We start from the raw sequence: 112704 nt of genomic DNA on the forward strand, positions 1-112704 counted from the left end.
CCCGTGGGGCCCCCGGCGCCCGGGGCGGGCCGGCTCCCGCCACCCGGCGGCGGGCCCGGCCCCACCCGCCCCGGCCCCCGCGGCCGGGTCGTTCACTCCTCGCCCGGGTCGCCCGCCAGCGCCGCGGCGATCCGCAGGTGCGTCTCGGCCTCACCGTGCCGCGCCTGCCGCTGGAGGGTGCGGCCCAGCATCAGCCGGGCGTAGTGCTCCACCGGGTCGCGCTCCACGATCACGCGCAACTCGGCCTCGGCACGGCGCAGTTGGGCCGAGTGGTAGTAGGAGCGGGCCAGCAGCAGCCGGGGTCCGGTCTGCTCCGGCACCTCCTCGACCAGCCCGGCCAGCACGCGCGCCGCGCCCGCGTAGTCCTGGGCGTCGAAGAACTGCTGCCCGCGCTCCCAGCGCTCCGCCGGGGTGCCGTGGTCGTAGTACGTCGTCTCGGTCGTCTCCGTCGTCTCCACTCCGACCTCCTTCGCCGCACACAACGGAGCCGGATGGTTCAATATTCCACTGCTTTCCGCCGGATGCCGCCGCGGCCTCCGATCACGTCCGGGAGGCGGCCAGTTCGGCGTTGGCCCGCTCGGTGACCAGGGCCAGCACCCGGCCCGCCACGGCCCGGTCCTGCGCCGGGATGCCGTCGTAGATCCGGGCCGAGACCACCGCGGTCTCGGCCGAAGCCCTGGCGTGCAGTTCGCGTCCGGCGTCCGTGACGAGCACGCCGGACGGCTCCCGCGGCGTCACCAGCCCCGCGTCGATCAGTTCCGCGACGGTGCGGTGCGCGTCCGCCGCGTCGATCTTGACGGCGTCGACCACCTCGCCGACGAGCCGGTCGGCTTCCACCGGCCCGTCCGCCAGGGCCGTGAGCCGCAATGTGACGAACCGCAGGAAGGTGAGGCCGTGCGGGTCCAGCACCTGCTCCAGGACCGCGCGCGACGCGTAGTGGGCGAGGCCGATGGCGCGGCCGCCGACGGTGGGTGCGGGGGTGGTCATGACTGCTCCGTCTCGTTGTCGGTCGTGTGGAACGGGTCGAGTGGCGCGTCGAGCAGGGCCGTCAGGTCGCGGGTGAACTCCCGGGTACGCTCCCCGTCGAGCCCGCCGAGCGGTGCCAGGAGTTGTTGCAGCAGACCGTGGACGACGTGGATCGCCCGCCGGGTCACGTCCTGGCCCTGCTCGGTGAGGGAGAGCCGGACGGCTCTCGGGTCGTCCGGGTCCCGGGTGCGGTCGACGAGCCCCGCGGACTCCAGTCCGCGCGCCAGCTTGGACACGTACAGGGCTTCGAGCCCCGTGTGGTCGGCGAGTTGGCGCTGGCTGGGCTGCCGGCCGGCGCGGTGCATGCCGTACAGCGAGGCCACCAGCGAGTACTGCGCGTGGGTGAGCCCCAGCGGAGCCACCGCACGGTCGACCGCGACCCGCCACTTCGTGGACAGACGCCACACCAGGAACCCCGGCGTGGCCCCCTCGGAACCCTTGCTCATGCCGATACCGTACATGGCTACTATGTACATGGCTACTATTTTGCCGGGCCCGGTCCGGGCCTGACCCGGCCCGGGTACGCCCCCGGTACGGATCCGCGGCGTCCGACGGACGGCCCGAGGAAGGACAGTCGCGGCCGGACGCCCCGTCAGTCGCGGCCGGACGCCTGCGTGACGGCGCCGGCCCGGGCGGCGACCGTGGCGGTGAAGCGGACCTCGCCGCCCTGCACGGCCGCGATCCGGGTGCGGCGCTCCCCGTCCTCCTCGTCCGGCGGCACCGTGGTGATCGTGCAGGGGCTGTCGAGTTCGACGTACCGGTGGAAGGCGCAGTCCAGAGCGGTGACGTCCACGCCGCCCACGGCCTGGTGCGCCGCCTCCAGCAGCACCATGCCGGGAACGTGGTCGACGGGGTGGTCGAAGTAGAGCGGATGGGCGGTGTCGACCCGCAGCTGTCTGCCGTCGGTGCCGCGTGCGGCGAGCACCAGGTCGCGGGCGTGGTTCCGGCCGGACCGGGTGCGCGGGTCCGGGGCCGGCACCGGCACGGCGCGGGCCATGGCGCTCCCGGCGTCGGCGTAGCCGCCGCGCAGCCGCCGGTAGACGGCCGGCGACTGCACCGTGAACCGGGTCTCGGCGGTGGCCACGGGCTCCCCGCCCCAGCACACCCGGGCGTGCAGCGAGAGGGCGGCGGGACGGGTGCCGCGGCGATCGATGTCGAAGCAGCGGACGTCCAGCGTCAGGTCCCGGCCGCGGTCCACGCCCGCCAGGGCCGCGTCGGCCATCCGGTAGCCGAACCGCTCCCAGATGAGCTGGTGTCCGAGCGGTACGTCGTAGGCGGTGTGGCACAGCAGCGGAAAGGTCTGCCGGACGGTCTCGCACAGCAGCAGCGGGTCCAGGACCACCCCGAGGCGGTAGAAGGCGTGGTCGTCCGGCCGGCGCGCGCGTATGCGGAAGCGGTCCTGGCCCGCCGGGCGCCAGTCGGTGAGGTAGACCTCCTCGGCGTGGTCCTTGTGCACCTGCCAGGGCACCACCGGTGTCAGGTCGTCCATGACGTCCCTGGCGGCGGGACGGTCGTCGATCTCGTTCCGTACGGACATGATGTGTTCCCCTTGGGTCTCCCGTCGGGCCGAAGCAGCCGCCGGACACGGTAATAGGTGCCCGTGTGACATGGGGGGCGTTCTGTTTGTAACTTTGGGCGGCGTGGCGAAGGCGGACGGCGGCCCAAGAGGCTGCGGGGCGGCAGCAGTTGGCGGAAGTCGGTTCGCGGACGTCGTGTTGGCGCCCGGGGGAGAGCCGCGGCACACCACGCGGTCGCGGGCGGGCGTCCGCCGGGCCGCGGGGCCGGGAGGCCGGCGCTTCGGGGCGGGTACGTCCCTGGCCGGCGGGCGGAGCCTGCCAGGGTGAGCCGGGGTTTCGGATCTCCGTCGGCTTCCCCGTCCGCGTCGGCTGCCGGAGTGCCGTCCGCGGCCCCGGCAGGCCCGCGCCGAGACCCCGCCGCGGAGCGTCGTCGAGAGCGGGCGCGGGCCTGCGCCGGCCGTGAGGAAGCAGAGGATGCAGAGGATGCAGCAGAGGAAGCGAAGGAGTCAGGAAGTGGGACGGGCGTGACGCACGGGACACAACGCCGGGTGGTGCTCACCGGAGCCACCGGCTTCATCGGCTCCCGGGTCGCGGAGCTGCTGCTGCGGGACCCGGCATGGCAGGTGCGCGTCGTGGCACGCCGGCCGCCCGAGGCACTGATCGGGGCGGGCGCGCAGTGGTTCCGGGCCGACCTGGCGGCGCCGGACTCGCTGCGCGACGTGTGCGTGGGCGCGGACGCGGTGCTCCATCTGGCCTCCCTGGTCGGCGGCGACGCGGACGCGTGCACCGCGGTGAACGTGCACGGCACGGCCCGGCTCATGGCCGAGGCGGTCCGGTCCGGCGTACGGCGCGTGACCCAGCTGTCCACGGCCGCCGTGTACGGCCGCGGACCGCATCGGGGACCGGAGGTCGGCGACGTGGAGCCGTCCCCGGTCTCGGCGGCCAGCTCGACCCGTCTCGCCGGGGAGCGGGCCGCCCTGGACGCCGGTGCGGTGGTGCTGCGTCCGGGGCTCGTCCTCGGTGCCGGGGACCGGTGGGTGGTGCCCGCGCTGGCCGAACTGCTCCGCTCCGTCCCCGCCCGCTGGGACGAGGGGCGCGGACTGACGTCCCTCGTCGCCGTGGAGGACCTGGCCCGGCTGATCACCGCCACCCTGGACGCCCCCGGTCTGCCGGGGCCATCGGTCCAGCACGCGAGCCACCCCCGTCCGGTGCGCTCGGGCGACCTGTTGAACGCCCTCGTCGCCCACGGGGTCCTGCCCGCCGTCCCCGACCGGGACCTGAGCTGGCCCAGCTGTCTGGAGCACCTGGCCGCCTCGGGCAGCCGGGTGAGCCGACGCCAGTTCGAACTCCTCGCACAGGACAACTGGTTCAGCAGCGAACGGGTGTGGCGGCTGGCCGAGGTGCCGTACGACCCGGACCCGCTGCACCACATGGCGTCCTGGGCCCCCTGGTACCGGGCCCACGTCCGCGCGGCGGCACCGGGCTGACCACGGCGACGTGACCCCGGCGCCGACGTGACCCCGGCGCCGACGCGGCGCGGCGACCGCCCGCGGCCGGCTCCCGCCGGGCCGCGGCCGAGCACAGGCGGTTCCCGCGGCCCGACGCGGCGGCCGTCGAGATCCTCCAGGTCACGCGATGGCCGTCGAGACCCTCAGGGTCCACCGTTCGACCCGGGGCACTGCCGGGCCGGCCCAGGCGTGCACATCGGTGATCTTGAACTGCGACTCGGCACCGCGTCCGTTCCCGAATTTCCAGGGGATGAGCCCGAGTTCGGGTGCGTCTCGGTACACCCACGTGATCGACATGTTCGGATACTCGGCGGTGCCCCAGGCCACCGGGCGACAGCAGCCGCCGTATGTTGTACCGGCCTTCGACGCCCGTGCACGGCCTTCCACTCTGCGGTCGACTGCTCGGCACGGATCCGTCCGAGGACGGCGTCGCACCCTGTACACCGGCCACAAGGTGCCGCCGGTCGGGCGGGCCGGCCGCGGGGCAACCGATGTGTCGCGGTCGGCTGCCTGCTGGGTGGCCGGGAGCGGTCGCCCGGCGGGATCGGCGGTGCGATGCTCGCCGTCCAGTGCGGGCTGCACCCGGTGTTCCGCACTGTCCAGCCGTACCACGCGGGAATGGTCATGCACGGCATGCGGATGACCCGTGCCCACGCGCTGACGCCGCACGCCACCGCCGCCCATGTCCGGGCGGCCGTGGTGCCGGCCTGGTGGCTGCGGTGCGGCGAGGCCGCGGTGTGGTCGCTGCTGCGCTGGGCGGTCGCGTTCGTGCCGACGCCGTCTCCGAGATCACCTGGACCGGCGGCAAGATCGACCCGGGCCAGTACGAGGACTTCGACGTGGCCTTCGGTCAACGGCCCGACGACACCGACCAGCTGACCTTCAAGGCACGCAGAGGCCGCGCAGACAGGTGCTGTGGCGGCCTCGGCGGCCCTGCACGGCTGCGCGTGGACACCGTCCGCTTCGGCCGGATCGACACCCCACTCCTGCGCTCACGGCCGGGGCCGGCCTTCGACGACGCGATCACCGCCGCCGGGTCGACCACTCCTTTCGGCTGCTTCGGCACCGCCGAGGAAGCCGCCGCCTCGGCCCTTTACAACGGAGCGTCCGTCTGCTGGCATGCCGGGTCTAGAAGGCGGCGAACGCAGCGTCCAGCAGTTTGCCGAGGTCCTCTTGGCCGTCGCTCGCACTCCATTGCCCGAGGACGATCCACAAGATTTCGAGCGCCGCCGCTACGCGAACATTGGCGATGACCGATGACCCGTCGGTCGAGGGGGTTGTCTTCTGCAGTCGGGCGACGATCTCCGGTCGCCACTCAGTCTGCTTCTCGCGGAGGCGTGCGCACAGGGCTGGGGTCTGCTCGATGAGGCCGAGGATCGTCACGAGTTCCTGGACGTCGCGCACGAGGAACCTCACGGCTGACTCCAGGGCGTTGCGCAGCCTGCTCCAGTCGTCCTGGTTGGCCCGCTCGGCATCGAGCGCGTCAGTGATGACGTCACCGACAGGGTCGAAGACGAACAGGACCACGTCTTCCTTGGTGCCGAAGTAGCGCAGGAAGGTGCTCCGCGACACTCCGGCGGCTTCGGAGAGGTCGGCGAAGGTGACCTGGTTGAAGCCGGTGAGGCAGAACCGGTTGAACGCGACGCGGGCCAGCTCTGCTCGCACCGCGTGGCGGCTGATCTCACGGGTACCGACTGGCGCTGCGCTCATGGCGACGAGTGTACTCCGACACACTCGTTTGCTTCTTTGGATACAGGTTCCTAACCTGATACTCAGTGTCAGTCGCGATGCTGAGATTCGCGACTGTTCCCAGTCGACGGCCCGGTCAGGTCACGGGCCGTCCCTTACCGCGATATGGAGCCACCTCATGAGCTACGAAGACCTTCCCGCCCTGACGATCGACGTCTCGGACGGGGTCGCGACGGTGACAATCGATCACCCGCCGCTCAATCTGATGGACGCGGTCCTCCTGCCGTCACTCCGGGCATTCGTCGCGCGTGTGCGGGACGACGCCGACGTCCGCGTCATCGTCTTCGAGAGCGCTGACCCGGAGTTCTTCGTTGCGCACGGTGACATGGCCTACCTCACCGACCCTGACGCGCTGCCCGCAGCCACTCGCGCCGCGATCGCGGCCGCGCCGGGCTCGACCGTCCCGGAAGGCATGAACATCCTCCAGGCGATGAGCGAGGAGGTCCGCTCGCTGCCGCAGGTCACCATCGGCAAGCTGGCGGGCTTCGCGCGCGGCGCGGGCAACGAGTTCTTCATGTACCTGGACATGCGATTCGCGGCGATCGGCAAGTCGGGGCAGGGGCAGCCGGAGTCCTTGATGGGGATCCTCCCCGGAGGCGGCGGCACGGTGAACATGACGCGCCTGGCAGGAAGGGCCCGCGCGCTGGAGCTCATCCTCGGCGCCGAACTCGTCGGCGCGGAGCTCGCGGAACGGTACGGCCTGATCAACCGTGCCCTGCCGGCCGCAGAACTCGATTCCTTCGTCGGCACCCTCGCCCGACGGATCGCCGGCCTCCGGCCGGAGGTGATCTCCATCACGAAGGCTGCGGTCGACGCGGTCGCGCCGCCGATTCCGCGTGCGGCGTACGCCGTTGAGAACGAGGGCCTGTTCGCGGCGTTCGGCGATGAGGTCACCGAGCTCGCCCACAAGCTGCTCGCCGCTGGTATCCAGACCCGTGAGGGCGAACGGGACCACGAGCGCATCGCCAACAGCATCTGAGTGCCCAAGCTCTCGCCATCCGTGCGCAGAGGCTCCGTGAGAAGAATTCCTCAGCCATTGCCGGCACGCGCGTTGCGGACCGCCTGAACGACCTGGGTCCGTCGCCCGACGAGGTCACCGTCCACCTGGACGCCGGCTACGACTCGAACAGCACCCGCACGATGCTCGGCCTGCGTAAGGCCCGGATCACCTGGTGATCCGGGCCATCGTCGAGCGACCGGTCAGGCCGCCGTGGTCACCGGGGCGGAATGCTCGGCCTCGTCCAGCCACGCGATCAAAGAGGTGCGGGCGCGGGCGACCCGCGAGCGCACCGTGCCGATCGGGCAGTCGCTGACGAGCGCCGCCTCCCCGTAGGGAAGTCCCACCATCTGGGTGAGGACGAACGCTTCCCGACGGTCGTCGGGAAGCGTCTGGAGCAGTTCGGCGAGTGCGATGCCTTCGTCGAAGCCGGGCAGATCGCTCGGCTGGGCGCGTTCGGCGGTCGACTGCCAGTCGTCCGTGTCCGAGAGGCGCGGCCGGGACCGGCTGTAGCGGATGCTGTCGACGACGGTGCGGCGGGCGATGGAGAGCAGCCAGGAACGGGCCGAGGACCGTCCTTCGAACCGGTACAGGCTGCCCAGGGCCCGCATGAAGGTGTCCTGGGTCAGGTCGTCGGCGTTCTGGGGGTCGGCGCCGAGGTACGTCACGTAGCGGCGGACGTCGCGGTGCAGGGCACGTACGAAGAGATCGACGGCACGCGGGTCGCCGCTGCGCGCGGCGAGGGCCCAGGCCGTGATCATCTCTTCCCTCGGCTGTTCGCTCGATGGAAGCAGAGCAGGAGTGATCACCTGGTGTCTGTCCTTCTCGGGATCAGGAATCCGGTGTCCGGCAGGCCGCAGGCCGCAGGGCGGCGGGCGGCGGCGGGAACCGGTGGTGGGGTGAACGGCCGTGCGGGAAGCGCACGACCGGTGCCCGAGGCAGGGAGCCGACGGCTCAGCGTCTTGGGGACGGCCTCGGGGAGCCGGCTGTCATCACACGACAGCGGTTCCGGCGGGCGGCCCCCGAGAGGTGATCGTGTGGGTGAGGAAGAGGTGTCGCGGTGCCCGGTCCGCATCAGCTCTGCGGGCCAGGACACGCGGTTTGTGCGGCAGCGGGGGCAGCCGGAGGAAGAGGCGCAGCGGTGCGAAGATCCAACCGGCCAGCGCCCGAAGGATGCGGAACGCGGCGCGTTCGCCGTACGCGAGCCACAGGCCGCACAGGAGCGCGGCCAGCAGGTGTGCCACGAGCATGCCCGTCGAGGACATACCCGCCATGCCCGCCATGTCATGTCCGGCGGACTCCATCGACCCCGCGTTCATGTGGTCCATCGGCCCCATGGAGGCCATCGAGCCCATGGCTCCCATGGAATGCATGGCACTCATGTCGTGATGCGTGGGGTCCATGGACATCGCCGTGGGGCCGTCCATCCCGGCGGATCCCGCCGGGGAACCGCACAGGAGGTAGGTGAGCCACTGCTGCGCGAGCGACCTCCCGCCGGACGGCGCCGGGTACTGGAAAGCCTGGGCGAGGGAGAACGACGAGTGGAGTACCGCCTGGACGGCCACCGCGACGGAGACGACGAGAAGCGGACCGCGTTCCCGGTCGGCCAACCACCAGGCCGTGCCGCCTGTTGCCACCGCGCCCGCGACCATGGCCCACCAGGGCACCGCGGTCCCCGACATCATGACGTGCCCCAAAGCGGCGAGCAGCACACTGACGGCCGCGAACACCGCGGACCGTACCGTGCGAGAACACCACCCAACCGTCATTGCGGCCCCATCCTTGCATCCGTACTTCCATGGCCACCGGGGGGTACGGAAATCAGTACGCGCTCTCCACCCGGAACCCGTCAGAGCCGGAGCCTGTCGCCGTGCGGGCGGCCTCGCCCGCAGGAGGGGCGACGAAGCCGCCCGTGCCGCTGCTCGGCGGCACTCGGGACAGACGCGGTTGCACGGCGGTCGCGAATTTCGCTGCCCTCGCCCAACGATTCCCGGACGGACATCGCCGGGAGCGGTGCCCGGGTCGGGCTCCCGCGAGGAAGTGCTCGCAGGAGCCCTTGTCCCGTCGAGGCAGCGTCCTCTCAGCGGAGGACGGAGTCGCCTCGTTCTTTCCGTGGGCCGGTTCGTTCCATGCGGTCGGTCCTTCCCGTGGGAGCGGCGGTCAGACCGCGGTGTCCGCCGGCACCGGGTGCTCGGCCTCGTGCAGCCACGCGATCAGGCAGGCGCGAGCGCGTGCCACCCGGGAACGCACCGTCCCCACGGGGCAGTTGCTGAGCACCGCCACTTCCGCATAGGACAGCCCGAGCACCTGGGTGAGGACGAACGCCTCCCGGCGCTCGGTGGAGAGGCCGGCCAGCAGATCGGCGAGTGCGACGCCGTCGTCGAAACCGGGCAGACCCTCGGGTTGCGCGTGCTCCGCGACGGACTGCCAGTCGTCGATGTCCGAAAGGCGCGGCCGGGTGGCGGCGTACCGGAAGCTGTCGATCACCGCGCGCCGGGCGATGGCCAGCAGCCAGGTACGGGCCGAGGAGCGGCCTTCGAAACGGTGCAGGGCGCTGAGGGCTCGCAGGAACGTGTCCTGGGTGAGGTCGTCGGCGGACTGCGGGTCGGCGCCGAGGCTGGTCACGTACCGGCGGACATCTCGGTGCAGGGCCCGGACGAACCGCTCGACGGCTTCGGTGTCACCACCGCGGGCGGCGAGCGCCCAGGCCGTCGTCGAGTCGTCGGGCGGGACGGGAAGGGCAGGAGTGATCATCTGGTGTCCTTCTCGGGTGTCCGGGCCCGCGGCGGACGGCGGTCCGGGGGATGGCGTGCGGTCACGCGGAGGCGAAGGAGGTACAGCCGCCGCACGGAGGCGTGCGGCCGATGCCCGAGCCGCCCGGACGCGGCGTGCGCCGGGAGGCATCGGGAAACCGGCTGTCAGGCGACAGCGGCCGTGCCCGGCGGACCCCGAGAAGTGAGCGTGTGGACGAGGAGGAACTGCCGTGGTGTGCGGTCGGACCGGCTCCGGCGGAGGCGGATGCGCGGCCGGTGCGGCGGAGCGGACAGCCCGAGCGGCAGGCGCAGCGGTGCGACGAGCCAGCCGGCGAGTGTCCGCAGGATGCGGAAGGCGGCGCGTTCGCCGTGGGCGAGCCACAGGCTGCACAGCAGCGCGGCCAGTACGTGGGCCGCGAGCATGCCGGTCGATGACGCGTCCGCCATGTCGTGGGCCATGCGGCCCGGGTCCGACACGCGGTCCAGCGGCCTGCCGTGGGACATGGCATGGCAATGAGCGACGGAGGGGGCCGGATTCGGCTGCGGGGACCGCATCACGGCCTGGGCCGACGAGTACCACATGTGCAGGACGATCTGGGCGGCCACCGCGGCGGAGACGACCGTGGGGAGTCCGCGCTCGCGCCCGGTCAGACACCACGCCGCGCCGCCGACCCCTTTGAGTGCCGCGGCGACTGCCCACCAGGGCGCCGCGGAACCCGACATCATCCGATGTCCCAGGGCTGCGAGCAGCGTGCAGACGGCCGCGAACACCGCGGCCCGTAACGCGCGACAGCACCACCCGGCAGTCATGGCGGGCTCATCCTCGCATCCGCGTCCCTCGTCGTCACGGGTGCCGTTGCCGATCAGTACGGATGACGGTCGGAAGCCTCCGGTTGCTGTGACAGCTCCCCGCAACGGCTCGGAGGCGAGGGGGAGTTGGGACAGGACCACGGGGCGACGCCGAAGCCCGCGATCCACACCGCTGCCATCGACCGGGAACTACCTGCCGGAAGCGGCCGACTACTCAATTGACGATGCGTGACAGGAGTTCACGACCAGGACCCACGGGATTCCAGGTGGAGGCCGAGCGTCATGAAGTGGTACGAGGACGATTCCCTGTGGTCCGATTTCGCGCCCGCGATGTTCTCCCCCGCGCGTGGGGAGACCGTGGCCGAACTGGTGGCCACATCGCCCCTCCTGGACTTCACCCCCGGGGCGCGGGTGCTCGACCTGTGCTGCGGCCCGGGTCTGTTCCTGGTGCCGCTGGCCGGCCGGGGGTTCGACGTCACAGGGGTGGACCTCAGCGAGCCGATGCTGGCGCGGGCGCGGAGCACGTGCGACGCGGCCGGTGCCGACGTGCGGCTGGAACGGGCGGACATGCTCACCTACACCGCTCCCGACGCGTTCGACGTGGTCCTCAACGTGTTCACGTCGTTCGGGTACTTCGACGATCCCGGCGACAACCTCCAGGTTCTGCGCAACGCGTGGGACAGCCTCGTCCCCGGCGGACAGTTGCTGGTGGACGTCATGGGCAAGGAGGTCCTGGCCGGCTGGATCGGACGCCCCCAGGCCGTGGAGCTGCCGGACGGCTCGTACGTGGTCCAGCGGGACGTCGTCCTCGACAGCTGGCGCAGACTGCGTACCGACTGGACGCTGGTGCGGGGCACAACGGCCCGCACGGCTTCCCTGACCTCGTACCTCTACAGCGCCGCCGAACTGCACGACCTGTTCGTGGCCGCCGGATTCACGGACGTGGACTGCTTCGGCGGCTTCGACGGCTGCGCCTACGACAACCACTCCCGGCGGCTGATCGTCCGCGGCCGCAAGAAGTGACGCCGCCGGTGATGTCCGCACGCGGCTCCCGGCGGCCCGGTGCCCTTCCCCGCGGTCCGCCGCCCGGCCCGGACGGCAGCCCCCCCCACAGGCGCCTGCCGCCTCCCGATCGTGGCCAACTGCCCCGCACCCGCAGTCTGGAGGACCGGTACGACATGTCACGGCACCACGAGAACCACGACCGCACGCGCCAGCCGGCACCGGCCCATCCGCCCGAACGAGCGGGCGGAGCGGGACCGGCCTCCGCCACGTCGCCCCCGGCCGCCGTCGCACCGGTCCACGAGCACATCACCGACGCCATCAAGGCCCCGGCCCTCGTCCGGCTCGGCGCGCACGCCGTGCTCGCCCGGTTCGAGACCATGAAGGTCTACGCGGCACTGGGCGCCGTCCGCACCCTGCTGCACCGCGGACGGATCGCCCCGGGGCAGACCCTGATCGACAGTTCGAGCGGCATCTACGCCCTCGCGCTCGCCCTGGCCTGTCACCGCTACGGCCTGCGATGCCACATCGTGGCGTCCACGACGGTCGACTCCGTCATGCGCGCGCAACTGGAGGTCCTGGGGGCGACGGTGGACCAGATGCCTCCGTCGCAGAACCTCGGGCTCGACCAGGAGCGCCGTGTCCGCCACGTACGCAAGCTGCTCGCCGACCGCCCCGATTTCTACTGGATGCGGCAGTACCACGACGCGATTCACTACGCCGGATACCGCGAGTTCGCCGACCTCGTCACCGGGACGCTGCCGGGCTCGTCCCTGACCGTCGTCGGTGCCGTCGGCACCGGAGCCTCCACCGGCGGACTGGTGCAGGCCCTGCGGGAGACGGGGCGGGAGGTGCGGCTGGTGGGGATCCAGCCGTTCGGCAGCGTCACGTTCGGCAGTGAGCGATTCAGCGACCCGGAGGCGATCATCGCCGGAATCGGCAGCTCCATCCCGTTCGGGAACGTCCGTCACGAGTTGTACGACACCATGCACTGGGTCGACTTCCGGCACGCGATGGCCGGCGCGGTGGGCCTCCTGCGACAGCACGCGGTCTTCGCCGGACTGTCCACCGGGGCCGCGCACCTGGTCGCCTCCTGGGAGACGGACCGCGATCCCGGACGGGTCCACCTCGTGCTCGGTGCGGACACCGGCCACCGGTACGCGGAACGCGTCTTCGCCAGGCACACCGAGGCCAAGGAGATGCACACGCTTCGGCCGCTGCGCATCCGCGCGCTCGACGAACTGCGTCCGCCCTGGTCGGTGATGGACTGGGCGCGGCGGCCCGATCCGCAGGCCGGCAGACCTGTCGGGCGCACGGATGAGATCGGGGTCGGCACCGGACCCGTCCCGTCCGTGGAGGTGACGCCGTGACCATCGCGGCACTGGAATCCCTGTCCTTCGGCCTGGGCCGCATGGCCGCGGCAGCCGGAGGGACCGGACACAAGCTGTGTCTGCTCACCGCGGACCGGTCCGTGTACCGGCACGAACTCGACACCCTGCCGGACGACGCGCTCACCGTCATCGACGTCGACACCTTCGACGAGACGGCGACCCGCCGGGCGCTGGCCTCCGTTCCCGGCCTGGCGGGCCTGCTCAACACGACCGACACCTGGAGCGTGCCGGCCGCCGACCTCGCGGCCGAGTTCGGGCTGCCGGGTCCGGATCCGGCAGCGGTACGGCTGCTGCGTGACAAGTACCGGGTGCGCGAGCTCCTGCACCGCGGAGGGCTGAGCCGGAGCGGCGCCGTGCGCGTGGCGCCGAGTCCGGACAGCGCCGCGGACGTGCGCCGCGCGGTCGGGCTGCCCGCGGTGCTCAAGGACTCCTCGGGGACCTCCTCGCGCAACGTCTGGATCGCCCAGGACGAGGAGTCGCTGCGGCGCGCTCTCGCCCAAGCCGGCGGCCGGCGGTTCATGGGTGAGCTGTTCGCGGAGGCGTTCCTGGCCGGACCGCTGTACAGCGCGGAGACGCTGAGCTGGGACGGTGCCACCCGGCTGCTGGGCGTGCTGAGCCGGCAGACCTCCCGGCAGCCTGCGGTACGGGAGGAGGCCGCCGCCTTCCCCGTAGCTCTGCCGCGGGCGGAGTCGGACGGCGTCGAGCGATGGGTCGCGGACGTCCTGCACGCGGCGGGCCATCACCGCGGCTTCGCCCATGTGGAGTTCATCCTCACCGCCGAGGGCCCGGAACTGGTCGAGATCAACCGCAGGATCGGCGGAGCCCTGGTGGGGGAGGTCCTGTGCCGCTCGCTCGGCACGAACGTGTACACGGCGATGATGGAGGAGGCCCTGGGCCGCAGACCCGGCCTCATGGACGCGCCGCTCGACCACACCGGACCCGCGCACGCCTTCGTCCTCGTCTACGCGGACCGGCCGGGAGTCCTGAATTGCTGGCACGGGCTGGCGGAGCTGGCGGCCTTCCCGGGCGACGTGCGGTGGTACCCGACCAGGGCGGCCGGGGACGCGCTGCCGTATGTGGGGGACCAGCGTGGCTGCACCGGCATCGTGCTGGCCGAGGCCGCGACGGCCGAACTGGCGCAGCACCGGGCGTGGAGCGCGGCGACCCGGGTGGTTCCCGTCGTCGCCGACCGTGGGCCGTAACCCCCCGGCCGGGCGGCGGAGGCAGCGGAGGGTCACGGGTCCGCAGGCGTTCCTGCTGACCGCCTCGTTCCTGATCACCCTGGGCAGCTTCGCCGTCCTGCCGTACATGTCGGTGCTGCTGCACCGGAGACTCGGACTGGGCCTCGGCACGGTCGGCGTCGTGCTGGCCGTGGCCTCGCTGGTGCAGTTCTCCGGCGGAGCGTTCACCGGTGCGCTCGCCGGGCGCGTCGGTCTCCGGGCCACCATGCTGATCGCGCTGGCCGTGCGCACGGCCGGATTCGCGGCGTTCGTGCCCGGGATGGCCCACCCCGGGCTCGCGGTCTGCGCCCTGTTCCTGGTCTCCGCGGGAGCGGCCGTCTATCTCCCTGCGAACAAGGCGTACCTGGTGGAGGGCGCCGACGAGGCGGACCGGCCCCGGCTGCTGTCGGCGAGCGGATCGGCCTTCAACGCGGGCATCGCCCTCGGGCCACCGGCCGCGGCGCCCTTCGTGCTGGGCTCGCCCGCCGTGCTCTTCGCCGGTGTCACCGCGCTGTTCGCGCTCGTCGCCCTCGGACACGCGCTGCTGCCCCGGCCTTCCGCGCCGCGCCGGCCCTCTGCGCTGCCCGCAGCCGACGACGTGCGGGCCATCCCCGGTGGCTCCCCTGCCCCCGCACACCACCACGACGGCCCGCCGCCCTTCGCCGTGACCGTCCTGAGCGTGTACGTCTTCATGTTCTTCCAGCACTACCTGGCGCTCTACGCCGTCCCGCGCACCTCCGCGACCTACTACGCAGCGGTGCTGACGGGCTACGCCTGCCTCCTTGTCGTCGCACAGCCGCTGCTGTCACGGAGGATCGCCGCACTGCGCCACCGGGACGCCATGGCGGTGGGCTTCGGGAGCATGGCGGCCGGGACGGCGGTCATCGCGGTCGGCGGGTACGCGGGAATCGGTGCAGGAGCCGTGTTCATGTGCGTGGGCGAGGCGGTGCTGTTCCTCAAGAACGACCTGGAGGCGCTGGCCCGCTCCGCCGCGGCACCCGCCGCCGTCTTCGGCCGCCAGCGGCTGGCGGCCGGCCTCGGGGCGTTCGGCAGCGCGGTGGCCGGCGGCCAACTGTACGCGGCGGCGGAAGCCATCGGCTCGGCCCGGGGATTCTGGCTGACCGTGTGCCTCCAGGCCCTCGTCCTTCCCGTCCTGCTCACGGCCACGACGCGGCACCGCCGCGCCAGGGGCCGACCCCACACCTCGGAGCCCGGCATCGAACACTCGCCGACACCGCGGCAGCAGCAGCCGTCGCGAGGGGAGACGAAGCCCACCGCAGAGTGACTCACAACACACGACAACGAAGGGAACTTTCGTCTCTGCCTCCCCGACTCATCCAACAGCGCGACCTCGCACACCCCCGCCTGGAAGGGCGACGCACCCGCTCACCAGCCGAAGCGACGAAAGGCCGCACGATGACGTCATCGCCGACGCAACCCGATTCCGAACCGGCCGACGACCCTGCCACGGACGCCGATGACCGGCAGCAGCGACGTACGACGTTACGGTCCGATCTGCGCGCCGCCCTGCCGGACGGCCTGATCGCGCTGGTGGTGACCGCCGCCGTCTTCGCCCTCCTCTACGCCCGCATCCGGGCCGAGACCTCCTCGACCGTCTCCGTCATGCCCTTCATGGCCGACGAGGGCGAATTCTGGATGTACTTCCTCAGCCAGGCATTCGGCTGGTCCGCGCTGCTGTGGGCCTGGATCACCGTCGTCCTCGGACTGACGCTCTCCGGCCCCCGCCCCTCCTGGCCACGGCTCTCCGGCCGGCGCCTCGAAAGCCTGCACCGCACCACCAGCCTCAACACCATCGCTCTCATCGCCGCGCACGCGCTGCTGTTCGCCGCCCAACTTGTCCGCTCCGACACCGCAGGCCGGCCCTCCGCGATCGCCACGGCCTTCGTGGAGACCTTCGTCCCGGGCGGCTACGACTCGGGCACCGGCAAGCTCGCCATCCCCCTCGGGCAAGCCGCCCTCTACCTGGCCGTCCCCCTCGGCCTGCTGTTCTACGTCAGGCACCGCATCGGCCCCAGAACCTGGCGTGTCCTGCACCGCTGCGTGATCGTCGGCTACGCCCTGAGCGTCTGGCACACGCTCCTCTACGGAACGAACGTCTGGTACGACGGCTGGTTCCGCACCGCGATCTGGCTGCTCCAACTCCCCATCGCCGCGATCCTCCTGATGCGCCTCCTCCAACCCGCCAGGCGCTCGGAGAAACTGCGCGGCCTTCGTGCCCACACCGGGTCGTCGGCGGGCTGGGCCCTACGCCTGACCGGCCGCCTCGCCGCAGCAGGCGCGATCGTCGTTCTGATCGCCGTGGTCATCAGCGGAAACGACGGGGGCCGCACCGTACCTCCGACGGACACCTCGTCCACCCACGTGCACGACTGAACCCGCCCTGCGCCCCGTTCCCCCGCAGCGCCGAAGGCACCCTGCGTTCCCGTCCCACCCGACGAATACAAGCCGCCGCAGTGGTAGCGGCATTGGTCGCAGGCGGCGCGGCCTGTTCGGTACCCGGCGGCAGCGGGGAGGGCGGCGGGGCCGCCGAGTCCGTCGTGATCGGTGTGGCCGCGGAGCCGGACACCCTCGGTCCGTTGCTCGGCTACGGCAAGGACGGCAACTCCAACGCGCCTGCCTCGCCCGCGCCCGGCGGCAGCGGTACGCAAGGCTGAACAGCCGACCCCACGGCGTGACGGCCGGCCTGCTGAAGCCGCTCGGACCCGAGCGCCCGCAGAGGGACGGCCGGGACAGGGCGGATGAGATGACCATGACTCCGGAGGGGTCGATGGTTCCGCTCGCCGACCTGTGCGACGGCCCTCCGCCCGTGGGCGGCCGGGCGGGCGTGCCGCGGATTCCGCTCCGGCGGGCAGGTGCGATTCTCCTTACTTAAGTCAATCAATTGAATTAGAGTGGACGCAGTCGTGAGATCAGAGTGCCCGGACGGAGGCCCGACCATGGCCCATGCGCAACCCCGGCCCGCCGAGACCGTGCGGCCGTACGAGCCCGCGGTGCCGCGGACGAACCTCGTCGTCGCGGTGCTGGCCCTCGGCGGCATCGTCGTCTCGCTGATGCAGACCCTGGTGATCCCGATCGTGCCCCAACTGCCCGAGTTGTTGCACGCTCCGGCGTCGAACGCGGTTTGGGCGGTCACCGCCACACTCCTCGCCTCCGCCGTCGCCACGCCCGTCGTGGGCCGACTGGGCGACATGTACGGCAAGCGCCTGATGCTGCTGACCAGCCTCGTCATGCTGGTCGTCGGATCGGTCATCGCCGCGCTGAGCGACACGCTCGCGCCGATGATCGTCGGCCGGGCGCTGCAGGGCCTGGCGGCCGGGGTGATCCCGCTCGGCATCAGCATCATGCGGGACGAGCTGCCCGCCGAACGGCTCGGCTCCGCCACCGCCCTGATGAGCGCCTCCCTGGGCGTCGGCGGTGCCCTCGGGCTGCCCGCCGCCGCCCTCATCGCCGACCGCTACGACTGGCACATGCTGTTCTGGACCTCGGCCGTGCTCGGCCTCGTCGCCGCCGTGCTGGTCCTGTCGGTGGTACCCGAGTCCAAGGTGCGCACCGGCGGCCGGTTCGACCTGCTCGGCGCCCTCGGCATGGCGGCCGGTCTCGTCTGCCTGCTGCTGGCGATCTCCAAGGGCGGCGACTGGGGCTGGACCGGTGGCACGACCCTCGGCCTGTTCGGCGCCGCGGTCGTGGTGCTGCTCCTGTGGGGGCTGTTCGAACTGCGCTCCACACAGCCGCTGGTGGACCTGCGGGTCACGGCCCGGCGCCAGGTGCTGGTGACCAACCTCGCCTCGGTCGCCTTCGGCTTCTCCATGTTCGCGATGTCGCTGGTACTGCCGCAGCTGCTTCAGCTGCCCGCGGCGACCGGCTACGGCCTGGGCAGGTCGCTGCTGTACGCCGGACTCGTCATGGCGCCCAGCGGCCTGGTGATGATGGCCGTGGCGCCGGTGTCCGCCGCCGTCTCCAAGGCGTACGGGCCGAAGGTGACCCTCATGGGCGGGGCCGTGGTCGTGGCCGTCGGCTACGCCCTCAACATCGTGCTGATGGACGCCGTCTGGCAGCTCGTCGTGGCCTCCAGCGTCATCAGCGCCGGCATCGGCCTGGCCTACGGCGCCATGCCCGCGCTCGTCATGGCCGCCGTCGAGCCGTCCGCGACGGCGGCGGCGAACAGCCTCAACACCCTCATGCGGGCCATCGGGACCTCGACCGCCAGCGCGGTGGCGGGCGTGATCCTGGCCCAGCTGACCACGCGCTTCGGCGCCACCGCGCTGCCCTCCGAGAACGGCTTCAGGACGGTGATGGCCGCGGGTTCCGCAGCGGCGGTGCTCGCGTTCGTGGTGGCCGCCTTCATCCCGCGCCGCGGGGCCACGCCCGTGGTGGGACCGGACACCGTGCACGCCGCGTCGCCCGGCGACGTACCGCAGCCGTCCGCGCCCCCCGCCGGGCCGGTCACCGTGGTGGCGCCGGACGCGGTGGCGTCCGCCACCGACGCGAGAGGTACGCAGACGGTGGCCGCGGGACCGAGCGCTGTGGACACGGGCCCCGGTGTCCCGGTGCGCGGGCACGTCCGCGGTGCCGACGGCGTACCCGTGGCCGGTGCGCCGGTGACCCTGATCGGACTCGACGGACGCCAGCTGAACCGGGTCCTCGCACACTCCGACGGGTCGTACGCGCTCGCCGCGCCGGGGGAGGGGACGTACATCCTGATCGCGTCCGCCGCGGGCTGCCGGCCCCGCGCGGCATCGCTCGTGGTGGGCGCGGCGCCGCTGATCCACGACGTCCTGCTCGGCGGCGGCAGCGGGCTGGCCGGCGCCGTACGCAGCGCGGACAACGGGGCGCCGGTCGCGGGCGCGGTCGTCGTCGTCACCGATGTGCGCGGCGACGTCCTGGCCACCGGACGGACCGACACGCTCGGCGAGTTCAGCGTGAGCGATCTGGTGCCCGGGACGGTGACCCTCGCGGTCAGCTCGTCCGAGCACCGCCCGTCCGCGCTCCCCGTCGACCTGGCCGGCCCCACAGTCACCCGCGTGGAGATCGAACTGCGGCCCGGGGCGTACGTGCGCGGCACGGTGTCCGGCTCCGGTGTCCCGCTGGGCGACGCCCGGGTCACGCTCCTGGACGCCGCGGGCAACGTCGTCGCGACGACCGCCACCGGGGCCGACGGGGCGTACGCCTTCTCCGACCTGGACACCGGCCCTTACTCGGTCATCGCGACCGGCTACCCGCCCCGTGCGGTCGGCGTGCGGGTCGACGGCGGTGACGTCGAGGGCCACGACATCGAACTCGGTCACCCCGGCGCGTAGTCGTGCCCGGCGGGCCGGACGGACGAGCGCGCCCTCGGCACGCACAGGCGTGGAGGGCGCGCTCGTTCCTCAGTGGTGCGAGGCAGCCTCGGCGGTGGTCTTCAGGTCGCGCAGCCACAGTTCGAGGCCCTGGCCGAGGGCTCCCGTCGCGGTGGGCACGTCGGTCTCGACCTGGTCGCCGGTCCAGGTCTCCTCGGTGTCGACGCGCACGCCGCCCTTGACCTTGGTGAAGGTCCAGACGTGGACCCCCTCGTCGATGCGCAGTCCGTCCCCGATCGCGGGCCCGGTCCACCGGATGCAGGAGCCCTGCTTGATCTGGCGGACGGTGGAGGTGATGGTGAGCGTGGTTTCGGGCGTCGTCGGGGTGGCCGGCGCCGGCGTCGTCCAGCGGAACTGCGCACCCGGCCGGAGGGGACCGGGGCCGAGGCGCTCCATGGTGAGGACGGGGGCCTGCCAGGACGGCCAGCGCCGCACATCGGTCTGCACCTTCCAGATGGTGCGCAGCGGCGCGTTGATCACGACGCTGGAGCGGTAGCGGATACGGGCGTCGGGGTCGACGCCCTGCCCGCGGCACTCGACGGCGGAGTCGTGGTGGACGGACCGGCCCTGGGCGGGTGCGGCCTGGGCGCTGGCAGCGGTGGTGCCGAGGACGCCGACGGTGGTGAGCGAGACCGCGAGCACGGCGGCGCGCACGCCGGACCGGGGGCGGGCACCCGGTGAGGCGGGGCCGAGGGAGCGGCGGCCGGACCGCTGCTCGGTGGACGTGTGCGTACGGGTGCTGGACATGGGGTGGTTCCTTTCGGGTTTTCGGGTTTCCGGCCTGCCTGGTCGGCCGGACCCGTGGGTTCGTCGGACAGGGACGGCGGTTCAGGGGATGGGGACGGAGACGGCGGTTCAGGGGATGAGGACGACCTTGCCGGCGACGGTGCCGGACTCGGCCAGCCGCATGGCGTCGGCGACGCGGGTGAGCGGCAGCCGGGCGGCGATCCGCGGGGTGACGTCACCGCGCTGGAGAGCGTCGAAGACCTGGGTGAGGTCGTGCCGCAGCCGGGCCCGGAAGCGGTCCTCGGCCAGGGCGCGGCCCGCCCAGAGGTTGAAGAAGTAGGCGCGGCGGCCGTTGGGCAGGGCGTGCCACAGCCACAGCCGGCCGAGCAGTTTGAGCACCGGCAACTGCTTGGAGCCCGTGTCGTCGCGGGTGGCGGCGGTGCCGTAGGAGACGAGCGTGCCGCCGGGCGCGAGGAGCCGCCAGGAGTCGACGATGCCGCGGCCGCCGACGTGGTCGAAGACCGCGTCCACCCCGTCCGGGGCCAGTTCGCGGACTCGTGCGGCGACGTTCCCCGCGCGATAGTCGACGGGCGTGACACCCAGGTCCCGCAGGGCGTCGTGATGGCGCTCGGAGGCCGTGCCGATCACCTTCACCCCGGCGGCCCGGGCCAGTTGGACCAGGACCGTGCCGACCCCGCCGTTGGCGCCGAGCACCAGGACGGTCTGCCCGGCGCGGACGCGGGCCTTGCGGTGCAGCATCTGCCAGGCGGTGAGGCCGTTCACCACGAGCGTCTCCGCCTCCGCCGCGCCGATCCCGGCGGGCACCTCCACCACGTCGGCCGCGTCGACGACCACGTGGCTGGCCCAGCCGCCCACCTTGACCACCGCGGCCACCCGGACGCCGGTCAGGCCGGGCGGGACGCCCTCGCCGGCCCTCTCCACGGTGCCGACCAGGTCGTAGCCCGGCACGAACGGGAACGGGGGCTGGTCGTAGTACCTGCCCCGGCGCATCTGCTGCTCGGCGAAGGAGACCCCGGTCGCCTCCGTACGGATCAACACCTGTCCGGGACCCGGTGCGGGGATCGCTCCGTACCGGATCAGCAGACCCTCCGGCTCGACCCGGCCCGGCAGGACGACCTCGACGGCTCCCTCGGTGTTCACGGCTACCTCCACTGCGCTCGGCGTTCCGGTGATGCACTTTCGCGTCTGTTAGAAGTTATAACGTACGGCCGGCGTGATGGTCAATCGCATTCGCTACAACCTCTAACTGGGCTGTGTGCAGATGTCGGTCGACGGGTGCTCGGCGTGCTCGCCGGAGGGGCTGGATCGATCGAAAGGGGTGCCGACCGCTTGCGTGATACCCTCTAACTAAGTCTTAGCGTTGTAGCGACGTGGACGGGAAGGCGAAGGTCATGGCAGCACCGGGCACGAAGACTCCGCGCGAGCGTTACCGTGCGCAGGTGCGCGCGGAGGTCAAGGAACACGCGTGGGAGCAGGTCGCCACCGCCGGGGCGTCCGCGCTGTCCCTCAACGCGATCGCCAAGCGGATGGGCATGAGCGGACCGGCGCTGTACCGCTATTTCGCCAGCCGTGACGAGCTGATGACCGAGCTGATCACCGACGCGTACCGCAGCCTCGCCGACACCTTCAGCGCGGCCGCCGGGTCCGGCGCCGACCTCGCCGGACTGGCGCACGTCCTGCGCGGCTGGGCCCTGGAGGACCCGCACCGCTACTTCCTCATCTACGGCACGCCCGTCCCCGGCTACCACGCGCCCAGCGACGTCACCATGATCGCCTCCGAGATCATGGAGGTACTGCTGGACGCCTGCGCCGCGCTGCCCGCGGACCGCCCCGAGTCACCGCTCGACACCCACCTCGCGGACCACCGGCAGTGGGCGGGGGAGCATCCGGCCCCGCCCGCGGTCCTGCACCGGGCCCTCATCGTCTGGTCCCGGCTGCACGGCGTCCTGTCCCTGGAACTGGCCGGCCAGTTCCAGGGAATGGATTTCGACCCCGCCCTGCTCTACGCCGCCGAACTGGACGACCTGTTGGCGCGCTGAGCGCGGCCCGCGACGGTCCGCGGCAGGGAGCGGGCCGCCTCCGCGGATCGTCCCCCGCTGCTCAAGCGAGACGTGCGAAGAACTGCGAGAGCGCGGTGTACAGCGGTTCAGGCTGCTCCAGGTGCAGATCGTGGCCGGTGCCGGGGACGCTCATGGCCGTGGTGGCGGGCCGCTGCCGGAGCATCTGTTCCACCTCCGGTCCCGGGACGAAGCCGGACTGCGCCAGGACCACCAGCGTGGGGCACACGATCCGGCCCCACTCGCTCCAGAACGAGCGCCGGGCGTTCTCCGCCAGCGAGCGGACCAGCACCTCCCGGTCGAAGCGGGGCCACCATCCGTCCTCACGCTCCGCAAGCCCGGCCGCCCAGCCCGCGCCGACCGGTCCGCCGCCGAAGAACTCGGCTGCCGCCTGGCGGGAGGGGAACGGGGTCGGCCATGAGCCGAGCCAACGGCCGATGTCCGCCGGACCGTTCGGATTCCCGCCGGGGCCCGCCTCGATGAGCACCAGCGCCCGGACCAGTTCCGGGTGCGCCGCCGCGGTGAGCATGGCCGTGTGCCCGCCCAGCGACTGGCCGACCAGAACGGGCCGGCGCAGCGCCAGCCGATCGGCGACGGCGACCACGTCGGCGACGTAGGCCGCACGGGAGACGTCCGCCGGGCGGCGCTCGGCGGCGCCGTGCCCGCGCTGGTCGACCGCGACGACCCGGTAGCGGGAGGCCAACCGCCGTGCCAGCACGTCCCATTCACCCGCGTGACCGGCCAGGCCGTGCAGCAGCACGACGGGCTGTCCCGGGCCGCCCCAGTCCCGGCACGCGATCCGGACGCCCTCGCGTACCACCGTGTGCTCGGACCACGTCACGCAGGACCCCCGGAGAATCGGCCGGACCAGATCATCGCGCACCCGCCGCAGGATGGTCGACCGGGTTTTCCGGGCAGGCCCTGCCGTACGGCAGGGGCGGACACGCGGGGGCGCTTTGCGGCGGCGCGGCCGGGATCGGGGGCGGGCCGGGACCGCCCGCGGCCGGGCCGGGACCGCCCGCGGCCGGGCCGGTGCGGCTGCCCGCCTCGTTCGTGCTGCCGGACCGGGCTCCGGCCATGGCGCTCCGGCCATGGCGCTCCGGGGCCGCGCGGACCGGTCCTTCGCCGACCGGTGGGCCCGGGGCCCGCGGCGGCCTGCCCGTCGAGGGGCCGCGGTCAGTCGTCCGCCGGGTACGGCAGCGCGCCGCTCTCGGCGTACGCCACCGCGGCCGCGTGGCCGAACAGGCCGGGCAGGCCGCCGGTGTGCACGAAGACCGTGCGTTCGCCGGGCCGGACGTCACCGTCGCGGACCGCGGCGGCGAGACCGGCCAGGGCCCGGCCGGTGTAGACGGGATCGACGACCAGTCCCTCCGTGCGGGCGGCGAGCCGCAGCGCGTCGGCCGCCGCCGGGGTGAGCACCGGATAACCGCCGCCCACCTGGTCGGTGCGGATCCGCAGCCGCTCCGGAGCGACGGGCTCCGCGGTGAGCGGCGCCGCGAACCCGGTGACGACGGACGCCGGGTCGGCCACCGCGCCCACGTCGACGCCCAGCACGGCCTCCGCCCCCAGCGACGCCACCAGACCGGCCATGGTCCCGCCCGAGCCCAGGGCGACGACCGCGGTCCGCAGTCCCGGCACCTGCCGGCGCAACTCCTCTCCGCAGCACACATAACCGCGCGCCCCCAGCGTGCTGGACCCGCCGAACGGGACGAGCGCGGGCCGGGCACCCGCCGCCCGCAGCTGCTCGCACACCTCGGCCGCCGCCGCGTCCAGACCCGCCCGGTCCACGTCACCGGCCCAGGCCAGCCGCGCGCCGAACAGGCCGTCGAGCGCCAGGTTCCCGGACCGGGATCCACCCGGCGAGCCACCTGAGCCACCTGCGCCACCTGAGCCACCCGGGCCACCCGGGCCACCCAGTACGAGAACGACGTCCAGGCCCAGCCGGGCCCCCGCGGCCGCCGTCAGCCGGGCGTGGTTGCTCTGCGCCGCGCCGGTCGTCACCAGGGTGTCGGCACCGTCGGCGAGCGCGGCGCCGACGGTCCACTCCAGCTTGCGGACCTTGTTGCCGCCGCCGCCGAGACCGGTCAGGTCGTCGCGTTTGACCCACAGGTCGTCGGGGCCGAGCCCGAGCGCGGCGGCCAGCCGGGGTGCCGGTTCCACGGGCGTGGGGAAGGTGCCGAGCGCCACGGGTGGCCGGCTCATGTCGTAGCTCCTCGTCTGTGGGCGGACGTACGGCAAGTCGACCACACGGGCGCCCCCTCGGTCACTCCGGCGGGGCGCCGCACGACCAGGCCGCCGGGCCGCCGGCCACTGGACCGCCGGAGCCATCGGACCGCCGGGGCCGCCGAACCTCCGGGACTTCGGGCCGTACCGTGGGCGAGCAGCGGAGGACGCGAGGCGCGGGTGACCGGCACGCGAGTGCGGGGGTGCCCGCCGTCGCGGCGCGCGCCCCCGTACTCCCGGGGCGGTCACACCGCCCTCGTCACCGCCCCGATCGCCGGGGTCCGCAGCACCCGCCGCGCCGTGAGCAGGCTCGTCCCCAGCGTCACCGCCGCGGCCACCGCGCACACCGCGAGCCAGATGCCGAGCGTCCGACCGGGCAGCGTGCCGTCGGTGCGGACCATGGTGAACGGGACGATCCCGGCCGGCGCCGCCAGCGAACCCAGCGCCACCCCCACCACCGTGAGCACCACGGACTCCGCGCCCACCGTGCCCAGCACCTGGACCGGGGTCGCCCCCGCCAGCCGCTGCCGGCCGAACTCCGAACTGCGGTAGGACGTCGCCGCGTACAGCGAGTTGACCAGCATGATGCAGACGAACACCGCGATGACGCCGACGACCGTCAGATTCAGCGTCTCCAGGTTCTTCGCGTCCACCGACTTGCGCAGCCCCGAGGCCGCGACGGCGTCGGACTCCACCGACTGCATGGTCACCGTCGCCGTACTGATGGCGGTGAACAGGACCAGCGCCATCAGGACCCCCGACAGCTCGTCCACCCGGCGACGCAGATTGCGCACCGCCAGCCAGCCGCTCGCCCCGCCCAGCGGCAGCCCGGCGAGCAGCGCACCGAGCAGCCGCGGCGCCAGCAGCGCGCACCCCACCGACAGCAGGATCGCCCCGTACGCCGGCGCGGCCATCAGCGCCGCGTCCGTCGCCGAGAACGCGAACGTGCTCGCCGCCGCCAGCGCACCGGCGGCCAGCGCGCCGTAGGCGAGCAGCGTCCGCGCCCTGGCCCGCCGCACGCCCCGCCGCGTCGCCCGGCGCACGGCGAGGAACGCCGCGCCCGCCGACGCGAGCAGTGTGACGCCCGTACCGGACAGCAGGGCGACAGGGCCGAGGACGAGGTCGACGGAGCGGGACACCTGACCGCTGTCCTGGAACGCGTCGAGCAGGGCCCGCCCGCCCAGTACCGCCGGACCGAGCGCCAGCACCACGCCGACCACGGCGACCGCCACCGCCTCGCCCACGACCATCCGCCTGATCTGCGCGGGAGTCGCCCCCGAGCAGCGCAGCAGCTCCAGCTCCGCCGCCCGCTGACGCACGTTCACCGTCAGCGTGGAGGCCACCGCGAAGAAGACCAGCAGGGTGCCGTAGCCGCCGACGACGCCCGCAGAGGTGGTCAGCGTCCGCGCGCTGACCTCGTCGACGCCCGGCTGTCCGGCCGTGTCGTGCAGCGAGCCGAAGGCCATGACGAGCGCCGCGCCCAGGAACGCCGACAGCAGGGTCGCCAGGAACCGTCCGGGGCGCCCCCGGACCGACCGCAGTGCCAGTGCCAGCATCGGTCACACCCCCGTGGGCACGTCGTCGCCCAGGTGCGCGAGCCGCTCCGCGACCGCGTCGACCGTCGGGGCCGGCAACCGCCCCACGAGCCGCCCGTCGGCCAGGAACAGCACCGAGTCGGCGTACGCGGCGGCGACCGGGTCGTGCGTCACCATCACCACGGTCCGGCCGTGCACCACGACCGACTCCCGCAGCAGCTCCAGCACCTCCCGCGCGCTCCGGGTGTCCAGCGCCCCGGTCGGCTCGTCCGCGAAGATCAGCCGTGGCTCGGTGACCAGCGCCCGCGCGATCGCCACCCGCTGCCGCTGACCGCCGGACAACTGGCTCGGCAGTTGCCCCAGCCGGTCGCCGAGCCCGACGGCCGTCAGCGCCTCCCGGGCCCGCTTCCGGTCCACGCGCCGTCCCGCGAGCCGCAGCGGCAGCACCGTGTTCTGCGCCACCGTGAGCGTGTCCAGCAGGTTGTACTGCTGGAAGACGAACCCGACCCGGCTGCGCCGGAACCGGGTCAGCTCCGCCTCGCCGGAACCCGTCATCTCCGTACCGTCGACGAACACGATCCCGCTGTCGGGCCGGTCCAGCCCGGCCGCGCACTGCAACAGCGTGGACTTGCCGGACCCCGACGGGCCCATCACCGCCGTGAACGTGCCCCGCTCCAGGCTGAGCGTCACCCCGTCCAGCGCCCTGACGGCGCCGTCGCCGCTGCCGTAGGTCTTGGTGACCTCGACCAGCCGCAGCGCCTCGGCGGCGGGCCCCGTGTCGTAGGCGTGTCGCGACCGCGTGCGCACCATGTCATCCCTCTCCGTCCGGCACTCCCTGTGCCCCGTCGACGAAGCTACGGAGACGGCGGCCCCGGCACACGGGGCGCAGAACCCGTATCGGCGGGTGTAGTCACCGACACCCCGTACGGGTCAGCACAACGAGCCGACCCCGTGGCCCGCCCGGTGCAATGGACCCGTGACCGCGCCTCCGGACGACTGCCTCGCGCGCAACGAATGGATCTGCGGCGCGTATCTGAGCACCCGGCGCCACATCCTGCTCGACGCAGTGGCCCAGCATCTGCAACTGACCGTCCTGTCGGTGCTGATCGGCCTGGCCGTCGCCGTGCCGCTGGCCGTGCTCGCCCGCCGCTGGACCTGGGCCGCCGCACCCGTCCTCGTGGTCACGACGATCCTCTACACGATCCCGTCCCTGGCGATGTTCTCCCTGCTCCTGCCCGTGTACGGGCTCTCCGCCACCCTGGTGGTCGGCGGGCTCGTGCTCTACTCGCTCACCCTGCTCGTCCGCAACATCCTGGCCGGTCTGCGCGCCGTCCCCGAGGAGACCCGGCAGGCCGCCCGCGGCATGGGGTACGGCCCGGTCCGGCTGCTGCTCACCGTCGAGCTGCCGCTCGCCCTGCCCGCCGGCATGGCCGGGCTGCGCATCGCCACCGTCTCGGCCGTGTCCCTGGTGACCGTCGGCGCGATCGTCGGCTTCGGAGGGCTCGGCAACCTCATCTACGCGGGCATGAACACCTACTTCAAGGCGCAGGTGCTCACGGCGTCGGTGCTGTGCGTGCTGATCGCGGTGGCCGCCGATCTGCTCCTGCTCGGCGTGCAGTGGCTGATCACGCCCTGGGCGCGGGCGGCCCGCACGTGAAGATCCTCACCGCCACCTGGCACTGGCTCGCCGACCCGGCGCACTGGACGGGCGACGACGGGATCCGGCACCGGCTGGCGCAGCACCTCGTGCTCACCGCTGTCTGCCTGGTCGTCAGCTGCCTGGTCGCCCTGCCCGTCGCCCTCGTCCTCGGTCACCTCGGCAGGGGCGGCGCCCTCGCCGTCAACATCTCCAACGCGGGCCGGGCGGTGCCCACCTTCGCCGTGCTGGTCCTGTTGCTGCTGACCCCGGTCGGCCGCTGGGGGGAGGGGCCCACCGTCGTGGCCCTGGTGCTGTTCGCCGTGCCACCGCTGCTCACCAACGCCTACGTCGGTATGCGCGAGGTGGACCGCAGTGTCGTCGGGGCGGCCCGCGGGATGGGGATGACCGGGTGGCAGCTGCTGTGCCAGGTGGAGCTGCCGCTCGCCCTTCCGCTGATCCTCAACGGGGTGCGGATCGCCGCCGTCCAGCTCGTCGCGACCGCGACCATCGCCGCGCTGGCGGGCGGGGGCGGGCTCGGCCGCATCATCACGGCGGGCTTCAACCTCGCCAGCACGCCGCAGGTGGTGGCCGGGGCGCTGCTCGTCGCCGTCTTCGCCCTGGTCGTCGAGGCCCTCTTCGAGACCGTCGAACGACTCTCCCCCCGCTGGGTGCGGGGCGCCCGGTGAACCGCCGCCGCACCACCGCCGGCGTCCTCGCCGCGGTGGTGCTCCTCGCGCTCGCCGGGTGTGTCAGCGGGCCCTCCCTGGAGAACCGGGGCGCGGTCACCGCGTCGCCCGGCGACCGCCATCGGCTGACCGTCGGCTCGGCCGGCTTCACCGAGAGCGATCTGCTCGCGCAGATGTACGCGCTGCTGCTGAACCGGGCCGGCTACCGGACCTCCCTCCTCACCGTCGCCAACCGCGAGCTGTACGAACCCGCGCTGGAATCGGGCCAGATCGACGTCGTGCCGGAGTACGCGGCGACCTTCGCCGACTGGCTCAACGCCAGGGCCGGCGGCCCGGACGCGCCGCCGGCCGGCTCGCCCGACCTCGCCGCCACCATGACCGCGCTGCGCAGGCTCGCCACGCCCCGCGGCCTGACCGTCCTCGACCCCGGACGGGCGGTCGCCCGGAACGCCTTCGCGGTGGCCGGGTCGTTCGCCCGCGAACACGGGCTCAGGACGCTCAGCGACCTGGGCGCGTCGGGACTGCCGGTGCGGCTCGCCGCGGGCGACGAGTGCGTGCAACGGCCTTACTGCGCACCGGGGTTGAAGAAGACCTACGGCATCGACCTCGTCGCCGTCGACCCCAAGGGGGTCGGTACCACCCAGGCCAAGCGTGCCGTGCAGAGCGGTCAGGACCAGATGGTCCTCACCACCACCACGGACGCCACCCTCGACCAGTTCGGCCTGGTCCTGCTCGCCGACGACAAGCACCTGCAGAACGCCGACTACGTCGTCCCGGTGGTCAACCGCTCGCGGGCCGGCGGCGAGGGCGTCACCAAGGCGCTCGGCAGGCTCAACGCCGTCCTCACCACGGCGGACCTGGCCGCCATGAACCAGCAGGTGGACAGCTGGCGCCGACTGCCCGCGGACGTGGCCGGGGCCTATCTGCGGGACAAGGGCCTGCTCAAGTGACCGTGCTCCGCGGCGGCGCGCCGCGGCCGTGCACCGGCCAGGCGTGCCTCGGCCGTTCTCCTGCTGGGTCCGGCGTCCCCGTGGGGTCCGGCGACCCGGTGGGGCCCATGGACCCCGCGCGGTTCCGTCGACCCTGCGCGGTTCCATCGACCCTGCTCGGGTCCGGCGACCGGGCCCCGCCCGGCGGGCCGCGGCCACGCCCCTCAGGCGTCCGCCACCGAGTCGAACGCCACCTGGCCCCGTGACACCCCGCGCGCGTCCGCGTCCACCGAGCGCCGCAGCGCCTCGTGGAGTTTCGCCGGGGTCAGCACACCGAGGAAGCGCGCGCCGTCCAGCACCGCGACCCACCCCGCGTCGTACTGGAGCATCACCCCGAACGCCTGCTTCAGCGGCGTGCCCACCGCAACCCACGCCGTCATCCGGTGCGCGAGCCGGCCGACCGGGCCGTCCGCCGTGAGGGTGTCGACACCGACCCAGCCGTGCAGTTCGCCGCGAGCGTCCAGCACGACCGCCCAGCGGGCGCCCTGGTCCCGCAGCCGGTCCCGGGCGCGTCGGGCGGGTTCGTCGAGCCGGACCACCGGCGGTTGCTCCAGGTCGTCCGGCTCGACCGCGGTGACCGACAGCCGCTTCAGGCCGCGGTCGGCGCCAACGAAGGACGCCACGTACTCCGTCGCGGGCCTGCCCAGCACCGCCCCGGGCGTGTCGAACTGCTCGATCCGGCCCTGCCCGTAGACCGCGATCCGGTCGCCGAGCCGCACCGCCTCCTCGATGTCGTGCGTGACCAGCAGCACCGTCTTGCGCACCGCGGCCTGCATGCGCAGGAACTCGTCCTGCAACTGCTCGCGCACGACCGGGTCCACCGCGCCGAACGGCTCGTCCATGAGCAGCACCGGCGGGTCGGCCGCGAGCGCCCGCGCCACCCCGACCCGCTGCCGCTGCCCGCCCGACAACTGCTCCGGATAGCGCGGCCCGTACGTGGCGGGATCGAGCCCCACCAGATCGAGCAGTTCCGCGGCGCGCGCCCGCGCCCTCGCCTTCTTCCAGCCGACCAGGGCCGGGACCGTCGCCGTGTTGTCGAGGACCGTGCGGTGCGGGAACAGCCCCACCTGCTGGATGACGTAACCGATCCGGCGGCGCAGCCGCACGGGGTCGACCGTGGCGACGTCCTCGCCGTCGACGAGGATGCGGCCCCCGGTCGGTTCGATGAGCCGGTTGACCATCATCATGGTCGTGGTCTTGCCGCAGCCGGACGGGCCGACGAGCGTGACGAGTTCACCCTCGGACACCTCGAAGGAGAGGTCGTCCACGGCCGTCGTACCGTCCGGGTAGCGCTTGGTGACCTGCTCGAACCGGATCATTCCCTCACGCTAGCCCGGCCGGTCGCGGCTCGCCCGGCACCGGGCGGCCGAAGGGATGACGCCGTCACCGCCGCGGACGCGCCCCGGAGTCCGAGCCCCCGCTGCCGGGCGGCCCGGGGCCCGGCGGGGTCGCGCGGCCCGGCGTGTCAGTCGGCCAGGACGACCTCCAGCGTCCGCGGCCCGTGCACCCCCTCGACCCGGTCCAGCTCGATGTCGCTGGTCGCCGACGGGCCGGAGATCCAGGTCAACGGCCGTGTCGGGGCGAGGCGTTCGAGGGCCTGCGGGACGGCGGAGACGACCTGGCCGGGCACGCGGACCACGCAGATGTGGTGGTCCGGGACCAGGGTGATCCGGCGGCGGCCCTGCTCCGGACCGCCGTCCAGCACGATGGTGCCGGTCTCGGCGATCGCGACCGCGCACCCGGTGACCACGCTGTCCACCCGGTCGAGCTGGTGCGGGGTGCTGTCCGCCCGGTCGGCGACCCGCGCCACGTCCGTGGCCGCGAGCCAGCCCTCGTCGAGTCCGGGCGGCACCAGCACCGACGTCGACCCGCGCTCCGCGAGCAACCGGGCGATCACCGACGCCAGTTCACCGGCCGCGCAGCGGTGCACCACGGCCCGGTAGTCGGCGAGGTTCTCCGCTAGCAGGTCCACGGTCTCCTCGACGCCGCGCTCCCCGTGGGCCCGCAGATAGTCCCGGGCGACGGCCCGCTCGTAGGGCGTGTCGTCGCCCGGTACGTCGGCCAGCGCGCGCCGCACCCGCCCCAGGATCCGTTCCCTGCCGCTCATCCCGCGGCCCCCTTCCCGCTGTCCGTGCCGTGGGTGCCGTGGGTGCCGTGGGTGCCGTGGGTGCGCTGCCACCAGTCCCGGAAAGGCTCCGCGGGCACCGCGGGCAGATCGCGGGTGCCGGTCCACGCCTTGCCGGGGCCGGGCAGTGAGCGGGGGTGGAGGCGGCGGGTACGGGAGGCGAGCCGCTGGCCGGCGCGCAGGGCGCCCGGGTGGGTGAACGCCCAGCGGGCCGCCCGCATCGCCGCCCGTTCGGCCGCGTGTCCCTTGGCGGGCCGCAGCACGACCTTGTTGCCCTCCCGGGTGGCGGGGCCGCCCTCGACGACGCGTTCACGCAGGTGCACCAGGACCTCGGGGATGTCGATGGCGACCGGGCACACCTCGTAGCAGGCCCCGCACAGCGAGGACGCGTACGGCAGCGAGGCGTCGATCTCGCTCGCCGTGCCCCGCAGCTGGGGGCTGAGGATGGCGCCGATCGGACCCGGGTAGACCGAGCCGTACGCATGGCCGCCCGCCCGCTCGTACACCGGGCAGACGTTCAGGCAGGCCGAGCAGCGGATGCAGCGCAGCGCCTGCCGGCCGACCTCGTCGGCGAGGGTGTCGGTGCGGCCGTTGTCGAGCAGGACCAGGTGGAAGGCGCGCGGCCCGTCCCCGTCGGTGGTGCCCGTCCACATCGACGTGTACGGGTTCATCCGCTCGGCCGTCGACGAGCGTGGCAGTGTCTGCAGGAACACTTCCAGGTCCCGCCACGTCGGCACGATCTTCTCGATGCCGACGACCGAGATCAGCGTCTCGGGGAGGGTCAGGCACATCCGGCCGTTGCCCTCGGACTCCACCACCACGAGGGTGCCGGTCTCGGCGACCATGAAGTTGGCGCCGGAGATGCCGACCTTGGCGCGCAGGAACTTCTCCCGCAGGTGCAGCCGGGCGGCCTCGGCGAGTTCGGCGGGGGAGTCGGTCAGCCCCTCCGGCGCCGGGCGGCCCCACCTGCCCATCTCCCGGGCGAAGATGTCACGGATCTCCCCGCGGTTGCGGTGGATGGCGGGGACCAGGATGTGTGAGGGCCGGTCCTTGCCCAACTGGACGATCAGCTCGGCGAGATCGGTCTCGTAGGCATGGATGCCCTCCGCCTCCAGCGCCTCGTTGAGCCCGGTCTCCTGGGTGGCCATCGACTTGACCTTGACGACCTCCGACTCGCCGGTCTCCTTGACCAGTTCGGCGACGATCCGGTTGGCCTCACCGGCGTCCGCCGCCCAGTGCACGACGCCGCCCGCCGCCGTGACCGACTCCTCCAACTGCACCAGATAGCGGTCCAGGTGGCGCAGCGTGTGGTCCTTGATCTGCTTGCCCGCCTCCCGCAGTTGCGCCCAGTCGGACACCTCCGCGACGGCGTTGGCCCGCTTGGCGCGGATGGTGTGCGTGGCGTGGCGCAGGTTGCCGCGCAGCGTCTCGTCGCGGACCGCGTCGTGCGCGGCCTTCGGGAACGCCGGCATGCCGACGAACGTTCCGCTCATAGCGCCGGCTCCTCCTCGGTGCTCGCCAGGATCTCCGCGATGTGGACCGGCCGCATCGCCGTCCCGAGGCGGGTCATCGTGCCGCCCAGGTGCATCAGACAGGAGTTGTCGGCCGCGCACAGCACGTCCGCGCCCGTCGACTCCGCGTTGCGCACCTTGTCCGTGCCCATCGCCGCCGAGACGTCCGCGTTCTTGACCGCGAACGTGCCGCCGAAGCCGCAGCACTCCTCGGCGCCCGGCAGCTCGACCAGCTCCAGCCCCCGTACCGCCCCGAGCAGCCGGCGCGGCCGTTCGCCGAGGCCCAGGCTGCGCAGCCCGTGACAGGTCGGGTGATACGTCACCCTGTGCGGGTAGTACGCGCCGACGTCCGTCACCCCCAGCACGTCCACCAGGAACTCGGTCAGCTCGTACGTCTTGGGGATCACCGGCGCGAGGGTGGCGGTGAGCGTGTCCCCGCGCCCCTCGGCGCGGGCCCGCTCGCCCAGCCGCGGATACAGCTCCCGCACCATCGCCCCGCACGACCCGGACGGGGTCACGATCGCCTCGTACTGACCGAAGACATCGGAGAAATGCCGGGCCAGCGGTTCCGTCTCGTGACGGTAGCCGGTGTTGTAGTGGGCCTGCCCGCAGCAGGTCTGGGCCATCGGGAAGTCGATGTCGACGCCCAGCCTGGTCAGCAGTTTCACCACCGCGCGGCCGGTGTCGGGATAGAGCGTGTCGTTGACACAGGTCAGGAACAGTGCGACACGCATCGCGGCTCCTATGGGTAGATCATCCGATGAGTGCAGGGTAACCGGCGACAACCCGCTGGGGGAGACCCGGTCCCGTGCGTGGCGAGCCGCGCCGCCGACGCGCGTCGGCTACGACGCCGCCCCGGCGGCCCGTCGCGCGCGCGTGGGCACCGGCGGCCGGCGTTCCGGCGGCACTCCGTGGTCCCGGGTGGCGGCCGGCCGGCGGACATGTGCTGAACTGGGACGCGACCGTCCGTCCGGCCCGGGAGACCCGTTGAGCACCAGTTACCGTCAGCCAGGTGTCGTCCTCACCGACCACCGCTTCACCGTGCCCCTGGACCACGCAGACCCGGCGGGCGAGACCATCGACCTGTACGCCCGTGAGACCGTCGCCAGCGACAAGGCGCACCAGGACCTGCCGTGGCTGGTGTACCTCCAGGGCGGCCCCGGCCACGGGGCGAACCGCTTCGTCGGCAGGCAGGCGTGGCTCGGCCGGGCGCTGGAGGAGTACCGGGTGCTCCTCCTCGACCAGCGCGGCACCGGCCACTCCACGCCCGCCACCCGGCAGACGCTGCCGCTGCGCGGCGGCCCCGCCGAACAGGCCCGCTATCTTTCCCACTTCCGTGCCGACTCGATCGTCCGCGACTGCGAGTACATCCGCCCGGCGCTGACCGGCGGCGCCCCCTGGACCGTGCTGGGCCAGAGCTACGGCGGTTTCTGCACGGTGACCTACCTGTCGCTGGCCCCCGAGGGAGTGGACACCGCGGTGATCACCGGTGGCCTGCCCTCCCTGGACGCGCACGCCGACGACGTCTACCGGGCCGCCTACCCGCGCATCGAGCGCAAGGTCAGTGCGCACTACGCCCGTTACCCGCAGGACGTGGAGCGGGCCCGGACCATCGCCGACCACCTGCTGGACCATGACGTGGTCCTGCCGAACGGCTACCGGCTCACTGTCGAGGCGTTCCAGTCCCTCGGACTCATGCTCGGCACCGCCGACGGCAGCCACCGGTTGCACCACCTGCTGGAGGACGCCTTCGTGCGCACACCGGCGGGACCGGAACTGTCCGACGCCTTCCAGGAGGCGGTCCAGGGGCTCCTCTCCTACGCCGCGTACCCGCTGTACGCCCTCGTCCACGAGTCCGCCTACGGTCAGGACGCCCGCCCCACCGCCTGGGCCGCCGAACGGGTTCGCGCCGAGTTCCCGCAGTTCGACGCGGCCAAGGCGCTCGCCGGGGACGCGCCGGTGCTGTTCACCGGGGAGACCGTCCACCCCTGGACGTTCGACGCCGATCCGGCCCTGCGCCCGCTGCGCGAGACCGCCGACCTGCTCGCCCACGCCGACTGGCAGCCCCTGTACGACCCGGCCCGGCTCGCCGCCAACGAGGTCCCGGTCGCCGCGGCCGTCTACCACGACGACATGTACGTCGACGCCGACTCCTCCCTGCGCACCGCGCGTGCGATCCGGGGCCTGCGCACCTGGGTCACCGACGAGTTCGAGCACGACGGCCTGCGCGTCGGCGCGCCCCGGGTCCTGGACCGGCTGCTGGCACTGACTCGCGACGAGGTGTGACCCGCGACGAGCTGTGACCCGCGCCCGCAGGGCCCGGGTCCGCAGGGCGGCGACGGGGCGTGCGGGGCGGCGACGGGGCGTGCGGGGCGGCGCGTAAATGCGGGCGACACGGGATCCGCAGGTCAGTAGGGTGATCGGCATGTCGGATCAGCCGGACGGCCGAACGGAGCTGCGCGGCGACTGCGCGCGCTGCTTCGGGCTGTGCTGCGTCGCCCTGCCCTTCGCCGCCTCGGCGGACTTCGCCCTGGACAAGCCCGCCGGCCGGCCCTGCCCCAACCTGCGGGACGACCACCGCTGCGGCATCCACACCGAGCTGCGGTCCAAGGGCTTCGCCGGCTGCACCGTCTACGACTGCTTCGGCGCCGGACAGAAGGTCTCCCAGGTCGTCTTCGGCGGGCGGGACCGGCGCACCGGCTCCGCCGGACTCGCCCGCGGCATGGCCGAGGTGTTCCCGGTCGTACGGCAGTTGCACGAACTGCTCTGGTACCTCACCGAGGCGCAGGACCTGCCCGCGGCCCGTCCGTTCCGTGCCGAGCTGCGCGAGGCACTCCAGGACACCGAGCGGCTCACCCGGCTCGCCCCCGCGGAGCTGGCCGCCCTGGACGTGGCCGCCCACCGGCGCCGGGTCGACGTCCTGCTGCGGCGCACCAGCGAGGCGGTGCGCGCGGTGATACCGGGTGCCAGGAACCGCAAGAAGGACCGGCGGGGCGCGGACCTGGTCGGCGCCCGCCTCAAGGGGGCCGATCTGCGCGGCGCGGATCTGCGCGGGGCCTTGCTCGTCGCCGCCGATCTGACGGGTGCCGATCTGCGCGGTGCCGACCTGATCGGTGCCGACCTGCGGGCCGCGGATCTCACGGACGCCGATCTGACCGGCGCGTTCTTTCTGACCCAGCCGCAGACCGACGCGGCCCGGGGCAATGCGGGCACCCGGCTGCCGGCGTCAGTCGCCCGTCCCGTGCACTGGGCAGCGTGCCGCTGACTCCGCTCCCTCCGGCGCGCCGTCGCCGACCGCCGGCACCGTCGGCCGGCCGCGCCGCACGAGCCGCAGCCGCAGCCCCTCCGGCATCAGCGTCAGCCGCTCGGTCACCCGCAGCCGGTAGGCGGGATCGGGTTCGAGTGCGTAGCGGCGCAGCAGCAGGCCGAGGACCAGGGTCGCCTCGTGCAGCGCGAACTGGCGGCCGATGCAGGCCCGCGCGCCGGTCCCGAAGGGTTTGAAGGTGTGCGGGGCACGGGCGCGCACGGCCTGCGCGTCGAACCGGTCCGGGTCGAACCGCTCGGCATCCGCACCCCACACCTCCGGGTCCCGGTGCAGCATCGGCGTGAGCACCAGCGCCCAGGCGCCCCGGCGCATCGGGTGCTCCCCGGCCAGCACGGTGTCCGCCACCGCCTCCCGGGCGAAGGCCGGTGCCGTCGGCCACAGCCGCAGCGACTCGTCGAGGACCCGTCGTACGTAGCGCAGTTTGGCGACCTGGTCGTAGCCGGGTGCGGGTGTGTCGCCCCAGACGCGGTCCACCTCGGCGCGGGCCCGCGCCGCGACCTCCGGGTGCCGGGAGAGGTAGTGCAGCGCGAAGGAGAGCGCCCCCGACGTGGTCTCGTGGCCCGCGACCAGGAACGTGATCACCTGGCGCCGCACGTTCAGCGGCGACAGCCGCTCACCGCTGTGGGGGTGGGTCGTCGCCAGCATCCGGTCGAGCAGGTCGCCGTCCCCGCCGCCGCTCTCCCGCCGGGCCCGGACGAGGTCGTCGACCGTGCGGTTGAGGTATCCGATGTCGGCGGCGTTGCGCCGGGTCGGGCCGCGCAGCAGCAGCCCGGCCAGCGGCGGGGGGACGGTGTTGAGCCGCTGCGCGTAGGTCAGCGTGCCCACCATCGCGGTCACGAAGGGGTGCGGCCGGTCTCGTTCGAACGAACCGAAGTCGTGCCCGAATCCGGTCCGGGCGATGGTCTCCAGGGTCAGCTTGGTCATGTCTCCCGGCACGTCCACCGGGCGTCCCGCGGCGAGTTGCCGGTCCCAGTGGTCGGTCAGGTGCCCGGCCACGTCCAGCATCGCGGTGTGGTAGCCCTCCATGGCCTCACGGCTGAACCCGGGGGCCAGCACGTCGTGCGCCAGCTGCCAGTTGGGTTCGTGGTTGTAGGCCGTGAACAGCCCGTCCCCGGCGACCGGGCGGAGATTGGCGACGCCGAGGCCCACGTGCTTGGCGAACCGGGACTCGTCCGCGATGTCGGCCGCGAGCCGGGCGCCCCAGAGGAACACGAACTCGTTGCCGAACGCCTTGCGCCGGAAGATCGGACCCAGCCGGCGGGCGTGGCGCAGCGTGCCCTGCACGGGCGTGCGCCGGTCGGCGTCCAGTACGTCGCCGAGCAGGGGCAGGCGGTTCGGGGGATGGGGGATGCGGTGCAGCTCGGGCCAGCCGTGCCGGGCGCCGCGGAAGCCCTTCGGCAGGGGCGGTGCCGTCCTCGTCTCCGCCATGACGCGATCTCCCTCGGTCTGCGGCAGGTTGCGCGTGGTGTACGCGAGTTCATGTTGTACGCGGGTTCAATAACGTGTTCCAGTCTGGGTCGGTTACTGAACCGACGTCAAGTAAAGTGCGGACATGGCCGCGGACCGAGCAGGACGCACCCGGCGCAGGCTCAGCACCCAGGAGCGTCGGGAGCAACTCCTGTCGGTCGGGGCCAGACTGTTCTCGGAGAAGCCCTACGACGACGTGTGGATCGAGCAGGTCGCCGAGATCGCCGGGGTCTCCCGCGGGCTGCTGTACCACTACTTCCCGACCAAACGGGACTTCTTCGCCGCGGTCGTCGAACGTGAGAGCGAGCGGATGCTGCGGCTGACCGCGGCGGTGCCGGGCGTGCCGGTGCGCGAGCAGATCACCGCCGGTCTCGACGCCTACCTCGCCTACGTCGAGTCCCACGCCCACGGCTACCGCGCCTTTCATCGCGCCGACGCGGCCGGCGACCAGGCCGTGCGCCGCGTCTACCTGCGCGCCCTCGCCGCGCAGGAGCGGCAGATCATGGCGGCCCTCGCCGCCGACCCCGAGTTCGGTCCGCTGACCGGGGGCCGGGCCGACCTGAGGCTCGCCGTGCGCGGCTGGCTGGCCTTCACCACGGCGGTCTGCCTGGAGTGGCTGCGTGGTCCTGGTGTGGACCGCGAGCAGGTGCGCGATCTGTGCACGCGCGCCCTGCTGGGCGTCCTCGCGCCCTGACCGGTCACCCGGCCGGGGGTCCGGCCTGGTTGGCGTACGTTCCGATCTCCGATAAGTTAGGCAAGGCTTACCTAAGGAGGTGTCGGGATGGGTGACAGCCGAGCCAGTACGGCCGGGCCCGGCGCGGCCGAGCGGGCGCGATCGGTGCTCGCCGTCGCCTGGTCGTGCGCGGTGACCGTGGACGGCGGGCGCGAGGAACTCGTCGGGGCGCACACCGTCACCGGTGACGGACGGGTGATCCTGCACGCCCCGGAGGACAGCGCCCTGCGCGCGGCCGTGATCTGCGCGCCACGCGGCGAGCCGTGCGCCGTGCTGGAGTTCGCCGACGTGGCTCCCGTCGCGCAGCGCAACCGGATCCGCGCCCGGCTCTGGCTGGCGGGCTCGTTCGCCGCCGAGGCCGACCGGCTCGCCTTCCGCGCCACCCGGGCGGTGCTGCGCGGGCCGTCCGGAGCAGAGGCCGTGGACCTCGACGCGTTCACCGCCGCCGCCCCCGATCCGCTGGCCGCCGCCGAGGCCCGGCTGCTGACCCACCTCGCCGATGCCCACCCGGACGCCGTCGAGCGCCTCACCCGGCTGGTCGAACCCGCGAGCCTGCACGCCGCGACGCGTGTGGTGCCCCTCGCGCTGGACCGGTACGGACTCACGCTGCGCATCGAGCGCGGCCGGCGCCACGGCGACGTACGGCTGCCGTTCCACCGGCCCGCCGACGACCTCGGCCAGCTCACCGAGCGTGTCCACGCCCTGCTCACCCGGGCGGCCACGGCCGCCTGCCCGCGCGCCCTACAGCGGCAGCGCGCAGACGGCGACGGGTGAGGGGAACGGCTTTCCCGCGAGCCGCAGTCCCCCGCTGTGCTCGTCCACGTGGAACACGCTCACGGTGCTGGAGCGCTGGTTCGCCGCGAACAGCAGCCGGCCGTCCGGCGAGAACGCGATCTGCCGCGGGAAGTCGCCCGCCACCGGCACGGTGTCCAGCAGCCGCAGCCGGGCGCCGCCCGCCTCCACGGCGTACCGTGCGAGCGTGTTGTGCCCGCGGTTGGCGAGATACGCGAACGCGCCGTTCGCCGTGACCAGGATCTGCGCCGGATAGTTGGCGCCGGAACCGGCGCCGGTGGACTGCGGCGCACCGATCTTCAACCGTCCGGTCTCCCCGTCGTACGTGCACACGGCGACCGTGTTGTCCACCTCGTTGGCCAGGTACGCGAACCGGCCGCCCGGATGGAAGGCGAGGTTGCGGGGTCCGGCGCCCGGCTGGGCGTGCGCCCGCGCGACCGCCGTCAGGGTGCCGCGCCCCAGGTCCAGCCGGTAGCTGTACACGCTGTCGGTGCCCAGGTCGACCGCGAGGACGTGGTCGCCGTCGGGGCCGGCGACGAACTGGTGCGCGTGCGGTCCCTGCTGACCGGGGCCGGGCGGACCGGCGTCGGTGACCAGGGCGGTGCGCTCCCCGAGGGCGCCCGAGGCGGCGATGGGATGCACCGCCACGCTGCCCGATCCGTAGTTGGCGGTGAGCAGCCAGCGCCCGTCCGGGTGCACCGACAGATGGGCGGGGGCCGCGCCGCCGGTGCCGCGGGAGCCGAGGATCCGCCGGTCGGCGGTGCGGACGGCGGTCACGGTGCCGTCCGTGCGCTCGTCGACCGCGTACAGGGTGCGGCCGTCGGGATGCGCGGCCAGGTAGGACGGGTCGGCGACGCCGTTCAGGGTGCCGGACCGGGTGACGGCACCGGTCGACGGGTCGTAGTGGGCCAGGCCGATGCCGGTGCCGCCGCCCTGGGTGGAGGTGTAGGTGCCCAGGTAGAGGGGGCGGGAGCCGGACGGCTTCGCCGGGCGCCGGGCGTCGGCGGCCGGCGCGGAGCCGGGCTCCTCGGGCTCGGTGGCCGGCGCCGCCGGCGCCGGCAGGCCCACCGCCGCGGCGCCGCCCGCCAGCGCCCCGACGAACCGGCGCCGGCTCCAGCCGCCGCCCGGCGATTCCGCATCACTGCCCATGTCCACACCTCAGGAAGTTCGTCTCGGTCCTGACAGCCACCATCGCGCGGACCACCCCGTCCAGGCAAAGCGGATCACCCCGTCGAGGCGGAGCGGACCGTCCTGCCCCCGGGCGGAGCGGGCCACGCGATAGGCGCACAGCACCTCGCCGACCTCCCTCATCGGGAGGGACGGCCTTCGCCCTCACCTGGCGCGCCCGCCGCCGCGCGGACCCGGCGCAGCCGCCGCGGTACGGTGCCCACCCGTTCCCGGACCCGGGACATCCGGGGCAGCAGCTCCCGCTGCTCCCGGGTGACCCGGTCGAGCTCCTCCAGCAGGCGGCGCGAGCGGTGCTCCGTGTCCAACTCGTCGATGATCCGGTCCACCTCGGTCAGCACGGCGCCGAACAACTGCCAGCGCCGCGGATCCCGCTCGGCCTCCTCCCGCAGCAGCAGGGCCACCTTGTCGCGGGTGCCCGCCACCGTGCGCAGTCCCGCGGTCAGCCGCGCCTCGGCGGACTCGGCGCTCACGCTGACATCGGTGGTCACCAGCACCGCGAAGCTGACCACCGCGTCGGCCACCTCCGACAGCAGCCGCTCGACGGCGGCACCCGTCTCCGGCGGGAACAGCGGATCGGGATCGCGGGACTTCGCCAGGTCGGTGAAGGTACGGGCCAGCACCCGTAGGACGACCGTGCAGATTTCCAGCGTGTCCAGTCCCGTCCGCAGCACCACCCGGTGCAGCAGGCCCTCCCGCACCCGTGGATTGAGCCGCAGGCTGTCCTCGGCCTGCCGCAGGTCCGCATCCACCCCCACGATGTCGTGGTCGAGCCGGCGCGCCTCGTGCAACCGCTCCGCGGCCACCTCCCACGGGACGCGCCCGGCGGCCTCCTCACCAAGCCGCAGCATCAGTCGCCGGATCCGCCGGGCCAGTCCCTCGATCGACTGCCCGGCCTCGTCCACCCAGACCGGGGCGGGCAGCAGCAGATTGCAGGCGAGTCCGACGCCCGCGCCGATCAGCGTCTCCACCACCCGGGCCCAGGCCGTGTTCCCGACACTGGTCACGCCGAGCACCAGCATGGCGCTGATCGCCACCTCGGGCACGTACTCGTCGACGCGCACCAGGCGCCCGACGGCCAGCGCCGCCACGATCAGCAGGGCCAGGCTCCACCAGGTCAGCCCGACCAGCAGGCTGAAGGCGATGGCCACCAGGACGCCGGCCACCACCGCGGTCACCCGGCGGACGCCATTGGTGAGCGTGGCGTAGAGCGTGACCTGGACGACCAGCAGGGCGGTCAGGGGCGCGGTCAGCGGCACGGACTCCGGGCTCAGCCGGAGCGCGACCACGTAGGCGACCGTCGCCGCTGCGGCCGACCGAAGCGTCTGGACGACCACGGGTTCATGGCGGTGCTCCAGGAACCGCTTCGGCCCCGCGGTCCACTTCCGTACGTCTGGCATCTCTGGGCTGTTCCCCGTGCGCGGACCCGTCGAACGTGCGTGCCGCAGGCCGGGGCGTCCGCAAGGGGGCCGGCCCCCGCGCGGCACGGAGGACTGCCGGATGGCCGCGCGGCGGCGCCGGGCGCGAGCCTCGGAGTCACGCCCTGGAGGGCAGCTGGAGCACGGGTCGGCTGCTCGACGCCTATGTGCTGCGCGGCGAGGGCGACCCGCGGCGCATCATGAGCGAGGAGTTCCAGCGGGACCACCTCTGGTGGAACAACACGGACTACCTGCGGCTCATCCAGTGGATGCGGTCGTACAACCTGCGGCACCCCGACGACCCGGTCCGCTTTCTGGGCGACGACACCGCCTGGTCCGGGCCCGAGCTGTACGACGCCGTCACCGACTACGTGGCCCGCACGCACCCCAGGCTGACCGCCCGCCTCGACACGCTCTACCAGGGGCTGCGGCCCACCGTGGCCACGGGGCGGTACATCGAGGAGTACCTGAACAAGCCGTACGCCGACCGCAGGGAGATGGCGGACCGCACCGGACGGGCGCTGGCGCTGCTGCGGCGGCAGCGTCCGGGCGCCGACCGGGCCGCGTACGACCTGGCCGTGCAGAACGCGGCGGCCGTCGACCGGACGGCCCGGCAGTACGCCTTCGACTTCGACGACCCCGCCCAGGTCGCCGCGAGCATGCGCTACCGGGACGAGACGATGGCCGCCAACGTCGACTGGTGGCAGCGGCACACCGGAACCAAGGTGCTGCTGTCGGCGCACGACGCGCACGTCGCCTACGAGCCCCAGGACCCCGCCCACTACCCGAAGATGCAGGGCGCCTTCCTGTGCGACCGCCTCGGCTCCGGCTGTCTGAGCGTGGGCCTCACCTTCGACCGCGGCGCGTTCAACGCCACCGGACCGGACGGCGCCCGCCACCGCTGGACGCTCCCGGCGGCCGGTCCGGGCACCAACGAGGCCACCCTCGACCGGGTGCGGTACCGCGACTACCTGGTCGACCTGCGCTCCGTCGGCGCGCCCGCGCGCGCCTGGCCGGCGCGGGCCCGGCCGACGCGCAGCATCGGCACGGACTACCCGGACGGCCCCTACGACATCGCGCTCGCCCCCAGCCACGACATCCTGGTGCACCTGCACCGTGTGACGGCGGCCCGGCTGCGCCAGGGCTGACCGCGGCCCTGGCGCCGTCCGCCGCGGGACCCGCCGGGTTCAGACCCCGAGCCGGTCGAGGAACGCGAACAGGTTGCCCGTCATGCGGGCGATCCGTTCGTCCGTCGTGAGGCTCTCCTCGATGCGCAGACCGGCCTCGGGCACCTTCCTGCCGCGCACGTACAGCGAGCAGGCCAGGTCGGTGCACATGTACACGCCGACCGAGTTGCCCTCGCGGCCCGCCGCCCCCGCCTTGCGCGCCGTCATCAGCGAGACCCCGCCCCCGTGATGGGTCGTCAGGCACACCGAGCACATGCTCCGGTGCAGAAAACCGCGTCGCGCGGACGGGAATCGCAGCGCCACGCCGACCGGCCGCCCTCCCGCTCCGCCACCACGTAGCAGCGGTCGGGCGCCCCCGGATCCCGCCAGCCGAGGAAGTCCAGGTCGCCCCAGGACCTGAAGAAGGTGTGGCACACCCTCGCCCGGTTCGGCGCGCCGGAGGGCGCGGGCACCGCCCGCGCCCCCTCCCGGGCGCCGGACGGGATCGGCGGCCCGCCCCCACCTCTTAGCTCATAGCGTGAACTAAGGGTTGGAAGAATGTCGCGCCGGGCCCGTCCGCGGGGTATGTTGCAGGTCGGGCTGGGTTCGAAGGGAGCCATATGGCGGGGCGGAACGGGCGCACGGTACGCGACCTCAGACGGGGCAACCGCACGGCCGTGCTGCAACGGCTCTACTTCGACGGACCCCTCAGCCGGTTCGAGCTGGGCCCGGCGACCGGCCTCAGCTCCGGCTCGGTCAGCAACGTCGTCGCGGATCTGGTCGCCGACGGCCTGGTCGAGGAGGCCGGCAGCGTCGACTCCGACGGCGGCCGGCCGCGCACCCTGCTGCGCGTCGCCCCGCACAGCGGACACATGATCGGCGTCGATGTCGGCGAGACCCGGGTCCGGGTCGAGCTGTTCGACCTGGCGCTCACCGAACTCGCCCGGGTGGAGCGCCCGTTGGCCCCGCAGCGGTACGACGTCGACGTCATCGTCGGTCACGTCCGCGACGGAGTCGCCGAGGTCCTCGCCGCCGCCGGGACGGAACCCGAGCTGCTGCTCGGGGTGGGCGTCGGCGTCCCCGGCATCGTGGAACGCACCGCCGACCGGGGCGCCGTCGTGCACGGCCAGACGATCGGCTGGGACGCCGTCCCGCTGGAGGCGCTGCTCCGCTCCGGCTCCCAACTCCCGGACACCGTCCCGTACTTCATCGACAACGGCGCCAAGACCCTGGGCCAGGCCGAGATGTGGTTCGGCGCCGGGCGCGGTGCGCGCAACGCGGTCGTGGTCCTCTTCGGCTCCGGTGTCGGCGCCTGTCTCGTCACTCCGGAGGTGGAGCACGGCCGGGCCGTCGAGTGGGGGCACCTGACGGTACGGGTGCGGGGCCGGCGCTGCCGCTGCGGAGCGCTCGGCTGCCTGGAGGCGTACGCGGGCGCGGAGTCCCTGCTCTCCCGCTGGCGCGAGGAAGGCGGACGCCCGCCCGAGGGCACCGACGAGGAGACCGCGCTGACGGCGATGCTGGCCGCCGCCTACCCGCCTGGGGACGGCACCGCCGACCCGGTGGCGCTCGCCGTCCTGGAGGAGACCGCCGAGTACCTGGGTGCCGGCCTGTCCGACCTGATCAACCTCTTCCAGCCCGAACGGATCCTGATCGGCGGCTGGGCCGGGCTCCAGCTCGGCTCGCGCTTCCTGCCCGCGGTCCGCCGGTACGCGACCATGTACGCGCTGCGCCACCCGGCCGAGAAGGTGACGATCGACCTCGGCCGGCTCGGGCCCGACGCGGTCACCGTGGGCGCCGCGATCCTGCCCTTGGCCGACTTCTTCAACCGCGGCGGACACCGCGCGCCGCCCGCGGCCGAGGACCGGCTGCCGGCCTGGCGGGCGGCGCTGGAGGACCGGGCCCCGCGCTGACGGCGCCGGCGGAGCGGCAGGCCGCGACGCCCCCGCGGACGATCGTCGGCATATCACGGACGACCGCGGGCGCCGCACGGTCGGCGACGGTGCCGCACCGCCGTCTCGGCGCGGTACACCGGGACCGTCCGGGGAGCGCTCAGCCGGCGAAGGCGTCCACTCCCGTCAGCTCGGCGGACAGCGTCCACAGGCGGGCCGCCTGCTCCGGGTCGCACGCCCAGTCCTTCACCCCGGTCCGCTTCCCGTCCGCGGGGGCCGGTTCGGCGATGTCGCAGTCCTCCAGATAGACACCGCCCATGCCGTCGAGGCGGGGCGAGGTGGCCGCCCACACCTGGGTGGCCGCCCCCTGCTCCGGGGTCTTGAAACCCTCGGGGTTCAGCGGGTTGCCGTGCTCGTCGATCCAGCCGCGCTCGACCATCTCCTCCCGGGGGAGGTAGCGCTGGAGCGGGGTGAGGATGCCGCCCGGATGCAGGGAGAACGCCCGGACCCCGGCGTCCCGTCCCAGCCGGTCGAGGTGGACGGCGAACAGTGCGTTGGCCGTCTTCGCCTGCCCGTACGCCTCCCACTTGTCGTAGCCCCGGTGCCAGTGGACGTCGTCCCACCGGATGCCGGAGAAGTGGTGGCCCCCGGAGGAGACGGAGACGACGCGCGCGCCGCCGCGCTCGATCGCCGGCCACAGCCGGTTGACGAGGGCGAAGTGACCGAGGTGGTTGGTGGCGAACTGGGCCTCCCAGCCGGGCCCGACCCGGGTCTCCGGGCACGCCATGATCGCGGCGCTGTCGATCACGAGGTCCAGGTCGCGGCCGGAGGCCAGGAAGCGCTCGGCGAAGCCGCGCACGCTCGCCAGGTCGCCGAGGTCCAGCTCGTCCACCTCGACCCCGTCGAGGCCGGCCAGCGCCTCCTGGGCGACGGCGGGGCGCCGGGCCGGCACGACCACCCGGGCGCCCGCCCGGGTCAGCGCCCGCGCGGTCTCCAGACCCAGGCCGGAGTAGCCGCCCGTGACGATCGCGAGCCGTCCGGTGAGGTCGATGCCTGCGAGGACCTCGTCCGCCGTGCTGGTGGCGCCGAAGCCCGAACCGATCTTGTGCTGTGCGGTAGTACTCATGCCCGGAACGCTACGAATTGAAGTGCTCTCGAAGTCAACAGGAAACCCGTGCGGATCACGGACGCCCGGGATGCGTGGCCAGGGTGACGAGGATCACCCTGGCGTGGGGCGTCCGGTGGGAACACCCGGAGATCGTTGCCCGTTGAACATGCCGTGGGTGCGGACGGAACAGTGTCCCCGGGCCTCATCTTCCGCCCACAGGGACGATCGTTCGGCCCAAGCCCTGTGGAGCCCTTCGCCGAGAGGCGACCGCCGTGCGCACCCACCCCCTGGCCGCCCCGGCCGTGATTCCCCCGTCGCGGTCGGGGCTTCCCCGTGCGGCCCGTCCCTCGGCGGACGCGGGATCCGCCGTCGCCTCCATGCCGAGGGTCCACCCGGGCGCGACTGCGCCGCACGACGCCGGGCGGGCGTCGTGCGGCGCGCGGTCATCCACCGAGTGGATCACTCGGTGGATGGCACATGTGAGCGAACATATCCGACATGTGGGATTTAGGCTCGATGGTATGACGGAGATAGCGAGCCCCCACATCTGCCGCCCCCGGATCCTGGTCCTCGGGGTGATGCGGGGCAGGCCGGGCAGCCTGCCCTTCCGGATCATGGAGATCGACGGTCAGGTGGTCGGCGCCGCGAGGGCCGTCACCGACGTCCTGGAGACCGCGGCCGCGTACGGCATCACGGTCCATGACCTGGACGATCCGGACGTGGTCCGCTGGGTGGGCGGCGACAAGTTCACCTGGCGGCCGCACTGAGGGTTCGCCGGTGGGGCCTCAGCCCACCGTCCACTTCTGGTTGGCGCCGCCCGAGCAGGTCCAGATCTGCAACCGGGTGCCGTTGGCCGAGCTGTTGCCGGTGGCGTCCAGGCACTTGTTCGCCTGCGGGTTCACTATGTCGTGCGCCGCGGACACCGTCCACTTCTGGTTGGGGCCGCCGGTGCAGTCCCACAGCTGTACGGTCGAACCGTCGGCCGTGCCGTTGCCGGTGACGTCGAGGCACTTGCCGAGCGCCCGTATGGTGCCGTCCGAACCCACCGCCCACTGCTGGGCGGCGGTGCCGTTGCAGTCGTAGAGCTGCACCGGCGTGCCGTTCGCGGCGCTCGCGCCGGCCACGTCCACGCACTTGCCGGCCAGGCCCTTGATCGCGACGCCGGCCGCGGTGTCGCTGGTCGTCACCGACACCGAGTCCACCACCAACTGCTGCGGGAACGCGGTGGAACCGTCCGGGTCGCCGGGCCAGTAGCCGCCCACCGCCAGGTTCATGATCAGGAAGAACGGCTTGTTGAACACCCAGGCGTTGCCGCCCACGTCGGCCGGGGTGCGCGTCTGGTAGACGTTGCCGTCGACCGACCACTTGACCGAGTTCGGCGCCCAGTCGATGGCGAAGGTGTGGAAGGCGTCGGCGAACGCCTGTCCGTTCGGCAGGCTGTAACCCGCGCCGATACCGCCCGAACCGGAGTACCCGGGACCGTGGAGGGTGCCGTGCACGGTGGAGGGTTCGAACCCGACGTTCTCCATGATGTCGATCTCGCCCGAGTTCGGCCAGCCGACATTGCCGATGTCGTTGCCCAGCATCCAGAAGGCGGGCCACATGCCCTGCCCCCGCGGGATCTTCATCCGCGCCTCGACGTGGCCGTACTGCGCGGTGAACTTCCCGGAGGTGTTCAGTCGTGCCGAGGTGTACTGGCAGGTGCCGTACCAGCACTGGTAGTTCGCCGGGTTCTCCCGCTTGGCCGTGATGACCAGGTGGCCCTGGCCGTCCAGGGCCGCGTTGTTGTTGCCCGACGTGTAGTACTGCCGCTCATGGTTGTTGACGTTGTCGCCGGTCTCGATCTGCCACTTCGAGGAGTCGGCCGCCGCGCCCGCGGGGCCGTCGAAGGTGTCGGAGAACGTCACGGCGGCGACGGCGGCGACGGCGGCGTCGGAGGCGCCGGAAGCGCCCGAGGCGTCCGCGCGGGCCGGGCCGATCGCGACGGACGCGACGAGCGCGGCGGACAGAGCGGCGAACACAGAGGTGCGGAGCAGGCGTGGGGGGGCCACGGCTCTCCCTTCCATACGGCGGCCCGGAACACGGAAGTGCCGGCCGAGGTGGGGGGGTGAAGGTGACGCTTCTTGATTTAAGAAGTGAGATAAGGGGGCGTCAATACCTTGGTACGGACCAGTCCGGGACGATCATGTGCCGGGTCCGGCGGCACACCGCCGCCGTCCCAGGTCGCGGTCCCGCGCGCGTCCGGGGCGTCCCCAGGATGTCCCTGTCCCCCGGACACCGGCTCGTCGGCCCCTCAGGCTCCCTTGCGCACCGCGCGGGTGATCTCGCGGCCGATCCCCGGTGTGACCCGGCCGTCCGGGACGGGGATCCCCAGAGAGACGGCGAGGCTCGCCCCGTGCAGGTCGACAGCCGACTCCATCAGCTGGGCCAGATTCGTCACGGCCGACCGGCCCCGGACCACGGCCGTGAGCAGCGTGCCCAGCCCCGCCAGCCCGAGCGGCCACCAGACGGCTCCCGCCAGGACGTAGAGAACGCCCCAGCCGGCCAGCGCGGTGGCCCGGCCGAACGCATCCCTGCTCTCGTCCAGTACCGTCCGGGTCTCCTCCGGCAGCACCAACCACAGCCGCGGCCAGCCGTGTTCGAGGTCGATTCCGTATTCGAGCCGGACCCGGACGCCGAGCGCCGCGACGGCGTCACCCATGTGCGTCGGCCTGCTGGGAGGCGCCAGCGCGATGCGATTGCGCCGGTACGCCAGGTCCGCCAGGATCTCGTCCGACTGCCCCTGGCGGTACGCCTGTTCGTAGCGTTCCTGGGCACGCGTCCAGCGGCGACGGCGCCGGCCGGCCAGCGCCGCCCCGGTACGTCCGGGCCACCGGCCGAGCCACAGCCGGTGGACGGCCCGCCCCGAACCCTGTGCCAGCAGCCCCGCCCAGGCCGACACCAGCAGGGCGCCCAGCACGGTCGCGGCCAGTTGCCCGGCCGGGGCCGCCCCCTGCTGGAGCCCGGTCACGAACTCCTCGTCGCCGGGCCACGCCCCGAAACGCATCCGCCAGCCCACGGCGACCGAGGCGACGAACAGGACCCCGGGCACGACGAGGAGGGAGAGCCATTTGCCGGCCAGTTGCCTGGCCAGCTCGTTCAGGAAGGCTGTCACCGCGTGCGCCGCTCAGGCGCCGCCCGCGCCAAGGGCTCCTCGAAAAGGTGGCATTCGGGCGTCGCCACACCCGGCGCCCGCACCCAGTCCCGGTCGCACCGGTCGGCGGGGCAGACGAACAGTCCGTCGACGGGGACCCCCGGAGCCACGCCGGGCACCCCGACCACCGACCTGGGCCCGACGCCCGGAATGCCGAACTGCCGCCCCAGCTCGTCGAGTTGCGGCACCACGCCGGCGTCCGTCCGGAGCCGGCTCACCAGCTCCGCGACCTCGTCCGCACGGCCCTGCGCCGCAGCGATCCGCCGCAGGAGAGGGAGCGCCTCACACCATGCCGCGACCTCTGCCCGCCCCTCCATGCCCCTCCTCGCCGCTCCTTGACGCTCCCGCAGCGGACGCGTCGGCGTCGCTGCATGATGGTACGGGCGCGAGTCGCCCGACAACCACCACGGGGGAGCGATGGGGGAGATGGAGAACCTGCCACTGGACGCCCTGCGGGCGCGGCTCGACCGGTTCGCGGCCACCGCCGATCCACGCCAGGTGCTCGGGCCCGAGGCCGATGCGGCGGCCCAGCTCCTCACCACAGCCCTGCGGACGTCCTGGAGCGACGAGGCCGCCCACACCCTGGGCTGGTTCCACTGGTTCCGCTGCGCGGCCCGCCAGACGTACGACGGCCCGGACTTCCACCACGCCCTGCATCTCTTCCGTCCCCTGTGGGCGCGGATGCCGGATGCGGTCCCGGTGGAGATCGGCGCCGTACTCACGCGGGAATCCGCCCCGGCAGGACTGCTCGAAGAAGCCCTGCGGCTCGGTGACAAGGCGGTCGACCACGCCGCCGCCCACCGGGCCACGGGCGACCCGGCACAGTCGAGCGAGGCGATCCGTCTGCTCCTGCGCGGCATCGGCATGCTGCGGGAGATCGGAGCCCTGCCCGAGATGCTCCAGATCAACCTGGTGGAAGTCCTGCTGCAACGGCACGCGGCGGACGGGGACCCCGACTCGCTCGCGGAGGCCGTCGACTGGGCCGCGCGCACGATCGACTCCCTCGGGCCGGTCGCCGACGAACAGGCCGTACCGCTGCTCGCCCCGCTGGGCGGAAATCTGCTCAACGCCTTCCGCGACGGGGCGGGCGGCCCCACCGGAAGCGATCCCCGGCTGCTCTCCGTGGGCGCCGCGGCATGGGACCGCGTCCAGGAGAAGGCCACGGACCCTCAGACCCGGCTCCAGGTCCGCCTCCGACTGGCCACGTCCCTCATCCAGGGCCACCTGCGCACCCCGTCAGCCGAGTGGGTCCGCCAGGCCGGCGCGTACGTCGAGCGGGTGACCGAGGAGTGCGATCCGGCCGACGCCCGCAGCCACGGCATCCTCGACGCCCTCACCGTCGTCGTACCGCTGAACATCGCCCAGGGACAGCCCGCCCTGCTGCGCGCACGGGCCCGCGTGCTGCGCGCGCTCGTCGCGCACCCCGGGACGGACGACGGCCGACGACGCGCCTACCGGACGGATCTCGGCCTGTGTCTCCGGATGGCGCACGACGCCCAGGGCGACCCCGCCGCGCTGGACGAGGCGGTGGACGTCCTGCGGGCCGCGCTCTCCGGCCCGGACGCGACGGGGACGGAAGCCGTGCGCCGGATGGTCGGTCTCGCCAACGCCCTCAAGACCCGTGCGCACGACGGCGGGCGTCAGGTGAACGCCGCGGGCGTCAGGGCCGACGAGGGCGCGCGGGACGACATCGCGGAGGCCGAAGGGTGGGCGCGCCGGGCGCATCGGCTGACTCCGGAGGAATCCGACGCCCTGTCCTGCCTCGGCAATGTGCTGCGGGTGAAGGCGCTGATGCTGCGTGATGTGGCGGTCATGCGGGAGTCGGCACGCCTCAACCACGCCGCCGCACGGACGCTGGACCCGAACCGGCCGGCGCATGCGGTGCAACTGCTGAACACCGGGCTGTCGTACAAGGAACTGGCAACGGCCACCGGTGACCTTTCCGACGCCGAGCACGCGGTGGCCGTGCTGCGGACGGCGGCCGGGCACGCCGGCCCGCACCACTCGCACCACCTCCCCGTCCGCGTCGAACTGGGCCACTCGCTGACGCTGCTGGCCGAGCTGAGCGAGGACGCCGACGCCCTGGCACAGGGCAGGCAACTGCTCGAAGCGGTGTCCGCCGGACTCCCCGTCGACCACGTCGAGGCCCGCCGCGCGCAGGTCGCCCTCATCGACACCTACCGCGTCCAGTTCCAGCTCACCCGGGACGACGGGGCGTTGGACCAGTCCCTGAGCCTGGCCCGGCGCTGCCTGGACGACCCCACCCTGACCGACGACGAGCGCGGCCCGCTCCTGGGCCGATGCGTGGGAGCCCTCACCACCGCGTACGACAGCACCCGGGACAGAAGGCTGCTCGACGAACTCGTCCCCGTCTGCCGGTCCGCCGTGCGCTTCGCCCGGAAGGACTCCTTCGACCGGTCCCGGTCCCTGCTGGAGCTGGGCGCCTGCCTGGCCTCCGTCTACGAGGTCTCACGGGACAGCACGGCGCTGCTGGAGGCCATGGACGTACTGGAGGAGGCGGCCGCCGGCCCCGAGGCGTGGCGTACGACCGCCGAGGCCATGGCGCGGCTCGCGGAGGCGAGACTCCAGCACAGCCGGCAGTTCGCCCCCTTCACGGACCTGGCCCGCCGGGCGCGCGAGAACAGCCCGCACGTGTTCACCGCCCTGTTCGCCGAGCCCTTCGCCGCGTACGAACGTGAACTCGACGCGATCGTGGACCTCGGCCGGAAGTCCCTGACGCTGCGCGCCACGGGCCACCAGGACCGCTCCCTCCTGCTGTCCCATCTGGCGGTGACGCTGCTCGGGCGCGCCAAGCACCGCGGGTCCGCACAGGACGCCGGGGAAGCCGCCGACCTGCTGCGCGAGGCGATCCGGACCGGGCCCGCCGACCATCCGGGCCGCCCGGTCTGGGGCACCAACCTGGTCGGCGCGCTGCTGCAGGTCGGGCGGTACGAGGAGGACGCGTCCCTGCTGGACGAGGCCGAGGCCGTGGCACGCGAGGCCATGGCGGCGGCGGGCGCGGACGACGTGGGACACGTGCGAGCGCTGTTGGCGCTGTCCCACGTCCTGGCGCGACGCGACACCGGGGGAGCGGACCCGACCGGGGAGGTGCGCGAACTGCGCAGCCGGGTCTACCGGACCGCGCACTTCCCCCTCCCGGAACGCATCGCCGCCGCCGAGTCGGCGGGGCGAACGGCCGTCACCCGGGGCGACTGGGAGGACGCGGCGGCCCATTTCGAGGCCGCGGTGGACCTCCTGCCGCGTCTGGTCGGGCACCGGCTCGCCCGGTCCGACCGCGAGCTGCTCATCGCCGACCAGCCCCTGCTCGCCTCGCAGGCGGCGGCCTGCGCGCTGCAACTGGGCGATCCCCACCGGGCGTTGGACCTCCTCGAACGGGGCCGGGGCATTCTGCTCGGACAGCTCACCGAGACCCGGCGCGACCTGTCGGACCTGCGTCGGCAGGCACCGGAGCTGGCCGCGGAGTTCAGCCGGCTCGGCGAGGCCATGACCACCTTCGGCGCCAGCGCCGACCAGGCTCCGGACGGGGCGCCCGGGCCCGCGAGGGACGAGCACCGGTTGACGGTCCGCTCCTGGGAACGGGTGCGCGACGAGATCCGCGGCCTGTCCGGCTTCGAGAGTTTCCTGCGGCCGGGCGTACCCGACCTCGGCACGCTGACCGCGGACGGCCCGGTGGTGGTCGTCAACCTCGCGACCGTACGCAGCGACGCCATCGTCCTCGCCGAGGGAACGGCGACGTGTGTGCCGTTGCCCCAGGCGGACCTGAGGTCCGCGGCGGACCGGCTCATGGCCTTCGACTCGGCCGTCGGCGCGCTGCACGACCCGCACGAGCCCGCCGAACAGCGCTGGGAGGCGGGCGGGGTCGTCCTGGACACGCTCGCCTGGCTGTGGGAGGCGGTGGCGGAACCCGTCGTCCGGGCGCTGGACCTCGCACCCGGCGGCGCCTCGCCGCCCCGGTTGTGGTGGTGCCCCACCGGCATCCTGAACTTCCTGCCGCTGCACGCGGCCGGGCGGTACACCGGCGCCACCCCGTACGGAATCGCCGACTACGTCACGTCGTCGTACACCACGACACTCAACGCGCTGCGCCCGAAGGCAGCCGCGCCCGGCGGCTCCCGCCTCGGCCGCGATCCGCGCCTGCTGGCCGTCGCCACACCGCAGGCGCCCGGGGCCGCGCCCCTGCGGCACGCCGCGGCCGACGCGCAGGCGCTCGCCGGGCTGTTCCCCCGGACCACCGTCCTGACCGGAGAGAGCGCCACCAAACAGGCCGTGCTCCGTGAACTGGCGGGACACACCTGGGCACACTTCGCCTGCCATACGCGGGCCGACGTCCTCGGGATCACCGCGAACGAGCTGGTGTTGCAGGACGGCGCACTGGCACTGCCGGACATCTCGACGCTCGATCTCGACGCCGAGCTGGCGTTCCTCGCCTCGTGCGGATCCGCCGCCGGTTCGTACCACCTCGCCGACGAGGCCCACCATGTCGCCTCGTCGTTCCAACTGGCCGGCTTCACCCATGTGATCGCCACCCTGTGGGAGGTCGCCGACGGCGACGCGACGGAGTTCACCGCGGCCGTGTACGGCCACCTGGCGGACGGTGTGCCGCCCGCCCAGGCGTTGCACCGGGTGACCCGCGACCTGCGGGAGCGCTATCCGCGCAGCCCCTGGCTGTGGGCTCCGTACGTGCACCTGGGGCCCTGAGCGGCGCGGGCGGGCGGCCCGGCGGGACGTCCGCAACGGAGCGCGGTCGGACGTGACGTCACGCCTTCGCCGCGCGTGCGTGCACCGCCCGCCCGAGCCGGCGGCCGAGGAACAGATAACCCGCCAGCGCACCCGCCGTGTTGAGGATGACGTCGTCGATGTCGAAGGCGCGCCCGGTGATCAGCGCGCCCTGTACCAGCTCGACCAGCAGCATCACCATCGCGGTGAGCAGGAGCACGTGGAGGATGCCGCGGGCCCGCGGTGCGAGTACCGGCACCAGCACCCCGAACGGGATGCCGAGCAGCACGTTCCCCCCTATCTGCTTGGCGGCGTCGCGCAGTCCGGGCTGGTCCAGGTAGGCCCGCAGGGAACTGCCGGGGCGCAGGTTGCTGTGTGTGAGGTCCACCGACGCCGGGGACGGCACCAGCGTCAGCCGGGCCAGCACGACGGCGAACGCCACCATGCACACGAAGGCGACCAGCATCGCCGCCAGTCGTACGGGCCACGGGAGCGCGTGCCGGTTCCCACCGGGCGGCCGTGCCGCGCCACCGGCCCTGCGGGGACCGCGACGCGGCCCGCCCGCGCCGTGCGCCTTCGCGGAGCCACCGCGCACGAGTGCTCGGAGCAGTCCCGCCAGGCCCCGGTGCGCGCCGGGACGCCGGGATCCGGCGGAAGCGGCGCCCCGGCCGGGGCCCGCGGACCTGCCGGGACTCCCGGACGTACGGGAACTCTTGGGCGTGTTGGACTTCTTGGTGGAACTCCTTTGCGCACTGGAACTCCCGGACTTTCCCGAACCCTTGGAGCCGGAACTCCGGGATGCGCCGGAGCACCGGGACGTACCGGAACCCCCGGCTTTGCCCGAACCGGCCTTACCGGAACCCCCGGATGCGCCCGAGCGTCCGGACCCGGCCGCGGCGCCGGTGCCGGTCGTGCGACGGTCCGCCGCGGTGCCGGGGGACCGGGTGCTTCCCACGGGGCGACGCCTTCCCGCCGGAGTGTCGTTCCCGCCGGTGCGCAGGTGCGAAACGGTGCGAGCCATGCGGTCCTCCTGTCGTCGGCTTGCCTGCGTGGTGGGGCGGTTACCCCGGAACCGCCCCGTGATGCCCTCGCCCGCACCGCCCGCCGGGGCGGCACGGTCAGCTCCCGTACGAGACGTGCACCTCCGTGAACCCGAGGGAGCGCAGCAGCCCTCGGAGCATGGCGGTCGTGTTCGTCTCGGCTCGGGCGGTCAGCCCGCTGCCGCGGGCCGCCTCGCCGATGTGCTGTACGGCGAGCTGCTGCACGGCGTGTTCGCTGTTGGGGTTGTCGGAGAAGAAGTCGCCGAGCCGGTCGAGCAGTCCGCGCTGTTTGGAGACGGTGTACGAGTGGTCGGCGTCCAGGGCCGGTTTCCCCAGCCGGGCGTGCGGCAGCCGGAGCGTGGCCGAGGTGCGGTCGCCGTCGACCGTCACGTCCCGCTCGCCCAGCCCGCCGAGTTCGACGTAGGCGTCCACCGTGCCCGTACCGACGTACAGGGTGCGGGTGCCGCGGATCGCGTCGGGCAGCAGTTTCGCGTCCTTCTCCAGGTCCACGACGACCTGGAAGGTGCCGGAGGCGGCGTCGTAGCGGCTCATGTCCTTGATCGATTCGAGCAGCGCCGGTCCCGAGCGGTCGCGCGTCTCGGTGCCGAACAGGTCCTTGATGCCCGGCAGCACGGCCAGCCGGATCCCGGCGAAGACCGCCGCGAGGACCAGGACGACGGCGGTCAGGGCCTTTATCCAGCCCGGCACGCGTCCGGGCAGCCGCCTGTTGGAAGTCGTCATGTCGACGTTCCCCCTTCCTGTCTTCCGGATGCCCGCCGAACGCCGGTGCCAGACCGGCCGGTTGGCGGACCAGTATCGACTAGCAGCGGAAGCGTGTCGACGCCTGGTGGACGGGCTGTTGGTTCCCCGTCATTCCCCGTGATTTCCCGCCCGATCCGGCACGCGTCCGGCACGACCTCTTTGACCCGAACCATGGGCACGGTGGAACGCGCGGCCATGGGAGCCCTCCAGGGCCTGTTGGGCCATGCGGCGCACCGTGCAGGGCCACAAGATGCAATTCGGGATGAAGTATGTGATGTCGTTCGGCACGTCGGGCATTCTTCGTTCGCCCTCCCGTCTGCGGCGCCGCCCCGCCCCATCCTGTCGGCCGGACGCCGCGGCGGGCGACTTCAAAAGGAGTGACATGCTCACACGTGAGTCCCTTGCCCGGACCGCCCAGGTGCTCTGCATGGGCACCGCCGCCGCACTCGCCCCCATCGCGTTGGCCGCCCCTGCTTCGGCCGCGGTGCTGCCCGTGGCGTGCAGCGAGGCCGCCTTGCAGAGCGCCATCAACACCGCCAACAGCACCCCTGGCAGCGACACGCTCAACCTGGCGCCCCGCTGCACTTACCGGCTGACCTCCGAACTGCCCGCCATCACTTCGCCGATCCGCATCAACGGCAACGGCGACACGATCACCCGTGTGTCGGGAACGTTCCGTATCTTCACCGTCAACGGTGGCGACCTCACCTTGGTAGATGCCACCCTCACCAACGGCGACGCCACGGGCAGCTCGATCCAGAATGGCGCCGGCGGTGCCGTCGTCGTCACCGGCAACGGCTCCCTGACCCTTCTCGGTGACCTGATCGCGAGGAACCACGCCAACTTCGGCGGCGGCATCAGCGTCTTCGGTGGCTCCCGGGCACAGGTCAACGGGAGTGCCTTCACGGGCAACACGGCCGCGGTGAACGGCGGCGCCATCGCCAGCGACGGCCAGACGACCGTCAACGCCAGCAACCTCAGCGGGAACACGGCCGGCAACGTGGGCGGCGCCATCGCCAACACCGGAACGCTGACGGTCAACGCCAGCACCATCCTCAACAACACCGCGCCGAACGGCGGCGGTGGTCTCGCCAACGGGGTGACCGCCCAGCCAGGCGGAACCTCCACCGTGACCGCCAGCGTCATCAGCGGCAACTCAGCCAGCGGTGCGAACCCCGGCGGCATCTACAACAACCAGGGCACCGTGACCCTGCGTATCACCGTGGTCGCCCGCAACAGCCCGAGCAACTGCCTCAACAGCCCGAGTCCGGTCCCCGGCTGCCGCAACTGACCCCCGGCACCCGTAGCCGACTACCGTCGCGCGGCCTGGTGTGTACCCGACATCGATCTTGGGATCCGTCGTGGCCGGACGTGCTGGAGATCGTGTGCACGAACACCGTGCCCCTGCCCGCGGAGGAGCGGGCCGGGCACGAGCGCAAGCTGCGGGTGCTGTCCATCGCCCCGGTGCTCGCCGGGGCCGTGCGCCGCATCTACAACGGCGGTCAGCGCCCTGTTCGACGCGCCCGGTACCGGGCCGTCACCGGACGGGCCGCCGCCGTACCGGCCCTGACGCCCGGGGCGCCGGGGTCACCGGGAGCCGGGCGTGGTCTCGGGCTGCGCCAGGGCCGCCTCCAGCGTCGGCAGCGCGGGCAGCAGCCGGGACAGGCCGGTGACCCGCAGGACCCGCAGGGTCAGCGGGTGGGTGCACACGAGGCGCAGCGTTCCGCCGTGTTCCAGTACCCGGGTGCGGGCCCGGTAGAGCAGGCGCAGCCCCGAGCAGTCGAAGAACTCGATGTTCCGCAGATCGATCACGATCCGGGCGCCGGGCCGGTCCGTCACCCTGTCCAGATGCGGGGCCAGCTCGGCGGCCGCCGCGATGTCGATCTCCCCGTGGAACTCCAGCACCGTGTGCCCGCGGTCCTCGCGGACGCGCAGGTGCCTGGTGAGCGGTGCGGATTCCTGCCGCGGTTCCGGGCGCACGACGTCACCTCCCACCCGTGCCGGGATCCGTTCCCCGTTCTGCAAGTTACCCTCGATAGAACGAATTTGAGCATGTTCGATTGACATATGTCTTCGAGTTTGGCCGTCCGCCGTCCGGTTCAGGCCGTCACCAGGACCAGTTTCCCTGACGTCCGACCGGTTTCGCCCGACTCGTGCGCCCGCGCGGCCTCGGACAGCGGGAACGTCTCGGCGACCGTGGCCCGCAGCCGGCCCTGCGTCACCAGGGCGGCGATGGCCCGCATGTCCGCGCGGTCGGCGTCCACGAGGATGCGGGCCGCCCGTACGCCCAGCCGCGCGGCCTCGTCGTGGAACTCCCGCGAACCGACCGGCACGATCGACACCACGATCCCGCCCGCGCGCAGCACCCGCAGCGACCGGACGGCGTTGTCACCGCCGAGGGTGTCCAGCACGACGTCGACACCCCGCACCGCCTCCGTGACGTCCGTGCTCCGGTAGTCGACCGCCTCGTCCACGCCGAGGCTCCGCAGGAAGTCGTGCTTGCCCGCGCTCGCCGTGCCGATCACGTACGCGCCGCGCGCCTTGGCGATCTGCACCGCCACATGCCCGACCCCGCCGGCCGCGGCGTGCACCAGGACCCGTTGTCCCGCCGCCAGTTCCGCCGTCTCCACCAGGGTCTGCCAGGCCGTCAGCGACACCAACGGCAGCGCGCCCGCCTGCACATGGTCGATCCCGGCAGGTTTGTGGGTGAGCGCCCGGACCGGCGCGATGGCGTACTCGGCGTGCGAGCCGTGCCCGAACGGGTAGGGCAGCATGCCGAAGACCTCGTCCCCGGGCGCGAACGCGGCCACGCCGATCCCGGTCTCCTCCACCGTGCCGGAGAGGTCCCACCCGAGGACGAACGGCGGCTCGCCCAGGAAGCCGCCGGTGGCCCGGTGTTTCCAGTCGGTGGGGTTGACGCCGGCGGCGCGGACCCGGACCAGCACCTCGTTCGGGCGCGGCGCCGGCCGCTTGAGCCGTACTTCCTTGAGCACCTCGGGACCGCCGAGGACGTCCTGGCTGATGGCACGCATCGTGTTCACACCCCTCATGGTCACCCGGACCACCGCGGCGCGCAGTCCGGAACGTGCCACCGGCGGGCCCGCCGCAGGCCGGTGCTCCAGGGCGGGAACCAGGGCGGGAAAGAGACATCCACGACGGGTGCCCACCGGACGGGCGGATCCGCGAAGGACATCTCCCGGACAGGTACGCCGGTGACGGGTGGGTCCGCGACGGCGACGGGGCCGACGGCCGGAAATCGCCGGGCCGCCGACGCGCCGTCCGACGCCCTCGCCGCGCCGTCCCTTGCCTTACGCGTCTGTCGCCACTCACACCCCTTGAGCCGCACCCACCCGCTCACCCCCACCACGGGTCGGCTCCACCCGGCCGGGGCTTCCACCCGGTTGACCGCGACTGGGTGCCCGGCGGCTGGGCGGTGGCGCTCGCGGCTGGCCGGGCGAGGCGCGCGGTGCGTCGTCGGCGCGCATGGCCGAGAGCCTGATATGGCTGGGAACCTGATACGGTCGGGTGCCGCTGGGGCCGTCCGCGGCCCGCGCCGCCCCGCCTCGCCTCGCCCTCCCGTCCGCCGCCCGGGAACCGGCCCTGACGCCCGCACGCCCGGGAACGCCCCGCGGCAGCGGTACGCCCACGGACTGCGTGTCTGCCGCCGTCCGCACGCCGGACTCCGGCCGTCGTCGCCGCCGTACCGCGTGAGTCGCCCGGCCATGGGCAGTCGGCAGGGGTGAACCGGACAATCCGACGGCCGGCGAGGCCGTCGCGGTCCGCATGAAGCGGTCCCTCGCCGAGACGTTCCCCGAGGCCGGCGAGATCTTCCCGGACGTGACCGACCGGTTTGCGGGCGAGGGACGGGAAAGCCCCGCCGCGACGGGGGAACGCGGCGGGGCCTGACGCAGAAGGTGCCCGGACCCGGAGTTGTTCATGCCTGCCTGCGGCAGATTTTCCGGATGGTGCCGGTGCGCGGCCGGATTCAGCTCCCGGTGCCCGGTTCGAGGACGAAGACCGGGATCTCGCGGGACGTCCGCTCCTGGTACTCGGCGTACGGCGGATACGCGGCCACCGCCCGCTTCCACCACTCGGCCCGTTCCGCGCCGGTGACCTCCCGAGCGGTCATGTCCTGCTTGACCGGTCCGTCCTGCAACTCCACGCGCGGGTCGGCGGTGAGGTTGAAGTACCAGACCGGATGCTTGGGCGCACCGCCCTGCGACGCGACCACGGCGTACCGCCCGTCGTGCTCCACCCGCATCAGCGGCGTCTTGCGGATCTTGCCGCTGCGGGCTCCCCGGCTGGTCAGCACGATGACCGGCAGCCCGGTGTCCCGCAGCGTCGTGCCCCGGGTGCCGCCGGAACTCTCGTACAACTCGACCTGCTCCCGGACCCACTCGGCCGGACTCGGTTCGTACTCACCCTCGACAGGCATGTCATTCCTCTCCTCGTCAAACAGGGCTCGCTGACCATCCGATTCAACACCGATGACCGCGGTATTCATCCGCACCGCACCGGGTCGCCGTCCGGCCCGGTCGGACGGTGATACGGCCAAGTGGCGTACGGCGGTCGCCACCATCGGAGACTATTGTGGAGTGGCTGGTTCCTTTTCCCGGCGCGGCCCTGCGGGGCCGTCAACGCATGAAACGGAAGCGTCGCTTCCCGGCCAGATTCCGCAGGTGACCGTTCTGGCTGAACTTGGCGTCGCGCGATAGGTGCCTCGGGCATCTAATGAAGATCGGCACGACGCACCCCTCGTCTGTGAGGTCTTCCATGACGGAACTGTCGCAACCCGTCGCCTTCCCCCAGGACCGGACCTGCCCCTACCACCCCCCCACCGGCTACGACCCGCTGCGCGCCGCCCGGCCGCTGACCCGGGTCACCCTCTACGACGGCCGCCCGGCCTGGCTCGTCGCCGGGCACGGCCTCGCGCGGGACCTGCTGGCCGACCCGCGCCTGTCCAGCAACCGCACCCGGACCGGCTTCCCGATCACGACACCCCGGTTCGCCGGCGTCCGCGACCGCAAGGCGGCCCTGCTGGGCGTCGACGACCCCGAACACCACACCCAGCGCCGGATGATGATCCCCACCTTCACGCTCAAGCGGGCCACCGCGCTGCGGCCGAGCATCGAGCGCATCGTCGACGACCTGCTGGACCGGATGATCGCCCAGGGGCCGCCCGCCGAACTGGTCAGCGCGTTCGCGCTTCCCGTGCCCTCCATGGTGATCTGCGCACTGCTGGGTGTCCCGTACGCCGACCACGAATTCTTCGAGGAGCAGTCCCGGCGGCTGCTGCGCGGCCCCACGGCCGAGGCCGCACAGGACGCCCGGGACCGGCTGGACGAGTACCTGGGCGGCCTGATCGACCGCAAGCGCAAGGAGCCCGGTGACGGACTGATCGACGAACTGGTCGAGCAGCAGGCGCGCGAGGGCACGCCGGACCGCGACGAACTGGTCGCCCTCGCGATCATCCTGCTGGTCGCGGGACACGAGACCACCGCCAACATGATCTCCCTCGGCACCTTCACGCTGCTCCAGCACCCCGAGCGGCTGGCCGAACTGCGCGCGGACCCCTCCCTGCTGCCCGCAGCGGTCGAGGAACTGCTGCGCATGCTGTCCATCGCGGACGGACTGCTGCGGGTGGCCACCGAGGACATCGAGGTGGCCGGGACGACCATCCGGGCCGGTGAGGGCGTGGTCTTCTCGACCTCGGTCATCAACCGCGACGAGGGGGTCTACCCCGGGCCGGACTCACTCGACTGGCACCGCTCGACCCGCCATCACGTAGCCTTCGGCTTCGGCATCCACCAGTGCCTCGGCCAGAACCTGGCCAGGACCGAGCTGGAGATCGCCCTGGCCGCGCTGCTCGGCCGGCTGCCCGGACTCCGGCTCGCCGTTCCGGCGGAGGAGATCCCGTTCAAACCCGGCGACACGATCCAGGGGATGCTGGAACTCCCCGTGACTTGGTAAGAGGCTCTGGCCATGCACATCGAGATCGACCGAGACGTCTGCATCGGCGCCGGCCAGTGCGCCCTGACCGCCCCGAACGTCTTCACCCAGGACGACGACGGCTTCAGCATGCTGCTGCCCGGACGGGAGGACGGCGGCGGCGACCCACTGGTCCGGGACGCGGCACGCGCCTGCCCGGTCGGCGCCATCACGGTGACCGGGCAACCCGGCTGAGCCCACCCCGGCCGGACCGGGGGCGGCGTAGGGTTCCGGGGTGACCGAACCGGCCGAGAAGCCCTTTCTCCAGCTCGTCGTGTGCGCGGCCGGAGTGGCCGCGGGCGTCGGCAAGCTGATCATCGCCGCCCAGGAGCGGAACTGGGAGGTCGGCGTCACGGCCACCCCGGTCGCCCTGGGCGGCTTCTTCGACGTGGGTGCCGTCGAGGCGCAGACCGGCCGTCCCGTCCGCTCCGCCTGGCGCACCCCCGCCGACCCCCGCCCCTTCCCGGCGCCCGCCGCCGTGGTGGCCGCACCCGCCACCTTCAACACCCTCAACAAGTGGGCGGCGGGGATCGCGGACACCCTTGCCCTCGGCACCCTCTGCGAGGCGTACGGCCTGGGTGTCCCGATCGTCGTCCTGCCCTGTGTGGGCGACGCGCTGGCCGCCCACCCGGCCTACCGGGCGAGCCTGTCGCGGCTGCGTGCCATGGGCGTCCGTGTCGGTGAGCCGTACACCGGCGAGCCCGACGGGAGCGGACGCCGGCCGGACTTCCGATGGGAACGCGCTCTGGACCTGCTGGAGCGCCCCTGACCCGTACCGGGACGCGGGGGAGAGGGCCGTGCGCCGCTTCCCGGCCCGGCACCGCACCCGGACTCAGCGCACCTCACGGACGTAACCGGCGCTGCCCTCGGGCGACACCTCGCGGTCCCGGCGGACGATGCTCAGACGGTCGCCGAACCCCGCGAGGGCCTTGCGCAGCCCGCCGTCCGTGTACTCGACGACCAGGACCCGGTCGTCGAACGCGTCGGCGTAGGCACCGCACTCGTCCCACTCCGCGCACTCCTCCGCCACCGCGAAGTCGAGGCCCGTGCGGTGCCTGAGACCGGCCAGCTCCACCGTGTTCTTCTGCGCGACGGCCAGGTGCCGCGCGTGCGCGTGCCGGGACAGCAGCGCGATGAACGCGGTCGCGTCGGCCGCCGTCAGCAGCTTCCCGGACCGGGTGTAGCTGTCGTAGTTGTCCGGCTCGACGGCGTCGAAGCCCTTGTCCGCGCAGTCGTCGATCCAGCGGTCGACCCGCTGGGCCACCCGCCTGCGCTTGGCCGCGGTGCCGATGTCGAGCAGCGGCTCGTCCCAGTCCTCGTCGACGACCGGCCTGCCGTGCGCGTCCCGCACCAGCAGGTCGGCCGGCCACGCCGCCACCTCGTCCGGCTGGGCCTGGAAGGCGTTCACGTAACAGATGTTGTAGAGGCCGGGGGCCGGTGACGCCGTGCGGTCGCGGCTGACGACGCGGACACCGGCCGGGGGCGGATAGGCGCCGCCGATCTGGTAGTCGAAGCCGGCGTGCCGGGGCGGGAGCCGTACCGCCGACGCCGTACCGCTCGGCCCGGGGCCGGCCTGCGCGGAGTCCTCGGGGGACCCGCAGCCGGTCAGCAGCAGGGCCGCCGAGACGATCGCGGTGAGAATCCTCGTGCCGACGGACGGCAGGGGACCTTCGGTGCGCAGAGCACCCTTCGCGGGCATGGACCGCTCCAGCGGATCGCGGGTACGGCCCCGCCTCGGACCGCGACGGTCCTGGCGACTCGGGCCGGGCTGAGAACGTGTCCGTCACCGGCTGGGCGCACCTCTGCGTGTCCGCGCGGCGCGCCGGACACGTGATCACGATCCAAGCCGCAGGACCCGCCGCCGTCAAGCCGGACCCCGCTGACCACGTACGCTGCGAGAAGGCAACCGTCCCCAAGGCAGGAGCAGCAACGATGCAGTACGTGAAGCTCGGTTCGACGGGCCTGGACGTGTCCCGGATCTGTCTGGGTTGCATGACCTACGGGCTGCCCGACCGAGGCACGCACGAGTGGACGCTGGACGAGGAGGCGTCCCGTCCGCTCATCCGGCAGGCGCTGGAGGAGGGCATCAACTTCTTCGACACGGCGAACGTCTACTCCGACGGCACCAGCGAGGAGATCGTCGGCAAGGCGCTGCGCGACTTCGCCCGCCGCGACGAGATCGTGCTCGCCACCAAGGTGCACGGCCGGATGCGGCCCGGACCCAACGGGGGCGGCCTGTCCCGCAAGGCGATCATGACCGAGATCGACCACAGCCTCACTCGGCTCGGCACCGACTACGTCGACCTCTACCAGATCCACCGCTACGACCACGGCACCCCCGTCGAGGAGACCATGGAGGCGCTGCACGACCTGGTCAAGGCGGGCAAGGTGCGCTACATCGGAGCCAGTTCGATGTACGCGTGGGAGTTCTCCAAGGCCCAGTACACGGCGGAGCGGCACGGCTGGACCAAGTTCGTGTCCATGCAGAACCACTATAACCTGCTCTACCGCGAGGAGGAGCGGGAGATGCTTCCGCTCTGCGCGGACCAGGGCGTGGGAGTGCTGCCCTGGAGCCCGCTCGCCCGCGGCCGCCTCACCCGCGACTGGGGCACCGTCACCGACCGCAGCGCGACCGACGACTTCGGCGGCCGCCTCTACCTGGAGAGCGACCGCTCGATCGTCGAGGCGGTCGCCCGGATCGCCGCCGAGCGCGATGTGCCGCGGGCCCGGATCGCCCTCGCCTGGCTGCTGCACCGGGCCACGGTGACCGCGCCGATCGTCGGCGCGGCCAAACCGCAGCACCTTCAGGACGCGGTGGCCGCCGTGGAACTGGAGCTCAGCGACAAGGAGATCGAGGAACTGGAGCAGTCCTACAGCCCGCACGCCATCAGCGGCCACTGACGGTCAGTGCGGTCCGTGCGGCGCGAACTCGGTGCCGCACGGACCGGCGCCCTCGCTCTCCGGGAGCCGGACCCGCTCGCCGGAGAGGGACATCGTCCGGTAGTGGGCCCCTATCCGCCGCGCGGAACGGCCCACGTAGTGGCCGATGAACGAGCGGCGGAAGCGGTCGGCGGTGCGATTGGGTCCGGAACCGTGCACCAGACTGCCGTTGAAGAACAGGACGTCACCCGCCGCCATGTCCACGGGCACGGCACGGAGACCGGGCGGCGGGGGCACGTACTCCCGGGCGAACGACTCCCGGACGTCCGCCTCCTCGGGACAGAACAGGTCCATCCGGTGGGTGCCGGGCACCACTTCGAGACCGCCGTTGTCCCGGTCGATCGCCTCGCAGGCGAGCCAGGCGGCCACGCAGGTGCCCGGTTCGACCCGCAGATAGAAGTTGTCCTGGTGCAGCGCCTGGCCGCGGGCGCCCGGCGGCTTGAAGTAGAACATGCTCTGCGCGGCCAGGACCTCCTCGCCGAGCAGCGCCTCCAGCACCGGCCGCAGCCGGGCGTCCACCAGGACGTCCCGGGCGAGCGTGCTGATCTCGTGCGGATGCATCACCCGCGGGTAGGCGCGCAGCGGGTCGGCCGGGCCGCCCGCCGGGTCCGGCCGCGGCTCGAAGTGCCCCGGCACCGGCCCGGCCGCGTGCAGCGCCGCGAACTCGGCGCACAGCCGCTCGGTCTCCGCGGGACCGAACAGCCCGCGCACGACGGTGAAGCCCTGTTCCTCGAACTCCCCGAGCCGCCGCCGCAGGTCCTCGGGCAGGACGGGGACGCCGGTGGCGCCGCTCTCCGTGGCTGTCATCGTCCACTCCTCGGTTCTCTCCTCGGTGCGGTGTTCTTGCCTGTCACGCTAGGCCCGACGCACTCGCCCGGAGGATGCCCATGACAGCTGCGGAACTGCCCAGGGCTGCCGCGCCCGCCGCTCCCTCCCCACCGCCCGGCGTGGTCGTGGTCGGCCACTTCGACCAGGACACCGGCTACGGCGTCAACCGGCCCGACGGGGCGTCCAGTTGGCTGTTCACCTGGACCACGGGTGGACGCGGACTGGTCGGCCGGGGCACCGCCGGGGTGTACGCGGGCGCCGGGGACCTGGTGGTCCTCGCTCCGGGGGCGGCGCACCGGTACGCGGTCGCGCCGGGCGCCCGGCACTGGCGCTTCTGGTGGACGCACTGCCCGGCCCGGCCCGGCTGGACGGACCGGCTCGGCCGGCACGCCGTGGCCGACGGGCTGTACGCCGTCACCCCCGTCCCGGACGGTCTGCACGACCGGGTCGGTGCGGCGTTCGGCCGGATGCTCGCCGACGCCCGCTGGACGGGCGCCGGGGCGCCGCCCGAAGCCGGCCCCGTGGACGGTGAGCCGGTCTCGGTCGCGCACAGCAGCGCGGCCCGGGACCTGGCCCTGTGCGCGCTGGAGGAGATCGTGCTGCTCACGACCGGTGCGGCGGACCGGCCGACGGCACCGACCGGACTCGACGCGCGCGTACGCCGGGCGGAGGAGGTGATGGCCGCCGACCCCGGGGCTGCCCACACCGTCGGCTCACTCGCCGCGGACGTCGCGCTCTCGCCCTCCCGGTTCGCCCACCTGTTCACCCGGCAGACCGGCCGTTCCCCGATGCGCGCGCTGCGCGAGGCCCGGCTGCGGCACGCGGTCCGGCTGCTGGAGGGCACCGACCTGACCGTGGAACGGGTGGCAGGTGCATCGGGCTTTCCGAGCCCGTTCCACTTCAGCCGGGTCTTCCGTGCGCGCTACGGCCTTCCGCCGGGCGCCTACCGGTCCAGGGCGCGTACCGGGACGTGACACGGACACCGCCGGCCCGGCGTGCGCCGGGGCCGCGCCGTGCCGATCGGCACCGGCCGCCGGGGAGGCCGGACGTCACGAGGAGCCGGACCCGGCCCCGCCCAGGAACTCCGCCCAGCCGCCGGTCGGGGACTGCCCCGGGTTGAGCGTGCGCATCTGGCGCAGCACCGCCGGGTCCTGCGCCTCCAGCCAGGCCACCAACTGCTTGAAGGAGACGAAACGCACGTCGTCGAACTTGGCCATCTCCCCGATGGCCTCCTCGACGGCGTCCATGTAGATGCCGCCGTTCCAGCGCTCGAAGTGGTTGCCGATGAAGAACGGCGCCCGGTTGGACTCGTAGGCACGGCGGAACCCGGCGAGATAGGTGTCGCGGGCCTGGGTGCGCCACGCCCCGTACTGGGAACGGTCGCCGGTCGGACTGCCCTCGGACTGGTTGGCCATCATGTTGTAGTCCATCGAGAGCACCTGGAAGGAGTGCCCGGAGAACGGTATGGACTGCAGCGGGAAGTCCCAGATCTTGCCGCCCTGCACCTTGTTCGGCCAGATCTGCAGCCCGCCGGGGGAACTGGCGTCGTACTTCCAGCCGAGCGCGGCGGCCGTCGGCAACAGCGCGGACTGGCCCTCCAGGCACGGGGTGCGGCCGCCGGTCAGCTCCTTGCGGTAGTCGAAGGGCAGCGGTTCGAGGTCGGTGAAGCCCGTGTTCGTCTTCCAGTTCGTGACGAAGTCGATCGCCTGGTCGATCTCGCTGCGCCACTGGGCGGACGACCAGTTGCGCACGCCGTCCTCGCCGCAGAAGTGCCCGTTGAAGTGGGTGCCTACCTCATGGCCCTCCAGCCAGGCGGCGCGCACCTGCTGGAGCGTGGCGTGGATGTGCCGGTCGGCGAGATAGCCGATCGCGGAGGCGCCGACCTCGTGCTGCGGCGGGTGGTAGAGGTGCTTCTTGGACTCGGGCAGCGTGTAGATGCCGCTGAGGAAGAACGTCATCGACGCGCCGTGGTCGGCCGCCACCTTGCGGAACCGGGAGAACAGTTGGTTGCTGAGTTCGCCCGCGCCGTCCCAGGAGAACACCACGAACTGCGGCGGCCGGGTGCCCGCCGCGAGCCGGGTGGCCTTCGGTTGCCTCGGCTGGGCACCGGTGTCCGCGGTGGAGCCGTCCCCGATCGGCCGCACCGGCCTGGCCTGCTGCGTGGCCGCGCCGCCCGCGGCGAGGCCGCCACCCGCGCTCCAGGTACCTTTCGAGCAGGCGGAGAGGGCGCCCAGGGCGCCCGCCGTCGCTCCGGCGGTCAGCATGCGCCTGCGTGAGATGCCGCTCATGTTCGTCCCCGAATTCCTCGTCACGGGCCCCGGGCGGGGCCGCTTCACCGTGCGGTCGTCGGGTTCGATGTGCGGTCGCGGAGGAAAGATCGGCACGGCCGGGACGTGTTGCCGCGCTGTGACAGTCGTGGCGCCGTCATGACGGACCCCGCCGTCCGGCAGGCGGACGGCGGGGTCGGTGGGGGGTGGGTACGGGGGTCAGACGCCGCTTCCGGGGGCGAAGACGGACAGGGAGACCGAGGACGCGTTCCCGGACACCGGCACCTCGCCGGCCGTCCACGCCACCTTCAGGGGGTCCTGCTCGTCGGGCGGGGTGATCAGCAGCGCCGCGGGCGTCGCCGTCCGGGCCCCGCTGACCTCCGGGTTGGAGAAGGTCAGTCCCGCCCAGGCGTGCTGCCCCGGCTTCAGCGTCACCGTCGCGGGCGTGCCCGAGGAACGCCTGGGGTCCGGGCCGAGCTGTTCGCCGGCGGCGCTCACGAACGCCGCTCCGGGAAAGCCGCGCACGGTGCAGGTGCGGGAGGACTTGTTGGTGAGCACGACCGGGAAGTTCTCCTGGCCGGCGCCCGGGTTGTTGCCGCCCACCGTGGCGCTCAGCTCGGAGGTGTGGCAGCGGGATCCGCCGCCGGCCGTGGCCGACGTGCCGCCCGCGGACGACGGGGTGGGGGAGGACGCGCCGCCGGCGGCGGCCTCGCCGCCCGTCTGCACCGGGGGCGGCGTCGCGGCGCCGGCGGGCGTGTTCCCCGCCGCGCTGTCGTGCGTCGTCGGGCTGCCGGTCGCGGGCGCCGCCATGCCCGAGACCTTCTGCGGGCTGCCCTGGGTGCCGGTCTCGTTGCCGCAGGCGGTCAAGAGGCCCAGCACGGCGACGGAGGCCACGAGCAGCGCCGCCCGGTGTGGGGTCTGGGACGTGTACGCCATGTCTGTCAACACTCCTGGGTCTACGGGGCATGCGCCGGATGCGTGCCCGGGGCGCCGGGCGCCGTCATCACATTCCGATGCGCGGGCCGCGGGAAAGGTTCGCCCCACAGCCATTCTTCCCCGCCCCGCCGTACTCGTCGCCGCCCGCTCAGGTGACTCGGAGCGAGCGGAGTATCCCGTCGGTCGCGTCCGCGCCCCCGTGCTCGCGGATCTGCACATACACCTGGGGCTGCGCCTTGCCGTCCGCCGAGGACAGCGCGGCCTCCGTGACCGAGCCACCGCCGGAGCAGTCGTCCCAGGTCCGGATCCGGCCCCGCCACCGCGCGTCGCTGAAGGCACGGCTGCCGGCGTAGTGACAGCCGGTGTGGGTGAGGGCGTCCACCTCGGGCGTCACGTCGCCGTGCTCGCTCAGGCCGATGAACACGCCGTTCACCGGCGCCGTCAGGTCCTGCCAGTGGGACAGGTCGTCGGCGACGGCCAGCCCCGGCTCCTGCGCGGAGTCCAGGCCGAGCGCCTTCGGGTCCCAGCCGGAGTCGCGCAGTCGGCGGGCCCAGGCCGAGGGGACGTCCGCCGCGATCCGGCCGGTGGTGTCCGTGATCCGCACCGTGTCCGGCGCGGCCTGCCGGTTCAACAGCGTGACGGCCAGGGCCGCGGCGCCGGCCGCGAGCACCGCTGCGCCGGCCAGCCCGAGGGCGCCGGACCGCTTCCGGACCGCCTTGGGCGGTTTGCCCGGCGTCGGCGCGGAGGTCGGCGTCGGCGCGGTGGTCCGCGCCGCCAGCCGGTCCAGCTCCTCCGCGAACGCCTGCGCGCTCTGCCAGCGCCGTTCCGGGTCCGGTTCCAGCGCGCGCATCAGGGCCCGCACGACCTCCTCGTCGAGGTCCGGCCGCAGTTGCCCGGGCGGCACCACCTTGCCCGGTGCGGCCGGCACCGTGGCCGTCACCAGCTCGTAGCCGACCGCGCCGAGACTGTAGACGTCGGCACGCGCATCGATGCCCGCGCCCGCCTCGGCCTGCTCGGGCGGCTGGTACCCGGCCGATCCGGCGGCCTGGGTGAGCCCCGACCCCTGCGCCAGGTTCTTGGCCAGCCCCAGGTCGGCCAGCAGCACCCGGCGGCTGCCGTCGGACGCGCTGCGCAGCAGCACATTGCTCGGCTTGATGTCGCGGTGCACGATCCCCGCCTCGTGCAGCGCCGCGGCGCCGCGCGCCGCCAGCGCCGTCAGCCGCAGCGCCTGCGGCACCGGGAGCGGACCCGCGGCCGTGAGGTCGGCCAGGGTGCCCGCGTCCGCGTACTCCATCACGAAGTACGGTCTGCCGTCGGGCAGTTCACCGATGTCGTAGACCTGCACGACCCGTTTGGAGTCGGCCCGGCGCAGCAGCCGGGCTTCGGAGAGGAACCGGTCGTGCACGTCGAGGCGGTGCGACCAGTTGTCGGCGAGGACCTTCACCGCGACCGGGGCGTCGAGCTGGTCGTCGTGCGCGAGCCACACCGTGCCGAAGGCACCGGCGCCCAGGCGTCGTTCCAGAAGGTAGCGGCCGATCCGTTCGCGGGGTTGCATGGGACTATCATGCCTTCCTTGAGATCGACTTCTAGGGGGGCCTCCCGTGCATGACCCGGCGATGACCGAAGACCTCGCCCGGCTCGCCGCCGCCGGTGATCCGGCGGCCCTGAACCGGCTGCTGACCGAGGTTCGGCCGGAGGTCGTCCGGCGCTGCGGACGCTTCCTGCCGTGCCGGGAGGACGCGGAGGAGGCCGCGCAGGACGTCCTCCTGCAGATCGCCCGGAAAATCTCCACCTTCGAGGGCCGCAGTCGCTTCAGCACCTGGCTGTTCACGGTCGTCTCCAACTGCGCCCGGCAGAAGTACCGCGAACTCAAGCGGCGGGCCGCCGAGCAGCCCGCCGCCATCGAGCCCATCGAACGGGTGGACCCCCGCACCACCAGCGTCATCGCCGGCTCCCGGCTGGACCTGCTGGAGGCGCTCGACCGGCTGGAGCGCGAGCGCCCCGACCTGGTCGCGCCGCTGGTCTTCCGCGACATCTGCCAGCTGGAGTACGCCGAGATCGCCGAGCGCATCGGTATCCCGCTCGGCACGCTCAAGTCCCGGCTGCACGAGGCGCGCAAACAAGTGCGTCCCTGGCTGATCGCCTGATCGCCTGATCGCCCGAGCAGCGGCCGGCCCGGAACGGCCGGCCGCTACTCCTCGGCCAGTGTCAGCTCCGCCCAGATCGTCTTGCCCTCGGCCGTGTGCCGGCTGCCCCAGCGCTGGGTGAGCTGGGCGACCAGGAGCAGTCCCCGGCCGCCCTCGTCCCAGGTCTTGGCGCGCCTCAGGTGCGGTGCCGTGTGACTGCTGTCCGACACCTCGCAGATCAGGTTGTCCGTACCGTGGACCAGCCGCAGCCGGATGGGGTGCGCGCCGTACCGGATGGCGTTGGTGACCAGCTCGCTCACCACCAGCTCCGAGGTGAACGCGATCCCGCTCAGCCCCCAGGTGTCCAGCTGCTCCACGACCTTCTTGCGGATCGGCGCCACCAGGGCCGGATTCACCGGGATGTCCCACGCGGCCACCTGGGAGGCGGGCAGCCCCCGGGTGCGCGCCAGCAGCAGGGCCACGTCGTCCGGGACGCCGTCCGGCGGGAGCAGGTACCGCAGGATCCGGTCACAGGTCTCGTCCAGGGAGTCCGCGGGACCCGCGCTGCCCCTGCGCGGCGCGAGGGCGTCGAGCAGCAGCCGCTGGGCGGCGCCGGCGTCCCAGTCCCGGTTGCTGATCAGACCGTTCGTGTACAGCGCGAGCAGGCTGCCGTCGGGCAGCTTCACCTCGGCCGATTCGAACGGCAGCCCGCCAAGGCCCAGGGGCGGCCCGGCGGGCAGGTCCAGCTGGCGAGGGGTGCCCCCGGGCGGCACCAGCACCGGCGGGGGATGCCCGGCGCGGGCCAGGGTGCAGCGCCGCGACACCGGGTCGTACACGGCGTACAGGCAGGTCGCGCCGACATCGCCGGGGCCGGCCTCGTCGCCCGGCTCGCCCGACTCCTCGGACAGCCGGACCACCAGGTCGTCGAGGTGGGTGAGCAGCTCGTCGGGGGCCAGGTCGATGTCGGCGAGGGTCCGTACGGCGGTGCGCAGCCGTCCCATGGTGGCCGATGCCTGGATGCCGTGGCCCACGACGTCCCCGACGACCATGGCGACCCGCATCCCGGACAGCGGGATGACGTCGAACCAGTCACCGCCCACCCCGGCGCGGGCCGCGGGCAGATAGCGGGACGCGGCCTGCACGACGGCCGTGCGCGGCAGTGTTCGGGGCAGCAGGCTGCGTTGCAGGGCGATGGCGGTCTCGCGCTCGCGGGAGTAGCGGCGGGCGTTGTCGATGCAGACCGCGGCCCGGGCCGTGACCTCCTCGGCCAGCAGGACGTCGTCGGGGGTGAACGGGCCGGGGCTCCGGTGCCGGGCGAGGCCCGCGACCCCGAGGGCCAGCCCGCGGGCCTGGATCGGCACGATCATGATGGCGTGGACGCCGTACTCCTGGGACCGCAGGGCGCGCGCCTGATCCGCGGCCAGCCACCGGGTCAACCGGTCGGACGGCAGCGAGCCCACGACCGGGCGGCCCGAGACGAGCGAGTCGGCCTGGGGGGAGAATTCCGCGTAGACGGCGAGCTGGCCGATCTCGGTCACCGCCTCGGGGTCGCCCGGCAGCACGGAGCGGTGCGCGATGCGGCGCAGCGTGACCGGCGCGTTGACCGGCGGCGCGATCTCGCCGCTGTGGCCGTGCGGGTCGATCAGGTCGATGGTGACGAAGTCGGCGAGCGCGGGTACGCACACGGCCGCCAGTTCCTCTGCCGTCCGGGTGACGTCCAGGGTGCTGCCGATGCGCATGCTCGCCTCGTTGACCAGTTGCAGCCGCTCCCGGGCCAAGTAGTTGTCGGTGAAGTCGTGGGCGGCCACGGACACGCCCCGCACCCGCCCGTCGGTGTCGCGGACAGGGGCCATCCGGACCAGCCAGGCGTGCGCCCGCTCCTCGCCGCCGGCGCGTGTATGGGTCCGCACGTCCCGGGGCCGCTCGCCGGTGAGCACGTCGAGGAGGGCGTCCTCCATGTCGTCGCTCACCAGGTCGCCGCCGATCTCGGACATCCTGAGGCCCCGAAGGCGCGCCTCGGGCAGGCCGATCACCCCGGCCATGGCGTCGTTCATCCAGCACAGCCGCAGCCGGTCGTCGTAGACCGCGATGGCGCACGGGGACTGGTCGAGCGCCGCGCCGGTCAGCGGGTCGTGGGCGGCGTCGGGCGCGTCGTCGGCGAGCGGGGTGACGACGAGCCAGTCGCCGGGGCGGCCGGCGTGCGGCGACCGGTGGTGGGCCAGCAGCCAGACCGACACCGTGCGGCCGTCCCGGTGGCGCAGGTCGACCGTGCCGTGCCAGCGGGGACCGGCGGGGGCGGCCGGGACGCCGTCACCGGCGAGGAGCCGGGCCGCCGGGCGGCCCACGACGTCGGCCGCGGTGTGGCCGAGCAGCCGCCGGGCGCCTCCGTTCCACTCGACCAGGATGCCGTCGTCACTGATGACAGCCCGGGCCGTCGTCGCGTCGTCGAACGGATAGACCGGGCTCATCTCGCCACTCCCAAGCGCACACTCACAGTGAGCAGGTGCGTCACTTGTGTTCCAGCGTAGTGCTTCGGCTCCGGTGACGGACGGCTACGCGAGCCCGCCGGGCCCATCGGCCGGAGGGGAGGAGGATGATCCGGCCGGACGGAATCCGAGCGGGGGGAGCGGCCCCGCGGACCCGCCTCGGCCCGGCCACGCCGGACATCCCGTGCACCACCGGTGGCCGCGAGGCCGACTCCCGTGACGGACAGGGCCATTGGCGGGGCCGGGCCGTCGACCGGACCCGCCGGACGACAGCCGGCCGGCCCCGGTCCGCGACGGGCCCGGGTCAGGTCTTCTTCCGCTCGACGAGTTCCCCCGGCCGCTCGTGTGCGGTCAGGGTGTGGATGCGGGCCGGGTCCAGCGGTCGCCGCACCTCGGCGTACCCGCCGTTCGGCAGCCGCTCGATCACCCCGGTCTCCCGGCCGTGCGTCACCAGCTCCCGGTCCCTGAGCCGCAACCCCAGACAGATGCGCCGGGTGAGCACGAACACGGCCGTCGGCACGGCGACGACGCCGACCCTGATCGCCCAGGTCACCGCGTTGACCGACAGGTGCAGCCGGTCGCCGCGATGTCGTTGCCGCCGCCCGCGAGCAGTACGCCGCCCGCGAGCAGTACCAGGCAGAGGCTGATCCAGGCCGCCCCGGCGGCCGTGCGCACCGGCCGGTCGCGCGGCCGGTCCAGGAGGTGGTGCTCCCGGCCGTCGCCCGTGATCCGGGCCGCCAGGAACGGATGGACGCCGATGAACAGCAGGAGCAGCGGGAAGACGACCACCGGGATCAGCACGCCGAGGACGAGGGTGCGGTCCCACAGGTCGATCTCCCAGCCCGGCATGATCCGCACCAGCCCCTCGGCGAACCCCAGGTACCAGTCGGGCTGGGCGCCCGTGGAGACCTGGTCGGCGCGGAACGGACCGTACGCCCACATCGGGTTGACGGTCGCGACCGCCGCCGGCAGCGCGAGGAGCCCGGACACCAGGAAGAAGAAGCCGCCCGCCTTCGCCAGGTACACCGGCAGGAACGAGGCGCCCACGACATCGCGTTCGGTGCGGCCGGGGCCCGCGAACTGGGTGTGCTTGTGGTGGACGACCAGCAGCAGATGGAGGACCACCAGCGCCGCCATCACGCCCGGGAGCAGCAGGACGTGCAGCGAGTAGAAGCGGGCGACGATGTCATGGCCCGGGAATTCACCGCCCAGCAGGACCATCGACAGGTACGTACCGACGATCGGAACGGACAGCAGGGCGCCATTGACGAAGCGCAGGCCCGTCCCGGAGAGCAGGTCGTCCGGGAGCGAGTAGCCGAACAGGCCCTCGAACAGCCCGAGGAACAGCAGCGCCCAGCCGAACAGCCAGTTCAGCTCCCGCGGCCTGCGGAACGACCCGGTGAAGAAGTGCCGCATGTGCGTCAGCATCGCCGCGACGAACACCAGCGCCGCCCAGTGGTGCAACTGCCGGATGAGCAGCCCGCCGCGCACGTCGAAGCTGATGTGCAGCGTGGAGGCGTACGCCTCGGACATTCGGATGCTGTTGAGCGGGACGTAACCGCCGTGGTACGTCACCTCGTTCATCGACGGGTGGAAGAAGAGGGTGAGGTAGACGCCCGTCAGGACCAGCACGACGAAGCTGTACAGACAGATCTCCCCGAGCAGGAACGACCAGTGGTCCGGGAAGACCTTCCGCAGGTACTGCCTGGCCAGGGTGTGGATGCCGAGGCGGCCGTCGGCCCAGTCGGCGACGCGCTCCGAGGCGGACGGCCGCTGCCGTCGCCGGCCCTCGCTCACGCCCCCTCCTTGCGGACGTGCGTGAGCTTCTCGGGGGTTGGTCACGATGTAGACCCCGGACACCCGGTCGCCGTCGGGCGTGAGGTCCATGACCGTCACGGCGTAGGCGGCGTCGCCGTCGAACAGCACCGCCGCCGCGTCCCCGTTGACCCTGCGGTAGCGCAGCTCCAGGCCGCGCGGGTCGTGCCGGCTGGCGTGCGCGGTGATCAGGCGGGCCGCCTTGTCCCGGCCGCGCACCGGGCGCAGCCCGGCCGGCCTGCGGCTGCCGCCGCCGTCCGTCCACACCGTGACGTCCGGCGCCAGGATCTCCAGCAGCGCCCCGAGGTCCCCACCGAGCGCGGCCCGCACGAACCGCTCCGTCGCCTCCCGGCGCACCCGCGGATGCGCCTCGTACCTCGGCCGGCGGGCATGCACGTGGGACCGTGCGCGGTGCGCCAACTGCCGTACGGCCGCCGGGCTGCGGTCGATGATGCCGGCGATCTCGGTGTGGGCGTGCCCGAACACCTCGTGCAGCACGAACACCGCGCGCTCCAGCGGGGTCAGCGACTCCAGCACCACCAGCATGGCGAGCGACACGGACTCGTTGCGCAGGGCCGGGTCCTCGTCCTCCCCGGGCGGGGCGACCAGCGGCTCGGGCAGCCAGGGGCCGACGTACGTCTCCTGGCGCCGGCTGATCGCGGACCGCCGCCGCAGCGCGTGGTTGACGGCGATCCGCGCGAGATAGGCGCGCGGATGGGCGACCTCGGCGGGCGGGGCGCCGGCGCCCCGGGACACCCACGACAGTCAGGTCTCCTAGAGGACGTCCTCGGTGTCGGCGACACTGCCGAGCATGGTGTAGACGAGCCCGAACAGCAGCTCGCGGTGGGCGACGAAATGACCGGTGGCCTCGTCGACCGGATTGTCGACCGGATTGTTGGCAGGGTCGTCGGCAGGGTCGTCGGCCGGACGGCAGTCGCGGGGAGAGCGCGGCCACGTAGCGCGGCCGCCGGGGCGGGCGGTTCGTGGGGGAAACAGCGGTAGGCGCCGGCGCCGAACCGGTGCCGGGCCAGGCCGGCGGTGGTCCGGAACAGCTCCGGCCTCTCGTACAGGCCGGCCGGCTCGCGGCACTCGGCGGGCGTCAGCAGTTCCGCCGTGGACGCGCCGCCGTGGGCGTCCAGCTCCGCGGCGAGCGCGGACCAGTCGGTGTCGGCGGCGCGGCGCTCGGCCTGGCGTGGGCGAGGGTCATGACCGCCGCCTCAGCCCACCGGCAGCAGCTGGAGCGCGCCCTCGTGGGTGAGCAGCCGCACCTTGCGCTCCACCCCGGCCGCATATCCGCGCATCGAGCCGTCGGCGCCGACGACCCGGTGGCAGGGGCGGACGAGCAGCAGTGGGTTGGCGCCCACGGCGGCGGCGAGCGCCCGGATCTCCGCCCGGGGCACGCCCAGCCGCTCGGCCAGCGCGCCGTACGTCGTCGTGGTGCCGTACGGGATGTCGTCCAGGGCGCGCCACACCCGCTGCCGGAACTCGCTGCCGGCGGCGGACAGGGGCAGCTCGAACCGGGTGAGCCGGCCCGCGAAGTACGCGTCCAGTCGGGCGGTCGCCACGGCGAAGGCCCTCTCGTCGCGGCGCATGCCGGGGCCGATACCGGGTCCGCCGCGCCGCCCCGGCATGGACAGCGAGGTGAGCACGGTGCCGCCGGGCGACTCCTCGCCGGTCAGCAGCAGTTCGCCCAGCGGGCTGTCGTGGAGGGTGTACAGGGTCATCGTGACCGTCTCCTTCGTCTCCGGTCGTCCTGGCCCCCGTGCGTCCCGGTCCATGGGTCCGGGGGATTCCGGTGACGAGTCTGCCGCGCGGACGGGCGCGGCACCGGCGGAAGTCGGACATGGTGCTCACGCGCGGTGGGTACCGCGAGGCATGGCACTTGACCTGCTGGTATTTACCGGTAAGTACCCGAGCGGTACCGTGAGTGCATGCCAGCTCTCAATGTGGAGTTCAGCGAACGCGAGCTAGAGGATCTGCGGCAGATCGCCAAGGAACGGGGTACGTCGATGAAGGCACTCGTACGCGAGGCCGCCGCCGCCGACATCGCCCGGCACCGGGCACTGCAGGAGGGTGCCGAGGCGTTCCGGCGCTTCTTCACCGCCCACGCGGCCGAGTTCGCCGCCGCGTTCCCGGACGACGAACCCCCCGCCAAGGGCGTGGGACGGGCCGCCTGAACCGATGCCGCCCGTCATCCATATCGATGTGCCCTGGCTGCTCCAGCGACACGAGGAAGTGCTGCCGGACCAGCCCACGGTCGACGACTTCTCGGCGCTGGTCGCCGCCGTCGCCCGGCACCGGGTGGACCCGCCCCGGCTCGGCGTGGACTCCGACCCGGCCTGGCGGGCCGCCGCCCTGCTGCACACCCTCGCCCTGCTCAGGCCGCTGCCGTCGGCCAACGCCCGCTTCGCCTGCGCCGCGGCCGTGGCCTACATGTTCGCCAGCGGCGTCGGCATCGACCCGCCCTACGGCGCCCTCGTCGACCTCGCCCGCGACCTGATGTCGGGGAAGACGGACGTCTACGGCGCGGCCGACCGGCTCCGCTCCTGGCAGCTGTGAGCCCGGTGACCCGGTGACCCGGTGACCCGGTGACCCGGTGATCCGGCGCCCCGGTGACCCGGTGGGTCCGGACCGGGGACCGTCGGGCGGCGGCGGCCGGGGGAATCGGCCCCCGGCCGCCGGCCCCCCGCCCCGGGGCCGCCGACCGCGGGTGGGAGGAACGGGGTCGGCGGCCGGTTTCACGCGGGAGAGCCGCCGTCCCGCGCGGGGCCTTCGAGGAGGGCCGGATCCCAGTGGACCACCCGGCCCGGTGCGTCGGCAGCGTGCGCGCCGGACCGTTGCGTGCACACCTTTCACACGGGGTGCACGCCCGCCTGCCGCGCCGGGCGCCAAGAGCCGTTTCCCCTGGGGATTCTGACTTTCCTTCATGGCGGCCGAACTCGTGATCAGCCTTCCTCCGCCTCGTCGCCGGGCGAGTCGGCCGCCTCCGCGGTGTCGGGTCCCTGGGCCCGCACCCGCTGGACGTGTTCCAGGGACGTGCGCAGCTCGGTGAGCCAGTCGTCCGTGTGGCGCTGGACCAGGCGTACGCACCAGGCCAGGGCGTCACTGCGGCTGCGGGCCACGCCCGCGGCGATCAGGGTGTCGAGGACCTGCCGCTCCGGCTGCCGCAGCCTGGTCATCACCGGCGCCGCGACATGCGTGAACAGGGCCTGACGCGTGCCGCAGGCCACGCCCCAGGACACCTTCCGGCCGAACCGGTGCTCGGCCTCGCGGGCCACCGTCATCCGGGTCTCACGGGTGCGTTCCCGGAACTCCTGGATGCGGCCCTCGACGGCCGCCGCCCGTTCGGCCTCCGTGGTGTCGTCGGTGAGCCGGGGCTCGGGTATGCGGCCGACGACGGTGATCTCCTCGCGGTCCACGGTCACTTCGACCAGCTCGGTGAAGAGGTCCTCCGGCACCCGGCCGGTGAACCAGCCCCGCAGTTTCTCTCGTTCTTCTGTCGTAATCATGTAATGACCATTACTCCGCCGACGCACGAACACAAGGGGGCGGCGGAGAGGTCCGCCGAGAGCGGAACCGGAATGATTCAGGACTTTTGCCGAGGCACCGGAATCCGGCCAGCCGCAGGCGTGAGCCGATCAAGGGCCGCGGGGTTCCGGGGGCGAGGCGTTCAGGTTCCGTCACTTCACGCCACTGATTCCATACGTGAGGTTACTGAAACGTATGGGTCGGAGGTGAGTTTCGGCGGCGGACTCGGCAGACTCGCCCTCGCCGCCGCGCCGTCGGCCCGGTCGGGCGGCGGCACCCGACGGCCGCCGCGTCTGCCGTACCGAACCCGCGGGTGGAGAGCGCGGGCTCCGGCGCGGCGGCGGTCCCGCTCCGGGGGCGGTGGGCGGAGTGGGGCCGCCCACCGCCCCCGGGAACACGGCCGCCTGACGGCCCGACCTCCGTGAGCGGGCCCGGATTCCGGGCGCCCGCCCGCGACGTCGTGGCAGGCGACGGGACGACGAAGCGACCGGACGGCGATGCGGCCACGGCGAAGGGGCCGGACGACGAAGCGACCGGACGGCGATGCGGCCATATGACGAAGGGGGCGGACGACCAAGGGGCCGCCGTCTCCCTGTGGACGGCGGCCCCTCGGCCCGGTGGTGGCTCCGCTCAGCGGCCCCGCGGAGCCCGTACGGTCGTCACATGTGCACGACGGGCGCGGTACCGGGGACCTGCTGCGGCGCGCCGCGGCGGAAGAGGAACAGCGCGATCAGCGCACCCACCGCGAAGAGGCCGGCCGACCACCAGAAGGCGGTGGTGTAGCTCTCGATGGTCGCCTGCGCCTGGACCGCCTTGCTGGTGGCGTCCCGGCCGGCCAGGTAGTCGGTGGCGGCGCTCGCGGCGAGCGTGTTCAGCAGCGCCGTGCCGATCGAACCGCCCACCTGCTGCATGGCGTTGACCGTCGCGGAGGCCACGCCCGCGTCCTCGGCGGCGACCCCACCCGTGGCCAGCTGCATGGCGGGCGGCATGACCAGGCCGAGACCCACGCCGGTCACGATCAGCTGCGGCAGCACCGCGGTGGCGTAGTCGGAGCCGACCCCGATGCCGGTCAGCCAGGCCATGCCCACGGCGGCGACGGCGAAGCCCAGCGAGATCACGGTCTTGGGACCGATCCTCGGCAGCAGCACCGTGGTGCCGAGCTGCGCGGTCACCATCAGGGCGCCGACCATCGGCAGGAACGCCACACCGGTCTTCGTCGGGCTGAAGCCGAGGTTGAGCTGTAGGTAGTAGGTGAGGAAGAGGAACACGCCGAACATGCCCGCGCCGGTGATCAGCACCGAGATGTACGAGGCGGCCCGGCCGCGCTCCAGCAGGATGCGCAGGGGCAGCAGCGGGTGCGCGGCGCGGGTCTGCCACCAGGTGAACGCGGCCAGCAGCACCCCACCCGCGATCAGGAAGCCGAAGGTCAGCGGCGAACCCCAGTCGTGCGTCTCGGCGTTGGAGAAGCCGTAGACCATGGAGAAGAGGCCGGCGGCGACCAGGATCGTGCCCGGCACGTCCAGCTTGGAGCCCGCGCCGTCGCGGTGGTTGGTCAGCAGCACCGAGCCGCCGATGAAGGCGACCACGGCGATGGCCACGTTGACGTACAGCGTCCAGCGCCAGTCGAGCGCGTCCGTGAGGACGCCGCCGAGCAGCAGCCCCACCGCACCGCCGGCGCCGGCGATGGCGCCGTACACGCTGAACGCCCGCGCCCGCTCACGGGCGTCGGTGAACGTGGTGTTGAGCAGCGACAGCGCGGCGGGCGCGAGCAGAGCGCCGAAGGCACCCTGTAGGGCGCGGGCGATGACCAGCATGGTGAAGCCGTTCGCCGCACCGCCCAGCGCGGAGACGGCGGCGAACCCGACGATGCCGACGAGGAAGGCGGGCTTGCGGCCGAACAGGTCGGCTATGCGACCGCCGAGCAGTAGCAGCGAGGCGAACGCGAGGGCGTACGCGGTGACGATCCACTGCCGGTTGCCGTCCGAGAAACCGAGGTCCGCCTGTGCGGACGGCAGGGCGATGTTCACGATCGTGGCGTCGAGCACCACCATCAGCTGCGCGACGGCGATGATCGCGAGGATCCACCAGCGCCGCGGCGAGGGCGGCGCCGCGGGAGGTGCCTCCACGGCACCCGCGAGGGCGTCGTCGGGCAGGGTCTTCTGAGGCATGGGAGAACCGCTCCAGGGAAGTCGTTCCGGGTTTGACACAGAAGTACGAAACTGTTTCGTACGCGTCGAGGCTAGACCATCGCGAGCGAAACGGCAACGTTTCGATGTGGCGGGCAGGGCTTCGTATTCCTTGACAGTCATATAACCCTGGAGGCATATTGCTGCCATGTCCGACGCCATGCTCTGGGCGGCCCTCGCCGACCCCCATCGTCGGGCCATCGTCGCGCTCCTCCTGGAGCGCCCGCGGGCCGTCGGGGAGATCGTGGAGGCGTGCGGTCTGAGCCAGCCCAGCACCTCCAAGCACCTGAAGGTGCTCCGGGAGGCGGGGCTGGTACGGGTCCGGCAGGAGGCGCAGCGTCGCGTCTACGCCCTCGACCCGGCCCCGATGTCCGCACTCGACGCCTGGCTCGCCCCCTACCGCAAGCTGTGGAACACCAGCCTGGACGCCCTGGGGCGCCGCCTCGACGAGACGTCGGACGACCGCACGCGACCCTCCGCCCCGAAGGACTGAACACCATGCCGGCCGAACTCACCGGAACCTTTGTGACCTTGGACGACGGCCGCTCCGCCGTCCGTTTCAGCCGCACCTACGACCATCCGGTCGACCGCGTCTGGCGGTTCGTGACCGACCCCGGGGAACTCGCCCGGTGGTTCCCCTCCCGCGCCGAGATCGACCTGCGGCCGGGCGGCACGATCCGGTTCGCCGGCGACCCGAACATGCCGGAGTCGACCGGCCGGGTGCTCGCCGTCGACCCGCCCCGGCACCTGTCCTTCGACTGGGGCGGTGACGAACTCCACTTCGACCTGGAGGAGGTCGACGGCCGGCGCACCCGCTTCACCCTCACCGACGTCCTCGCCGCCGACAACACCGCCGCCCGCAACGGCGCCGGCTGGGAGGTGTGCCTCGCCGCCCTGGACGCGCTGGCCCGCGGCGGGACCTTCACCGGCTCGCACGCCGGCATGAGCGCGCCCTGGAAGGAGTTCTACGCCGGCTACCTCGCGGCCGGGGTCCCCTCCGGCGCACCCGTGCCCGGACTCGACTGACCCCTCAGGCCAGTTGCCGCCGCACCAGCTCGTGCAGCCGGCCCCCGGTGTCGGCGAGCAGTTCCGCGGGCGGGCCCTGCTGGATGATCCGGCCGTCCTCCATCACGATGATCCGGTCCGCGTCCAGCACCGTCGACAGCCGGTGGGCGATGACGATCCGCGTGGCGTTCAGCGCCCGCGTGCTCTCGATGACCGTGCGCTGGGTGTCGTTGTCCAGGGCGCTGGTCGCCTCGTCGAAGAACAGGATGCGCGGCCGCCGGATCAGCGCCTGGGCGATCATCAGGCGCTGCCGCTGCCCGCCGGAGACCGCGCCGCCGCCGGAGACGATCGTGTGCAGGCCCATCGGCATCCGCTTGATGTCCTCGGCGAGCCCCGCCAGTTCCGCCGCCGCCATCGCCTCCTCGGGCGTGTACGCCTCGGTCCCGCAGATGACGTCCAGGATCGACCCGGTGAACGGCTGGGCGTGCTGGAGCACCACCCCGCACTGGCGGCGCACGGCCGACTGGTCGAGCGCCGCCAGGTCCTGCCCGTCGTACAGCACACTGCCCGAAAGCGGCCGGTCGAATCCGATCAGCAGCCGCAGCAGGGTCGACTTGCCGCAGCCGCTGGGGCCGACGACCGCCACGAACTCACCCGGCCGCACCTCGAACGACACGTCGTCCAGGACCAGCGGTCCGTCGTCGGTGTACCGGAAGGACAGCCGACGGGCCGCCACCGCACCGGACAGCGGGCCGGGCCGGGTGCTCGCCCTGCGGACCTCCGGCACCGCCTCCAGCACCGGCCGGATCTCCTCGAACAGCGGCCAGGCGGCCACCGCCGAGACGAACGAGCCGGTCAGCTGGGTGACCGAGGTGAGCAGCATGGTCACCGAGGTGTTGAAGGTGAGGAACGCCGCCGCCGACATGCTGCCCCGGGCCGGACCCGCCAGCAGCATGAACATCAGCAGCGTGCACACCGGCAGGTACACCGAACCCAGCACCGTGGTCAGGTTCTTGATCCGGCCCACGCGCTGCTGGAGTTCACGGCTGCGCGCGAACTCGGCCGCCCACGCGGCGTAGGCGTAGTTCTCGGCCGCCGCCACCCGCAGTTTCGGCAGGCCGCGCAGCGTCTGGAACGCCTGGTTGTTCAGCTGGTTGCCGAGCACCGTCAGCCGCCGCTGCCAGCGCACCTGCCACAGCCCCAGGCCCAGGAACACGGCCGCGACGACCACGAGCATGCCGAGCGCCGCCAGCGCCATCGACGCGCTGTACCAGAACAGCAGCGCCAGGTTCATCGCGCCCACGGTCCCCGACTGGGCGACCACCGGGCCGACGCCCGCGAGTATCCGCCGCATGGCGCTGACCCCCATGGCGGCACTGGCCAGTTCGCCCGTCGAGCGCCGGGTGAAGAACCCGGTCGGCAGACGCAGCATCCGGTCCCAGACGGCCGGTTGGAGCGTCGCCTCGATACGGCCCTCCAGCCGGAGGATGGTCAGGTTCTGCAACAGCGTGAACGCGGCCGCCACCACCCCGCTGATCATGACGGCCAGACAGACCTGCACGATCAGCCCCTGCTGGGCCTTGGGCACGTACTCGCCGAGCACCCTGCCGGTGGCGATCGGCACGAGCGCGCCGATCGCGACCGTCACCAGGCCGGACAGCAGCAGCGCCAGCAGGTCGCCGCGGGTGCCGCGGGTGGTGAACCGCAGCAGTCCGAGCGGGCCGGGCATCCGGTCGGGCAGCGGGCGGTAGAACATCACCGCGCGCGGCTCGAACTCCTCGGCGTTGGCCTTCTCCACCGGGGTCTCCCGGCCGGTCGCCGGATGCACGGCCACATAGCCGCCGCGCCGCCACAGCAGCGCCACCGGCGCCCCGGACAGCGCCCGGTGCCCGACCAGCGGACCCACGTCGTCCCGCCACCAGCGGCCGGTCAGCCGCACCGCCCGGGTGCGCACCCGGGCGGCGAGCGCCACCCGCTCGACCGGGTCGAGCCGGTCGTCCCCGGTGCCGGCCCGCGGCGGCTCGGCGAGCGTGATCCCGGCGGCTCGGGCGACCAGCTTGCAGGCGGCGTAGGTGGCATCGGCGTCGGCGGCCGTGGCGGGCTTCGCCGACGCCCTGCCGATCGAGGCGAGCAGGGTGCGGTCGGCCTGGGCCCGGGCCGCCTCGCCCGCCTTGATCCCGGCGGCCGTGCGCGTCTCATGGGTGCGCTCCAGCTGTTCGATCCAGCGGTCCAACGCGGTCAGCAGCCGGAACTGCTGCTCGACCATGCCCTGCCACAGTGCCGGGTCCATCAGCAGGTCGTCCGCGGCCTCCGCGCCGTACACCGACCCGTACCGCACACTGCCCGGCGGCACCTGCATCCAGAAGACGTCGTCATCGTCCCCCGTCCCCGCAGACGCGCGCACGGGGGTACCGCCGTCCTCGGCCGCCCGCTCGGTCGCCAGCGGTGCCTGGAACAGGACGGACAGACCACGGCCGACCCCCAGGGCGAGGGCGTACTCCAGCGGGCTCGACGTCGGCGGCACGTACTGCGGGTTGCCGTACTCGTCGTAGGACCAGCTGTCGGTCTGCGGCTCCTGGTACAGCTCGCGCAGCCCGATGCGGCGCACCACGCAGTCCCGCAGCGGGCGGGCCACCAGGGTGTGCCGGGCGCCCGAAACCGGGCCGAGCAGCAACGCGCCCGCCGCCAGCCGGCCGAGGTGGTGCCAGTGGCCCTGCTGCTCGGCGTCCACCGCGAACAGGTCCAGGGCACCGCCCGCGACCAGCCACAGCGTCTGCGGGCCCGCCAGGTCGAGGCGGCCGAAGCCGCCGCAGTCGATCGGCGTGCCCAGCGCGCCGAGCGCGCCGAGGACCAGGTCGCCGCCGTGCGCGTCCGTCATCTCACCGCTCCCTGACCAGCGCGGCGTACGCTCCGCCGCGGGCCACCAGGTCGTCGTGGCGCCCGCGTTCGACGACCGTGCCGTGCTGGAGCATCACGATCTCGTCGCTGTCGCGCACGGTGCTGAGCCGGTGCGCGATCACCACGCAGGCACAGCCCCGCCGCCGCAGGTTGTCCATCACGGCCAGCTCCGTCTCCGCGTCCAGCGCGCTCGTCACCTCGTCGAGGACCAGCACGCTGGGCCGGCGCACCAGCGCCCGCGCGATCTCCAGACGTTGCCGCTGGCCGCCGGAGAAGTTGCGGCCGTCCTGCTCGACCCTGCTGTGGACGCCGCCCGGCCGGCGCGCCACCACGTCGTACAGGGCCGCGTCGCGCAGCGCCTCCACCACGGCTTCGTCCGGGACCGACGGATCCCACAGGGCGACGTTGTCGCGGACCGTGCCCTCGAAGAGGAACACGTCCTGGTCGACGAAGGAGACGGAGGCGGCGAGCGAACCGCGCGGAATGTCGTCGAGACGCTGCCCGTCGATGCGGATCACCCCCTCCCACGGGGTGTACAGACCGGCGATCAGCCGGGAGACCGTCGACTTGCCGCTGCCCGAACCGCCCACCAGGGCGACCTGCCGGCCGGGGCCGACGGCCAGGTCGAAACCGGTGAGCAGCGGCTTGTCGAGCGGGCTGTAACCGAAGGAGATGTTCTCCAGCTCCACGTGGCCGTGCAGGCGGCGGGTCGACTCGCCCGCGCCGGGACGGTCGTACACCGGGTCGGCGCGGAAGTTCTCCACGTCCTTGAGCCGGGCCACGTCCGCCGCGAAGTCCTGGATGCGGCCGGCCACCCCGTTGAGCCGGGTCAGCGGGGCGGTGAAGCGGGTCACCAGCGACTGGAAGGCGACCAGCAGACCGACCGAGATATGGCCCTCCACCGCGCGCAGGCCGCCGATCCACAGGATGAGCGCGCTGTTGAACGTGGCCAGCGTCGGCGCGACCACACCCAGCCAGGCGCTGGGCACACCGAGCCGCTGCTGCTCCTCAAGAGTGGTCGCGTGCTGCCCGGCCCACTTGCGGAAGTAGCCGTCCTCGCCGCCGGTCGCCTTCATCGTCTCGATCAACTGAAGGCCGGTGTAAGAAGTGTTGGTGAGCCGGGCGGTGTCCGCCCGCAGCTTCGCGGTACGGGTCGCGCGCAGCCGCACCACCCACCGCATCGCCACGATGTTGAGCAGCGCCACACCGACGCCGACGAACGTCAGCTGCGGGTCGTACGTGTACAGCAGTACGGCGTACAGCACGACCACGATCGCGTCCACACCCGCCGCCGCCAGGTCCCGGGCCAGCGTCTCGGCGACCTGGTCGTTGGACTGCAACCGCTGCACCAGGTCGGCCGGGCTGCGCTGGGCGAAGAACGTCACCGGCAGCCGCAGCAGATGGCGCAGGAAGCGGGCGCTGGACAGGGTCGAGGAGATGATCCGGCCGTGCAGCAGGTTGGTCTGCTGGAGCCAGGTCAGCATCAGCGTGAGCAGCACGCAGGTGCCCATCGACGCGAACAGCACGCCGAGCAGCGAGGTCTGCCCGCCGATGAGGAACATGTCGATGTACGTCCGGCTGAGCGCGGGCACCGCCGCGCCCACCGCCACCAGCAGCAGACTGGCGAGTACCGCCGCCGGCAGGGTGCCCGCGGTGCCGCGCAGCCGGGCCGGCATCGCGCCGAGGATCCCCGGCCTGCGCCCGCCCCGGGTGAAGCCGTCGCCGGGTTCCAGCACCAGGACCACCCCGGTGAAGCTGCCGTCGAACTCCTCCATGGGCACGAAGCGGCGGCCCTTGCCGGGATCGTTGATGTACACGCCGCGCCGCCCGAACCGGCGGCCCATGCCGTCGTAGACGACGTAGTGGTTGAACTCCCAGAACAGGATGGCCGGTGCCGCCACCTCGGCGAGCGCGGCCAGGTCCATCTGCATGCCCTTGGCGGTCAGCCCGAAGCCGCGGGCCGCCTTCAGCAGGTTGCTGGCGCGTGAGCCGTCGCGGGAGACCCCGCAGGCGATGCGCAGTTCCTCCAGCGGGATGTGCCGCCCGTAGTGGCCGAGCACCATGGCGAGCGCGGCGGCGCCGCACTCGACGGCCTCCATCTGTAGCACGGTCGGCGTGCGGACGGCCTTGCGCGCGGCCTTGGGGACCGGCCGCTTGGCCGGGGCGGCGCGCCGTCGGCCGCGGGTTTCCTGGGCGGTGGTCACGGCAGCAGCCAATCGACGGGACGCTGGTCGGCCAGCCGGATCGAGCCGGTGGCCAGGGTCATCGAGTCCAGGGCGTACGGCGGGCCGTCCGCCGAGGACCAGTGGTAGCCGCTCCTGGTGGCCGACGAGGTGTCCAGCCGCACGAGCACGGCCACCGGCCGCCCGTCCTTGGTGAACTGCTCGCCCAACTGGCCATCACCGAGGAACGCCGCGATCGACTGGGCGGACTGGGCGGTGCGGTCCACCGACTTCACATGGCCGCGCAGCACTCCGTACTCCTGGGTGGACACCGACGACACGGTCAGGTCGACGGGGGCGTTCGCGGGGATGGCGGTGGCGTTCTCGGCGGGCACGTACACCGTCGCGTACAGCGGGTCCGAGGCGTGTGCGATCTTCTCCACCGCGGCGACGTCGGCACCGGTCTGGATGATCTGCCCGATGGTCGCGGCGAGCGTGGTGATCCGGCCGGGGGCGACCGTGCGCACGACCGATTCGCCCTGACCGGTGCGGACCTTCAGGACGGGGGAGTCGGCGGCCAGCCGCTGGCCCTGTCGGGCGAGTACGGCGGTGACCTGGCCCGAGACCGGACTCTGCAGGATGTAACTGCCCTGCCCGTGCGTGAGGATGGCGGGCGCGCCGACCGTGGAGGCGACCGATCCGGTCACCGCCCACACGGTAGCGGCCGCTACCACGAGGACCGTGACCAGGAGCGCGAGCCAGCCCTGCGGGCGGGCGAGACGCACCGGAAGGTCCAGTTCCTCGGGTGACTGGAGCTTGGCGAGGGCCTGTTGGCGGAACTGCACGGAACTTCCCTCACCTGCGGAGAGACTCTGGCACGGCGGACACGGAACACCGCGGAGTCCCGGAGCCGCAGGACGGCTCCGGGACTCGGCGTCAATGAGCTGCGATCAGAGACCCGAGACCAGGCCGGTGACCGGCTGGGTGTTCAGGCCGGTGAGACCCTCGACGGTGCCGACGGCGGTGTTGACCACGCCGGAGACCGGGAGAACCGTGTCCGCCAGGCCGGTGGTGGTGGCGACGACGCCACCGATCAGGCCGCCGGAGACGTTGTCCAGCTCGGCGTCGGAGATCTCGGCGGTCTGGACCTGGGGGGTGGAGTTCATGATGGAACTTCCCTTCGTATGGGTATTCATAAGGGGGAGAGCGGCCCCCTCTGGGGACGGCCGCGGCCGCGGCCGCCGAGCGCCCGTCTCCGGGAGCCCCGCACGGCCTTCGCGGTGCGATGGATCAAAGCACGCGGGCTGCTCGCCCTTCCAATCAATCACCGGCTCCACCTGGGCACTTGCGTCACTCAGGGGCTCGTCCGGTGCAGGAGCGGGCACGGCTTGCCAGCGACTCCTTCACATGCCGCACGGCATCGGTGCGGCCGAACTCTTGCCCCCGTCGAGCCGAATCCGGCACTCCGCGCCAAAGGCGCGGCAGGGGGCGCACGGATGTGCAGATCCGCGGGTCCCCGTGACCCGCTTGGGCAATCGATGTGCAGATTCCCTGCATGGGGGAAGTCGCCGATCGATCGGTACGGATGGTTGCTGATCGGCGACTGAGCGTGTTGACGGCGGGATGGGGCGTGTTGATGGCGGGGTTGGGCGTGTCGGCTTCGGCGACGGATCTGTCGCGTCGAGGGCCTCGCCTGGGCACGCCGGCTTGTAACGGCTGTCGCTCCGCAACGGGTTCGTTCGCCTCAGCCCGCATCAGCGTTCGTATCGGCGCGCATCAGCCCAGCAGCGCGTACACCGTGCTCGCGCGGGCGGCGAGCGCGCCGGAGGCCGCGTCGGTCATCGTGACGTCCGCGAACGCCATCCGCCGCCCGATCTTGGTGAGCACCGCCTCCAGCAGGACGTCCGAACCCGTCACCGCCCGCTGGAAGGACGTCGACTGCTGCACCGTCGTCATCGGGACGAAGGTGCCGCGGGCCGCCGAGACGGCGATCACGGTCGCGGTGTCGGCGGCGGCCATCAGTGCCTGTCCCGACAGGCCGCCGCCCTCCCGGGACAGCCGCTTTGACCAGGGCAGGCGCAGGAGGGCACGGTCCTCGCCCAGCGCCTCGACCGACAGACCGAGTTCGAGCACCCAGGGGGCGAAGTTGGCGGAGAGGATCTTGTCGGCTTCGGCGGTGGTCATCGTCATACGGGGGATTGTTCCCGAGCGCGCCCGACGACACGCGAGGCGAGCCGATCCGCCGCGGCGCCCGGCGCGTCGGCCGACGCGGGTCGCAGCTCGGAGGTCGGAGGTCGGAGGGTCAGCCTTCGGACTGGGCCCGCAGCAGGAGCACCGCCACGTCGTCGGCCCGCTCGTGCGACGCCACGCAGTGCCGTACCACCTCGTCCGCCAGGAGCTCCAGCGGCTGATCGCCCGCCGCCGCGAGCAGCCCGCTCAGGTCGGCCAGGGCGTCCTCGATGTCGACGCCGGGCGCCTCGATCAGGCCGTCGGTGTAGAGGGCCAGCAGTGAACCACGGGTGAGACCGACTTCCGTGCGGGGATACGTCGCCGTCGCGTCGATGCCCAGCAGCGGGCCGCCGGCCAGGTCCAGGACCCGTACCCGGCCGTCCGGCCGTCTCAGCAGCGGAGGCGGATGCCCCGCCCGGGCCATCACGGCCTGTTCGCGCGCCGGGTCCAGACGCAGGTACAGACAGCTCGCGAACAGTTCCGCCCCGAGGTCGATGACCAGCCGGTTGGTGCTGCTCATGACCTCCTCCGGCGGCTGGCCCCCGGTGGTGAACGCGCGGACCCCGGTACGGATCTGCCCCATCAGCCCGGCCGCGGTCACGTTGTGCCCCTGGACGTCGCCGATCACCGCCGCCGGGAACGGCCGGGTCGGCACCAGGTCGTAGAAGTCGCCGCCGATCTCCATGCCCTGGGTGGCCGGCAGATAGCGGGCGGCCGCCTCGATGCCGGGCAGCCGGACCAGCGAGTGCGGCAGCAGCGCCGCCTGCAGTCCGTGCGCCAGCTGGTGCTTGGCGTCGTAGAGCCGGGCCCGCTCCAGGGCCTGCGCGATCAGCCCGCCCAGGCTGGTCAGGACGGCCCGCTCGCTCGCCGGGAAGACGTGCGGCTGAGCGTAGGCGAGCACACAGGTGCCCACCGGGCGCCCCGAGGCGATCAACGGAAGGAAAGCCCAGGCGGCGAAGCCGTCCGGGGTCTCGTACCGGCCCGGATACAGGTGCTCCAACTGCTGCCGGGAGTCGAAGAAGGCCGGCACGCCGGTTCTGAGGACGTGCGCTCCCGGGGTGCGTTTCATCAGCGGCGCGTCGTCGAACTGGTCGACGGCGCGCGGGTTCGGGTATCCGCGCTGCCCCAGCACGTGCAGCCGTCCGGCCTGGGAGCCGAGAATGACCACGCCCTGGCTGCCCACGGCCGGGCAGACCTCGTCCGCGACGAGCTGCACCACGTCCTGCACGCCGACCGCCTCGGTCAGCGCGCCCGAAAGGCTCAGCACCTGCGAGATGGTCACCAGCCGGGACGGCTTCTCGTCGCGCGGCGTGCGCTGCTCCATCTCCGCCACCGCACGGGCCTTGCCGATGCACACGGTCAGTCCCGTCATGCTCGGGAAGAGGCGGAAGGACAGCCAGTCGCCCGGCGGGCGCAGCGCCACGAACGAGGTGGGCTGCTGGCTGATCAGCGCGGCCCGGTAGCGGTCCTCGTAGACGGGATCGTTCAGCCAGGGCACCGAGGCCCACAGCCGGGTGCCGATCAGTTCGTCGGCGCCGGCGCCCAGCAGCCGGGCCGCCACGGCGTTGGCGAAGACCACCTGGCCGTGCAGGTCGAGGGAGACGAGCCCGTACGGCAGCCGGGCCACCATCCGGGCCGCTTCGACCGAGCCCAGCGTGCTCGCCACGTCCGGCTCCGGCACCGCCAGCAGGTCGGGCTCGTGCAGCGGGGGGCGGTTCTCCCGCGCCGCCCGCTCCAGCCGTGCCGCGAGCAGCCGGCAGGCCCGGGTCAGATGCTCCCGCTCGTGGTCGGACAGCGCCGGAGGGTGCGTCCCCGGCCAGGTCACGAACACCGCGCCGTAGGTGGCGTCGGCGGTCGCCAGCGGCAGTGCGGCCAGGGAGAAGGCATAGGGGAGGACCATCGCGATGCGCGGATAGTGGCGTGCCATGTCCTCCTCGCCGCCCACCCAGACCAGCCGGCCCTCGCGCACCGCCTCGGACACCGGGATCGGCGCGCTCAGCCCGATCCGCTCCCACGGCGCCACGAACGCCCGAGGAAGCCCGGCCATCACGGCCATCTCCAGCACCGGCTCGTCCGGAGCCATCAGATAGACCGCACCGGCGTGGGCCTGGACGTGCTCCATCATCGAGGCCAGCGACAGCGACAGCAGCGGTCTGCCGGACCACAGCTCGGTCGGCGCCGGGGCCTGCGGGGGCGCCTGCCTTTCGGACACGGCGACCACCTCCTCACGCCACGCGGCGCGCCGCGCATCCCAGGGGTCAAGGCTCCCTCGTGGCGGCGCCCGGCGCACGGCGAGAGCACCCCCCGGCACTCGCTCCCGAGCTGGTGAAGGGCGACGAGTACCCCGTCTCCCCGGGCCTACGCCCCGGCCGTCGCAGCGAGAAGGCTGTGCGGAACCGGAGCGCGCGGGCGGGCGGGGGCGATCGGAAGCGCGCGCCGCGGAGGAGAGGCGCGGGGCGGCGGGCAGTACGGGACACCGGGGGGCACGCGAACCGGCCTCGCCGCCGGTCACCGTCCGTGTGGTGACCGTCCGTGTCGGTGGGCGCCGCGGGAACACCGTGGGAAACCCGTGCTCGCGACTCCATGGAACGGTCACAGGGGCTGCGCGGGCGCCCCATAAGCGCTGTAATGGCGGATGTGGTCACTGACGGCGCGGCGCTGCGCGGAACCAGGAGGGAGCGTGCCGAAGCCGCCCTCGACGCACTCGCCGCCGATCCCCGGACCGCCCACCGGACCCACCGCGTGCTCGAACAGGCACTGGTCCTCGCCGGCGCGGCGTTCGCCGGCCTGTACACCCTCAGTGACGACGGCACCCTGCTGTGCCTGACCGAGTCGGCGGGACTGCCGCGCACGATGTACGGACTGCGCGACACCCATCCCGTCGCCGGCCGCTCACCGGCCGCCGAGGCGCACCGCACCGGGCGTCCGCAATGGCTCGGCCCCGGGGAACTGGCAGGCCACCCGGGGGCGCGCCGCCGGACCCCGTTCCCGGACGTCAGCCTGGCCGCCCTCCCGGTGTGCGACGGCGCCGGCCTGCTGCTCGCCGTGACCGAGGCCCCCGGCGGCTTCGACCGCGAGGACCGCGCCTGCCTGGAACTTCTCGCCGCCGCGACCACCACACCCGTCCCGGCCGGGCCGGGGGAGACCGGGGACCTGCCCGCCGACGCCTTCGGCCTGGCCATGGACACCGGCCAGGTCGAGGTCGGCGACGGCATCCTGGAGCTGTTCCGGATCGACCGGAACGCGTTCGACGGCCGGATCGAGACGCTGCTCGCCCTGACCGTGCCCGAGGACCTGCCCTCGCTCATGTCCGCCGTCGAGGCCGACCCGGTGTCCCTCGGCGAACGCGACTTGGAGTTCCGCGTCCTGCAGCCTTCCGGCCCGCCGAAGTGGCTGCGGCTGCGCGGTCGGCTGCGGCCCGCGGGCGAAGGCCGCCCGGCCCGGCTCGTCGGCACCGTCGCGGACGCCTTCACGCTCCGCTCCGACGTCACTGACGTGGCCCGGGTGCAGCGCCTGGCCGCGTCCCTCGCCACCGCGGGCACTGTCAAGGAGGTCAGCCAGGCCGTGGTGGCGACGCTGCGTACACCGTTGCAGGCCGACCGGATCGCCCTCGCCGAGCTGGAGAACGACCGGCTCGTGGTCACCGTCCTCGATCCGCCCGAGCCCGACGCCTGGCCCGAGTTGTGGCGCACCGAGTGGCGCACCGAGTGGCCCGACGCACCGGTGCGCTCCATGCCCACCCTCGCCGCGGCCCTGGGCGAGGGCCGCGCCCAGGTCTGGCCCGCCGACTCCGACCTGGAACCCGCTCTCGTCGGGGTCGGACCCGGCGGCCTGGCTGTGCTGCCGCTGCCCGCCGACGGCCGCATGACCGGCGCCTGCCTCATCGGCTGGGACCGCCCGCATGACTTCGGACCGGACGAGAGCGCCCTGCTCACCGCCTGCGCGGGCCTGATAGGACAGGCGCTGATGCGGGTCCGCGCCTTCGACGCCGAGCACGAACTGGTCGGCATGCTCCAGCGCGCGGTGCTGCCCCGCCGCCTGCCCCGGCTGCCCGGCGCGGTCGCCGTCGCCCGCTATCTGCCGACCACCGCCGGCCTGGAGGTGGGCGGCGACTGGTACGACGTGATCCCGCTGCCCGACAACCACGTGGCCCTCGTCATCGGCGACGTCCAGGGCCACAACGCGGGCGCCGCCACCCTCATGGGCCAGATGCGCACCGCGCTGCGCGCCTACGCGGCCGAGGGCCACCCGCCGGACGTCGTCGTCTCGCACGCCAACCGGCTGCTGCTGGAGATGGAGACGGACCTCTTCGCCACCTGCTGCTACGTCGACGTCGACCTGGAGGAGGGCTCGGCCTGGTTCGTACGCGCCGGCCACGTGCCGCCGGTGCTGCGCCTCCCGGACGGCAGCACACAGGTGGTGGAGGTGGCGGGCGGTCCGCCGCTCGGTGTGCTGGTCCGGGCGGAGTTCCCGATGACTCCGGTGCGGCTGCCGCCCGGCAGCCTGCTCGCGCTGACCACCGACGGCCTGGTGGAGTCCGCCGAGACCGACATCGACGTGGGTCTTGCCCGGCTCGCCCACGAGCTCGGCGCCGCCGACCCGGCCCGTCCGGGCTCCGTCGCCGACGCCCTGCTCGGCGGCGCCCACCGCGACGACGACGTGGCCCTGCTGCTGATGCGCTACGACGGCATGGCCGTGCGCCCGCGGCGGGAGAGCTGGACGGTGTGGCGGGTGCCGGAGGCCGCACGGCACGCCCGGCGCTTCACCCTGCGCACCCTGCGCGCCTGGGGGCTGCCCGCGGACGCCGTGGACGCCGTGCTGCTCGTCGTCTCCGAACTGGTCACCAACGCCCTCGTGCACACCACCGGCCCGGTCCGGCTCGACCTCACGCTGGTCGGCAGCCGCTGCCGGGTCGCCGTCGCCGACGCCTCGCCGCGCACCCCCGTCAAGCCCACCAGTCTCGGCTGGGAGGCCACGGGCGGCCGGGGCATCCTGCTGGTGGAGGCCGTGTCGACGGCGTGGGGAACCGTACCGGCGGGCGGCGGCAAGCAGGTGTGGGCCGACGTCATGATCGGCGACTGACCGCCACACGGGTACGGGTACCGGCTCCGCCCGCAGGTCGCGGGTGCGTGGCGCGGGAGCCGTGCCTAGGGTCCTTGCCGTGTCGCACACCTTCGAAGAACTCGTCGCCAAACGGCGCGCCGTCGATGCCGCCCACGCCCAGGTGGAGGAGCTGCGGGAGACCTACGGGCCCCCGGCCGAGGGCCAGTTGACCGCAACCCAGGCGGACACCTACGAGACCGCCGTGCGGGCCTGGCGCGACCTGGCCCGGGACCTGCGGACCGCGCTGAGCGAGTACGCCCGGGACGAGGGCCGGTCCCTGACCGAGATCGAGGACGATGTGCGGCGCGCCATGGTCGAACCGGAGGGTGACTGAAGGTGTCTCCTCGGCGACGGGAACCCCACGCGCCGCTGGATCGCACTCTCCCGTAAACCTTCCGTAGAGCACAGGACGTACCTTCTTAACCAACCAGTAAGAGAATCGAAGGTTCGATCCGAACGATCACCTATAGGGTGTGGCAGATGAAAGCACTCGTGCTCTCGGGTGGCGCAGGTACCCGGTTGCGGCCGATCACGCACACGTCGGCCAAGCAGCTCGTACCGGTGGCGAACAAGCCCGTGCTGTTCTACGGGCTGGAGTCCATCGCCGCCGCCGGGATCACCGAGGTCGGGATGATCGTCGGCGAAACCGCCGCGGAGATCGAGGCGGCGGTCGGCGACGGCTCGGAGTTCGGGCTCAAGGTCACCTACATCCCCCAGGCGCGGCCCCTGGGGCTGGCCCACGCGGTGCTGATCGCCCGGGACTTCCTCGGGGACGACGACTTCGTGATGTACCTCGGCGACAACTTCGTGGTCGGCGGCATCAGCGCCCTCGTCGACGAGTTCCAGGCGCACCGCCCCGACGCCCAGATCCTGCTCACCCACGTCCCCGACCCGCGCTCCTTCGGCGTCGCCGAACTCGACGCCGCCGGCCGGGTGGTGGGCCTGGAGGAGAAGCCGCAGCGGCCCAAGAGCGATCTGGCGCTGGTCGGGGTCTACCTGTTCAGCCCCGCCGTCCACGAGGCCGTACGCGCCATAGAGCCGTCCTGGCGTGGCGAACTGGAGATCACCGACGCCATCCAGCGCCTCATCGACACCCGTGCCGACGTGCGCTCCACCCTCATCGAGGGCTACTGGAAGGACACCGGCAACGTCGGGGACATGCTGGAGGTCAATCGGACCGTCCTGGAGTCGGCCGAGCGGCGGATCGACGGCGAGGTGGACGAGCGGTCCGAGACCGTCGGCCGGGTGGTGGTCGAGGCGGGAGCGCGGATAGTGAACTCCCGGATCGTCGGCCCCGCGGTCATCGGCTCGGGAACCGTCGTCCGCGACTCCTACGTCGGCCCCTTCACCTCCGTCGCGGAGAACTGCCGGATCACCGACAGCGAACTGGAGTTCTCCATCGTGCTGCGGGACTCCTCCATCCAGGGGGTGGGCCGGATCGAGTCCTCGCTGATCGGACGGCACGTCGAGGTGACCCCCACGACCACCGTGCCCAGTGCCCACCGCCTCGTCCTCGGAGACCACAGCAAGGTGCAGATCTGTTCATGAATCTCCTCGTCACCGGCGCCGCCGGGTTCATAGGTTCCGCTTACGTCCGGGCGCTCCTCGCCGACGACGGGCCGCACGCCCCCCGGATCACGGTGCTGGACAAGCTCACCTACGCCGGTACGCTCACGAACCTCCCCGCCGCGCATCCCCGCCTCGACTTCGTGCAGGGCGACATCCGCGACGCGGACCTGGTCGACAAGCTGATGGCGGACGCCGACCAGGTCGTGCACTTCGCCGCCGAGTCGCACGTCGACCGGTCCATCGACGGGGCGGGCGAGTTCGTGCTCACCAACGTCGTCGGCACGCAGACGCTGCTGGACGCGGCCCTGCGCCACGGTGTCGGCCCGTTCGTGCACATATCCACCGACGAGGTCTACGGCTCCATCGAGTCCGGCTCCTGGCCCGAGACCCACCCGCTGGCCCCCAACTCCCCGTACTCCGCCTCCAAGGCGTCCTCCGACCTGCTCGCTCTCGCGTACCACCGCACCCACGGACTGGACGTCCGGGTCACCCGCTGCTCCAACAACTACGGCCCGCACCAGTTCCCCGAGAAGGTCGTCCCGCTGTTCGTCACCAACCTGCTGGACGGCCTGCGGGTCCCGCTGTACGGGGACGGGCGCAACGTCCGCGACTGGCTGCACGTCGACGACCACTGCCGGGGCATCGAACTGGTCCGGACGAAGGGCCGCCCCGGCGAGGTCTACAACATCGGCGGCGGCACCGAACTGACCAACCGGGAGCTCACCGGTCTGCTCCTCGAAGCCTGCGGCGCCGACTGGGGCCGGGTCGACCACGTCGCCGACCGCAAGGGCCACGACCTGCGCTACTCCGTCGACTGGAGCAAGGCCCGCGACGAACTGGGCTACCGCCCCCGGCGCGACTTCAGCGCCGGCCTCGCCGAGACCGTCGCCTGGTACCGCGACCGGCGTGCCTGGTGGGAGCCGCTCAAGCAGCGGGGGACACGATGAGGTGGCTGGTCACTGGGGCGGGCGGCATGCTCGGCCGGGACACGGTCGAGGAACTGCGGCGGCGCGGCGCGGACGTGACCGGCCTGGACCGCACCGCCCTCGACATCACCGAACCCGACGCGATCCGCCGGGCGCTCGCGGAACACCGCCCGGACCTGGTCGTCAACTGTGCCGCGTACACGGCCGTCGACGACGCCGAGACCGACGAGGCGCGTGCGCTCACCGTCAACGGCGACGGGCCGCGTCTCGTCGCCCGCGCCTGCGCCGCCCACGGCACCCGCCTGATCCACGTCTCCACCGACTACGTCTTCGGCGGCGAGGCACCCCTGTGCGCTCCCGACCCCGCCCGGCCGGAGCGGACCCGGATCACGCCCTACCCCGAGGACCACCCGCCGGCCCCGCGCACCGCCTACGGCCGTACCAAACTCGCCGGCGAGCAGGCGGTCCTCGCGGAACTCCCGGGGGCCGCCGCCGTCGTCCGCACCGCCTGGCTGTACGGCGTCCACGGACGGAATTTCGTGCGCACGATGCTCGACCTGGAGGCCCGCCGGGACACCCTCGACGTGGTCGACGACCAGCGCGGCCAGCCGACCTGGAGCGCGGACGTGGCCGCGCGGATCGCGGACCTCGGCACCCGGCTCGCCCGGGACGGCGGCGCGCACGGTGTCTTCCACGCGACCAGTTCCGGCGAGGCCACCTGGCACGAACTGGCCCAGGAGGTCTTCCTGCTGGCGGGCGCGGACCCCAACCGGGTGCGCCCCGTCGGCAGCGCCGCCTTCCCCCGTCCGGCTCCCCGGCCCGCCTACAGCGTCCTCGGGCACGGCCGGTGGCGGGAGGCCGGCCTGGAACCGCTGCGCGACTGGCGGTCCGCCCTGCACGAAGCACTGCCCCATATCCGCAAGGAGATGTCCCAGTGAAACGGCACGAGTTCCTGCGGGAGCTGCACAAGGTCACCGCGAACCGCAACTACCTGGAGATCGGCGTCAACGACGGCCGCAGCCTGACGCTGTCCCGGGTGCCGAGCATCGCGATCGACCCCGCGTTCAAGGTGGTCACGGAGATCCGCTGCGACGTGCACCTCGCCAAGGCGACGAGCGACGACTTCTTCGCAAGGGAGAACCCCCTCGCACATCTGCGGGGCGGCCGCCACCCGCTGCGCAACCTGGCCCGCAACCGCAGTCCGTTCGGGTACTGGCGGCGCACCACCCTCGACCTGTCGTTCATCGATGGCATGCACCTGTTCGAGTACGCGCTGCGCGACTTCATCAACATCGAGCGGCACTCGGACTGGGCCAGCGTGATCGTCTTCGACGACATGCTGCCGCGCAGCGTGGACGAGGCGGCCCGGGACCGGCACACCGACGCCTGGACCGGTGACGTCTACAAGCTCGTCGAGATCCTGAACCGCCACCGCCCCGACCTCGTGACGGTACTGGTCGACACCGCGCCCACCGGGCAGCTCCTGGTCTTCGGAGCCGACCCGGAGAGCACGGTGCTCCAGGACAGGTACGACGAGATCATCGCGGAGTTCGAGGTGTCCGACCCGCAGAAGGTGCCCGAGGCGATTCTGGACCGGACGACGGCCGCGCAGCCGCAGGCGCTGCTGTCGGCCGGTTTCTGGGCGCCGCTGGCGGCGGCCCGCAACCGCGGGACCAAGCGGTCCCGCGGCTGGGAGCCGCTGCGTCGCGCGGTGGCGCAGTTCGGCGTCAGTCGCTGAGCCGACCCGAGCGCAGCCGCTCGTAGAAGGCGGAGCAGTCCGCGTGGCTGGGAAGCAGCCCGGACCGCTCCGCCTCGGCCAGCGTGGGGGCGGCGGCGTCCTTCTCGGACAGCACCGGTTCGATGCCCCGCGGCCACTCGATGCCCAGCTCGGGGTCGAGCGGGTGCACCCCGTGCTCACGCTCCGGCAGGTAGCCGGTCGAGCACAGGTACATCACCGTCGCGTCGTCGGTGAGCGCCATGAACGCGTGCCCGAGCCCTTCGGCCAGGAACACCGCGTGCCGGTCGGCGTCGTCCAGCCGTACCGCCTCCCACTGTCCGTAGGTGGGGGAGCCGACGCGGATGTCCACCACCACGTCGAGCACGGATCCGTTCACGCACGTCACGTACTTGGCCTGACCGGGCGGTACGTCGGCGAAGTGCACCCCGCGCAGCACGCCCCGACGGGACACCGAGCAGTTCGCCTGGGCCAGCGTCCAGTCGTACCCGGTGGCCTCGCGGAACTCCTCGCCCCGGAACCACTCGTGGAAGCTGCCCCGATGGTCCTGGTACACCTTGGGCTCCAATACCCAGGCTCCCGCTATTTCCAGTGCCCGCACTCCGTCACGCCTTCCGTGTTGTCCTTCGCTCTCCCGTCCCGCGCAGGGCGGCGCCCAGGATGCTCCGCGCGCGACGCACCAGTCGGCGGTGCACCGGGCCCGGTGCCGTGGAACGGGTCAGCTGGGCGCCGCCGGAGCGCCGGGGCCGCAGGACGAGCGGCAGCGGCAGGAAGCGGGGCGTCACGCTCCGCGGCGCCGGGCACACCTCCAGCCGCCAGGCGGCGCCCCGCAGCTCGCGCAGCGGCACCTGGGCCTCCAGGAGCGAGCCGGTGCCCTGCGCCGGGGTGAGCGTCCCCGGTCGCTCGGTCTGCTTGCCGCCGGCCGAGTCGGTCAGCCGCAGCAGGACGTCGACGCGGTCCACCACGTACAGGGGGAGTGCGACGGTCAGCAGATCGGCGCCGGAGACCGCGGCGTCCTCGGGCGTCAGCCGCCCGAGGCCCAGCGACTTGCCCGCCTTGTCGACGTCCAGGGAGAAGTTGTCGTGCTGTTTGGTCCAGTACGGCAGCACCACGCGCTCGGCGACGGCCCCGGCCGGCGGAGTGGGGCGGTCAGGACCGCGGACCGGACCCAGCCGGCACTCCTTGGTCCAGCCGCCGAGGGCGACCCGGACGTACGCGTCCCACAGGCCCGCGTGGAGCGGGACGCCGTCCGCCGCGGTGCCGGGGTCGACGGCGGCCGTCGCGCGCAGCACCAGCCGGACGCGCCCGTCGTCGGCCGGGACCTGCTCGTGGGTGATCTCGACCGGCTGGAAGAAGGAGGCGGCGCTGGACCGGTCCCGCAGGATGAGGTCGGCGGTGGCCTTCTCGAAGCCCGCGACCGCGTCCGCTCCGAGCCAGGCCGTCGACTGGGCCAGATCCCGGGGTGCCTCGGCGGCCGGAGTGCGGGCCCCGCCGACGGGGAAGGCCAGGGGCTCGCCGTCGCGCTTGTACTCGGCGGTGAAGTCCACCCATAGCGTCCCGTCACGCCACTCGACGCCGGTCGGCGCGGCCTTGGGAGCGACCCCGGCCTCCCACTCGGCCTGGGCGACCAGGTCGTCGTACCGGTCGTCCCTGATCAGCGCGGCGACGATGCGCTGCGCGGGGCGCAGGCCGGCGGCGACACCGGGACCGAACCGTTCGACGACCACCGCGCGCATCTCGTGGAACAGCTCCCGCCGGTAGTCGTCCGGGAGGCCGAGCAGGCGCCGGCCGCTCATCCGGTCCACGATCTCCACGCGCAGCCAGCGGCGCAGCAGCCGGTCGCGGCGCGGGCCCGGCTCGGTGTACCGCTCGACCACGTCCAGGGCCTCGCGGAGGTTCTTGTAGTAGCCCACGGGGTCGAAGCGCTGGAATCCGGCGTTCGAGGCGTCGTCCCGCTTCACGTGGTAGTAGCACACGTAGTCGCTGAGCACGGAGACGTTGTCCGCGCGCAGATATGCCTCCGTGACGAAGACGTGGTCCTCCAGGCGGCGCCGGCCCTCGGGGAAGCGCAGCCCGGTGCGGTCCAGGAAGTCGCGCCGGACCATCTTGTGCGGGGTCAGGCTGTCGATGAGCGGGGCGTTGTCCACGGTGGCGTGCGGGTGGTTGCGCCGGAACAGCTCCACGGGCACCGGGCGGCCCTTGCCGGCCATCTTGCCCACGACGACGTCGGCCTTGTTCGTCACCCCGTACTCGTACATCCGCTCCAGGGCCTCGTCGCCGAGGTAGTCGTCGTTGTCGACGAACATCACGAACTCGCCGCGGGCGGCCTCGATCCCCACGTTGCGCGGTTTGCCCGACCAGCCGGAGTTCGGCTGGTGGACGACGGTGAACTGCGGGTGCGCGGCGGCCAGCTCGTCCAGTCTGGCCGGGGTGGCATCGGTGGAACCGTCGTCGACGAAGATCACCTCGTACTGGTCCCGGGGCAGCGACTGACGCAGCATCGAGGCGACGCAGTCCTCGATGTAAGGCCCGGGATTGTAGACCGGGACGATGACACTGACCTTGACCGGCATCCGGCTTCCTGGCCCCCTCGGCTCGCTTTCCGTTGCCTCCATGGCAGCGTGTGCGTGGCCGAATGTTAACCCGGCCCCCGGTAAGGACGGCGTTTGCCCTCGACCGGAGGCCGGGCCCGGGTGTCGGCCGACGTCAGCCGTGGGTCTTGGCCAGGAGTTGCAGGATCTCCGCCGTCGTGCCCGTCTCGCCGAGCCGCGGGAAGATCCGCTCGACGCTGCCCGCGTGCGCCTCGGCGCTCAGGTCGGCCACGGCGTCCGTGGCGACGGCGACGTGGTAGCCGTGCTCGTACGCGGCGCGGGCGGTGGACTCGACGCCGATGCTGGTCGCTATGCCGGTCAGCACGATCTGGGTGACACCCCGGCGGCGCAGCTGGACGTCGAGGTCGGTGCCGTGGAAGGCGCCCCAGTTGCGCTTGGTGACGTGGATGTCGCCGGGGTGGCCGGACAGCTCGTCGACGATGACGTCCCAGCCCTCCGGGTAGGAGCGGGCCGGTGCCTGGTGCTCGGTGCGGCCGGGGACCCGGTCCGAACCGTCCTGCGCGAAGGTCACGCGGACCAGGACCACGGGCAGGTCCCGGGCCCGGAAGGCGTCGGCCAGCTCCGCCGAGCGGGCCACCACTTCGGGGCCGCCGTACGGCTGGGTGGGCGCGCCGGCGATGCCGCGCTGGAGGTCGATCACGACGAGGGCGGTGCGGGGGTCGAGGGCGGTGAGTGCCATCGGTAGGGCCTTTCGGGGCTTGTCTCGGGATGTTCGGGATGTTCAGGATGTTCGGGGTGTTCGGGGTGCGGGCGGACCGGGGGACGCTCGGGGGAGCGGTCCGGTGCGGTCACCGCCGGCGCGGAGCCGGACCGGCACGGCGTGCCGGCGGTCGTGACCTCGGTCGGCCGGGCCGGGCGGCCCGGCCGACCCCGGGGCGGAGGCGACTGTCGAGGCGGTGGCGCACGGGGCCGTCCGCCGGTGCGCCGTGGTCGGGGGCGGTGCCGGTGGGATGGTCGCCCGCGATGGTCGTCGACTGCCGAGAGCGTCCGGTGGGCCTCGGTGTCACTGCTGCGACAGCCGTTCCAGGAGGGCCAGTGCCTTGAGGACGGTGTGCCGTTCCTCCTCGCTGAACCGGTCCTGGAAGGCGCGGGCCAGCCACTCCTCACGCGCCTGCCGGTTGCCCTCGACGCGGGCCTGGCCGGCGTCGGTGAGGGTCACCAGCTGCCGACGGCCGTCGTCGGGGTCGGGGGTGCGGCGGATCAGACCCTGCTGGTCGAGTACGGCGAGGGTGGCGGCCATCGACTGCGGCCGTACCCCCTCCGCGGTCGCCAGGGCACTGGCCGTGGCGGCGCCGTGTTTGCCGACCAGGGTGAGCGCCGACTCCTGGGAGGGGGTGAGGTCGGCGTCCTGGGCGACCTCGCGGATACGGCGCCGCATCCGGCTGAGCACCACGCGCAGGTCGCGCGCGGCACGAGTGGCGGAGCCCGAGATGTCGTCCATGGCCAGCACCCTAGACAACGCAGCCAAGACTGTCCAGTTGGAACTGTTCAGGTAGCCTGCGAACTATCTCCGTGGATCGCTGTCCGTCGTGCCACCCCACCCGCGAGGTACGCGGCGACCCCGCCGACCGGACACCCGAGCGGTGACAGCCAGGTCCGTCTCCCGGCCCGCCGCCCGTCGGCCCGCCCCGCCGGGACGTGTCGGCCTACGCTGGCCGGGTGCGCCTGCTCCTCATGTCCGACACCCACCTGCCACGGCGGGCCGAGCGGCTGCCGGAACCGCTGCTCGCCGAGCTGCCGCACGCCGACGTGGTGGTCCATGCCGGCGACTGGGTCGACACCGCCACCCTCGACCTGCTGGAGAGCCGCAGCCGGCGGCTCATCGCGGTGTACGGCAACAACGACGGACCGCTGCTGCGGGCCCGCCTCCCCGAGGTGGCCCGCGCCGAACTGGGCGGCCTGCGCCTCGGCGTCGTCCACGAGACCGGACCCGCCGCGGGCCGCGAGACGCGCTGCGCCGCCCGCTTCCCCGACCTCGACGTCCTGGTCTTCGGCCACAGCCACATCCCCTGGGACACCACGGCCCCGACCGGCCTGCGCCTGCTCAACCCCGGTTCGCCGACGGACCGCCGACGGCAGCCGCACTGCACGTACCTCACGGCGACCCTCACCGACGGCGCGCTCACGGACGTGACGCTCCACCGGCTGCCCCAGCGGTAGGCCCACGGCGGAAAGGGGAGGGCGCCCGGCCACGACGCGCCGAGGACGACCGGCGCACCGCACTCCCGCCGACCCGTCCGGGGCGGACGGTTCGGCGGGCGCTCAGCGGCACCGCCGGGGGCACCCGCGCCGCAGCCGTCGGCACACGCCTCCCAGCACCAGCAGCAGCACCGCCAGCACCGCCGCCGCGCCCGCCGCCCGCTTGGCCACCGGCAGCCCGGCCGCCCGGACCAGGTCGAGCGGTTCCGGCTCCGCCGCCGGCGGAGCGGGCTGTTCGCCCATCGCCCCGGGCCGCTCGGTGATCCGCTCGCCCAGGCACCGCGCGAACTGGCCCACGAGCCGGTCACCCACCTCCGCCAGCACCCCCCGCCCGAACTGCGCGGGCCGCCCGGTCACCGTCAGGTCGGTACGCACCGACACCGCCGTACCGCCGTCGCGTTCGCTCAGCGTGCCGGTGACCGTGGCCCGCGCCGTCCCCTGCCCGCGGATCTCCCGGCCGCTCGCCACGATCACCATCCGGTGCGCCGTTTCGTCCCGCTCCTCGAAGACGGCCGTGCCCCGGTACGCCACGGTCACCGGCCCGACCTTGACCTTCACTGTGCCGGTCACCGTCGTGCCGTCGAACTCCTGCACCGTCGTCCCCGGCAGGCACGGTGCGATCCGCTCGATGTCGAGGAGCGCGTGCCAGGCGTCGTCGACCGGGACGGGGACGGTGAACTCGTGGTTCAGCTCCATGACTTCCTCCTCGCACTCAGGAAGCGCCCGCCGGATGGATGTCCCCGGCGGTCGCGGTGAGGGGCACGCCGCTGCCGCCCCAGCGCAGCGCGACGATCTCGGCGGCGACGGACACGGCGACCTCCTCGGGCGTACGGGCCCCGAGGTCGAGCCCGAGCGGCGAGCGCAGCCGGGACAGCTCGTCCTCGGTGATCCCGGCCTCGGTCAGCCGTTTCCGGCGTTCGTCGTGGGTACGGCGGCTGCCCATCGCCCCGATGTAGGCGGCCGGCCGGCGCAGCGCCTCCTCCAGCAGCGGCACGTCGAACTTGGGGTCGTGGGTGAGGACGCAGATCACCGTCCGCCCGTCCGTCTCGGTGCCGCTCAGGTAGCGGTGCGGCCAGTCCACGACGACCTCCGCGCCCGCCGGGAACCGCTTGGGCGTGGCGAAGACGGGGCGGGCGTCGCACACGGTGACCCGGTAGCCGAGGAAGTCGCCGATCCGGGCCACCGCCGCCGCGTAGTCGATCGCGCCGAAGACCAGCATCCGGGGCGGCGGCGCGAAGGAGTGCAGGAACACGGTGACCGCGTCCTCGCGGCGCTCGCCGTGCGGCCCGTAGTGCCGTGACCCGGTGGCGCCGAGGGCCAGTTCGCCGCGCGCGTCCGCGGTGACCGCCGCGTCCAGACCGGTCGTGCCGAGCGTGCCGAGCGTGCCGGCCACCGCGCGCGGCCACACGGCCAGCGCGGCGCCGCGCGGCGCGGGCCCGTCGACCACCGTGGCCATGGTCACCGGCTCGCCCCGGTCGACCGACGCGGCGACCGCGCCGAAGACCGGATCGGACGCCGGCGTCACCGGCCGCACCAGCAGGGTGATCTCGCCGCCGCAGGTGAGGCCGACCGCGAACGCGTCCTCGTCGCTGTAGCCGAAGGTTTCGAGACGGGCCTCGCCGCTCGTCACGACCTCCTGCGCCAGCTCGAAGACCGCGCCCTCCACACAGCCCCCGGACACACTGCCCACGACCTCGTCGCCGGGGCCGACCGCCATGGCCGCGCCGGGCCCGCGCGGCGCGCTGCGGCTGACCGCCACGACCTCGGCGAGCCCGAACGGGACGCCCGCCGCGTACCAGCGCTCCAGCGCCGGAAGGATCTCACGCACGTCCCGCTCCTCTCCGCCCGGACTCGCCGAGCGCTCCGGACCCGCCGAGCGCTCCGGACTCGTCGGCCGCTCCGGTTCCGCCGGTCTTCGCGACGCTCCCGCCGGTGGCCTCGGCCGGATCGGCCGCGGCGCCGCGCACCACGGCCGCCAGCCGTTCCAGAGCCGCCAGGCTGTGACCCTCGACGAACGCGTCCACGCTGGGCAGGGCCGCCGCCATCCCCCCGGCCAGCGGCGCGTAACCGGGCCGAGCCTTGCGGGGGTTGGCCCAGACCACCCGGTGCGCCAGGGCGTGCAGCCGGCGCATCTCGGCCCCGAGCGTCGCGGGATCGCCGCGCTCCCAGCCGTCCGAGAGCAGCACGACGACCGCGCCGCGTGCCATGCCACGCTGCCCCCAGCGGTTCAGGAACTCGCGCAGCAGATCGCCGAGCCGGGTGCCGCCGCGCCAGTCCGGCACGGCCGCCGCGAGGGCCGCCATCGCCAGGTCGGGGTCGCGGTGGGAGAGTTCGCGGGTCACCCGGGTCAGCCGGGTGCCGACGGTGAACACCTCCGTCGGCGCCCCGCGCGCCGCCGCGTGCGCGAACCGCAGCAGGGCGTCGGCGTACGGCGCCATCGAACCGCTCACGTCGACGAGCAGCACCACCCGGCGCGGCCGCCGCACGCGCGCGTGCCGCCGAAGCAGCGCGGGCTCCCCGCCGCGCCGCAGCAGTTCCCGCACGGTCCGCCGCGGATCGACGGCGCCGCGCCGGGCCGGGCGGCGGCGGGCGGACAGCCGGGTCTGCCCGTGCGGTGCGAACGCCGCGAGCAGCCGGTTGAGCTGGGCGCGTTCGGCGGCGTCCAGCCCGGCGACGTCCCGGTGCCGCAGCACCTCGGCGGAGCTGGCGAGGGCCCGTACCGGCGGGCCGGGCGGCTCGCCCTCGCCCGGTGCCCGGCCGCCGGGCGGCGCGTCCCGGACGACGAGCCTCGCCCGGGGCGGCGCGGCGGCTCGGGCCGGCGCCGGGGCGTTCGGGCCGGCCGGCCCGAAGTACGCGGCGAACACCCGCTCGTACCGCTCCAGGTCGTCCCGCCCGCCGCACAGCGTCGCCCGGCCCGCCGTGTGCACGTCCGCCCGCACGCCGGGCCGCAGCACGTCCACGGCACGCAGGAAGGCGTACAGCCGCTCGGTGCTCGCGTCGACCCCCGCGGCCCGCAGCGCCCGTACGAAGCCCAGCAGCACCGCGTCCGGCCCCGCCGCCCCGTCCGCCCACCGACCCCTGCCGGGTGCCCGCCACCCGTCGACCGCCCCGCGTCCGGTGTCCGTCATGCCGATCGTGCTCCCCGGGCCGCCAGTACCGCCGTGAGGTCGAGGGACCGGGCCCGCGCCATGTCCTCCCGGTACTTGAGCACCGAGCCCAGCGTGGCCACCGCCAGCTCCGCGTCCACCTCGCTCGCCCCCAGGGCGTCCAGAGCCCGCGCCCAGTCGATCGTCTCGGCCACACCCGGCGGCTTGAGCAGGTCCGCGCCCCGCAACGCCTGCACCAGGGCGGTCACCTGCTCGGCCAGCCGCTCGGCGACCTCCGGCAACCGGCGGCGCACGATGGCCAGTTCACGGGCGAAGGAGGGGTGGTCGAACCAGTGGTACAGACACCGCCGCTTCAGCGCGTCGTGCACCTCCCGGGTCCGGTTCGAGGTCAGCACGACGACCGGCGGCACCTCGGCGCGCAGCGTGCCCAGCTCCGGGACGGTCACCGAGTACTCGGACAGCAGCTCCAGCAGGAACGCCTCGAACTCGTCGTCGGCCCGGTCGATCTCGTCGACCAGAAGCACCGACGGCCACGTCTGCAAGGCCCGTAGCAGCGGCCGGGCGATCAGGAACCTCCGGTCGTACAGCTCGCCCTCCAGCCGCTCCGCGTCGGTGACCCCGGCCGCCTCGGCGGCCCGCAGGTGCAGCAGCTGACGCGGGAAGTCCCAGTCGTACAGGGCCTGCGTGGCATCGATGCCCTCGTGGCACTGCAACCGGATCAGCGGCGCGTCCAGCGCCTCGGCGAGGGCGGCGGCGAGCGCGGTCTTCCCGACGCCCGCGTCGCCCTCGCAGAACAGCGGCCGGTTGAGCCTCAGGGCCAGGAAACAGGTGACGGCCAGTCCCTCGTCGACGAGGTACCCCGTCTCCTCCAGGCGGGTCCGTACCTGCTCCGGGTCGTCCATCCGGGTGATCGGCGCTCACCTCGCTCCGGTCGCGGTCAGCACCGCCCGCCGGGTCAGCACCCGCGCGAGGTGCGCCCGGTACTCGGGCGAGGCCGAGACGTCCTGTGCCGGCCGGGTGCCCTCGGCGGCCTGCTCGGCGGCCCGTGCCACGGCCCGCGCGTCCTCGGCGCCGACCAGCGCCCGCTCGGTGGCCACCGCCCGCAGCGGGGTGCTGCCCATGTTGCTGAGCCCGATGCGCGCCTCGGCGATGCGCCCGTCCGTCCGGCGCACCAGCGCCGCCACGCCGACGATCGCCCAGGCCTGGGCCACCCGGTGGAACTTCTCGTAGTGGAAGTCCCAGCCGTCCGTCTTCGGCAGCCGCACCTCCACCAGCAGCTCGTCGGGTGCCAGCGCGGACTGGAAGTAGTCCGTGAAGAAGTCACGGGCCGGGACGGTGCGGCGCCCGCCCGGTCCTGCCGCGACCAGCTCCGCGTCCAGGGCCAGCGCCACCGCGGGCAGGTCACCGGCCGGGTCGGCGTGCGCGAGCGAGCCGCCCAGCGTGCCCAGGTGCCGTACGGCGGGGTCGGCCACGGTCTCGGTCGCCGCGGCGAGCAGTCCCGCGTGCCGGCGGACCAGCGGGTCGCGGATGACCTCGTGGTGCGTGGTCAGCGCACCGATGACGAGGGTGTCGCCGTCCTCCCGGACGCCGCGCAGCCGAGGGATCCGGCCGACGTCCACGAGCAGTTCGGGGAAGGCCAGCCGCATCCGCAGCAGCGGCAACAGGCTCTGCCCGCCGGCCAGCACCTTCGCCTCGTCGCCCGCCTCGGCGAGCGCGTGCAGTGCCTCGTCCACGCTCTCGGGCCGGGTGTACTCGAACGCGGGGGGAATCATCCTGCGGCCTCCTTCCCGGCGGCGGAGCGGACGGCCCGCCAGACCCGTTCCGGTGTGCAGGGCATCCGCACGTCCCGCACGCCGAGCGGCCGGAGCGCGTCCACGACCGCGTTGACCACGGCGGGCGTCGACGCGATGGTCCCCGCCTCGCCGACTCCCTTGACGCCCAGGGCGGTGCCCTCGGCCGGTGTCTGGGTCCGGTCGGTGACGAAGTCGGGGAGGTCGGCCGCGGACGGCACCAGGTAGTCCGCCATGGTGCCGGAGACGAGGTTGCCCTCGTCGTCGTAGACGGCCTCCTCGTACAGCGCCTGCGCGATGCCCTGCGCCAGCCCGCCGTGCACCTGCCCCTCGACGATCATCGGGTTGACGACCCGGCCGACGTCGTCGACGCAGACGTACGACCGGATGCGTACCGCGCCGGTCTCCGTGTCGACCTCGACGGCGCACAGGTGGGTGCCGTGCGGATAGGAGAAGTTCTCCGGGTCGACCAGGTACTCCGCGTTGATGGTGGGTTCCATGCCGTCGGGCAGGTCGTGCGAGGCGAACGTCTCGAAGGCGATCTCCTGGATGGTCCTGCGCGCCTCCGGGGAGCCCTTCACGGAGAACACGCCGTCCGTGAAGTCCAGGTCCTGCTCGCTCGCCTCCAGCAGGTGCGCGGCCACCTTCCGCGCCTTCTCCACCACCTTGACCGCCGCCCGGTGCACGGCCTCGCCGCCCACCACCAGCGACCGTGAACCGTAGGTGTCCATGCCCTGCGGTGAGGACTGGGTGTCGCCGTGCACCACCTCGATGTCCTCGAACGGCACGCCGAGCACGTCGGCCGCGATCTGGCTCCAGCAGGTCTCGTGCCCCTGCCCGTGCGGGCTGGTGCCGGTGACCACCTCGACCTTGCCGGTGGGCAGCATGCGGATACTGGCCGCCTCCCAGCCGCCGGCCCCGTACCTGAGGTCGCGCAGCACCCGGCTCGGGGCCAGCCCGCACATCTCGGTGAAGGTCGACACGCCGATGCCGAGACGTACGGTGTCGCCGCGCGCGTTGCGTTCGCGCTGCTCGGCGCGCAGGTCCTCGTAGCCGAACAGGGCGAGCGCCTTGTCGGTGGCGGCCTCGTAGTCGCCGCTGTCGTAGGTGAGGCCGGCGATGGTGGTGTACGGGAACTCCTCGTGCCGGATCCAGTTGCGGCGCCGCAGCTCCACCGGGTCCAGGCCGAGTTCCGCGGCCAGTTCGTCCATGGTCCGCTCGATGGCGAACGTCGCCTCCGGGCGTCCGGCGCCGCGGTAGGCGTCGGTGGGGGTCCGGGTGGTGAAGACGCCCGTGCAGGTGAAGTCGTAGGCGTCCATCTTGTAGATGGCCGGGTACATGAAGGCGCCGAGGATCGGGATGCCCGGTGTGACGAGCATCAGGTACGCGCCCATGTCGGCGGTCAGGTCCACTTTGAGGCCGAGCAGCCTGCCGTCCCGGGTGGCCGCCACCTCGACGTCCTGGATCATGCCGCGGCCGTGGTGGGTCGCCAGGTAGCCCTCGGAGCGGGACTCGGTCCACTTCACCGGACGGCCCAGCCGGCGCGCGACCGCGAGGGCGACGGCCTCCTCGCCGTACACCTGGAGCTTGGAGCCGAAGCCGCCGCCCACGTCGGGGGCGATCACCCGGAGCTTCTGCTCGGGCACGCCGGTGACCGTCGCCAGCATGATCCGCAGGATGTGCGGGATCTGCGTCGTCGAGTAGACCGTGTACTCGCCGGAGGCGGCGAGCGGGGTGACGACGACCGCGCGGGGCTCCATCGCGTTGGGGATGAGGCGCTGCTGGTGGTAGCGGCGCCGCAGGACGACGTCGGCACGCTCACGGACCGCGGCGAAGCTCTCGCCGGTCGCCAGCGGCCACACGTAGCTGCGGTTGGTGCCCTTGTCCGCGTGGACCAGCGGCGCGTCGTCCGCCAGCGCGGCCTCCAGGTCGAGGACCGGCTCCAGCGGCTCGTAGTCGACCTCGATCGCCTCCAGGGCGTCGGCGGCCGCGTACCGGTCGCGGGCCACCACCACGGCGACCGGGTCACCGGCGTAACGGACCTCGCCGGTGGCGATCGGCGGGTGGTCGGGCACCACGATGTCCTCGGTCACCAGCCAGGCACAGGGCAGCGAGCCGAGCCCGTCGGCGAGGTCGGCGCCGCTGAACGCCGCGACCACTCCGGGGCGGTCGAGCGCGGGCGAGACGTCGATCCGTCCGATGCGCGCGTGGGCCATCGGGCTGCGCAGCACGGCGAGGTGCAGCAGGCCGGTGACCTGGATGTTGTCGGTCCAGTTGGCCTGGCCGGTGATCAGCCGCGCGTCCTCCTTGCGCAGCCGGGAGCGGCCGACCTCGCGGGCCGTGACCTGATCGGTCATGCCGAGACCTCCCGGACCTCCTGGGGCTGCTGGGGCTCCTGTGGGGCCTTTCGGCCGGAGGCGGCGAGCACCGCGCGGACGATGTTCTGGTAGCCGGTGCACCGGCAGAGGTTGCCCTCCAAGGCGCGGCGCACCTCGTCGGCCTCGGGACGCGGGTTCTCGCGCAGCAGGTCGCGCGCCGCCATGATCATGCCCGGGGTGCAGTAGCCGCACTGGAGCGCGTGCTGTTCGTGGAAGGCGCGCTGCAAGGCGGTCAGCTCTCCGTCCCGGGCCAGCCCCTGCACGGTGGTCACCTCGCGGCCGTCCGCCTGGACGGCCAGCACCGAGCAGCTCTTGACGGTCGCTCCGTCCAGGTCGACCGTGCACGCCCCGCAGTTCGAGGTGTCGCACCCGATCGGGGTGCCGGTCAGGCCGAGACGGTCGCGCAGGTAGTGCACCAGGAGGAGACGGGGTGCCACGTCGTCCTCGTAGACCGTGCCGTCCACGTTCACCTTGATGTGGGTCATGTGCCCTCCAGGCCGTTACGGGCGTGAGGAAACGGGAGGAGACTGAAGGAAAGGGGTATCGGCGACCGAACGTGATGTACGTCACTCTAGGGCCGGGGCGTGGTCACGGCGAGCGCTGTGACGCGCTGTCGTCGAGCGTTAATCCGTTGCCGTCGGGTCCAGAGCCTGCTGCACTGTGCGTGACCGACCGGCATACGGAGAGGACCCGAGATGCGAACTGCGTGCATGTCCACCCAGGAAGGAATCCCACCCATGCCGAAGGACATCACGCTCAGTGCATCTGCTCAATCTCGGAATCCTCGCGCACGTAGACGCCGGTAAGACCAGCCTGACGGAGCGGCTGCTGCACTCCGCCGGAGTGATCGACGAGGTCGGCAGCGTCGACGCGGGCAGCACGCGGACCGACACCCTCGCGCTGGAGCGGCAGCGCGGCATCACCATCAGGTCCGCCGTCGTCTCCTTCCCGCTCGACGGCGTCACCGTCAACCTCATCGACACACCCGGCCACCCGGACTTCATCGCCGAGGTGGAACGGGCCCTCGGTGTGCTCGACGGCGCCGTGCTGGTCGTCTCGGCCGTCGAGGGCGTCCAGGCCCAGACCCGTGTGCTGATGCGGACCCTGCGCCGACTGCGGATCCCCACACTGATCTTCGTGAACAAGATCGACCGACGTGGGGCGCAGGCGGGGGAGGTGCTGCGGGCCATGGCCCGCCGGCTCACCCCGTCGCTGGTGCCGATGGGCACCGCCGCCGCGCTCGGCACCCCCGCTGCCCGCTTCGTGCCCGGACTCGGCGCCGGTGCGCTCGACGTGCTCGCCGACCAGGACGACGACCTGATCGCCGCCTACGTCGAGGGCGCCGTCACCCCCCGCCGGCTGCGCGCGGCCCTCGCCGCGCAGACCGGGCAGGCCCGTGTCCACCCGGTCTTCTTCGGCTCGGCCGTCACCGGCGCGGGCGTGGCCGACCTGATCGCCGGCGTCGAGGACCTGCTGCCCGCCGCCGCGGGCGATCCCGACGGCCCGCTGGCGGCCACGGTGTTCAAGATCGACCGGGGCCCGGCGGGGGAGAAGGCCGCCTACGCGCGGATCTTCTCCGGCACCCTGCGCACCCGCGACCGGATCCGGTACGGGGACCCGTGGGAAGGAGACCCGCGCGAAGGGGACCCGAGGGACCTGAGGCAGGGGCGCGGGCGGGACGGAGACCGGCAGGACGCAGGCCGGCAGGAAGGGAAAGTCACCGCGGTGCACGTCTTCGACCGTGGCACCGACACCCGGGCGGAGAGCGTCGGCGCGGGCCGGATCGGCAAGCTGTGGGGTCTCGGCGGCATCAGGATCGGGGACACGATCGAGGCGTGCCCCCGCGCGGGCGGGACGGCCGGACCCCCTCGCGCGGATCCGGCCGACGGGCTCCCCGGCAGGAACCCGGCCCACCGGCTCCCCGGCGCGGAGGGGCCCGGCGGGCGCCCGCGCGACGGTGCGCCCGCGCGGGGGCAAGTACCGCGCCGGGCCGGTCGGCACCACTTCGCGCCGCCGACCCTGGAGAGTGTCGTCGTCCCGGGCCCGCACGTGGAGCGGCGCTCGCTGCACATCGCGCTCACCCAGCTCGCCGAGCAGGACCCGCTGATCGGCGTCCGGCACGACGAGCTGCGGCAGGAGACCTCCGTCTCCCTCTACGGGGAGGTGCAGAAGGAGGTCGTCCAGGCGACCCTCGCCGACGAGTACGGCCTCGACGTCACCTTCCGCAGGACGAC

The 112704-nt window shown here is 73.2% G+C and carries 98 protein-coding genes and 7 pseudogenes (1 of these 105 only partly in view); 44 read left to right on the forward strand and 61 right to left on the reverse strand.

Going from position 1 to position 112704, the window contains the following annotated elements; genetic code table 11:
• Positions 1 to 92 precede the first annotated feature (92 nt).
• The 4 genes from ACFC09_RS15890 to ACFC09_RS15905 form a co-directional block, all read right to left on the reverse strand.
• Positions 93 to 458 carry a tetratricopeptide repeat protein gene (locus ACFC09_RS15890; protein WP_376528023.1) on the reverse strand — a complete coding sequence of 122 codons (366 nt, stop codon included), beginning with the start codon at positions 456 to 458 and terminating at the stop codon, positions 93 to 95.
• Positions 459 to 540: 82 nt separating this feature from the next.
• Positions 541 to 987 (reverse strand): MarR family winged helix-turn-helix transcriptional regulator, encoded by a 447-nt coding sequence (locus tag ACFC09_RS15895; protein ID WP_376528025.1) that lies wholly within the window; start codon positions 985 to 987, stop codon positions 541 to 543.
• Positions 984 to 1472 carry a MarR family winged helix-turn-helix transcriptional regulator gene (locus ACFC09_RS15900; protein WP_376528026.1) on the reverse strand — a complete coding sequence of 163 codons (489 nt, stop codon included), beginning with the start codon at positions 1470 to 1472 and terminating at the stop codon, positions 984 to 986. Before ACFC09_RS15900 ends, ACFC09_RS15895 begins: the two co-directional genes overlap by 4 nt.
• A gap of 146 nt (positions 1473 to 1618) precedes the next feature.
• Positions 1619 to 2563, reverse strand: a complete 945-nt coding sequence (locus tag ACFC09_RS15905; RefSeq protein ID WP_376528027.1) for a ScbA/BarX family gamma-butyrolactone biosynthesis protein — start codon at positions 2561 to 2563, stop codon at positions 1619 to 1621.
• 504 nt (positions 2564 to 3067) lie between these two features.
• Between ACFC09_RS15905 and ACFC09_RS15910 the strand changes: the two genes are divergently transcribed.
• The gene (locus tag ACFC09_RS15910; RefSeq protein ID WP_376528029.1) at positions 3068 to 4030 is read left to right on the forward strand and encodes an NAD-dependent epimerase/dehydratase family protein; all 963 of its coding nucleotides are present in this window, start codon (positions 3068 to 3070) and stop codon (positions 4028 to 4030) included.
• A 141-nt stretch (positions 4031 to 4171) separates the two neighbouring features.
• Here the strand turns inward: ACFC09_RS15910 and ACFC09_RS15915 are convergent, their stop codons facing one another.
• Positions 4172 to 4348: a hypothetical protein gene (locus ACFC09_RS15915; RefSeq protein ID WP_376528031.1), complete on the reverse strand. Its 177-nt coding sequence runs from the start codon at positions 4346 to 4348 to the stop codon at positions 4172 to 4174.
• 476 nt (positions 4349 to 4824) lie between these two features.
• On the opposite strand from ACFC09_RS15915, the pseudogene ACFC09_RS15920 reads away from it, so the two are divergent.
• A pseudogene (locus tag ACFC09_RS15920) lies at positions 4825 to 4959 on the forward strand (DUF1775 domain-containing protein); the annotation flags it as partial.
• A 220-nt stretch (positions 4960 to 5179) separates the two neighbouring features.
• Here the strand turns inward: ACFC09_RS15920 and ACFC09_RS15925 are convergent.
• Positions 5180 to 5761: a TetR/AcrR family transcriptional regulator gene (locus ACFC09_RS15925; protein WP_376528033.1), complete on the reverse strand. Its 582-nt coding sequence runs from the start codon at positions 5759 to 5761 to the stop codon at positions 5180 to 5182.
• Between the two features lie 157 nt (positions 5762 to 5918).
• Here ACFC09_RS15925 and ACFC09_RS15930 point away from each other — a divergent pair, with 157 nt between their 5' ends.
• On the forward strand, positions 5919 to 6779 hold the full coding sequence (locus ACFC09_RS15930) for an enoyl-CoA hydratase/isomerase family protein (protein WP_376528034.1): 861 nt from the start codon (positions 5919 to 5921) through the stop codon (positions 6777 to 6779).
• Between the two features lie 221 nt (positions 6780 to 7000).
• On the opposite strand, the gene ACFC09_RS15935 is transcribed toward ACFC09_RS15930, so the two are convergent.
• From ACFC09_RS15935 to ACFC09_RS15950, 4 genes are all read right to left on the reverse strand, one after another.
• Positions 7001 to 7606, reverse strand: coding sequence for a sigma-70 family RNA polymerase sigma factor (locus ACFC09_RS15935; protein ID WP_376528036.1), 606 nt, complete (start codon positions 7604 to 7606; stop codon positions 7001 to 7003).
• 183 nt (positions 7607 to 7789) lie between these two features.
• Positions 7790 to 8566, reverse strand: coding sequence for a hypothetical protein (locus ACFC09_RS15940; protein ID WP_376528038.1), 777 nt, complete (start codon positions 8564 to 8566; stop codon positions 7790 to 7792).
• A gap of 391 nt (positions 8567 to 8957) precedes the next feature.
• Positions 8958 to 9551 (reverse strand): sigma-70 family RNA polymerase sigma factor, encoded by a 594-nt coding sequence (locus ACFC09_RS15945; protein ID WP_376528041.1) that lies wholly within the window; start codon positions 9549 to 9551, stop codon positions 8958 to 8960.
• Between the two features lie 164 nt (positions 9552 to 9715).
• Positions 9716 to 10360 carry a hypothetical protein gene (locus tag ACFC09_RS15950; protein WP_376528044.1) on the reverse strand — a complete coding sequence of 215 codons (645 nt, stop codon included), beginning with the start codon at positions 10358 to 10360 and terminating at the stop codon, positions 9716 to 9718.
• Between the two features lie 282 nt (positions 10361 to 10642).
• Here ACFC09_RS15950 and ACFC09_RS15955 point away from each other — a divergent pair, with 282 nt between their 5' ends.
• The 7 genes and pseudogenes from ACFC09_RS15955 (at position 10643) to ACFC09_RS15985 (ending at position 19291) form a co-directional block, all read left to right on the forward strand.
• On the forward strand, positions 10643 to 11383 hold the full coding sequence (locus tag ACFC09_RS15955) for a class I SAM-dependent methyltransferase (protein ID WP_376528047.1): 741 nt from the start codon (positions 10643 to 10645) through the stop codon (positions 11381 to 11383).
• 155 nt (positions 11384 to 11538) lie between these two features.
• Positions 11539 to 12732: a pyridoxal-phosphate dependent enzyme gene (locus ACFC09_RS15960; RefSeq protein WP_376528050.1), complete on the forward strand. Its 1194-nt coding sequence runs from the start codon at positions 11539 to 11541 to the stop codon at positions 12730 to 12732.
• A complete protein-coding gene (locus ACFC09_RS15965; protein ID WP_376528052.1) occupies positions 12729 to 13955 on the forward strand; it encodes an ATP-grasp domain-containing protein in 1227 nt (408 codons plus the stop codon). Before ACFC09_RS15960 ends, ACFC09_RS15965 begins: the two co-directional genes overlap by 4 nt.
• Positions 13945 to 15258 carry an MFS transporter gene (locus tag ACFC09_RS15970; protein WP_376528055.1) on the forward strand — a complete coding sequence of 438 codons (1314 nt, stop codon included), beginning with the start codon at positions 13945 to 13947 and terminating at the stop codon, positions 15256 to 15258. Before ACFC09_RS15965 ends, ACFC09_RS15970 begins: the two co-directional genes overlap by 11 nt.
• Before the next feature lie 131 nt (positions 15259 to 15389).
• A complete protein-coding gene (locus ACFC09_RS15975) occupies positions 15390 to 16367 on the forward strand; it encodes a ferric reductase-like transmembrane domain-containing protein (RefSeq protein WP_376528058.1) in 978 nt (325 codons plus the stop codon).
• 41 nt (positions 16368 to 16408) lie between these two features.
• Positions 16409 to 16600 (forward strand): annotated as a pseudogene (locus ACFC09_RS15980) (ABC transporter substrate-binding protein); the annotation flags it as partial.
• A gap of 330 nt (positions 16601 to 16930) precedes the next feature.
• Entirely contained in the window at positions 16931 to 19291 is a 2361-nt protein-coding gene (locus ACFC09_RS15985; RefSeq protein WP_376528061.1) for an MFS transporter, read from the forward strand.
• A gap of 69 nt (positions 19292 to 19360) precedes the next feature.
• Here the strand turns inward: ACFC09_RS15985 and ACFC09_RS15990 are convergent, their stop codons facing one another.
• Positions 19361 to 20077: an SRPBCC family protein gene (locus tag ACFC09_RS15990; RefSeq protein ID WP_376528064.1), complete on the reverse strand. Its 717-nt coding sequence runs from the start codon at positions 20075 to 20077 to the stop codon at positions 19361 to 19363.
• A 108-nt stretch (positions 20078 to 20185) separates the two neighbouring features.
• Positions 20186 to 21217, reverse strand: a complete 1032-nt coding sequence (locus tag ACFC09_RS15995) for a medium chain dehydrogenase/reductase family protein (RefSeq protein ID WP_376528067.1) — start codon at positions 21215 to 21217, stop codon at positions 20186 to 20188.
• 251 nt (positions 21218 to 21468) lie between these two features.
• On the opposite strand from ACFC09_RS15995, the gene ACFC09_RS16000 reads away from it, so the two are divergent.
• A complete protein-coding gene (locus ACFC09_RS16000) occupies positions 21469 to 22116 on the forward strand; it encodes a TetR/AcrR family transcriptional regulator (protein WP_376528069.1) in 648 nt (215 codons plus the stop codon).
• Between the two features lie 61 nt (positions 22117 to 22177).
• Here the strand turns inward: ACFC09_RS16000 and ACFC09_RS16005 are convergent, their stop codons facing one another.
• The 4 genes from ACFC09_RS16005 to ACFC09_RS16020 all read right to left on the reverse strand — a co-directional run bounded on the left by ACFC09_RS16005 (position 22178) and on the right by ACFC09_RS16020 (position 26702).
• Entirely contained in the window at positions 22178 to 22975 is a 798-nt protein-coding gene (locus tag ACFC09_RS16005) for an alpha/beta fold hydrolase (protein ID WP_376528072.1), read from the reverse strand.
• A 335-nt stretch (positions 22976 to 23310) separates the two neighbouring features.
• Positions 23311 to 24336, reverse strand: a complete 1026-nt coding sequence (locus tag ACFC09_RS16010; RefSeq protein ID WP_376528074.1) for a pyridoxal-phosphate dependent enzyme — start codon at positions 24334 to 24336, stop codon at positions 23311 to 23313.
• A 266-nt stretch (positions 24337 to 24602) separates the two neighbouring features.
• Positions 24603 to 25913, reverse strand: a complete 1311-nt coding sequence (locus tag ACFC09_RS16015; protein WP_376528077.1) for an FtsX-like permease family protein — start codon at positions 25911 to 25913, stop codon at positions 24603 to 24605.
• A 3-nt stretch (positions 25914 to 25916) separates the two neighbouring features.
• A complete protein-coding gene (locus tag ACFC09_RS16020) occupies positions 25917 to 26702 on the reverse strand; it encodes an ABC transporter ATP-binding protein (RefSeq protein WP_376528080.1) in 786 nt (261 codons plus the stop codon).
• A 166-nt stretch (positions 26703 to 26868) separates the two neighbouring features.
• Here ACFC09_RS16020 and ACFC09_RS16025 point away from each other — a divergent pair, with 166 nt between their 5' ends.
• The 3 genes from ACFC09_RS16025 to ACFC09_RS16035 are packed head-to-tail and all read left to right on the forward strand — an operon-like array spanning position 26869 to position 29167.
• Positions 26869 to 27549: an ABC transporter permease gene (locus tag ACFC09_RS16025; RefSeq protein ID WP_376528082.1), complete on the forward strand. Its 681-nt coding sequence runs from the start codon at positions 26869 to 26871 to the stop codon at positions 27547 to 27549.
• On the forward strand, positions 27546 to 28217 hold the full coding sequence (locus ACFC09_RS16030) for an ABC transporter permease (protein WP_376528422.1): 672 nt from the start codon (positions 27546 to 27548) through the stop codon (positions 28215 to 28217). The genes ACFC09_RS16025 and ACFC09_RS16030 overlap by 4 nt, the downstream gene beginning before the upstream one ends.
• Positions 28214 to 29167: an ABC transporter substrate-binding protein gene (locus tag ACFC09_RS16035; RefSeq protein ID WP_376528085.1), complete on the forward strand. Its 954-nt coding sequence runs from the start codon at positions 28214 to 28216 to the stop codon at positions 29165 to 29167. Before ACFC09_RS16030 ends, ACFC09_RS16035 begins: the two co-directional genes overlap by 4 nt.
• A 203-nt stretch (positions 29168 to 29370) precedes the next feature.
• On the opposite strand, the gene ACFC09_RS16040 is transcribed toward ACFC09_RS16035, so the two are convergent.
• The 4 genes from ACFC09_RS16040 to ACFC09_RS16055 form a co-directional block, all read right to left on the reverse strand.
• Positions 29371 to 30525 carry an ABC transporter ATP-binding protein gene (locus ACFC09_RS16040; RefSeq protein WP_376528087.1) on the reverse strand — a complete coding sequence of 385 codons (1155 nt, stop codon included), beginning with the start codon at positions 30523 to 30525 and terminating at the stop codon, positions 29371 to 29373.
• Between the two features lie 146 nt (positions 30526 to 30671).
• On the reverse strand, positions 30672 to 31313 hold the full coding sequence (locus ACFC09_RS16045) for a lactate utilization protein C (RefSeq protein ID WP_376528090.1): 642 nt from the start codon (positions 31311 to 31313) through the stop codon (positions 30672 to 30674).
• The gene (locus ACFC09_RS16050) at positions 31310 to 32824 is read right to left on the reverse strand and encodes a LutB/LldF family L-lactate oxidation iron-sulfur protein (RefSeq protein WP_376528093.1); all 1515 of its coding nucleotides are present in this window, start codon (positions 32822 to 32824) and stop codon (positions 31310 to 31312) included. Before ACFC09_RS16050 ends, ACFC09_RS16045 begins: the two co-directional genes overlap by 4 nt.
• Entirely contained in the window at positions 32821 to 33576 is a 756-nt protein-coding gene (locus ACFC09_RS16055) for a (Fe-S)-binding protein (protein WP_376528096.1), read from the reverse strand. Before ACFC09_RS16055 ends, ACFC09_RS16050 begins: the two co-directional genes overlap by 4 nt.
• 253 nt (positions 33577 to 33829) lie before the next feature.
• Here ACFC09_RS16055 and ACFC09_RS16060 point away from each other — a divergent pair, with 253 nt between their 5' ends.
• Together ACFC09_RS16060 and ACFC09_RS16065 are read left to right on the forward strand one after the other, a co-directional pair.
• Complete coding sequence (locus ACFC09_RS16060) at positions 33830 to 35128, forward strand: alpha/beta fold hydrolase (RefSeq protein WP_376528098.1); 1299 nt, start codon at positions 33830 to 33832, stop codon at positions 35126 to 35128.
• A 139-nt stretch (positions 35129 to 35267) separates the two neighbouring features.
• The gene (locus ACFC09_RS16065; protein ID WP_376528101.1) at positions 35268 to 36107 is read left to right on the forward strand and encodes a pentapeptide repeat-containing protein; all 840 of its coding nucleotides are present in this window, start codon (positions 35268 to 35270) and stop codon (positions 36105 to 36107) included.
• Here the strand turns inward: ACFC09_RS16065 and ACFC09_RS16070 are convergent.
• Positions 36069 to 37595: a cytochrome P450 gene (locus ACFC09_RS16070; protein WP_376528104.1), complete on the reverse strand. Its 1527-nt coding sequence runs from the start codon at positions 37593 to 37595 to the stop codon at positions 36069 to 36071. The genes ACFC09_RS16065 and ACFC09_RS16070 overlap by 39 nt on opposite strands.
• Before the next feature lie 124 nt (positions 37596 to 37719).
• Between ACFC09_RS16070 and ACFC09_RS16075 the strand changes: the two genes are divergently transcribed.
• A complete protein-coding gene (locus ACFC09_RS16075; RefSeq protein WP_376528107.1) occupies positions 37720 to 38328 on the forward strand; it encodes a TetR/AcrR family transcriptional regulator in 609 nt (202 codons plus the stop codon).
• Positions 38329 to 38415: 87 nt separating this feature from the next.
• Positions 38416 to 39141: a DUF2470 domain-containing protein gene (locus ACFC09_RS16080; RefSeq protein WP_376528110.1), complete on the forward strand. Its 726-nt coding sequence runs from the start codon at positions 38416 to 38418 to the stop codon at positions 39139 to 39141.
• On the opposite strand, the gene ACFC09_RS16085 is transcribed toward ACFC09_RS16080, so the two are convergent.
• A complete protein-coding gene (locus ACFC09_RS16085) occupies positions 39109 to 40308 on the reverse strand; it encodes a lactonase family protein (RefSeq protein WP_376528112.1) in 1200 nt (399 codons plus the stop codon). The two genes, ACFC09_RS16080 and ACFC09_RS16085, sit on opposite strands and share 33 nt — an antisense overlap.
• A gap of 158 nt (positions 40309 to 40466) precedes the next feature.
• A complete protein-coding gene (locus ACFC09_RS16090; protein ID WP_376528115.1) occupies positions 40467 to 41744 on the reverse strand; it encodes an aromatic acid exporter family protein in 1278 nt (425 codons plus the stop codon).
• 35 nt (positions 41745 to 41779) lie between these two features.
• On the opposite strand from ACFC09_RS16090, the gene ACFC09_RS16095 reads away from it, so the two are divergent.
• A complete protein-coding gene (locus tag ACFC09_RS16095; RefSeq protein WP_376528118.1) occupies positions 41780 to 42910 on the forward strand; it encodes an erythromycin esterase family protein in 1131 nt (376 codons plus the stop codon).
• Between the two features lie 39 nt (positions 42911 to 42949).
• On the opposite strand, the pseudogene ACFC09_RS16100 reads toward ACFC09_RS16095, so the two are convergent.
• Positions 42950 to 43347, reverse strand: a pseudogene (locus tag ACFC09_RS16100) (FBP domain-containing protein); the annotation flags it as partial.
• Between ACFC09_RS16100 and ACFC09_RS16105 the strand changes: the two are divergent.
• Both ACFC09_RS16105 and ACFC09_RS16110 read left to right on the forward strand, forming a co-directional pair.
• Positions 43340 to 43465: pseudogene (locus ACFC09_RS16105) on the forward strand (DUF3626 domain-containing protein); the annotation flags it as partial. The pseudogenes ACFC09_RS16100 and ACFC09_RS16105 overlap by 8 nt on opposite strands.
• 83 nt (positions 43466 to 43548) lie before the next feature.
• Positions 43549 to 44838 carry an ROK family protein gene (locus tag ACFC09_RS16110; protein WP_376528120.1) on the forward strand — a complete coding sequence of 430 codons (1290 nt, stop codon included), beginning with the start codon at positions 43549 to 43551 and terminating at the stop codon, positions 44836 to 44838.
• Positions 44839 to 44977: 139 nt separating this feature from the next.
• Here ACFC09_RS16110 and ACFC09_RS16115 read toward each other — a convergent pair whose 3' ends face one another.
• Positions 44978 to 45943, reverse strand: coding sequence for an SDR family NAD(P)-dependent oxidoreductase (locus ACFC09_RS16115; RefSeq protein ID WP_376528123.1), 966 nt, complete (start codon positions 45941 to 45943; stop codon positions 44978 to 44980).
• 503 nt (positions 45944 to 46446) lie between these two features.
• Here ACFC09_RS16115 and ACFC09_RS16120 point away from each other — a divergent pair.
• On the forward strand, positions 46447 to 46692 hold the full coding sequence (locus ACFC09_RS16120; protein ID WP_376528126.1) for a hypothetical protein: 246 nt from the start codon (positions 46447 to 46449) through the stop codon (positions 46690 to 46692).
• Between the two features lie 18 nt (positions 46693 to 46710).
• Here ACFC09_RS16120 and ACFC09_RS16125 read toward each other — a convergent pair whose 3' ends face one another.
• The 3 genes from ACFC09_RS16125 to ACFC09_RS16135 all read right to left on the reverse strand — a co-directional run bounded on the left by ACFC09_RS16125 (position 46711) and on the right by ACFC09_RS16135 (position 49435).
• Complete coding sequence (locus tag ACFC09_RS16125) at positions 46711 to 47976, reverse strand: RICIN domain-containing protein (protein WP_376528129.1); 1266 nt, start codon at positions 47974 to 47976, stop codon at positions 46711 to 46713.
• Positions 47977 to 48218: 242 nt separating this feature from the next.
• Positions 48219 to 49079, reverse strand: a complete 861-nt coding sequence (locus ACFC09_RS16130) for a hypothetical protein (RefSeq protein ID WP_376528131.1) — start codon at positions 49077 to 49079, stop codon at positions 48219 to 48221.
• Positions 49076 to 49435 carry a hypothetical protein gene (locus tag ACFC09_RS16135; RefSeq protein WP_376528134.1) on the reverse strand — a complete coding sequence of 120 codons (360 nt, stop codon included), beginning with the start codon at positions 49433 to 49435 and terminating at the stop codon, positions 49076 to 49078. Before ACFC09_RS16135 ends, ACFC09_RS16130 begins: the two co-directional genes overlap by 4 nt.
• A 109-nt stretch (positions 49436 to 49544) precedes the next feature.
• Here ACFC09_RS16135 and ACFC09_RS16140 point away from each other — a divergent pair, with 109 nt between their 5' ends.
• A complete protein-coding gene (locus ACFC09_RS16140; protein ID WP_376528137.1) occupies positions 49545 to 53837 on the forward strand; it encodes a CHAT domain-containing protein in 4293 nt (1430 codons plus the stop codon).
• Positions 53838 to 53895: 58 nt separating this feature from the next.
• On the opposite strand, the gene ACFC09_RS16145 is transcribed toward ACFC09_RS16140, so the two are convergent.
• Both ACFC09_RS16145 and ACFC09_RS16150 read right to left on the reverse strand, forming a co-directional pair.
• Complete coding sequence (locus ACFC09_RS16145) at positions 53896 to 54321, reverse strand: VanZ family protein (protein ID WP_376528140.1); 426 nt, start codon at positions 54319 to 54321, stop codon at positions 53896 to 53898.
• 652 nt (positions 54322 to 54973) lie between these two features.
• Entirely contained in the window at positions 54974 to 55636 is a 663-nt protein-coding gene (locus tag ACFC09_RS16150) for a DUF4230 domain-containing protein (RefSeq protein WP_376528143.1), read from the reverse strand.
• 403 nt (positions 55637 to 56039) lie between these two features.
• Between ACFC09_RS16150 and ACFC09_RS16155 the strand changes: the two genes are divergently transcribed.
• Positions 56040 to 56948 (forward strand): hypothetical protein, encoded by a 909-nt coding sequence (locus tag ACFC09_RS16155; protein WP_376528145.1) that lies wholly within the window; start codon positions 56040 to 56042, stop codon positions 56946 to 56948.
• Between the two features lie 74 nt (positions 56949 to 57022).
• Positions 57023 to 57227 (forward strand): annotated as a pseudogene (locus ACFC09_RS16160) (hypothetical protein); the annotation flags it as partial.
• A 17-nt stretch (positions 57228 to 57244) separates the two neighbouring features.
• Here ACFC09_RS16160 and ACFC09_RS16165 read toward each other — a convergent pair.
• Both ACFC09_RS16165 and ACFC09_RS16170 read right to left on the reverse strand, forming a co-directional pair.
• Positions 57245 to 57637: an anti-sigma factor antagonist gene (locus ACFC09_RS16165; RefSeq protein ID WP_376528147.1), complete on the reverse strand. Its 393-nt coding sequence runs from the start codon at positions 57635 to 57637 to the stop codon at positions 57245 to 57247.
• Positions 57638 to 57756: 119 nt separating this feature from the next.
• On the reverse strand, positions 57757 to 58707 hold the full coding sequence (locus tag ACFC09_RS16170) for an NADP-dependent oxidoreductase (protein ID WP_376528425.1): 951 nt from the start codon (positions 58705 to 58707) through the stop codon (positions 57757 to 57759).
• A 733-nt stretch (positions 58708 to 59440) separates the two neighbouring features.
• On the opposite strand from ACFC09_RS16170, the gene ACFC09_RS16175 reads away from it, so the two are divergent.
• On the forward strand, positions 59441 to 59563 hold the full coding sequence (locus tag ACFC09_RS16175; protein WP_376528150.1) for a hypothetical protein: 123 nt from the start codon (positions 59441 to 59443) through the stop codon (positions 59561 to 59563).
• Between the two features lie 79 nt (positions 59564 to 59642).
• Here ACFC09_RS16175 and ACFC09_RS16180 read toward each other — a convergent pair whose 3' ends face one another.
• Positions 59643 to 60092: a nitroreductase family deazaflavin-dependent oxidoreductase gene (locus tag ACFC09_RS16180; RefSeq protein ID WP_376528152.1), complete on the reverse strand. Its 450-nt coding sequence runs from the start codon at positions 60090 to 60092 to the stop codon at positions 59643 to 59645.
• A gap of 338 nt (positions 60093 to 60430) precedes the next feature.
• On the opposite strand from ACFC09_RS16180, the gene ACFC09_RS16185 reads away from it, so the two are divergent.
• Genes ACFC09_RS16185 through ACFC09_RS16195 form a run of 3 tightly spaced genes read left to right on the forward strand, consistent with a single transcriptional unit; the run spans position 60431 to position 62414 of the window.
• Complete coding sequence (locus ACFC09_RS16185) at positions 60431 to 61627, forward strand: cytochrome P450 (RefSeq protein ID WP_376528154.1); 1197 nt, start codon at positions 60431 to 60433, stop codon at positions 61625 to 61627.
• 12 nt (positions 61628 to 61639) lie between these two features.
• Positions 61640 to 61840 carry a ferredoxin gene (locus ACFC09_RS16190; RefSeq protein WP_376528157.1) on the forward strand — a complete coding sequence of 67 codons (201 nt, stop codon included), beginning with the start codon at positions 61640 to 61642 and terminating at the stop codon, positions 61838 to 61840.
• Positions 61841 to 61880: 40 nt separating this feature from the next.
• Positions 61881 to 62414 (forward strand): flavoprotein, encoded by a 534-nt coding sequence (locus tag ACFC09_RS16195; protein ID WP_376528160.1) that lies wholly within the window; start codon positions 61881 to 61883, stop codon positions 62412 to 62414.
• Positions 62415 to 62477: 63 nt separating this feature from the next.
• Here ACFC09_RS16195 and ACFC09_RS16200 read toward each other — a convergent pair whose 3' ends face one another.
• Positions 62478 to 63344 (reverse strand): endo alpha-1,4 polygalactosaminidase, encoded by an 867-nt coding sequence (locus ACFC09_RS16200; protein WP_376528163.1) that lies wholly within the window; start codon positions 63342 to 63344, stop codon positions 62478 to 62480.
• Between the two features lie 233 nt (positions 63345 to 63577).
• Here ACFC09_RS16200 and ACFC09_RS16205 point away from each other — a divergent pair, with 233 nt between their 5' ends.
• Positions 63578 to 64546, forward strand: coding sequence for an aldo/keto reductase (locus ACFC09_RS16205; RefSeq protein ID WP_376528166.1), 969 nt, complete (start codon positions 63578 to 63580; stop codon positions 64544 to 64546).
• Between the two features lie 3 nt (positions 64547 to 64549).
• Here ACFC09_RS16205 and ACFC09_RS16210 read toward each other — a convergent pair whose 3' ends face one another.
• On the reverse strand, positions 64550 to 65392 hold the full coding sequence (locus tag ACFC09_RS16210; protein ID WP_376528168.1) for a phytanoyl-CoA dioxygenase family protein: 843 nt from the start codon (positions 65390 to 65392) through the stop codon (positions 64550 to 64552).
• Between the two features lie 80 nt (positions 65393 to 65472).
• On the opposite strand from ACFC09_RS16210, the gene ACFC09_RS16215 reads away from it, so the two are divergent.
• On the forward strand, positions 65473 to 66387 hold the full coding sequence (locus ACFC09_RS16215) for a helix-turn-helix domain-containing protein (protein ID WP_376528171.1): 915 nt from the start codon (positions 65473 to 65475) through the stop codon (positions 66385 to 66387).
• Between the two features lie 75 nt (positions 66388 to 66462).
• Here ACFC09_RS16215 and ACFC09_RS16220 read toward each other — a convergent pair whose 3' ends face one another.
• The 3 genes from ACFC09_RS16220 to ACFC09_RS16230 form a co-directional block, all read right to left on the reverse strand.
• Positions 66463 to 67701: a hypothetical protein gene (locus ACFC09_RS16220; RefSeq protein WP_376528174.1), complete on the reverse strand. Its 1239-nt coding sequence runs from the start codon at positions 67699 to 67701 to the stop codon at positions 66463 to 66465.
• Positions 67702 to 67899: 198 nt separating this feature from the next.
• On the reverse strand, positions 67900 to 68616 hold the full coding sequence (locus ACFC09_RS16225) for a DUF4232 domain-containing protein (RefSeq protein WP_376528177.1): 717 nt from the start codon (positions 68614 to 68616) through the stop codon (positions 67900 to 67902).
• 148 nt (positions 68617 to 68764) lie between these two features.
• Complete coding sequence (locus ACFC09_RS16230) at positions 68765 to 70171, reverse strand: serine/threonine-protein kinase (protein ID WP_376528179.1); 1407 nt, start codon at positions 70169 to 70171, stop codon at positions 68765 to 68767.
• Between the two features lie 61 nt (positions 70172 to 70232).
• Here ACFC09_RS16230 and ACFC09_RS16235 point away from each other — a divergent pair, with 61 nt between their 5' ends.
• Positions 70233 to 70763 (forward strand): RNA polymerase sigma factor, encoded by a 531-nt coding sequence (locus ACFC09_RS16235; RefSeq protein ID WP_376528181.1) that lies wholly within the window; start codon positions 70233 to 70235, stop codon positions 70761 to 70763.
• 44 nt (positions 70764 to 70807) lie between these two features.
• On the opposite strand, the gene ACFC09_RS16240 is transcribed toward ACFC09_RS16235, so the two are convergent.
• From ACFC09_RS16240 to ACFC09_RS16255, 4 genes and pseudogenes are all read right to left on the reverse strand, one after another.
• The gene (locus ACFC09_RS16240) at positions 70808 to 73210 is read right to left on the reverse strand and encodes a SpoIIE family protein phosphatase (protein WP_376528184.1); all 2403 of its coding nucleotides are present in this window, start codon (positions 73208 to 73210) and stop codon (positions 70808 to 70810) included.
• 322 nt (positions 73211 to 73532) lie between these two features.
• Positions 73533 to 75025 (reverse strand): annotated as a pseudogene (locus tag ACFC09_RS16245) (cytochrome bc complex cytochrome b subunit).
• Positions 75022 to 75880 (reverse strand): annotated as a pseudogene (locus ACFC09_RS16250) (sigma factor-like helix-turn-helix DNA-binding protein). The pseudogenes ACFC09_RS16245 and ACFC09_RS16250 overlap by 4 nt, the downstream one beginning before the upstream one ends.
• Before the next feature lie 380 nt (positions 75881 to 76260).
• On the reverse strand, positions 76261 to 76767 hold the full coding sequence (locus tag ACFC09_RS16255) for a methylated-DNA--[protein]-cysteine S-methyltransferase (RefSeq protein ID WP_376528186.1): 507 nt from the start codon (positions 76765 to 76767) through the stop codon (positions 76261 to 76263).
• 207 nt (positions 76768 to 76974) lie between these two features.
• Between ACFC09_RS16255 and ACFC09_RS16260 the strand changes: the two genes are divergently transcribed.
• Together ACFC09_RS16260 and ACFC09_RS16265 are read left to right on the forward strand one after the other, a co-directional pair.
• On the forward strand, positions 76975 to 77220 hold the full coding sequence (locus ACFC09_RS16260; RefSeq protein WP_376528188.1) for a hypothetical protein: 246 nt from the start codon (positions 76975 to 76977) through the stop codon (positions 77218 to 77220).
• Between the two features lie 4 nt (positions 77221 to 77224).
• A complete protein-coding gene (locus tag ACFC09_RS16265) occupies positions 77225 to 77602 on the forward strand; it encodes a toxin Doc (RefSeq protein WP_376528191.1) in 378 nt (125 codons plus the stop codon).
• A gap of 386 nt (positions 77603 to 77988) precedes the next feature.
• Here ACFC09_RS16265 and ACFC09_RS16270 read toward each other — a convergent pair whose 3' ends face one another.
• Both ACFC09_RS16270 and ACFC09_RS16275 read right to left on the reverse strand, forming a co-directional pair.
• Complete coding sequence (locus ACFC09_RS16270; RefSeq protein WP_376528192.1) at positions 77989 to 78552, reverse strand: hypothetical protein; 564 nt, start codon at positions 78550 to 78552, stop codon at positions 77989 to 77991.
• Between the two features lie 678 nt (positions 78553 to 79230).
• Positions 79231 to 80739, reverse strand: a complete 1509-nt coding sequence (locus tag ACFC09_RS16275; protein ID WP_376528195.1) for an MFS transporter — start codon at positions 80737 to 80739, stop codon at positions 79231 to 79233.
• 166 nt (positions 80740 to 80905) lie between these two features.
• Here ACFC09_RS16275 and ACFC09_RS16280 point away from each other — a divergent pair, with 166 nt between their 5' ends.
• Both ACFC09_RS16280 and ACFC09_RS16285 read left to right on the forward strand, forming a co-directional pair.
• On the forward strand, positions 80906 to 81250 hold the full coding sequence (locus tag ACFC09_RS16280) for an ArsR/SmtB family transcription factor (protein WP_376528197.1): 345 nt from the start codon (positions 80906 to 80908) through the stop codon (positions 81248 to 81250).
• Between the two features lie 5 nt (positions 81251 to 81255).
• The gene (locus ACFC09_RS16285; RefSeq protein ID WP_376528199.1) at positions 81256 to 81783 is read left to right on the forward strand and encodes an SRPBCC family protein; all 528 of its coding nucleotides are present in this window, start codon (positions 81256 to 81258) and stop codon (positions 81781 to 81783) included.
• A gap of 4 nt (positions 81784 to 81787) precedes the next feature.
• On the opposite strand, the gene ACFC09_RS16290 is transcribed toward ACFC09_RS16285, so the two are convergent.
• The 6 genes from ACFC09_RS16290 to ACFC09_RS16315 form a co-directional block, all read right to left on the reverse strand.
• Entirely contained in the window at positions 81788 to 84640 is a 2853-nt protein-coding gene (locus ACFC09_RS16290) for an NHLP bacteriocin export ABC transporter permease/ATPase subunit (protein ID WP_376528201.1), read from the reverse strand.
• 1 nt (position 84641) lies between these two features.
• On the reverse strand, positions 84642 to 86864 hold the full coding sequence (locus tag ACFC09_RS16295; RefSeq protein WP_376528204.1) for an NHLP family bacteriocin export ABC transporter peptidase/permease/ATPase subunit: 2223 nt from the start codon (positions 86862 to 86864) through the stop codon (positions 84642 to 84644).
• Positions 86861 to 87667, reverse strand: coding sequence for an HlyD family efflux transporter periplasmic adaptor subunit (locus tag ACFC09_RS16300; protein WP_376528206.1), 807 nt, complete (start codon positions 87665 to 87667; stop codon positions 86861 to 86863). The genes ACFC09_RS16295 and ACFC09_RS16300 overlap by 4 nt, the downstream gene beginning before the upstream one ends.
• Before the next feature lie 105 nt (positions 87668 to 87772).
• The gene (locus ACFC09_RS16305; protein WP_376528209.1) at positions 87773 to 87988 is read right to left on the reverse strand and encodes a type A2 lantipeptide; all 216 of its coding nucleotides are present in this window, start codon (positions 87986 to 87988) and stop codon (positions 87773 to 87775) included.
• Between the two features lie 610 nt (positions 87989 to 88598).
• Positions 88599 to 89012, reverse strand: a complete 414-nt coding sequence (locus ACFC09_RS16310; RefSeq protein WP_376528212.1) for a PaaI family thioesterase — start codon at positions 89010 to 89012, stop codon at positions 88599 to 88601.
• Between the two features lie 112 nt (positions 89013 to 89124).
• A complete protein-coding gene (locus tag ACFC09_RS16315; RefSeq protein ID WP_376528214.1) occupies positions 89125 to 91272 on the reverse strand; it encodes a SpoIIE family protein phosphatase in 2148 nt (715 codons plus the stop codon).
• Positions 91273 to 91679: 407 nt separating this feature from the next.
• On the opposite strand from ACFC09_RS16315, the gene ACFC09_RS16320 reads away from it, so the two are divergent.
• From ACFC09_RS16320 to ACFC09_RS16345, 6 genes are all read left to right on the forward strand, one after another.
• Positions 91680 to 94133 carry a SpoIIE family protein phosphatase gene (locus ACFC09_RS16320; RefSeq protein ID WP_376528216.1) on the forward strand — a complete coding sequence of 818 codons (2454 nt, stop codon included), beginning with the start codon at positions 91680 to 91682 and terminating at the stop codon, positions 94131 to 94133.
• Between the two features lie 79 nt (positions 94134 to 94212).
• On the forward strand, positions 94213 to 94488 hold the full coding sequence (locus ACFC09_RS16325) for a hypothetical protein (RefSeq protein WP_376528218.1): 276 nt from the start codon (positions 94213 to 94215) through the stop codon (positions 94486 to 94488).
• A 146-nt stretch (positions 94489 to 94634) separates the two neighbouring features.
• Entirely contained in the window at positions 94635 to 95702 is a 1068-nt protein-coding gene (locus tag ACFC09_RS16330) for a glucose-1-phosphate thymidylyltransferase (RefSeq protein ID WP_376528221.1), read from the forward strand.
• Positions 95699 to 96670, forward strand: coding sequence for a dTDP-glucose 4,6-dehydratase (gene rfbB / locus ACFC09_RS16335; protein ID WP_376528223.1), 972 nt, complete (start codon positions 95699 to 95701; stop codon positions 96668 to 96670). The genes ACFC09_RS16330 and rfbB overlap by 4 nt, the downstream gene beginning before the upstream one ends.
• Positions 96667 to 97587: a dTDP-4-dehydrorhamnose reductase gene (gene rfbD, locus ACFC09_RS16340; RefSeq protein ID WP_376528225.1), complete on the forward strand. Its 921-nt coding sequence runs from the start codon at positions 96667 to 96669 to the stop codon at positions 97585 to 97587. The genes rfbB and rfbD overlap by 4 nt, the downstream gene beginning before the upstream one ends.
• Positions 97584 to 98387 (forward strand): class I SAM-dependent methyltransferase, encoded by an 804-nt coding sequence (locus ACFC09_RS16345; RefSeq protein ID WP_376528227.1) that lies wholly within the window; start codon positions 97584 to 97586, stop codon positions 98385 to 98387. The genes rfbD and ACFC09_RS16345 overlap by 4 nt, the downstream gene beginning before the upstream one ends.
• Here ACFC09_RS16345 and rfbC read toward each other — a convergent pair.
• From rfbC to ACFC09_RS16365, 4 genes are all read right to left on the reverse strand, one after another.
• On the reverse strand, positions 98377 to 98985 hold the full coding sequence (gene rfbC, locus ACFC09_RS16350) for a dTDP-4-dehydrorhamnose 3,5-epimerase (RefSeq protein WP_376528230.1): 609 nt from the start codon (positions 98983 to 98985) through the stop codon (positions 98377 to 98379). The genes ACFC09_RS16345 and rfbC overlap by 11 nt on opposite strands.
• Positions 98986 to 98989: 4 nt before the next feature.
• On the reverse strand, positions 98990 to 100957 hold the full coding sequence (locus ACFC09_RS16355; RefSeq protein WP_376528232.1) for a glycosyltransferase family 2 protein: 1968 nt from the start codon (positions 100955 to 100957) through the stop codon (positions 98990 to 98992).
• 133 nt (positions 100958 to 101090) lie between these two features.
• Entirely contained in the window at positions 101091 to 101675 is a 585-nt protein-coding gene (locus ACFC09_RS16360) for a hydrolase (RefSeq protein WP_376528234.1), read from the reverse strand.
• Between the two features lie 324 nt (positions 101676 to 101999).
• Entirely contained in the window at positions 102000 to 102437 is a 438-nt protein-coding gene (locus tag ACFC09_RS16365; protein WP_376528237.1) for a MarR family winged helix-turn-helix transcriptional regulator, read from the reverse strand.
• Between the two features lie 218 nt (positions 102438 to 102655).
• Here ACFC09_RS16365 and ACFC09_RS16370 point away from each other — a divergent pair, with 218 nt between their 5' ends.
• Positions 102656 to 103156: a metallophosphoesterase family protein gene (locus ACFC09_RS16370; RefSeq protein WP_376528240.1), complete on the forward strand. Its 501-nt coding sequence runs from the start codon at positions 102656 to 102658 to the stop codon at positions 103154 to 103156.
• A gap of 102 nt (positions 103157 to 103258) precedes the next feature.
• Here ACFC09_RS16370 and ACFC09_RS16375 read toward each other — a convergent pair whose 3' ends face one another.
• From ACFC09_RS16375 to ACFC09_RS16405, 7 genes are read right to left on the reverse strand one after another with little or no spacing between them, the layout of a single operon-like run.
• A complete protein-coding gene (locus ACFC09_RS16375; protein WP_376528243.1) occupies positions 103259 to 103891 on the reverse strand; it encodes an SRPBCC family protein in 633 nt (210 codons plus the stop codon).
• Between the two features lie 16 nt (positions 103892 to 103907).
• Positions 103908 to 105023, reverse strand: coding sequence for an XdhC family protein (locus tag ACFC09_RS16380; protein WP_376528246.1), 1116 nt, complete (start codon positions 105021 to 105023; stop codon positions 103908 to 103910).
• Entirely contained in the window at positions 105016 to 106323 is a 1308-nt protein-coding gene (locus tag ACFC09_RS16385) for a VWA domain-containing protein (protein WP_376528250.1), read from the reverse strand. Before ACFC09_RS16385 ends, ACFC09_RS16380 begins: the two co-directional genes overlap by 8 nt.
• On the reverse strand, positions 106320 to 107204 hold the full coding sequence (locus ACFC09_RS16390; protein WP_376528253.1) for an AAA family ATPase: 885 nt from the start codon (positions 107202 to 107204) through the stop codon (positions 106320 to 106322). Before ACFC09_RS16390 ends, ACFC09_RS16385 begins: the two co-directional genes overlap by 4 nt.
• Before the next feature lie 15 nt (positions 107205 to 107219).
• On the reverse strand, positions 107220 to 108074 hold the full coding sequence (locus ACFC09_RS16395; RefSeq protein WP_376528255.1) for an FAD binding domain-containing protein: 855 nt from the start codon (positions 108072 to 108074) through the stop codon (positions 107220 to 107222).
• On the reverse strand, positions 108071 to 110449 hold the full coding sequence (locus ACFC09_RS16400) for a xanthine dehydrogenase family protein molybdopterin-binding subunit (RefSeq protein ID WP_376528258.1): 2379 nt from the start codon (positions 110447 to 110449) through the stop codon (positions 108071 to 108073). Before ACFC09_RS16400 ends, ACFC09_RS16395 begins: the two co-directional genes overlap by 4 nt.
• Positions 110446 to 110955: a (2Fe-2S)-binding protein gene (locus ACFC09_RS16405; RefSeq protein WP_376528260.1), complete on the reverse strand. Its 510-nt coding sequence runs from the start codon at positions 110953 to 110955 to the stop codon at positions 110446 to 110448. Before ACFC09_RS16405 ends, ACFC09_RS16400 begins: the two co-directional genes overlap by 4 nt.
• 274 nt (positions 110956 to 111229) lie before the next feature.
• Between ACFC09_RS16405 and ACFC09_RS16410 the strand changes: the two genes are divergently transcribed.
• Positions 111230 to 112704, forward strand: partial view of a GTP-binding protein gene (locus ACFC09_RS16410; RefSeq protein ID WP_376528263.1) — the 5' portion only. 721 nt of this gene lie beyond the right edge of the window; only the first 1475 of its 2196 coding nucleotides appear in the window; it begins with the start codon at positions 111230 to 111232; its stop codon lies beyond the right edge, outside the window.

Source organism: Streptomyces sp. NPDC056161, from assembly GCF_042268025.1.
In the GTDB taxonomy this organism is placed as follows: domain Bacteria; phylum Actinomycetota; class Actinomycetes; order Streptomycetales; family Streptomycetaceae; genus Streptomyces.

What these genes read in the sequence shown, in the direction of transcription:
- ACFC09_RS15895 (WP_376528025.1), bottom strand. Translation starts at nt 987, where the DNA reads ATGACCACCCCCGCACCCACCGTCGGCGGCCGCGCCATCGGCCTCGCC.
- ACFC09_RS15900 (WP_376528026.1), bottom strand. Translation starts at nt 1,472, where the DNA reads ATGAGCAAGGGTTCCGAGGGGGCCACGCCGGGGTTCCTGGTGTGGCGT.
- ACFC09_RS15905 (WP_376528027.1), bottom strand. Translation starts at nt 2,563, where the DNA reads ATGTCCGTACGGAACGAGATCGACGACCGTCCCGCCGCCAGGGACGTC.
- ACFC09_RS15915 (WP_376528031.1), bottom strand. Translation starts at nt 4,348, where the DNA reads ATGTCGATCACGTGGGTGTACCGAGACGCACCCGAACTCGGGCTCATC.
- ACFC09_RS15925 (WP_376528033.1), bottom strand. Translation starts at nt 5,761, where the DNA reads ATGAGCGCAGCGCCAGTCGGTACCCGTGAGATCAGCCGCCACGCGGTG.
- ACFC09_RS15930 (WP_376528034.1), top strand. Translation starts at nt 5,919, where the DNA reads ATGAGCTACGAAGACCTTCCCGCCCTGACGATCGACGTCTCGGACGGG.
- ACFC09_RS15940 (WP_376528038.1), bottom strand. Translation starts at nt 8,566, where the DNA reads ATGACGGTTGGGTGGTGTTCTCGCACGGTACGGTCCGCGGTGTTCGCG.
- ACFC09_RS15945 (WP_376528041.1), bottom strand. Translation starts at nt 9,551, where the DNA reads ATGATCACTCCTGCCCTTCCCGTCCCGCCCGACGACTCGACGACGGCC.
- ACFC09_RS15950 (WP_376528044.1), bottom strand. Translation starts at nt 10,360, where the DNA reads ATGACTGCCGGGTGGTGCTGTCGCGCGTTACGGGCCGCGGTGTTCGCG.
- ACFC09_RS15955 (WP_376528047.1), top strand. Translation starts at nt 10,643, where the DNA reads ATGAAGTGGTACGAGGACGATTCCCTGTGGTCCGATTTCGCGCCCGCG.
- ACFC09_RS15960 (WP_376528050.1), top strand. Translation starts at nt 11,539, where the DNA reads ATGTCACGGCACCACGAGAACCACGACCGCACGCGCCAGCCGGCACCG.
- ACFC09_RS15975 (WP_376528058.1), top strand. Translation starts at nt 15,390, where the DNA reads ATGACGTCATCGCCGACGCAACCCGATTCCGAACCGGCCGACGACCCT.
- ACFC09_RS15985 (WP_376528061.1), top strand. Translation starts at nt 16,931, where the DNA reads ATGGCCCATGCGCAACCCCGGCCCGCCGAGACCGTGCGGCCGTACGAG.
- ACFC09_RS15990 (WP_376528064.1), bottom strand. Translation starts at nt 20,077, where the DNA reads ATGTCCAGCACCCGTACGCACACGTCCACCGAGCAGCGGTCCGGCCGC.
- ACFC09_RS16000 (WP_376528069.1), top strand. Translation starts at nt 21,469, where the DNA reads ATGGCAGCACCGGGCACGAAGACTCCGCGCGAGCGTTACCGTGCGCAG.
- ACFC09_RS16010 (WP_376528074.1), bottom strand. Translation starts at nt 24,336, where the DNA reads ATGAGCCGGCCACCCGTGGCGCTCGGCACCTTCCCCACGCCCGTGGAA.
- ACFC09_RS16015 (WP_376528077.1), bottom strand. Translation starts at nt 25,913, where the DNA reads ATGCTGGCACTGGCACTGCGGTCGGTCCGGGGGCGCCCCGGACGGTTC.
- ACFC09_RS16020 (WP_376528080.1), bottom strand. Translation starts at nt 26,702, where the DNA reads ATGGTGCGCACGCGGTCGCGACACGCCTACGACACGGGGCCCGCCGCC.
- ACFC09_RS16040 (WP_376528087.1), bottom strand. Translation starts at nt 30,525, where the DNA reads ATGATCCGGTTCGAGCAGGTCACCAAGCGCTACCCGGACGGTACGACG.
- ACFC09_RS16045 (WP_376528090.1), bottom strand. Translation starts at nt 31,313, where the DNA reads ATGAGCGGCAGGGAACGGATCCTGGGGCGGGTGCGGCGCGCGCTGGCC.
- ACFC09_RS16050 (WP_376528093.1), bottom strand. Translation starts at nt 32,824, where the DNA reads ATGAGCGGAACGTTCGTCGGCATGCCGGCGTTCCCGAAGGCCGCGCAC.
- ACFC09_RS16055 (WP_376528096.1), bottom strand. Translation starts at nt 33,576, where the DNA reads ATGCGTGTCGCACTGTTCCTGACCTGTGTCAACGACACGCTCTATCCC.
- ACFC09_RS16065 (WP_376528101.1), top strand. Translation starts at nt 35,268, where the DNA reads ATGTCGGATCAGCCGGACGGCCGAACGGAGCTGCGCGGCGACTGCGCG.
- ACFC09_RS16070 (WP_376528104.1), bottom strand. Translation starts at nt 37,595, where the DNA reads ATGGCGGAGACGAGGACGGCACCGCCCCTGCCGAAGGGCTTCCGCGGC.
- ACFC09_RS16075 (WP_376528107.1), top strand. Translation starts at nt 37,720, where the DNA reads ATGGCCGCGGACCGAGCAGGACGCACCCGGCGCAGGCTCAGCACCCAG.
- ACFC09_RS16080 (WP_376528110.1), top strand. Translation starts at nt 38,416, where the DNA reads ATGGGTGACAGCCGAGCCAGTACGGCCGGGCCCGGCGCGGCCGAGCGG.
- ACFC09_RS16085 (WP_376528112.1), bottom strand. Translation starts at nt 40,308, where the DNA reads ATGGGCAGTGATGCGGAATCGCCGGGCGGCGGCTGGAGCCGGCGCCGG.
- ACFC09_RS16090 (WP_376528115.1), bottom strand. Translation starts at nt 41,744, where the DNA reads ATGCCAGACGTACGGAAGTGGACCGCGGGGCCGAAGCGGTTCCTGGAG.
- ACFC09_RS16110 (WP_376528120.1), top strand. Translation starts at nt 43,549, where the DNA reads ATGGCGGGGCGGAACGGGCGCACGGTACGCGACCTCAGACGGGGCAAC.
- ACFC09_RS16115 (WP_376528123.1), bottom strand. Translation starts at nt 45,943, where the DNA reads ATGAGTACTACCGCACAGCACAAGATCGGTTCGGGCTTCGGCGCCACC.
- ACFC09_RS16120 (WP_376528126.1), top strand. Translation starts at nt 46,447, where the DNA reads ATGACGGAGATAGCGAGCCCCCACATCTGCCGCCCCCGGATCCTGGTC.
- ACFC09_RS16135 (WP_376528134.1), bottom strand. Translation starts at nt 49,435, where the DNA reads ATGGAGGGGCGGGCAGAGGTCGCGGCATGGTGTGAGGCGCTCCCTCTC.
- ACFC09_RS16140 (WP_376528137.1), top strand. Translation starts at nt 49,545, where the DNA reads ATGGAGAACCTGCCACTGGACGCCCTGCGGGCGCGGCTCGACCGGTTC.
- ACFC09_RS16145 (WP_376528140.1), bottom strand. Translation starts at nt 54,321, where the DNA reads ATGCTGGTCGCCTTCGTGTGCATGGTGGCGTTCGCCGTCGTGCTGGCC.
- ACFC09_RS16150 (WP_376528143.1), bottom strand. Translation starts at nt 55,636, where the DNA reads ATGACGACTTCCAACAGGCGGCTGCCCGGACGCGTGCCGGGCTGGATA.
- ACFC09_RS16155 (WP_376528145.1), top strand. Translation starts at nt 56,040, where the DNA reads ATGCTCACACGTGAGTCCCTTGCCCGGACCGCCCAGGTGCTCTGCATG.
- ACFC09_RS16170 (WP_376528425.1), bottom strand. Translation starts at nt 58,707, where the DNA reads ATGAGGGGTGTGAACACGATGCGTGCCATCAGCCAGGACGTCCTCGGC.
- ACFC09_RS16175 (WP_376528150.1), top strand. Translation starts at nt 59,441, where the DNA reads ATGAAGCGGTCCCTCGCCGAGACGTTCCCCGAGGCCGGCGAGATCTTC.
- ACFC09_RS16180 (WP_376528152.1), bottom strand. Translation starts at nt 60,092, where the DNA reads ATGCCTGTCGAGGGTGAGTACGAACCGAGTCCGGCCGAGTGGGTCCGG.
- ACFC09_RS16185 (WP_376528154.1), top strand. Translation starts at nt 60,431, where the DNA reads ATGACGGAACTGTCGCAACCCGTCGCCTTCCCCCAGGACCGGACCTGC.
- ACFC09_RS16190 (WP_376528157.1), top strand. Translation starts at nt 61,640, where the DNA reads ATGCACATCGAGATCGACCGAGACGTCTGCATCGGCGCCGGCCAGTGC.
- ACFC09_RS16200 (WP_376528163.1), bottom strand. Translation starts at nt 63,344, where the DNA reads ATGCCCGCGAAGGGTGCTCTGCGCACCGAAGGTCCCCTGCCGTCCGTC.
- ACFC09_RS16205 (WP_376528166.1), top strand. Translation starts at nt 63,578, where the DNA reads ATGCAGTACGTGAAGCTCGGTTCGACGGGCCTGGACGTGTCCCGGATC.
- ACFC09_RS16210 (WP_376528168.1), bottom strand. Translation starts at nt 65,392, where the DNA reads ATGACAGCCACGGAGAGCGGCGCCACCGGCGTCCCCGTCCTGCCCGAG.
- ACFC09_RS16215 (WP_376528171.1), top strand. Translation starts at nt 65,473, where the DNA reads ATGACAGCTGCGGAACTGCCCAGGGCTGCCGCGCCCGCCGCTCCCTCC.
- ACFC09_RS16220 (WP_376528174.1), bottom strand. Translation starts at nt 67,701, where the DNA reads ATGAGCGGCATCTCACGCAGGCGCATGCTGACCGCCGGAGCGACGGCG.
- ACFC09_RS16225 (WP_376528177.1), bottom strand. Translation starts at nt 68,616, where the DNA reads ATGGCGTACACGTCCCAGACCCCACACCGGGCGGCGCTGCTCGTGGCC.
- ACFC09_RS16230 (WP_376528179.1), bottom strand. Translation starts at nt 70,171, where the DNA reads ATGCAACCCCGCGAACGGATCGGCCGCTACCTTCTGGAACGACGCCTG.
- ACFC09_RS16235 (WP_376528181.1), top strand. Translation starts at nt 70,233, where the DNA reads ATGACCGAAGACCTCGCCCGGCTCGCCGCCGCCGGTGATCCGGCGGCC.
- ACFC09_RS16240 (WP_376528184.1), bottom strand. Translation starts at nt 73,210, where the DNA reads ATGAGCCCGGTCTATCCGTTCGACGACGCGACGACGGCCCGGGCTGTC.
- ACFC09_RS16255 (WP_376528186.1), bottom strand. Translation starts at nt 76,767, where the DNA reads ATGACCCTGTACACCCTCCACGACAGCCCGCTGGGCGAACTGCTGCTG.
- ACFC09_RS16260 (WP_376528188.1), top strand. Translation starts at nt 76,975, where the DNA reads ATGCCAGCTCTCAATGTGGAGTTCAGCGAACGCGAGCTAGAGGATCTG.
- ACFC09_RS16265 (WP_376528191.1), top strand. Translation starts at nt 77,225, where the DNA reads ATGCCGCCCGTCATCCATATCGATGTGCCCTGGCTGCTCCAGCGACAC.
- ACFC09_RS16270 (WP_376528192.1), bottom strand. Translation starts at nt 78,552, where the DNA reads ATGATTACGACAGAAGAACGAGAGAAACTGCGGGGCTGGTTCACCGGC.
- ACFC09_RS16275 (WP_376528195.1), bottom strand. Translation starts at nt 80,739, where the DNA reads ATGCCTCAGAAGACCCTGCCCGACGACGCCCTCGCGGGTGCCGTGGAG.
- ACFC09_RS16280 (WP_376528197.1), top strand. Translation starts at nt 80,906, where the DNA reads ATGTCCGACGCCATGCTCTGGGCGGCCCTCGCCGACCCCCATCGTCGG.
- ACFC09_RS16285 (WP_376528199.1), top strand. Translation starts at nt 81,256, where the DNA reads ATGCCGGCCGAACTCACCGGAACCTTTGTGACCTTGGACGACGGCCGC.
- ACFC09_RS16290 (WP_376528201.1), bottom strand. Translation starts at nt 84,640, where the DNA reads ATGACGGACGCGCACGGCGGCGACCTGGTCCTCGGCGCGCTCGGCGCG.
- ACFC09_RS16305 (WP_376528209.1), bottom strand. Translation starts at nt 87,988, where the DNA reads ATGAACTCCACCCCCCAGGTCCAGACCGCCGAGATCTCCGACGCCGAG.
- ACFC09_RS16310 (WP_376528212.1), bottom strand. Translation starts at nt 89,012, where the DNA reads ATGACGATGACCACCGCCGAAGCCGACAAGATCCTCTCCGCCAACTTC.
- ACFC09_RS16320 (WP_376528216.1), top strand. Translation starts at nt 91,680, where the DNA reads ATGGCGGATGTGGTCACTGACGGCGCGGCGCTGCGCGGAACCAGGAGG.
- ACFC09_RS16330 (WP_376528221.1), top strand. Translation starts at nt 94,635, where the DNA reads ATGAAAGCACTCGTGCTCTCGGGTGGCGCAGGTACCCGGTTGCGGCCG.
- rfbB (WP_376528223.1), top strand. Translation starts at nt 95,699, where the DNA reads ATGAATCTCCTCGTCACCGGCGCCGCCGGGTTCATAGGTTCCGCTTAC.
- rfbD (WP_376528225.1), top strand. Translation starts at nt 96,667, where the DNA reads ATGAGGTGGCTGGTCACTGGGGCGGGCGGCATGCTCGGCCGGGACACG.
- ACFC09_RS16355 (WP_376528232.1), bottom strand. Translation starts at nt 100,957, where the DNA reads ATGCCGGTCAAGGTCAGTGTCATCGTCCCGGTCTACAATCCCGGGCCT.
- ACFC09_RS16360 (WP_376528234.1), bottom strand. Translation starts at nt 101,675, where the DNA reads ATGGCACTCACCGCCCTCGACCCCCGCACCGCCCTCGTCGTGATCGAC.
- ACFC09_RS16365 (WP_376528237.1), bottom strand. Translation starts at nt 102,437, where the DNA reads ATGGACGACATCTCGGGCTCCGCCACTCGTGCCGCGCGCGACCTGCGC.
- ACFC09_RS16375 (WP_376528243.1), bottom strand. Translation starts at nt 103,891, where the DNA reads ATGGAGCTGAACCACGAGTTCACCGTCCCCGTCCCGGTCGACGACGCC.
- ACFC09_RS16385 (WP_376528250.1), bottom strand. Translation starts at nt 106,323, where the DNA reads ATGACGGACACCGGACGCGGGGCGGTCGACGGGTGGCGGGCACCCGGC.
- ACFC09_RS16390 (WP_376528253.1), bottom strand. Translation starts at nt 107,204, where the DNA reads ATGGACGACCCGGAGCAGGTACGGACCCGCCTGGAGGAGACGGGGTAC.
- ACFC09_RS16395 (WP_376528255.1), bottom strand. Translation starts at nt 108,074, where the DNA reads ATGATTCCCCCCGCGTTCGAGTACACCCGGCCCGAGAGCGTGGACGAG.
- ACFC09_RS16400 (WP_376528258.1), bottom strand. Translation starts at nt 110,449, where the DNA reads ATGACCGATCAGGTCACGGCCCGCGAGGTCGGCCGCTCCCGGCTGCGC.
- ACFC09_RS16405 (WP_376528260.1), bottom strand. Translation starts at nt 110,955, where the DNA reads ATGACCCACATCAAGGTGAACGTGGACGGCACGGTCTACGAGGACGAC.